Source organism: Micromonospora saelicesensis (genome assembly GCF_900091575.1).
Taxonomy (GTDB): domain Bacteria; phylum Actinomycetota; class Actinomycetes; order Mycobacteriales; family Micromonosporaceae; genus Micromonospora; species Micromonospora saelicesensis.
The window spans coordinates 626987-742329 of sequence record NZ_FMCR01000002.1 but is presented as its reverse complement, the minus strand read 5'-3'; the positions used below and the strand labels follow the sequence as shown (position 1 = coordinate 742329).

Below are 115343 nucleotides of genomic sequence, written 5' to 3'. Positions count from 1 at the left end.
CGCATCCCGTACCAGGTGCTCTTCCCGATGATCATCCTGTTCGCGGCGATCGGCACCTACTCGCTGAACTTCAACGCGTACGACGTCTACGCCATCGCGTTCTTCGGGATCCTGGGCTACGTCCTGATCAAGTGCGGCTGCGAGCCGGCGCCCCTGCTGCTCGGCTTCGTCCTCGGGCCGCTGCTGGAGGAGAACCTGCGCCGCGCGCTCATCATCTCCCGTGGCGACCCGTCGGTCTTCGTGACCCGGCCGATCTCCGCCGCGCTGCTGGTCCTGGCCGTCGTCGCGCTCGTCGCCGCCGTCCTCCCGTCGATCCGCCGGCGCCGCGCTGTCGTCTTCGCGGAGGAGTAGCAATCCGGACCACGTGACGGTCAGGTCGACGAAGATTGTTCCCGTGACCAGCGACAACACGCCCCGGGGCTGGACCAGCCGGACCGTCTGGGACAGGCGGTTCAACGCTCCGCTGCGCGCGTTCCTGCGTACCGAGACCGGCGGCGCGCGGGTGGTGCTGATCGCCGCGGTGGTGGCTCTGGTCTGGGCGAACCTGCACGTGTCGTCGTACGAGTCGGTCTGGGAGACCTCATTCTCGATCCAGCTCGGCGACTGGCGGGTGTCACATGACGTCCGTTTCTGGATCAACAGCGGCCTGATGACGTTCTTCTTCCTGGTCGCGGGGCTGGAGTTGCGCCGCGAGTTCGACATCGGCGAGTTGCGGGAGCGGCGTCGCCTGGCGTTGCCGATGCTGGCCGGGGTCGGCGGCATGCTCGTGCCGATCGCGATCTACCTCGCCATCAACGCCGGGCACACCACCGCGGCGGGCTGGGGTGCGGTGATGGCCACCGACACGGCGCTCGCACTCGGAGCGCTGGCCGTCTTCGGGCCACGCTTCTCGGAACGGCTGCGTGGTTTCCTGCTGACCGTCGCAGTCGTCGACGACGTGGTGGCGATCGCGGTGCTGGCCATCGCGTACCCGCACCACCCCTCGCTGACGGCGCTGATCGTCGCGGCGGCGATCTTCGGCGTCGTCCTGCTCGTCCGGGGCTTCGGGGTGCGGTTCGGGCCGGTCTACGCGCTGCTCGGGGTGGGGGCCTGGCTCGCCGTCTCGATGTCCGGTGTCGACCCGGTCGCCGTGGGCCTGGTGATGGGGTTGCTGACCTACGCCTACGCTCCCGGCCGCAGCGATCTACAGCGGGCCAGCGATCAGTTCCGCCTCTTTCGGGAACAGCCCACCCCGCAACTCGCCCGGATGGCCCGGGCCGGGCTCACCTCGGCGCTGTCGCCCAACGAACGGTTGCAGACGCTCTACCACCCGTTGGCGAGCTACGTGGTGGTGCCACTGTTCGCGCTGGCCAACGTCGGCATCGTGATCGACGGCGACCTGCTGGCCCGGGCCGTGACCTCTCCGGTCACCCTGGGGGTCGTGGTCGCGTACGTCGTCGGCAAGCCCGCCGGGATCGTGGTCACCGCATGGTTGGTGACCCGGCTCAGCGGCAACCGGTTCCGGCCGCCCGTCGGTTGGGTTGCCGTCGCGGGGGTCGGCACGATCTCTGGCATCGGCTTCACCGTCGCGCTCCTGATCGCCACCCATGCCCTGAGCGGCCCGGCCCTGGACGAGGCGAAGTTCGGCATCCTCGTGGCGACGCTCGGCGCGTCAGTCGTCACCTGGCTGGTGTTCCGCTCCGTCAGACGGCTCTCGCCGGCGCGGCGGACCCGCGCGCTGCTGGGCGTCGCCGAGGGGATCGTCGACCTGATGCTGCCGGTCGACGCGGATCGTGACCACCTGCGCGGGTCGCTTGAGGCCCCGGTGACGGTGGTGGAGTACGGCGACTTCGAGTGCCCCTACTGCGGGCAGGCCGAGCCGGTGGTCCGGGAGCTGCTGGCGGACTTCGCCAACATCCGGTACGTCTGGCGGCACCTGCCGCTCACCGACGTCCACCCCCATGCCCAGCTCGCCGCCGAGGCGGCCGAGGCAGCGGGGGAGCAGGGCGCGTTCTGGGAGATGCACGACCTGCTGCTCGCCCACCAGGACGCTCTCAACCCCACTGACCTGCTCGGTTACGCCGAACAGCTCGGCCTGGACCTGGACGGGTTCCGGGAACACATGGTGAAGCGGATGGGCGTGGACCGGATCGCCGAGGACGTCGACTCCGCCGACCTCAGCGGCGTCACCGGCACCCCGACCTTCTTCATCAACGGCCGGCGGCACCACGGCGCGTACGACATCGCCGCGCTCTCGGCGGCGGTGAAGTCGGCGTTCGCGAGCGCGAAGCTCCGCCCCGAGTACCACCATCGGGATCCCGGCCGCCGGGAGACCGGCCCGGCGAGCTGATCGCGCGGGCGCGTGGTCGCCACCCGGCCCGGTGGTCAACGGGTACGGAGGGGGTCACCGACGAGCCTTCGGGTCCGTTCGGCAGCTGCCGGGTGCTGCCGCGCGGGTGGAGGATGTGGCGGTCGCTGCCTTTGGAGCTGAATCGTTGACGACATCACCGCCCAGGCGGCGCGTGGACAGCATGGGTTGTTGCCGCATCGCCGGCCAGGAGCGTGGGTCGGTAACGGCTTAGCGGATTGTCACCGACTCCCCGACCGGGATGCGCGCGTATTCAGTGCCGCCCTTGAGGTCCAACCAGCCGTCGAAGTACTCCTGGCCGAGCTCGTTGAGCGTGGCATCGTGGATCGGGAACGCCCGCTTCGGCCGCACCGCCCGCACGAAGTCCAACGCCTCGCTGAGCTTGAGCCAGGGTGCGGCAGCCGGCACGAGCAGCGTCGCCACCGGCGACGGCGGGACAAACAGCGAGTCGCCCGGGTGGTAGACCGTGCCGTCGACGACGAAACCGACGTTGGCGCAGCCGGGCAGACCGTCGTAGATCTCGGCGTGTTCCCCGCCCACGACGTCGACGGCGAACCCGGCCGCCGTGAACCGCTGCCCCGCGTCGACGGCGACCGCTGCGCTGCCCAGTTCGGGGGCCGACTCGATCGCTGCCGACGGTAGGTACACCCGGAACGCGGAGTTGCGCTGACTCGCCGCCACGAGCTTGGCGATGTCGAGGTGGTCGGGGTGCTCGTGCGTCACCAGCACCTCGTCGACCCCGTCGAGCGCCTCGGCCTCCGAGAACGTCCCCGGGTCGATTACCAGCACCCGGTCGTCCGCCTCGAGGCGCACACAGGCGTGGCCATACTTGATCAACCGCATGCGCCCACTATGGCAGGGACGGTCGAAGGCGGGGGCCTGCTCGATCAGGCTCTGTCGGGCGGCCTGATTCGTTTGGGACATCAGCTCCAAAGGCAACCCGTCAAGCCTGCCGCCCTGCGCCGGGAGGACCCGGGCCGCGAGGCCCCGGAGCCCCGGAGCCCCGGAGCCCCGGAGCCGCGGAGCCGTGGAGCCGCGGAGCCGTGGAGCCGTGGAGCCGCGGAGTCACCACCAAGGTCCCGCAGTCCACGGCCGCGTACCCGCAGTCCGGCACTCTCGCAGCCTCGCCGCCCGCGCGGGCGGTCAGGTGACCGGAAGGGCGGCGAGCCGGTTGGCGCGGCGGCCCGCGACGGCCATGACGACGGCCAGGGCAAGGGCGACAAGGAAGAAGACGTCCGCGCCGGTGAAGGCCGCGTGGAAGCCCGCCGTCGGGTCGGTGGCGGAGCTGGCCCGGGTGTACGCGATGGTGAGGATCGCGATGCCGAGTGAGCCGCCGAGTTGGTGGGCGACGTTGACGAGGCCGGACGCGGCGCCGGCGTCCTGCGGTTCGACACCGGCGACACCGCCCTGGGTCATCAGGATGATGGCGATGCCCTGGCCGATTCCGATCACCAGTAGGGGCAGCAGCACGTCCGGGAAGTAGCTGGAGCCGGTCGAGATGCGCGACAGCCACGCCATGCCGGCGAGCGCGAGGACGAGGGACGCCACCAGCAGGATGGGACGGCCGAGCCGGTTCTGCAGGGGCCGGATGGCGTACACCATGGCGAAGAACATGCCGGTGATGGGCACGTACGCGAAGCCGGTCTGTAGGGCACTGAGGTGCAGCACCTCCTGGAGGTACTGGCTGAGGAAGTAGAAGGTGGAGAAGGTCGCGCCGACGATGAGGATCCGCCCGGCGTACGCGCCGGAGCGCTCCAGGCTGCGGAAGAGTCGCAGTGGGGTGATGGGCTGCGGTGCCCGGTGCTCGATCAGCACGAAGGCGGTCAGGAGGCCGGTGCCGAGGCCCAACGCGACCACGGTGGTCGGTGCGCCCCAGCCGGCCGCTGCGGCCTGGATGAAGCCGTACACCAGGGCGGTCATGCCGACGGTGGAGGTGAGCGCCCCGCCGAGGTCGAACGTGCCGGCACGGCGTTCGGTCTCGACCAGGAACCGTGGTGCGAGCAGCGCGATGGCGATGCCGATCGGAACGTTGACGAGCATTCCCCAGCGCCAGGAGAGCAGGTCGGTGAAGACGCCGCCGATGACGATGCCGACGCTGCCGCCAGCGCCGATGACCGCGCTGTAGAGGGCGATCACCCTGGCTCGGGCCCCCGGTTGGGGGTGGTCGGCGACCAGCAGCGCGAGCGTGGAGGGCACCGCGAGCGCGGCGGCGAGACCCTGCACGACGCGGGCGGTGATCAGCCAGCTGCCGCCCTGGGCGAGGCCGGCGGCGAGGGACGCCGCAGTGAACACTGTGATCCCGGCGAGGAAGACGCGGCGGCGGCCGAGCAGGTCACCGGCTCGTGCGCCGAGCAGGAGCAGGCCGCCGAACGCGAGGACGTAGGCGTTCTGCACCCAGGAGAGCCCGGACTGGGAGAAGCCGAACTGCCGTTGCACGTGCGGCAACGCGGTCGTGATGATCGAGGTGTCCAGCGTCATCATGAGCTGCGAGCCGAGGATGAGCGCCAAGGCGATCCCGCGACGGGAAGCGGGAGTCGGAGACATGGTCCGCCTACTTTCGGACTAGACTGATAGGAGACCTCCGAATAAGTGGAGGCGTGCTATCACTCTAGTGATAGCCGGCCTCCGGTTGCTAGCGCTGGGAGACATCGGCATCGTGACGGCCCTCACCCACCTGCGCGTGGCCCGCCCGCACCGGGCCGATGCCGCCCGCAACTACGACGCGATCCTGGCGGCTGCCCGGGTCGCCTTCGCCGAGCAGGGCGCGGAAGCTCCGCTGGAGGAGATCGCCCGCCGGGCCGGGGTGGGCATCGCGACGCTCTACCGCAACTTCCCGACCCGGGAGGTGCTGATCGAGAACGTCTACGTCACCGAGGTCGAGGCGGTGTGCGCGACCGCCGGAGAGGCTGAGAGTCTCGCCCCACGCGACGGCCTGTACGCATGGCTGCGGCGCTTCGTGGAGTACATCGGGGCGAAGCAACCGCTGGCCGCCGGCCTGAACCGGGAGTCCACCGCCTACCTGGAGTGTCGGCGGGCGCTCTACGCCGCCGGTGGGCCACTGCTGGAGCGGGCCCAGCGGGCGCGCGAGGTGCGCGCCGACGTGACCATCGACGACGTCATGCGCCTGACCAGCGCCATCGCCTCCGGGCACTTCCCCCGCGCCGACCAGCGCGATCACGTGCTCACGGTCGCCCTGGACGGGCTGAGCACGCAGCCGGAGTGACCTCAGGCCTGCCCGCGGGTCGATGTCCGAAGTGGAACAGCTGCGGAACGTGTTCGGGGAATCACGATGGACTCGGACCCTTGACTCTCGGGAAACATCGGGCCACCATCTGACAACGTTGTCACAGACCCCCGCCATCTGACAACGTTGTCATGTCTGGAGGCAAGATGTCCGAGCCATCGCCGATTTCCCGGCGTACCTTCCTCTCCGCCGGCGCGACGCTGCTGGCATCGGTCGGGGTGACCGCGGCCCTCCCGGACGCCCTCGCGTCCGCCGCCGTACCGGCGTCGACCGCCACCCCCACCGACCTGGCCCGGTACCGCCCGGTGACGGTCTCCTCGACCGACTACGCGCCGACGCCGGCGACCTTCGCCGTGGACGGCCTGCCGCAGGTCGGCGTCCGGGGGAGTGGCTGGCGCGCCGCCAACGGCGACCCACAGTGGATTTCGGTGGACCTCCAGGCGCTGTGCCGGATCGAGGCTGTCTCCCTGGTCTTCGAGGCCACGCTCACCGACGGGCCGTTCGACGGCAACTACACCGACACCGACGGCGACGAGATCCTCTCCAGCGCCGCGACGGCGTACCGGATCGAGGTCTCCACCGACGGCCGTGCCTGGCGGTCGGTGTACGAGACCAGCGAGGGCCGGGGCGGCGCGCAGACCATCAAGCTGCCCGAGCCGGTCACCGCCCGCTGGATCCGGATGACCGCCACGAAGCGCTCGAACAGCAACCCGGTGGGCCTCAACGGCTTCCAGGTCTACGGCGTACCGCTGGCCGGCCGGCCGAAGGCCGAGGGCTGGACCAGTTGGGAGGGCGGCAACACCGGCCCGGCCCCCGAGCTGCGGGTCGCCGCCGACGGCACGGTGCCGCTGGAGTCGGGCTGGTCGTTGACGATGGACGACTTCGCCGGCACCGCCGACGGCGCCGAACTCTCCCGCGCCGGCGTCGACGTCCGCTCCTGGCTGCCGGCGACGGTGCCCGGCACCGTGCTGGGCACCCTGGTCGAACAGGGGCACCTGCCCGACCCGGTGGCCGGCTTCAACAACATGCGCATCCCGGAGGCGCTGTCCCGGCACACGTGGTGGTACCGGCGCGCGCTGCGGCTGCCGCGCGACCTGGACACCTCGGCCGGCCGACGGATCTGGCTGGAGTTCGACGGGATCAACCACGAGGCGACCGCCTGGGTCAACGGCGTGCAGGTCGGCAGCGTCAAGCACCCGTTCGCGCGGGCTGCCTTCGACATCACCGACGCGTTGGCCGGTCACCGTGGCGAGCACGTCCTCGCCGTCCGGGTCACGCCGATGCCGCACCCGGGCACGCCCGGCGACAAGGGCCCCGACGGTCGTACCTTCCTCCAGTCGGCCCACCACTACCTTGACGCGCCGACCTACCTGGCGGTGTCCGGGTGGGACTGGATGCCGGCCGTGCGCGACCGGGTCACCGGCCTCTGGGACCACGTCCGCCTGCGCAGCACCGGCGCCGTGGTCATCGGCGACCCGCACGTGCAGACCACGCTGCCCGACCTGCCCGGCACCGACACCGCCGAGGTCACCATCCGGGTGCCGGTCCGCAACGCGGCGACCAGCGCCACCACGGTCACCGTCCGCGCCGAGTTCGACAAGGTACGCGTCGAGTCCACAGTGACCGTCCCCGCCGGCGGGAGCACCACCGTCACCTTCACGCCGGAGCGCTTCCGCGCGCTGCGGCTGCGCAACCCCCGGCTCTGGTGGCCCAACGGCTACGGCGACCCCCACCTGTACGACCTCACGCTCACCGCCACCGTGAAGCGCTCGGTCAGCGACCGGCGTGCGCTCCGCTTCGGTGTCCGCGAGTTCGCCTACGACTGGCACCAGCCGATCGTCATCTCGCCGCCCGGCAAGCCGGCGCTGGACTTCGTCGACGGCGCGGCGACCCAGACGGTCACGTTCGACCGGCAGCACGCCCGGCACGTGCGCATCCAGGCCGGCCAGCGCGCCACCGGCTGGGGCATCTCGATGTTCTCGCTGTCGGTGGCCGACGGCACCGGCCCGGATCTCGCCCTGCGCCGCGACGCCACCGCGTCGTCCTCGGAGAACGACGGCAACGGTCCCGGCAAGGCCGTCGACGGCGACGCGGCGACCCGCTGGGCCTCGCAGGCCGAGGACAACCAGTGGATCCAGGTCGACCTCGGCGCGGCTGTCGACTTCGACCGGGTCACCATCGTGTGGGAGCAGGCGTACGCGCTGGACTACCGCGTCCAGGTCTCCGCCGACGGGGACGCCTGGAACGACGTGACGTCGGTCAGCAACGACACCCCGCTGGGCAGCCGCGCCACCCAGGTCGAGGCGTTCGCCAGCCAGACCGCACAGCACCTGCGCATCCAGACCGGTGCGCGGGTGACGTCGTGGGGCGTGTCCATGTGGGCGCTCTCGGTGCAGCGGCAGGCCGAGCCGGACGTCGACCTGGCCCTGCGCCGGACCGCCACCGCGTCGTCGTCCGACAGCGACTCCAACGGCCCGGACCGGGCCGTCGACGGCAACCCCCGCACCCGGTGGTCGTCGAAGTTCGAGGACAACCAGTGGATCCAGGTCGACCTCGGCGCTCCGGTCAACTTCGATCAGGTCACCATCGTCTGGGAGCAGGCGTACGCCCGCGACTTCGTCATCCAGGTCTCGGACGACGGGCAGCGGTGGACCGACGTGAAGTCGGTCAGCAACGCCGTCACCCAACTCAAGATCAGCGTGAACGGTGTGCCGGTGTTCGCCCGGGGCGGCAACTGGGGCTGGGACGAGCTGTTGCGTCGGGTGCTGCCCGACCGGCTGGCCGACACCGTCGAGATGCACCGCGACATGAACTTCACGATGATCCGCAACTGGCTCGGCAGCAGCAACCGCGAGGAGCTGTACCAGGCCTGCGACGAGCAGGGCATCCTGGTGTGGAACGACTTCTGGCAGGCGGGGGCGTTCCTGCCGAACCCGCCCGGCTACGTCGACATCGCCGCCGACACGATCCGGCGGTTCCGCCACCACCCGAGCATCGTGGTGTGGTGTGGCGCGAACGAGGGTGACCCGCCGCCGATCGTTGACGCCGGGCTCAAGCAGGCCGCGGCAACCGAGCACCCGGAGATCCTCTACATCCCCAACTCGGCCGGCGGCATCGTCAGCGGCCACGGCCCGTACCACTGGGTGGAGCCGGCGACGTACAACAACAGGAACACCTACGACACGGGCGCGTTCGGTTTTCACACCGAGATCGGCATGCCGGTGGTGTCGGTGGTGGAGAGCATGCGCAACCTCGTCGGTGACGCGCCGGAGTGGCCGATCGGTGAGGTGTGGAACTACCACGACTGGTCGACCATCGGTAACCAGCGTGTCGGCACGTACCAGGCGGCGATCGACGCGCGGCTCGGTGAGTCCGACTCGCTCGACGAGTTCGCCACCCGGGCGCAGTTCGTCAACTACGAGAGCCACCGCGCCATGTTCGAGGCGTGGAACGCCAACCTGTGGCAGGACGCCACCGGTCTGCTGCTGTGGATGTCGCACCCGGCGTGGCACAGCACGGTATGGCAGACCTACGACTACGACCTCGACGTGAACGGCGCCTACTACGGCGCCCGCAAGGGGTGCGAGCCGGTGCACGTCCAGGCCGACCCGGGCACCTGGCAGGTCCGGGTGGTCAACCACACCGCCGCCCCGCTCAGCGGGGTCACCGTGAGCGCCCGACGCTACGACCTGGGCGGCCGGTCGCTGGGCTCACCCCAGCGTCAGCGGGTGGACGTGGCCCGCTCGGCCACCACGGCGGTCTTCCCGCTCGCCGCGCCGGACGGCGGCGGGCTGCACCTGGTGCGACTGGAGTTGCGGGACAGCCGGGACCGGCTGCTCGCGGAGAACACCTACTGGCGCTACGACAAGGCCGAGCAGTTGCGGGCGCTCAACGACGTGCCGAGCACCCGACTGTCGACGTCGTCGAGCACCGTCCGCGTGGTGGACGGGCGCAACACCGTCACCACGACGGTCCGCAACCAGGGCCGTACGGTCGCCGCCTTGGTGCGGCTCGCCGTACGCGACCAGCGCGGCAAGCGGGTCCTGCCGGCCCGCTACGACGACAACTACTTCTGGCTCCTGCCGGGGGAGAGCCGCGAGGTGCGGATCTCCTGGCCGGCCCGGTCGGGTCTCGCCCGCCAGGTCACGGTGACCGCGCAGGCGTACAACTCCTAGGTTCGGTCGGTCACCGGCGGTCACCTTCGTCGGGGCGGATGCGGTATTGAGCGGTATACCTCAGAGGTATAAATATGCCTCTGAGGTATACCGCTTCTCGGCAGATCGACATGGCCGGCCAGCACGCCGTGCGCTGCCACCCGATGCGGGCGTTTAGGCTCGTTACCGCACCTCGGCCCGAGACCGAGATTCATGCTGTACGTGTGACACGGTCCGGTTCCACGTCCGGGGCGGTACGGGTCGCGTTCGCGTTCTGGATCACGCTCGTGGGCACCACAGTGCCGACGCCGCTCTACCCGCTCTACGAGCTGGAGTTCGGCTTCTCGTCGTTGACCGTGACAGTGGTCTACGCGCTGTACGCGCTGGGAGTCGTGGTCGGACTGCTGGTCTTCGGTCGGCTCTCCGACCAGATCGGCCGACGCCCGGTCATCCTCATCGCGCTGCTGCTCTCGGTCGCCGCCGACGCCGTGTTCCTCGCCGCCGTGGACCTGGCGATGATCATCGTGGGTCGGATCCTCGCCGGGCTGTCCGCCGCACTGATCATCGGCACGGCGACCGCGGCCTTGGCAGAGCTGATCGACCCGCGGCACCCGAAGCGTGCCGCCACCGTGTCGATCTTCGCGAACCTGGGCGGCCTGGCCACCGGCACCCTGCTGTCCGGGATCGTGTCGGACGTGGCACCCGAACCGCTCCGGCTGCCCTGGGTGATCGTGCTGGTCCTGGCGGTGATCGCGATCATCGCGCTGCGCGGTGTGCCGGAGACGGTCCGGGAACGTTCGCCGGTGACAGTGCGGGTGCAGCGGTTGCACGTGCCGGCGACCATCCGCGGCGCCTTCATCCGTTCGGCGATCACCGCCGGCGCGGGCTTCGCCGCTCTCGGGGTGCTCACGTCGGTGAGCGGGCTGTTCCTCGGCATGGTCCTGCACGAGACCTCACACACCCTGGCCGCGCTGGTGGTCTTCGTGGCGTTCGCCGGCGCGGCGTTCGGGCAGCTGCTGACCCGCGTGCTGTCCTCGCGCGCCGCGCTGGCCAGCGCCTGCGCCGGCCTGGTCGTCGGGGCGGGCCTGCTCGCGTTCAGCATGTGGATGGCGTTGCTGGCGACGCTGCTCATCAGCGCGGCGATCATCGGCGTCGCGTCCGGGGTGGCGGTCGGCGACGGCATCGCGACGATCACGATGAAGACCGAACCGCAGCACCGGGCCGAGGCGGTGTCGACCTTCTTCGCCATCCTGTTCGCCATGCTCGGTGTGCCAGCGGTCGGGGTCGGTCTGCTGATCCAGACGATCGGTCTGCGCCCGGCCGGCGAGGTCTTCAGCGCGGTGGTGGCGGTGCTCGCGCTGGTCGTCCTGCTCAGCCTGGTCCGGGGCGCCCGGACTCGGCCCGCGAGCTGATCGCCGGCCGGGCCTGTTCAGGGCGCCCGGGGTGCCTGACGAGCCATTTACGGAGGTCTTGCGGCGGTCATCGTATACAACATACGCTCCCCGAATCGCCCACTTGAGGAGCTCTCCATGACGAACCTCTCCGTCCGCGAAACGAACCTGCCCCGCCGCCGGGTGCTCCGGGTCGCGGTGGCGGCGGCCGCCGTCGTCTGCACTGTCGTCGCCTGCTCACCGGTGTCGAACAACGAAGGCGGCGACCCGTCCGGCGGCGACCAGTCGGCGGGCCAGGATTCCTTCGGTACGCCCGCCGACCCCGCCGCCGTGAAGCAGGGCGGCAAGCTGGTCATCGCCCTCTCCGCCGAGCCCGACGCGCTGGACCCGACGCTGTCGAGAAGCCTCTACTCCCGCTACGTCTTCCAGGCCATGTGCCAGAAGCTCTACGACGTGAACGAGCAGGCGCAGGTCGTACCGCAGCTCGCGACGGCACTGCCCACCACGAGCGGCGACGGCCGGACGGTGACCATTCCGCTGCGGCCCGGCGTGCGCTTCGCGGACGGCACGGCGTTCGACTCGGCCGCGGTGAAGGCCACCCTGCAACGCCACCTCACCAACGCCCGATCGGCGCGCAAGAGCGAACTCGGCCCCATCGACGGCGTCGACACCCCGGACGCGCAGACAGTCGTCCTGCGACTGAAGCAGCCGTTCGCACCGTTGCTCGGGGCCCTGGCCGACCGGGCCGGCATGATCATGAGTGCGCAGGCGCTGCGGACCCTGGGCGACGACTTCGCCTCGGCGCCGGTCTGCGTCGGCCCCTTCAAGTTCGCGAAGCGGGTGCCGCAGAACTCCATCGAGGTGGTGCGGGACCCGAACTACTACGACGCGAGCAAGGTGCACCTGGACACCATCTCGTGGCGGATCCTCACCGACGCCAGCATCCGCGCCGCCAACCTGCGCTCCGGCGACGCGCAGGTCGCCGACTCAATCTCCACCCAGGACGTCGCCTCGCTCCGGCAGGACGCGGCGGTCTCCGTCCTCCAGTCGCAGTCCCTCGGCTACCAGGGTCTGACCATCAACGTCGGCAACGTCGACGGCGTCGGCACCGCCCCCAAGCCCATCAACCGCCCCCTCGCCCAGAACGCCAAGGTGCGGCAGGCCTTCGAGCACGCCATCGACCGCAAGTCCCTGGTCGACGCGGTCTTCAACGGTCTGCACGCCGCCGCCTGCTCCCCGATCTCGCCAGCGAGCACGTTCTCGTCGCCGGAGGCGCAGACCTGCCCGGCGCACGACCCCGCCAAGGCCAAGCAGTTGCTGGCCGAGGCCGGCGTGCAGACGCCGTACACGGTCACGATGCTCGCCTCGAACACCCCCGACACGCTGCGTCTCGCGCAGGCGTTGCAGTCCATGGTCAAGGACGGCGGATTCGACCTGAAGATCAACCCGGTGGAGTACTCGTCGCTCCTCGACGAGCAGGACCGTGGCAACTTCGAGCTGCTGCAACTGGGGTGGAGCGGCCGGATCGACCCGGACGCCAACATCACGAACTTCGTCGGTACCGGCGCGAGCCAGAACGTCGCCGGCTACAGCAACCCGCAGCTCGACACCCTGCTGACCCAGGCCCGACAGGCCGGCGACGTCGAGGAGCGCAGGAAGCTGTACGGGCAGGCGGTCACACTGCTCCAGCAGGACGACGCCCTGATCTACCTCTACCGGCAGCGCAACCTGACCGCCGTCAGCAAGCAGATCCAGGGCCTCCAGGTCTACCCGGACGGCGTGATCCGGGCGGCCTTCGCCGGCTTCGGCAAGTAGGCCGTCGTGGCCCGATATCTGCTCACCCGCGCCTGGCAGTCGGCGCTGACCCTGCTGTTGTCGACGATCGTGGTCTTCGTCGGCGTACGGGCGCTCCCCGGCGACCCGGCGCTCGCCCTGGCCGGGGAGGACCGGTCGCCGGAGGCCCTGGAGGCCATCCGTCGCCACTACGGGCTGGACCAGCCGCTGCCGGTGCAGTTCGCCCAGTACGTGGAGCGCATGGCACAGGGCGACTTCGGGGTGTCGATCCGCACCGGTACGCCGGTCTCGTCGATGCTCACGACCGCCCTGCCGGTGACCGTCGAGTTGTCCGTCCTGGCGATCCTCATCGCGGCGGCGCTCGGCGTCGGCGCCGGGGTGCTCGCGGCGGTCCGTCGTGGACGTCCGGCGGAGTGGCTCGCCAACGGTCTGGCCCTGATCGGCCTGTCGGTGCCGCACTTCTGGCTGGGGCTGCTGGCGATCCTCTACCTGTCCGTGGCGACCGGGCTCTTCCCCGCCTCCGGCTTCGTGCCGATCCTGGAGGACCCCGTGGACAACCTGCACCACATCGTCCTGCCGGCGGTGATCCTCGGCACCGGCCTCGCCGCGATCATCATGCGGCAGACCCGGTCGGCGATGTTGGACTCGCTCTCCTCCGACTATGTGCGCACGGCGAAGGCGAAGGGCCTGCGGCCGCGCGCCGTCATCACCCGGCACGCCCTGCGGAACAGCCTCATCGTGGTGGTGACCGTGGTGGGTCTCCAACTCGGCGGGCTGATCTCGGGCGCGGTCGTCACCGAACAGATCTTCGGGCTGCCGGGCTTCGGCAAGATGACCATCGACGCGGTGTTCCAACGGGACTACCCGGTGATCCAGGCCGTCGTCCTGCTCACCGCCGCGGCCTACATCGTGATCAACTTCTTCGTGGACCTGCTCTACTCGGTCATCGATCCACGCATCCGGGTGACGGGAGATCCGGCATGACCGTCCTCACCGTACCGATGGCGGAGACCGGCACCGCCAGCATCACCCGGCGTACCCGGGTGCTGCGGCGGCTGCGGCGCAACCCGCTCGCCGTGGTGAGCTTCGTCGTGCTCGCGCTGGCGGGTGTCATCGCGCTGCTCTCGCCCTGGCTCGCGCCCTACTCGGTCGACCAGACCGACTTCGCCCGTACGTTCGCACCTCCCGGCACCGCCGGGCACCTGCTGGGCACCGACGACCTCGGCCGGGACGTCCTCTCCCGCATCATGCTCGGCGCCCGGGCGTCGTTGCAGGTGGGGCTCCTGGCGGTGGCCACGTCGCTGGTCATCGGGGTGCCGCTCGGGCTGGCGGCCGGCTACTTCCGGGCCTGGGACGCGGTGATCTCGCGCTTCACCGACCTGCTGCTGGCGTTTCCGTTTCTGATCATGGCGGTGGGGTTGGCGGCCATCCGGGGCGCCAGCCTCGGCAACGCCGCGGTGGCCATCGGCATCGCCCAGATCCCCGGGGTGATCAGGGTCGTCCGCTCGGACACGCTGCGCCTCAAGTCGCTGGACTTCGTCGCGGCGGCCGTCGTGGACGGCGCGAGCGACCTGTGGGTGCTGGCCCGGCACATCCTGCCGAACGCGACCTCGGTGATCCTGGTGCAGGCCACTGTCGCCATCCCGGCCGCGATCCTCGGCGAGGCGGTGCTGTCCTTCCTCGGCCTCGGCATCCAGCCCCCGGCACCCAGTCTCGGCACCATGCTGGCCACCGCCCAGCAGTTCGCCGCCCGCGCCCCCTGGGCCGCCGTCTTCCCCGGCGTGGTGATCATGGGTCTGGCGCTGGCGTTCAACGTCTTCGGTGACGCCCTGCGCGACGCCCTCGACCCGAAGGGAGACCGGCGATGACCACCGCCTCCGCGCCCGTGCTGGAGATCCGCGACCTGTCGGTGTCGTTCCCGACCGAGACCGGCACCGTCTCGGCGGTCGACGGGGTCAGCCTGGACCTCGCCGCCGGGGAGATCGTCGGGATGGTGGGCGAGTCGGGGTGCGGAAAGAGCGTCACCGCGATGAGCCTCGCCGGGCTGCTCCCGAGCAGCGCCCGGGTCACCGGGTCGGTGCGCCTGGACGGCACGCAATTGGTCGGGGCCCGCGAGTCGGCCCTGCGTCGGGTCCGTGGCCGGGAGATCGCGTACATCTTCCAAGAGCCGATGACGTCGTTGAACCCGGTGCTCACCGTCGGGCGACAGATCGGGGAGGTGCTTCAGGTCCACGAACGGATGTCCCGACGGGCGGCGCGGGCCCGTGCCGTCGAGCTGTTGACGCTCGTCGGGATCCCGTCCGCCGCCCAGCGGGTCGACAACTATCCGCACCAACTCTCCGGCGGCATGCGCCAGCGCGTGATGATCGCGATGGCGGTCGCCTGCGGCCCGAAGGTGCTGGTGGCCGACGAGCCGACCACCGCGCTGGACGTCACCGTCCAGGCCGGCATCCTCCAGGTGCTGCGGGACCTGCGCGACCGGCTCGGCACGAGCGTCCTCATCATCACCCACGACCTCGGCGTGATCGCCGACATCGCGGACCGCGTCGTCGTCATGTACGCGGGCCGGGTGGTGGAACGGGCGCCGGTGGACGACCTGTTCGCCCACCCACGGCACCGGTACACGGCCGGGCTCCTGTCGGCGTCACCGCAGCCGGGCCGGCACGCCGGGACCGACCGGTTGACCGAGATCCCCGGGTTGGTGCCCGTCCTGGCCAGCCAACCCGACGCCTGTACCTTCGCGGATCGGTGCCCGGCCGCCGACGAGCAGTGCCGGGCGGCCGCCCCGCCGTTGGAGGATGTCGGTGGCACCGACCATGTCGCGGCCTGCTGGCACCCCTGCATCACCGCACCGACGGCAGCTCAGGAGGCGAACCGATGACGCCGCACCCGAACGCCCTGGAGATCGCGGACCTGGTGATGCACTTCGGCCCGGTGCGCGCCGTGGACGGGGTGTCCCTGACCATCCCGCGGGGCCGGGTCACAGCCCTGGTGGGGGAGAGCGGTTCCGGGAAGTCCACAGTGGGCCGTTGCGTGGTGCGGCTCGTCGAACCGACGGCGGGAACGGTGCGGATCGCGGGCACGGACGTCACCCACCTGTCCCGACGGCGGCTGCGCCCCCATCGCGGCGCGGTGTCGATCGTCTTCCAGGACCCGGCCGCGTCACTGGACCCACGCATGCTGGTGGGCGAGATCGTGGCCGAGCCGTTGCGGCTGGCCGGCAAGCGGATCTCCCGGCGTGACCGGGACGCCCGTGTCGCCCCCCAGCTCGAACGGGTGGGCCTGCGCGCCGAGGTGGCCCGTCGCTATCCCCACGAGCTGTCCGGCGGGCAACGTCAACGGGTCAGCATCGCGCGGGCCCTGATCTCCGAGCCCATGCTGCTCATCGCGGACGAACCCACCAGCGCGCTCGACGTGTCAGTGCAGGCGTCGGTGCTCAACCTCCTCGCCGACCTGCAACGCGACATCGGGTTCGCCTGCCTCTTCATCACCCACGACCTCTCCGCTGTCGAGTACCTGGCTGACGACATCGCGGTCATGTACCTGGGTCAACTCGTCGAGACCGGCAGCCGCGAGCGGATCTTCGCCCGACCCGCACACCCGTACACGCAGGCGCTGCTGTCCGCCGCGCCGGTGGCCGACCCGGTGCGTCAGCGCCACCGTCAGCCGGTGCTGCTCGGCGACGACCTGCCGTCCGCGCTCGACCCGCCGTCCGGCTGCCGGTTCCGGACCCGGTGCCCGCTCGCCTTCGACCGGTGCGCGACGGAGGTGCCGGCGCAGACCGCCATCGGCGACGGCATGGCCGCGTGCCACCTGGTCCGGCCGGACGGCACCGGTCCCGACGTTCGTACCGCAGATCCCAGTGAGGTGTTGTCATGACGTTCACCACCCGGCCCACGTTGCAGGGCACCTTCGGCATGGTGTCCTCCACCCACTGGCTCGCCAGCCAGTCGGCGATGGGCATCCTGGAACGCGGGGGCAACGCCTTCGACGCCGCGGTCACCGCCGGTTTCGTCCTGCACGTCGTCGAGCCGCACCTGAACGGGCCGGGCGGTGAGGTGCCGGCCATCGTGGCCACCGCACGGGACCCCCGACCGAAGGTGCTGTGCGGGCAGGGGCCGGCGCCGGCCGGCGCCACCATCGCGCACTTCCGGTCCCTCGGGATGGACCTCATCCCGGGTGCCGGGCCGCTCGCGGCGGCCGTACCCGGCGCGGTGGACGCCTGGCTCCTGCTGCTGCGCGAGCACGGCACGCTCACCCTCGCCGAGGTGCTGGAGCCGGCGATCGGCTACGCCGGCGCCGGGCACCCGCTGGTGGGCCGGGTCGGTGACACAGTGGCAGCCGTCCGGTCGTTGTTCGAGGAACACTGGCCCACCTCCGCCGCACTCTGGCTGCGCGGCGGCCGGCCGCCCGCCGCGGGGGAGTTGGTCACCAACCCGGCGTACGCGGACACCCTGCGCCGGCTCGTCGAGGCGGGACAGGCGGCCGGCGCCGACCGGGAGGCCCAGATCGAGGCGGCGCGTCGGGCCTGGAGCACGGGTTTCGTCGCCGAGGCCATCGACGCGTTCAGCCGGCGACCGTTCCAGGACTCCAGTGGCCGTCCGCACGCCGGGCTGGTCACCGGCGACGACCTGGCCGCGTACTCGGCGAGCTGGGAGCCGCCCGCCACCCTCGACTGGCACGGCTACTCGGTGGCGAAGACCGGTTTCTGGGGTCAGGGCCCGGTGCTGCTGGAGTCCCTGGCCACACTGGACGCGCTCGACGACCCGGGCGCGTACGACCCGGCGACCGCGGCGGGTGTGCACGCCCAGGTCGAGGCGCTCAAGCTCGCCTTCGCCGACCGGGAGGCCTGGTACGGCGACGGAGCCGACGTGCCCGCCAAGGCGCTGCTCTCGCCGCAGTACGCGCGGGAGCGGGCCGCCCTGATCGGCGATCGCGCGTCGGCGGAGTTGCGGCCGGGCTGTCCCGACGGGGCGCAGCCGCACCTGCCGGCCCACGTCCGACCCGGTGCCGCGCGGCATGCCGACCCGACAGACCCGACGACGGGGGAGCCGACGGTGCAGGCGGACGGGGTGACCCGGGGCGACACCTGTCACGTGGACGTGGTCGACCGCTGGGGAAACATGATCTCCGCGACGCCCAGCGGCGGCTGGTTGCAGAGTTCCCCGACGATTCCGGAGCTGGGCTTTCCGCTGGGCAGCAGGTTGCAGATGTTCTGGCTGGAGGAAGGGCTCGCCTCGTCGCTGGCGCCGGGCCGCCGCCCGCGTACGACGTTGAGCCCGACGATGGTGCACCGCGACGGCGAGCCGGTGCTGGCCTGCGGCACCCCCGGTGGCGACCAGCAGGACCAGTGGCAGTTGCCGTTCCTGCTGCGGCACCTCGTCGGTGGGCAGAGCCTTCAGGAGGCCATCGACGCGCCGGCGTGGCACACGGTCAGCCTGCCGGGGTCGTTCTATCCCCGCGACATGGAGCCCGGTGTCCTGGTGGTGGAGGACCGGTTCGACGAGGGTGTGCTGGCGGCGCTGCGGGCGTACGGGCACGAGGTGCGGGTGACCGACGGGTGGAGCCTCGGTCGGCTCTGCGCGGTGACCCGTGACCCGGCGACGGGAGTGCTGGCGGCCGGTGCGAATCCCCGGGGGATGCAGGGCTACGCGTGCGGCCGGTAGCGGGCACCCTGGCCGCGCGCCCGTCAGCGGGCGCCGTAGCCGCCTTCGGCGTTCTCGTACGCCGCGGCGGATGCCGCGTCGAGGTGGTCGAGCGCGGCCCGCTCGGCGCGGTCACCGTCGCCCGACTCGATGGCGTCGACGAGTTGGATGTGCTCGGCCCACGAATGTGGCGCGCGTTCGGCCGCACCGAGCCGGAAGACCCACTGGACATGGAGGTAGAGCGACTTGGCGATCGACGACAGCCAGGGGTTTCCGCTGATCTGGAGGATGCGCAGGTGCAGCGTGCTGTTCAGTTCGGCGACCCGGGCGAGGTCGTGGCGCTGCGTCGCCTCGCGGCCCTGGTCGAGCAGGGCACGCAGGGACGCCACGTCGGCCGCTGTGGCCCGCTCGGCGGCCAGCCGGGCGGCCAGCGCCTCGAGGCGCTCGCGCACGGCGAACATGTCGGTGATGGTCCCGCTGCTCGGTGAGGCGACGACCGCTCCCCGGCGGGGGAGGATCACGACGAACCCCTCCGCCTCGGCGACGCGCAGTGCCTCCCGGACGGGGTTGCGGGATACGCCGAAGTCCTCGGCGAGCCGGTCCTCGGTCAGCCGTTCCCCGGGCAGGTAGTCGCCGTCGATGATGGCGGTCCGCAGCGCGGCGAGGACCTGATCGCGTAGCGGCAGGTGTTGCGCGCCGAGCTTGTCCCGTAGGTCTTCAGCCACCTGGTCGCCTCTCCGTGAACGTGTCCGGACAAAGTGTATACGAAGAACAATTACTGGAAGGTGGCCGACAGTGTCGAGCACAGCGCCCCGCGTCACCCACCCCCACGTCGCCCCGCGCCGAGACGAGCGCCTGCTGCGACGACGGCAGGCGCTCGTCGTCGTCCTCACCTTCCTCACCGGCAGCGCCGACGCTCTCGGTTTCCTCGCCCTCGGCGGCGCCTTCGCCAGCGTGATGACCGGCAACATGGTCCTGCTCGGGCTCTCGGCCGGCCGGGGCGAGGCCGACCTGGCTCTGACGTCGGGCTGCGCCATCGTCAGCTTCATCGTCGGTGTCCTCGCGGGCGCCCGCGTCGTCGGCTCGGCACAGCCCGACGATCCGGTCTGGCCCCGACGGGTCACCTGGGCGCTGGTCCTGGAGCTGTCGGTGTTCGTGGTGTTCGCCGTCGTCTGGGAGGTCACCCTGCACACCCCCGACGCGGGTGTCCACCTGGCGCTGCTGATGTTGTCCGCTGTCGCGCTGGGCGTGCAGAGCAGTGCGATCCAACGCTTCGGCGTGTCCGGCCTGTCCTCCACGTACCTGACCGGCACCCTCACCAGCCTGATCGCCGGGGTCGCCGCGCGCAGCCCGTGGGCCAGCCTGCGTCCCAAGGCTCAGGTGCTGCTGGCCCTCATGGTCGGCGCGGCGGTCGGCGCCCTCGTCGCCCTGCACCTGCCGGTCGTCGCCCCGGCCCTGCTGATCGTGCCGCTGGTGCTCGTCATCGCCGTGTCCGCGCGGATGCGGGCCTGAGCGTCAGACACCGCGCGCGAACAGGGCCAGCCGTACCCGGTTGGGGCTGTCGGTCTTGGTCATCAGGCTGGTGATGTGGGTCTTGACCGTGGTGACACCGATGTGGAGATGGTCGGCGATCTCGGTGTTGGACAGGCCCTCGGCGACCAGGTTGAGCACGTCCCGTTCCCGGGCGGTCAGGCCCGGCAGGGCCGGTGGTGACCCGGGGCGGGCGTGCACCGCGCGCTGCACGAGGCGACGCAGCACCTCCGGGCTGAACGGGCTGTCGCCGACGGCGGCCCGGCGGATGCCGTCCAGCAGCTCGGTCGGGGGCGCGTCCTTGAGCAGGAAACCGCACGCCCCGGCGGTCAGCGCGGGGTAGAGGTGGTCGTCGTCGCCGAACGTGGTCAGCACCAGGACGCGGGTGGCGGGGCGTTCGGCGAGGATCCGGCTGGTCGCGGTGATCCCGTCGACACCGGGCATCCGCAGGTCCATGACGACGACGTCGGGAAGGAGTCGCCCGGCCAGCGGGATCGCCTCACGGCCGCTGTCGGCCTCCCCGACGACCTCGATGTCGGGTTGGGCGTCGCAGAGCATGCGCAGCCCGGCCCGGATGAGGTGCTGGTCGTCGACCAGCAGCACCCGGATCACGCCGGCTCCGGCGCGGGCGACCCGGCCGGGGCCTCCCGCTCGCGGGGCACCGACCCGACCGGTGCGTCGGCGGACGCGGCGGCCACGGCCGGAAGGACGGTGCGCACCCGCCACCCGGTGTCGGTCGGGCCCGCCTCCAGTCGGCCGCCGAGGACCTCGACACGCTCGCGCATCCCGGTGATGCCGTGCCCGCCACCGGCCGGCACGCCCGCCGGCATCCCGCCGCGCCCGTTGTCGGTGACTTCCCAGTGCACGGCGCCGTCCCGGACAGCGACCACGAGATGCGCGAGCGCGGACGTTCCCGCGTGTTTGGCCACGTTGGTCAGCGCCTCCTGGGTCAGTCGCAGCACCGCCATGCCGCGCACCGCGTCGAGTGAACCGATCGCCGGGTCGAGATCGGCCTCCACCGTGACACCCGCCTGCCGGGCCCGGTCGATGGACGCGCCGATCGCCGCCGGCAGCGCGGACGGTTCGATCGCAGTCAGCGCCGCGTCGCCGCGTACCCCGTCGGGGTCGCGCAGCACCGCGACCAGCCGGCGCAGCTCCGCGAGGGCCGCGGTGCCGGTGCCGTGCACGTCGTCGAAGACCTCGCCCACCCGTGGGTCCAGGTCGGTGAGCACGTGCCGGGCCACGCCGACCCGCAGGACCATCGACGCCACATGGTGCGCGACGACGTCGTGCAGCTCGCGGGCGATGGCGCTGCGTTCGTCGGCGCGGGCAGCACGACTCTCCGACGCGTGCTGGCGTTGCTCGGCCACCGCCCGCTCCACGGCCTGCCGACTCAGCTCCCGGTTGGTGCGGATGACGAGGCCGAGCAGCACCGGCACACCGACCTCCAGGGCCAGGCCGACGACGCCGGAGATGACCCTGCCGGCCGGGTCGCCCACCGAGTCGGTCAGGTCGACCACTACCAGCAGCGCGGTGGACAGCCAGATGGTCCGGGGGCGGCGCGCCCGCATGGTGATCTCGAGCAGGGCCCAACTCGCGCCGACCTGGTTGATGGTGAAGTCGTCGACCAGGCTGATCGCGACCGTCAGCAGGGCGGCCTGCGCCACCAGGTTGACCACCGGCCGACGGTGCGCCGCCAGCGCCACCGTGAACGCGAAGACCGCGAGGATCCACTGTGTCGTCGTGGGCGTGCTGGTGGAGTGCGGAACGAAGAGCAGGTAGCACAATCCGCTGAGATCGAGCAGCACCATCCGCACGAGCGTGTCCCGCATGTCGAACAGTCGCCCCGGCCAGCTCACGGTGGTCAGCCTAGGTGCTGCGGGCCGGTGGCGGCGGCCGCCGGCCGCCGCCACCGGGTCCGGACCGCGAGGTACGCGGCCAGGCCGAGCGGTCCGAGCAGGATGGTCAGCAGCAGCACCGGAGCCATCACCAGCGCCGGCACCCCCCGATCGCGGCTGTCCAACCACGCCCACCGCCCGACGAACAGATCGAACGCGATCATGTGCGCCCAACCCGCCGCGGCCCCGTCGGAGGTGCCGAGCAGGTCGCGCACCCCGGCCAGGGTCGGCGACGCCACGGCCGGCAGCACGTCGCCGAACGCCGGGAGCACCAGCAGCGCGTAGATCACCACGACCGGCAGCACGATCAGCGGCGAGGCGATGATCCGGGCGGTCCACGACCAGCGCGGCAGCAGGATCATCAGCGCCCAGAACGGCGCGGCCACCGCGAACGTCAGGGAGAACAGCGTGGCGGTCACGCGGCCAGCGCCAGTTCCGGACGACGTCGGCGGGCCAAAACCAGGCCGGTAGCGGTCGCCGTCGCGACCACCAGGGCCGCGACAGCGGCGAGCGTGACGGCGTCCGGCCGCAGCAGCGGCTGTTCGCGCAGGGCCTGCCAGGTCAACAGCACGGTGAGGACGCCGTACGCGCCGCCCGCGACGACCAGCAGCCGGGCCCGGGTGCGCTCGTCCAACCGCGTCGCGAACCGGCTCAGCAGGATCGCCAGGATCGGCAGCGCCTGGAGGGCGTGCAGCCCCACGAAGTGCCCAATCCGCAGGTCACCGCCGGTGGTGCTCCAGCCGACCAGCGGCAACCCCGGCCCACCGTCGGGCACGCCGACGCTGTGCGCACCACTGACCCCCTCGATCCCCGGGTCCTGCATCGGCAGCGCCATCGGCACCGCCGCGAGCATGCCCAGCAAAGAAAGCCCGAGCCCCCAGCCGACGGCTGTCGCGGCGACCCGATCGGGGATCCGCTGGATCAGGACCACGATCCCGATGACGAGGTGCGCGAAGAACAGCACCATGATCGCCGCGCCCATCGTCGCGAACAGCGCGGTGTTCAGGGGGGTGGTGTCGTTGAAGTGACTGGTCTGCCCGCGAATCACCTGACCGACGATCAACGCGTTCTCGACGACCGCCACCGCGACGATGACGACGACCGCCCTCTCGACGGCCCGGCTGCGTCGCGGCAGCAGGGAGAGCATCCAGGCGAGCGTCGCGCCGTAGAGCACGAACGACACCGCGAACTTGAACGGCTTGAGCCAGATCGGCGCCCCGGTGAGGACGCGCGGGTCGACGAGGATGCCGACCACGGCGACGACGGCCAGCACCGCCATCACGGATACCAGGAACATCAGCGGGCGGTTCCAACGCGCCGCCCGGCGCACAACGGTAGTCATGCCTGTAGATGTTCGTGGCCGCGTCCGCCGATCGCGTCCGACCCCGAGCCCCGGTTGCGGCCGCTGGTCGGAGCCCGCCTCCTCCCTGGGTAGGAGACGAAACCCGTCGAAGCCGCTCGGGAGTGCTGGCACAATGGCCGGCCTGCCGACGGGACGGGGATCGACCATGACGACCAATGCGGACCGTGTCCAACCGAACGAGACCACAATGCCGCTGCTGCACTGCGCGGCCCCGGAGGAGACCCTGGCGTTCTGGCGGGCCCTCGGGTTCGAGGTGGTTTTTGAGCAACTCAAGCCCTATGTGTACCTGGCGTTCACCTGGAGTGGGTTCCAGCTGCACTACGGCCCGGCGCCCAAAGACCTGGACCCGGCGAAGGAGCAATCCGGCGGCTGCCTGGTGATGGTGGACGCGGTGGCGTCGTACCACGCGGTGTTCACCGAGGCGATGCGCCGCAGCTACGGCAAGGTGCTCGTCAAGGGCCTTCCTCGGATGACCCGCTACCGCGCCGGGGCGTCGCGGTTCAGCATCGTCGACCCGTCGGGCAACACCATCACCTTCATCCAGCGGGACGAGCCGAAGGACGTGGAGTACGGCGGGTCGGAGGAGCTTGACGGGCTGGCCCGGGTGCTCGACAACGCGCGGATCCTGCGCGAGTTCAAGATGGACGACCGGGCGGCCTATCGGGCGCTCGACTCGGGGATGCGCCGTCGCGCCGAGGACGCCCCGGTAATCGAGCAGGCGATGGCGCTGGCCGGCCTGATCGAGCTGGCCACCGCGTTGGACAAGGCCGATCAGGTGCCCGAGTGGGGCGCCCGACTCCAGGCGCTGTCGCTGACCCTGGAGCAGCGGACGCAGGTGGAGCAGTACGTCGCCGACCCGGCCATCCTCAAACCCTGGTGGCCCGACCAGCGTTGACCGTCAGGGACGCAGCCTGCGGTCGTCCTCGAGGACAGCTTCCGCCAGCCGCTCGGGGAACATGCGACGCACGCTCGCTGAGTAGTCGCTCCCATCGCCGGGCTGGGTGACGCGCTCGCCGTCCACCCGCACCGGTATCGACATGCCGAAGGGGACTCCGGGCCCCGGTGCTGCCTCGCAGTGCGCCCAGGCGAACGATGACGAACCGTCCCGCCCCAGCAGCCGCACGTCGCAGGTGCCTGGTCCGCTCAGCAACGTGCCGGGAAGGAGCGTCGCGAGACGTTCCTCCTCGGCCTGGACGTCAGCCGCGTTCCGGTCAGGTAGCGGGTATGGCGGCTCGGAACAGCCGGCGAGCAGCCCGATCGCCAGACCGAGCCAGACGGCGTGTCGGCGGTTCACCCGCCGAGCATCCCATTGCGTGGTGCTGAGACGCCATCACCGGGGGCAGCGACGCCACCGCCGTCAGGCGGTGAACGGTGCGGGAGTCCGGCGGGTCGCGGCGCTGTGGCGGAACAGCGCTGCCACGCCGGCGAGCATGACCAGTAGCAAACCGGTGAACCAGTTCATCGCCGTGCCGGCGGTGACGGCCTGGGTGGCGACGCCGATGCCGACGGACGGCAGGATCATCCCGAGGTAGCCGATGAGGAACAGCCCGGCCAGGGCCTCGCCGCGCTGGGCGGGTGCGGCCATCGCCGCGACGGCGCCGACGGCGGCCTTGAAGAGCACGCCGGCGCCGATGCCGGCGACCACCCCGCCGACCAGGAACACCGAGAGGCTGGCGGTGTGCATCCCCACCAGCAGGACGGGCACGCCGACGGCCTGGGCGAGCAGCCCCAGGCGCACCTTCGCCGGGGCGGCCAGCCGGCTGGTGAGGGTCTGCGCCACGGCCGCACCGCCGAACACGGCGAACACGATCGTGCCGGCCAGGGCCCGCGACGGGAGGTGCAGGGCACCCGCGACGAAACCCGGGGCGACCGAGGTGAACAGGCCGAACACGGCGAACGAGGCGAACCCGGCGGCTGCCGCGGCCAGGTAGCCGGCGCGGTCCCCGTGGTCGGCGCTGATCCGCTGCGGCCGGTAGGTGGGCTTGACCAGCCGCTCCTCGACGGTTTCCGGGGACAGGGCGACCGCCACGATGCTCACCGCCAGCAGGACGGCGAACACCAGGTACGGCGTACGCAGCGGCGCGTCGACGTACTGGGCGAGGACGCCCGCGACCAACGCGCCGACGCCCAGCCCGCCGATGTTGGCGGCGGTGGAGACCATCTCGAAGCGCTGACGGGACGAGCCGGGCCGGTGTGCGGCGTGCAACTCCTGGAGGTACGCGGTGGCGGTCGCGGTGATCAGGCCGATACCCAGCCCGCTCACCAGCCGGGCGACCAGCAGCACCGGCAGGGACGGGTCACCCAGGAACAGGGCGGCGGCCACCAGCTCCAACGCCAACGCCGGAATGAGGATCTTCTTGCGACCGACCCAGTCCGAGACGTGACCGGCGAGCAGCAGGCTGATCACCACGCCCACCGCGTAGACCGCGAACACGATAGTGCCCATGAACGTGGAGAAACCGTCCCGCGCCATGTAGAGCGGGTAGAGCGGGGCAGGCACGGTGCAGAACGCCATCGCGGTCAGGAATGCCAGGGCGATCGCCCAGAAGCCACGGCCGTGCCGGCGCGACGAGCCGTCGCTTCGGTCGGAGGTGGTGGGGCGGGGTGTCAGGGTCGACAAGGACATGACCCCACTGTTGCCCCACCCAAGCATCAGGTCCAACGAAAGTTGATGTTCGCGACGATCGCGATCGGTGATACTTGGTGGTGTGGAGCTCCGCCAACTTGAGTACTTCGTCGCCGTGGCCGAGGAACAGAACTTCACCCGCGCCGCCGCCCGCCTGCACGTCGTCCAGTCCGCCGTCTCCGCTGCGGTCAAGACCCTCGAACGCGAACTGGGCGCGTCACTGCTGGACCGCAACTCCAAGCGCGTACGCCTCACCGACGCCGGTGCCGCGCTGCTGCCGCGCGCCCGGATCGCCCTCGACGCGGCCCGCGCCGCCCGCGACGCGGTCGCCGAGGTGCACGGCGGCCTGCGTGGCACCCTGCGTATCGGCACGATGACCTCGACCAGACTCCTGCACCTGCCGGCCCTGCTCGGCGAGTTCCACCGCCGGCACCCCGGGGTGCTGCTGCACACCAGCGTCGCCCCGCACGGCTCCCAGGGGCTCATCGACGCCCTCGCGGAACGCCGGCTCGACCTCGCGTTCGTCTCGCTGCCCGGCACGCCTCCGGCGGAGATCCACCTCACCGAGCTGGCCAGCTCGGTCCTCGACCTCGTCGTCCCGGACGACCACCCGCTGGCGACCAGCGAGGCGGTCACCCTCGCCGACATTGCCGGGTTGGACTTCATCGACTCCCCGGTCGGCTACGGCAACCGGGCCGTGACCGACCGGGCGTTCGCTGCCGCCGGCCTGTCCCGGCGCGTCACGATCGAGATCCCCGACATCGCCACCGGCGCCGAACACGTGCGGCACGGGCTCGGCATCGCGCTGTTGCCCCGCTTCGCCGTCGCCGACGACCACGGGGTGCGCCTGCTGAGCGTCGCCGGCGTCGACCTGACCTGGACGGCGTCCCTCGCCACCCCGGTGGACCGCCCGGTCGGGGCCGCCGCCCGTGCGCTGATCAGCCTGACCGCCGAGTTCCTGCCCTGACGGGCCGAGGGTCCGCTTCGCCGTCTATCCCACCTGTGCCCGTCCGTCTGCTCATTCCACGGAACGGCACGAAATTACCGCTTTAGGGTAAGTGAGTCGAACGCGCCTACCTGCTCCGATAGCTTTCGAAGGAGAGGAAAACTCGTATTCCTCCCTTCCTGTGCACAAGGAGTCAGTGATGAAGCGCAGTGTCGCGCTCGCGGCAGCCCTCCTGGCAGGTCTGACCAGCATCGGATCGATCCCCGGGGCCGCCTTCGCCGATGGCGGTGGCCCCGGGTACCACGACGACCGCAAGGGGGGTGATCACCACCACGGCGACGAGGGCGCGGTCTTCGTCCAGACCAACAAGGCCGAGGGCAACACCATCAAGGTGTACGACCGCGACGAAGACGGCCGTCTCACCAAGGCGGGCGAGTACGAGACCGGCGGGCTGGGCGGCTTCACCATTGGCGCGCCGCTCGACGCGCTGGCCTCGCAGGGCTCCCTGACGTACCACCGCGGACTGCTGTTCGCGGTGAACGCCGGCAGCAACACCGTGACGGTCTTCCGCGTCGAGGGCACCAAGCTGCACAAACTCCAGGTCATCTGGTCCGGCGGCCTGCTGCCGGTCAGCGTCGCGGCCCGTGGCGACCTCGTCTACGTCCTCAACGCCGGCGGCGAGGGCTCGGTGCAGGGCTTCGAGCTGCACAAGGGGCGCCTGTCGCGCATCGAGGACGCCAACCGGTCGCTCGGGCTGCACAACGGCAACCCGCCGGCGTTCGGGACCGCCCCGGCCCAGGTCAAGATCGACCCGGACAGCGAGTTCGTCCTGGTGTCGACCAAGGCTGCCAACGTCATGTTCAGCTACGAGATCGGTCGCAACGGCAAGCTGTCCCGCAACCCCGTCATCAGCGACGCGGGGAACACCCCGTTCGGCTTCACCTTCGACACCGATGACTCGCTGCTGGTCACCGAGTCGGGTGCGAACGCAGTCAGCCGGTTCGAGCTGGAGGACGACGGCGCGCTCGACCAGGTCGGCCCGTCGGTGCCCAACGGTCAGCAGGCGACGTGCTGGATCCAGCGCGTCGGCGACTACTTCTTCGCCGCCAACGCCGGCAGCTCCACCATCAGTTCCTACCGGGTCGACGACGACGGCAAGCTCGAACTCGTCAAGAACGTCGCCGCCGACACCAACGGCGGGTCGATCGACATGACCGCCAGTGACGGCTTCCTGTACGTGCAGAACGCCACCGCCGGCAACGTGCAGGGCTACAAGGTGCACGAGGACGGGTCCCTGAATCTCGTCACCACAGTGGAGGGTCTGCCGAAGTTCGCCGACGGCCTCGGCATGGAGGGCATCGCCGCCTCCTGAGCGCACCACCCATTGGCCCCGGTCGTCCATCGACCGGGGCCAGCTCGCGCCGTGTCACGAGTCTCGCGCGATCTTTCCCCGTTCACGCCGACCGGCCTGCGTGGGCTCGGTCGGCCTCCGCCCGGTCGAGTTCCGGCGGCCGGATCACTGGTTTCTAGACAGCACCCGCTGAGGCCGGGCGCGTTCGCTCGCCCCATCGGACGACCGCCGGGGCGGCGAGCCCGACCGCGACGAAGATGCCGCCCATCAGCAGCCAGCCAGGGGCACCCCAGGCGATGCAGAGCAGGCCCAGGATGGAAGGGGCGGCGACGTTGGCCAGGCCCGTGCCAAGGCCGGAGATTCCCATGTACTGCCCCTGCGCGTGCGCGGGAGCGAGCCGGAACTGCAACTCGAGTGAGCCCGCCGCGTGCCACAACTCGCCGACGGTGTGCGAGGCGACCCCCAGCGTCATCACCGTGACGGCGACCCATCCGGGCATCGCCGACGTGGCGGCGATCAGGGCCATCCCGATCAGGAACGCCAACCCGGAGCGGCGCATCGCCCGCCCCGCCGCTGAACTGGTGTCAACCCCCCGGCTCGCTCTGACCTGCAGCGTCGCCACGAGCGCGGTGTTGACCAGCACGGCCACCCCGACGAACCAGCGTGGCGCGTCGGTCTCCGAGATGATCCACACCGGCAGCGCGAAGACCAGTACCTGGCCCTGTATTCCCAGGATGGCGTCGAGCACGGTGACTGCCAGAAAGGGCCTGTCCTTCAGTGCGATCCAGCGCCCGGTCAACTGGGGCGCTGGAACGGGCGGCAGCGAGGGCAGCCGAGTGATGATGGCGGCGCATGCCACGAAGCTGACGGCGTTGCCGACGACCAGGGCCAGATACGCCGCGCGGGTGTCCAGTTGCACCGCTGCGCCGGCGGCGAGGGCGCCGCAACATCCCGCGAGGTTGGCGATCGACCGCAGATAGGCCCGGTACTGGCCAAGGTTGGTGCCGCCGAAGCCACGCACCAGCGGACCGCGAGACGCCCCGCCGGCTGAGTGCGCGAGCTGGGTCAGGCAGACCAGGACGACGAACGGCCAGAACGTGTGGACGAAGGCCAGAGCGGCCATGGTGGCGGCTCGGATGACCAGGGTCAGCAGATAGATCTCGCGCGGGCCTCGACGATCGGCGAGATGCCCCACCGGAACCCCGGCGAGCATCCCGACGAGCGCCGCGATGCCCATCCCCAGAGCGACCTGCGCAAGGGGAAGACCGACGGATCGGGTGAAGAAGAGCACGGCGGTGGCCATGAAGATGCCACTTCCGAGCATGTTGACGAAGGTCGCGAAGGCCAGCACCCGCTGAGGGCCGTGATCGGGGATGAGTCCTCGGGCAACGAGCCACGAGGTGTCGCGCGGAGGAATGGGAACGGGCGTTGTCGCTGCCTGCACAGTGACGAACCTTCCGCCGAGGTGGTGGCAGGGCTGAATCCTGCCGAGGGCCGTCAGTCGAGGTTGGCCAACTCGTTAGGAGTCCCGCGTCACGTAGCTCGGACCAGCGCGCCAAATCCGATCCGATTGACGCTCAGGTCACCGAGCGTCCAGGTATCCGCGGATTCCGCACCGATGATGTTGGTGGGCATTGGGCGAACTTAGCCACCCCCGCTGACCTGCGCAGTCGGGCGTCTGTCCGATACCGATCGGGAAGAATCACTGTTAGGTTATTTATCGTGGGAAGGGGCTCTGCCGGCAGCGCAGTGATGGCCCGCAGTTCATTCGGGTCCTGACCACATGCGCCTTTTGCACCCGACAACAGGCCGTCCCGAAGACGAGGTCTTGACCGAGTCCTGGTCGACAAGGCGTACACAGCGAAAGCGAATCGGGCCCACCCGCGGCGGCGTCAACCGGCTCGACCGCAGCGCGCTAGGAGGCCAACCGTTCGCGCGCGGTGCGCGTCGGTCGGGGGAGTTCGGCGCTGCCGTCCGACGTGTTGATCTCCGACCAGACGGCGTCGAGGGAGAGGCCGAGGACGTCGGCGATCGCCGCGATGGTCGGAAACGCGGGGGTGGCTATCCGGCCGGACTCGATCTTTCGAAGAGTCTCCGGCGAGACGCCCGCGTCCAACGCGGTGAGGAGCATCGAACGCTCTCCACGGGCTCGACGCAGGAGGGCACCGAGGCGCTGTCCGCGTTCGAGCTCTGCGGGAGTGAGCGGCAACCTGACCATGCTCCGATTCTAGTACCGGGATAATATGGCCGGGATACTTATTGGTCGTCCGAGGAAGGCGCTGCATGATCGAGATCCTGAGCCCCACCGACGTGCTGCGAGCGAAGGGCGCCGGCGCGCTGGTCGCCGGCATCCTGCAGACGCTGAAGAGCCGCTGCGTGGTCGGCACCAACCTCCTGGACATCGACCGGTGGGCGCAGGCCATGATCACCGAGGCCGGGGCGCAGTCCTGCTACGTCGACTATGAGCCGTCCTTCGGGCGCGGGCCGTTCGGCCACTACATCTGCACGTCGGTGAATGACGCCGTGCTGCACGGATTGCCGTACGACTACCCGCTCGCCGACGGCGACCTGCTCTCGCTCGACCTCGCCGTCTCCCAGGGTGGAGTCGTCGCGGACTCGGCGATCAGCTTCATCGTTGGCGACGTGCGGCCCCCGGAGAGCGTCGCGCTGATCGAGGCGACCGAGCGCGCGTTGCAGGCGGGGATCGCCGCCGCCGGCCCTGGCGTTCCCATCGGTGACATCTCCCACGCGATCGGCTCGGTCCTCAAGGCGGCGGGATACTCGGTCAACACGGAGTTCGGCGGCCACGGCGTCGGATCGACGATGCACCAGGACCCGCACGTCTCCAACACCGGGCGCCCCGGTCGCGGCTACCGGCTACGCCCGGGGCTGCTGCTGGCGCTGGAGCCGTGGGTGATGGCGGACACCGCCACGCTCGTCACCGATGCCGATGGCTGGACCCTCCGCAGCGCGACGGGCTGCCGGACGGCGCACAGCGAGCACACCATCGCCATCACCGACGACGGTGCGGACGTGCTCACCCTGCCGACGCCCTGACCCGTACGCGACGATCGACGCCCGCACCGGTCAGCCGACGGCGGGCGGCCCACGATGGACGATTAACCGGCGGCCGAAGGGGCACGTCCCTCCGTGGCACCCTGCCGGATCGCGTTCAGAATGAACCGATCGGTCATATTTTCCGTGATGACGGTCAGGGTCACCCACCAGAGTCACGGAGGCACGATGTCAACGGTTCGAACTGGTCCGGTCATCGGACTGCTCGTGCAGATCGTCCTGCTGGCGGTGCTGGCGGAGACGGTCGGTCTGGGCACGGCGGGCTGGGTGGCGGGGCTGGCGTACGGGGTGGTCCTGTGCGCCCTGCTCAGCCGGGGGATGTCCCGCTCGGGCGCGGGTGCCCTCACCCCGGCCGACCGGGTGACCCTGAGCCGGGCGATCCTCGTCGGCGGCGTGACGGCCCTGGCCGCCGACTCGTTCGGCCGGTCGGCGCCGATCACACTGATGGTCGTCCTCACCAGCGTGGCGTTGGCCCTCGACGCCGTGGACGGGTACACGGCCCGCCGCACCGGGACCACCAGCGAGCTCGGCGCGCGCTTCGACATGGAGATCGACTCCTTCCTGGTCCTGGTGCTCTGCCTGCACGTGGCCCCCGCGGTGGGTGGCTGGGTGCTCGTGATCGGCGCGATGCGCTACCTCTTCGGCGCCGCGACCTGGGTGTTGGAGTGGATGCGGGGATCCGCGCCGCCGCGTTACTGGAGCAAGGTCGTCGCCGCGATCCAGGGCGTGGTGTTGACGGTGGCGATGGCCGACGTGCTGCCCGCGCCGCTGACGACAGTGGTGCTGGTGGTGTCGGTGGCGCTGCTGGTCGAGTCGTTCGGGCGTGACGTCGCCTGGCTCTGGACGACCCGGCGCCTCCGCCACACCGTCATCCACGGCGCCGAGGGTGCGATGGTCCAGCCGGCCAGCTCGGCGAGCCACAGCGCCCCACGCGCCGGGGCGGCGCTGGCCGAGCTGACCCCGAGCACTACCGATGGGCTGCCGTGGTCGGACCGTCCCACTGTCGCCGTGGCCCGGCGCGGGATCGCCCGCGTCTGAGCCGCCCGGATACCGCGCCCAGCAAAGATCATGGAAGGATGCCCGGGTTGTCGCTCTTGACGCGCGTACGTCAGCTGCCGAGCCAGGGACGGAGGGCGATGAGAGGCGAAGCCTCGGGCGGGACCGCCGACGGCACCGACGTCGAGGATCGGCCGAAACGCTCCATCGGCGCCCGGCTGACGACCGTGCTGGCCGCGCTGCTCGTGCTGCTCGTCCTCACCGTGCCGTACGACTTCGGCCGACTCAGCCCGGCCGCGTTCGCGCGGATACCCCTGGAGGCGCTGCTGGTCGCGGCCCTCCTGCTCGCCCTGCCGTCTCGCGGCAGCCGACTGGTCGCGACGCTGGCCGGCGTGGCCCTCGGCCTGCTCGGCCTGTTGAAGCTGCTCGACCTGGGGTTCACCGCCTCGCTGAGCCGGGCGTTCGACCCGGTGCTCGACTGGGCGCTCCTCGACGAGGGGTTCGCCTTCCTCAGCGAGTCGTACGGTCGACCCGCCGCCATCGGCGTCGCCGTCACCCTGGCGGTGGTGTTCGTGGGCCTGCCCGCACTGGTCACGCTGTCGATGCGGCGACTGCGGCGACTGGTGGTCCGGCACCGCACCGGAACCACCCGGATCGTGGCCGCGCTGGTGGTCGTCTGGGTGGCCTGCGCCGCGTTCAACGTGCGGGTGGTCGAGGGCGTGCCGGTCGCCGACACGTCCGCGACCACCCTGGCCAACGGTCACGGCTTCCAGGTGCGCCTGCGCCTCGACGACCGCGAGACGTTCGGCGCGCTGATCGAGGCCGACAGGTTCGGCGACACCCCGGGTGACCAGCTACTGACCGCGCTGCGCGGCAAGAACGTGGTCGTCGCCTTCGTGGAGAGCTACGGCCGGGACGCCGTCGAGGACCCGGAGTTCGCGCCGCAGGTCGGCGCGGTGCTCGACCGTGGCACCAGCGAGCTGGGCGCGGCGGGTTTCGCCGCGCAGAGCGGCTTCCTCACCTCGCCCACCTTCGGTGGCGGCAGTTGGCTCGCGCACGACACGCTGCTCTCCGGCCTCTGGATCGACAACGACCAGCGGCACCGCACCCTGCTGGCCAGTGACCGGATGACCCTCAACGGCGCCTTCCGACGGGCGAACTGGCAGACCGTCGGCGTGATGCCCGCCGTCACCAGGGCATGGCCGGAGGGTTCCTTCTTCGGCTACGACAGGTTCTACGACGCCAAGGCGCTCGCGTACCGTGGCCCGAAGTTCAGCTTCGGCACCCCGCCCGACCAGTACACCCTCGCGAGCTGGCGGCGCCTGGAGCAGGCAAAGCGCGACGGCAACGTGATGACCGAGCTGGCGCTGGTGTCGAGTCACGCGCCCTGGACGCCCGTCCCGCCGCTGCTCGACTGGGCCGACGTCGGCGACGGCGCGGTCTACCGTGGGTCCGGCGCGGGCAGGTCGGACGACAAGCGCCGCAACACCGCCCAGATCCGGGCGGACTACCGAAAGTCCATCGAGTACACCCTCGGCTCGCTCATCTCCTACGTGCGGACCTACGGAGACGACGACCTCGTGTTCATCGTCCTCGGTGACCACCAACCCGCCGCTGTCGTCACCGGCGAGAACGCCAGCCACGACGTGCCGATCTCGATCATCACCCGTGATCGGGCCGTGTTGGACCGGATCTCCGGGTGGGGCTGGCAGGACGGGTTGAAGCCCGGGCCGCAGGCGCCGGTCTGGCGGATGGACGCCTTCCGGGACCGGTTTTTGACCGCCTTCGGACCGTAACCCGGCCACCTCTCCCACGGACTGGACCCCAGACAGATGACGGCTACCACCGACACCAGGATCGCCGCGCTCCGGAACGACCCGGCCCTGTCCCTGCTGCACCGGTCGCTGGACGTCTACTACGGCGATCCCGACCGGGACGCGAGGATGGACGCCTTCTACTCCCGCTTCGTCAGGAGTGGGGACCTCGTCTTCGACATCGGCTCCCACGTGGGCGACCACATCGCCAGCTTCCGTCGCCTCGGTGCCCGGGTCGTCGCTGTGGAACCGCAGCCGCTGTGTCTGCGCGTCCTGCGGGCGATCTACGCCGACGACGACCAGGTGACACTGGTCGACGCAGCGTGTGGCGCGCTCCCTGGTCGCACCCGGCTGCACGTCAACTCCGCCAACCCCACCGTCTCGACCGCCTCACCGGACTTCGTCCGCGCCGCGAAGGGTGCGGGCGGGTGGGAGGGCCAGGTGTGGGATACCGACATCGAGGTCCCGGTGGTCACCGTCGACGCGCTGATCGAGACGTACGGCGTGCCGACCTTCACCAAGATCGACGTTGAGGGTTTCGAGGACGAGGTGCTGGCCGGCCTGAGCCGCCCACTGCCCGCGTTGTCGTTCGAGTTCACCACCATCGCGCGTGCGGTCGCCGACCGGTGCCTCGATCGCCTGACCGCGCTGGGCTTCGACGGCTTCGACGTCGCGGTGGGCGACGACAAGTCGATGACGTTCCGACGCTGGACGTCCGCGACCGACCTGGCGACGCACCTGCACGAACTGCCGCACGCCGCGAACTCCGGCGACGTGTACTGCGTGTCCGGAAGCCAGGCGGCCACCACCGAGAGCTGACCGGAGCACCCGTCACCGCTTCGGTCCCCGGTGAACGGCACCGGGCCCGACGATCAGATGATCGGCCGCTGGCGGTGGGACGGACCAGCGCGGGATGATCGACGTTCGTCTCGACGCCGAGCCGAGCCACGCGATCGCGGGGAAGAGGGTGACGCCGGTGACCCCGACACAGCTGCGCGCGTACGTCGCCGTGGTCCGGCTGGGCTCGGTCAAACAGGCAGCCGCGGAGCTTCAGGTCTCCGAGTCGGCGGTGTCGCTGCACATCGCCCAGCTGCGCAAGGAGTTCGGCGACAAGCTCTTCGCCCGGACGGCCGCGGGCCTCGCGTTCACCCCAGGTGGGCTGCGGCTGGCCAGTCGCGCGGCGGAACTGCTGGGCCTGCAGGACCGCACCATGCTGGAGGTCAGCGCGGCGACGCGCGGGCGACGGATGCTGCGGGTCGCCGCGTCCAGCCTGTTCGCCGAGTTCGCCGCGCCAGGGCTGATCGAACTCTTCGCGAAGCGGGCCGCCGACCTCGACGTCGAGTTGAGCGTGCGCAACCCGGGATCGTTCGGGTCGCTGTTGTTGACCCGCGCCGCGGACATCGCGATCGGTCCGCAGCCGTCGGTCGTCGACAGCGCCATCGGCTGCCGGCCGGTGATGAACTACCGGCTCGTGATCGCCGTCGGTCCGGAGCATCCACTGGCCGGCCTGGCGGCGTCCCCGGGGCAGCTGCGGGAGCAGACCTGGCTGCTCGGGCCGTCGGCCGCCACCGAGTGGGGCGCGGTCCCGGCGTTGCTGCGCCGGCTCGCCGTGCCGGAAGAGCGGCAGCAGATCTTCCAGAGCCACGCGGCCGCGCTGGGGGAGGCCAAGCGGGGCAGGGGGGTGGCACCGGCCCTCGCGTTCACCGTCGCGCCGGACATCCGCCAGGGCCAGCTCGGGCAGGTGGTGGGGCCGCACGCGACGATGGAGGCGGTGTGGCATGCGCAGGTGCTCGCCACCCCCGGTTCGATGTCGGCCGCCGAGGAACTGTGGCGCTTCTCGTCGACGCCGAGGGCGATTCAGGCGATGATGCGCGGCGCGGGCGTCAGCGTCGGCCATTTCCGGCCGTCGGTGCACGTGACGCTCTGGAGCTGACGGGCGACGACCAGCAGGTCCTGGAAGGTGCCGGCCGGCAGCATCCGGTCGCAGTAGGGGAGCGCGGCGGCCATCCCGCCGACCCGGGGGGCGAAGCCGGGAGCGCCGGCGCGGGGATTCAACCAGACGATCCGGTACGCGCGGCGGCTCAGCCGGGCCATCACGGCCGCCAGGTCGGCGGGCGGATCGCTGTCCCAACCGTCCGACCCGATCACCACCACCGCCCCGCGTACGGCCTCCGCGTGGTGGAAGGTGAGCAGGGCGCGCAGGTTCGTGGCGATCCGGGTGCCCCCGTACCGGTCGGTCACGGCGGCGCTGGCCTGCGCGACCGCCTCGGCCGCCGAGGTGTGCCGGAGCACCACGGTGAGCCGGGTCAGCGTCGTGGCGAACGCGAACACCTCCGCGTCGGCGACCACCGCGAACGCCCGCATCAGATGCAGGTACGCGGTCGCCTGCGCCCGCATCGACTCGCTGACGTCACAGAGCAGCACGACCCGGCGTGGCCTCCGTACCGGGCGCGCGCGGACGACCTCGACGGGTTCCCAACCGGTACGCCGGGCCCGGGCGATGGTGGCCCGCAACGCGATCCGGGCACCGGACGAGCCGACGGCGTGCCGCCGGGTGCGTCGGGTCGGCCAACCGGCGACGGCCCCGCGCAGGGCGTCGCCGAGTTGCGTGACCTGCGCGGCGTCGAGTTCGTCGAATGGACGGTCGGCGAGCCCGGTGTGGGCGCTCGGGCGCCGCTCGGGCAGTCGCAGCACGGTGTCGCGTTCGGCTGTCTCGGCGACCTCCGGCGGCAGTGTCGCCCACGGCAGGCCGCCGCCCGGCCCCGCGTCGTCGGTGTCGGCCGGCACCCTGACGTACACGTCGTCGGGGCTGCCGGTCGGGGGCGCGGACCGCTGCGATCGGGGCAACGGTGGAGGGTCCGCGAAGATCGCCGCGAAGACCCGGTCGAACGCGGGGACGTCGGTGTGCCGTCGCACCAGGCTGATCCGGGCGGCCCAGTAGAGCGACGACATCGAGTCGGGCGGGCTGGCGGCGAGCGCCCGGACGAAGTCGTCGACGCTGGTCAGCCCGGCCGGGACGCCGGCTCGGCGCAGCCGGCTGGCGAGGGCCACCGCGAACGCGGCCCGGTCGACGCCGCGCAGCACGCCCGGGCTCACCGGCGCGCGACCAGCCAGGCGATCACCGCGCCGACCGCGACCAGACCGACGAGCACCGGTACGAGGCGCTTGGTGACCGACCCGCCGGCGATGCTGAGCAGGTCGAGCGCCTCCGGCTCGGCGGTCGGCGCGACACGTACGGCATCGCCCGACGGCCTGACGACCGACGGCCCGGCGGCCGACGGCGCGACCGGCGACGGCTCGACGGGTGAGGGTGCCACGGCAGCGGTGCTGGGGGTGGTCGCGACCGCCGTGGCGGACGCCGTCGGAGTTGGCTCGGGCAGCGCGGCGGACGCCGCCGGGGTTGACTCGGACGCGGCCGGGGTTGGCTCGGGCGGCGCGGCGGACGGGGCCGTCACGGGTTCGGCGTTCGGATGCGGGGCTGGCGGTTCGGCGGCGAGCTTGGCCTCCAGGTTGGCGACGAACTGGGCCAGCAGCTTGCCCGACACCTCCTTGATCATGCCGCTGCCGAACTGGGCCAGCCTGCCGGAGATCTTCAGATCGGTGTCCACACTGACCAACGTCCGGTCGCCGTCCGGTCGCAGGTGGGCGGTGACCAGCGCGGACGCGGTGCCGGCCGAGCGGGCGTCACGGCCCTTCGCGTCGATCACCCCGCGGTACGCGGCGTCGTCCTTCTCGACGAACCGGGCGGTGCCCGCGAACTCCGAGACGACCGGCCCGACCTTGACCCGCACCCGGCCCTGGTAGACGTCGCCGTCGACGTCGGTCAGCTGGGCGCCCGGCAGGCACGGCGCGAGCCCTTCCAGGTCGGTGAGCACCGCCCAGGCCCGTTCGATCGGGACGGTGACCGCGAACTCGTTGGTGATCTTCATGGCGGACTCTCCTGGTAGGCGCCGAGCGCGGCGGCGACCACGGCGCGGTCGTCGGGGGTCTTGGCGATGGTGCCGATGGTCTGCACAACACCGTCGGCGGCCAGGTCGGTGACGCCCAGCACGGACAGCGCACCCACCCAGTCGATGGTCTCCGCCATCCCGGGCGCCTTCTCCAACTCCCGGTGGCGTACGCCGCCGATGAACTGCACGGCCGTCTGGATCAGCGGCCCGGTCGCGCCCGGTACGGCCCGGCGGACGATCTCCACGGCGCGGGCCGGTTCGGGGAAGTCGATCCAGTGGTACAGGCAACGGCGGCGCAGCGCGTCGTGCAACTCCCGACTGCGGTTCGAGGTGAGCACCACGACGGGTGGGGTGCGGGCGGTGAAGGTGCCGAGTTCGGGAATCGTGATGCCGGCCTCGCCGAGGAACTCGAACAGCAGCGCCTCGAACTCGTCGTCGGCCCGGTCGATCTCGTCGATCAGCAGCACCGGCGGGACCGGCCCACTGTGGCGTACGGCCCGCAGGATCGGCCGTTCCTGGAGGTACTCGGCGCTGAACAGGTCCGCGTCGGTGAGCCGGGTGTGGTGTGCCTCGGCGAGCCGGATCGCCAGCAGTTGCCGCTGGTAGTTCCATTCGTAGAGCGCCTCGCCCGCGGTGAGCCCCTCATAGCACTGCAACCGGATCAGGGGTGTCTCCAGCGCGCGGGCCAACGCCTTCGCGGCGGCGGTCTTGCCGACGCCCGGCTCGCCCTCCAGCAGCAGCGGCCGACCGAGACGCAAGGCCAGGAACAGGGCCATCGCCATGCCGTCGTCGACCAGGTAGTCGACGGCGTCGAGGCGGTGCCGGACGGCCTGGGCGTCCCTCATGCGTCGCCCGCCAGCAGGCGCTCGTAGTCGGCTCGGGTGTCCACGTCGATCGGCACCGGCCCGTCGACGGTCACCTCGGTCACCGGATGGCGTCCGGAGTGCAGGAGCTTCCAGACGGCCTTGTCGCCGTGCAGGTCGTACAACTCGGGCAGCACCTCTCGGCCGAAGCGGAAGGGATGGCCCAGGCCGTCCGCGTACCGGCACACGGCCAGTGGGGTGGTCGCCGCGGCGACCCGGTGGACGTCCGCGGCGCGGACGCCGGGCTGGTCGCCGAGGAGCAGCACGAGCGCGTCGGCGCGCGGGTCCACCGCACGTGCGGCGGTGCGTACCGACGACCCACAGCCGGTGCTGAACGCGGGGTTCTGCACGACCTGGCAGCCGGTCAGGTCCACCCGGTCGCGGATGCCGCCCGCCGCGCCGCCCACTGTGACGAGCAACTGGTCGAAGCCGCATGAGCGGGCCAGGTCGAGGGTGGCGTCGAGCAGCGTCCGCCCCCGGTACGGGAGCAGTTGCTTGGCCTCACCGAGCCGCACCGACGCTCCAGCGGCGAGCACCACGCCGGTCAGGAACACCTGTCACGCCGCCGAGTAACTCGCGAGGCAACCGGCGCAGCAGAACCAGAAGTCCTGCCCGTCGACGCGCGCGTGCGGCGTCTCCGCCCCGACCAGCACTGTCATCCCGCACACCGGGTCGACGGCCTGCTGCGGTCGGGCGGCCGGCGCGCCGGAGGCCGGGGCCAACCCGTCCACCCGGATGGCCCGGACCACCTCGCCCATGATCGCCAGGGCGATCTCCGCTGGCGTACGCGCGCCGATCTCCAGCCCGGCCGGGGTGTGGACGCGGGCACGTTCCGCGTCGGTCAGGCCCAGCTCGTCGAGCAGGGCCACGCCGCGTCTGCCGCTGGCGACCAGCGCGATGAACCCGACGCCGGCGTCGAGCGCGGCCCGGATCGCCTCCGGCTCGCCCTTGCCCAACCCGGCCACCACCACAGCGGTGCAGCCGGTGCTGTCGTCGGCAGCGACGACGTCGAAGTCGAGGAACCCGGCCAGGGTCGCCACGGCGGCGCTGATCGGGGTGTCACCGACCACGCGCAGCGCCGGCGCCGGCAGTATCGGTCGGAGGAAGACCTCGATCGCCCCACCGGAGTGGCACGGGTTCACCACCACCCGAGCCCCCGGTGTCTCCGGGAACGGGGTCGCGCCCTCCGGCAGCACCCGCAGCAGCAGGGCGGTGCCGTCGCGCAGGGTGTCGAGGGCGGCGGCCCGCACCGAACTCTCCGCACACACCCCGCCCACGAAGCCCTCGATCGAGCCGTCGGACCGGATCACCGCGTCGTCGCCCGGCCGGGCTGACGTCGGATCCTGCGCGCGGACCACTGTGGCGTGGACGAACGGCTCCCGGGTGTCGGTCAGCTCCCGGGCGCGTTCGGCGATGGTGGTCATCAGCGGCTCCTCAGATCGGCGGCCGGGCCTGGCCGCGCATCGCGTCCCAGACCCGCGACGGCGTCAGCGGCATGTCGGCGTGGCGGACGCCGAAGGGCTTCAGGGCGTCCACTACCGCGTTGACGATCGCGGGTGGCGACCCCACGGTGGCGGACTCGCCCACGCCCTTGGCGCCGATCGGGTGGTGCGGTGACGGCGTGACGGTGAAGCCGGTTTCCCAGTCGGGCACTTCGAGGGACGTCGGGATCAGGTAGTCCATCAGGGACGCGCCGAGGCAGTTGCCGTCCTCGTCGAACGCGATCATCTCCATCAGCGCCATGCCGACCCCGTCGGTCAACCCGCCGTGCACCTGCCCCTCGATGATCATCGGGTTGATCCGGGTGCCGCAGTCGTCGACCGCGATGAACCGTCGTACCGTCACCTGCGCCGTGCCGGGGTCGATGTCCACCACACAGATGTATGCGCCGTGTGGATAGGTGAGGTTCGATGGGTTGTAGCAGATCTGCGCCTCCAGGCCACCCTCGATGCCCTCGGGCAGGTCGCCCGCGCCGTGCGCGCGCAGGGCGATGTCCTGAATCGTGACGGACCGGCCCGGGTCACCGGCGACGTGGAACGCGCCCTTCTCCCACTCCAGGTCGGCGACCGACACCTCGAGCATCCCCGAGGCGATGATCCGGGCCTTGTCGCGGACCTTCCGGGCCACCAGGGCCGCCGCCGCGCCCGAGACGGGCGTGGAGCGGCTGCCGTACGTGCCGAGGCCGAACGGGGTGTTGTCGGTGTCGCCGTGCAGCACCTCGATGTCCGCCGGGGGGATCCCGATCTCCTCGGCGACGATCTGCGCGAACGTCGTCTCATGCCCCTGACCCTGCGACTGCACGCTGAGGCGTACCACTGCCTTTCCGGTCGGGTGGACGCGCAGCTCGCAGCCGTCGGCCATGCCCAGCCCGAGAATGTCCATGTCCTTGCGCGGCCCGGCGCCGACGGCCTCGGTGAAGAACGCGATGCCGATGCCCATCAGCTCGCCCCGGGCCCGCTTCTCGGCCTGCTCGCGGCGCAACTCGTCGTAGCCGGCCATCTCCATCGCCAGCCGCATCGTCGGCTCGTAGTTGCCCGAGTCGTACACCCAGCCGGTCTTCGTCGTGTACGGGAACTGCTCCGGCTGGATGAAGTTCTTCAAGCGCAGCTCGGCCGGGTCCATGCCGAGTTCGTCGGCGAGGCAGTCGACGATCCGCTCGACCAGGTAGACCGCCTCGGTGATCCGGAACGAGCAGGCGTACGCGACGCCGCCGGGCGCCTTGTTGGTGTAGACCGCTGTCATCTTGCAGTAGGCGGCCTCGATGTCGTAGCTGCCGGTGAAGACTCCGAAGAAGCCGGCCGGGTACTTCACCGGAGCGGCGGTGCCGTTGAACGCGCCGTGGTCGGCCAGCACGTTGGTGCGGATGCCGAGGATCCGGCCGTCGCGGGTCGCGGCGATCTCCCCGCGCATGATGTAGTCGCGGGCGAAACCGGTGCTGATCAGGTTCTCCGAGCGGTCCTCCATCCACTTCACCGGCTTGCCGGTGACGATCGAGGCGACGATCGCGCAGACGTACCCGGGGTAGATCGGCACCTTGTTGCCGAACCCGCCGCCGATGTCCGGCGAGATCACCTGGATCTTGTGCTCGGGCAGGCCCGCCACGATGGCGTAGAGGGTGCGGTGCGCGTGCGGGGCCTGGGTGGTCGACCAGAGCCGCAGCTTGCCGTCGACCGCGTCGTAGTCGGCGACCGCCCCGCACGTCTCCATCGGCGCCGGGTGCACCCGGGGGTAGACGAGATCCTGGCTGACCACGACGTCGGCGCGGGCGAAGACCGCCTCGGTGGCCGCCTCGTCGCCGGTCTCCCAGTCGAAGCAGTGGTTGTTCGTCTTGCCGTCCAGATCGTCGCGGATCAGCGGTGCGTCCGACTCCAACGCCCGGCGCGCGTCGATCACCGGGTCGAGAACGTCGTACTCGACGTCGATCAGCTCCAGCGCGTCACGCGCCGCGTACCGGTCCTCGGCGACGACGAACGCCACCTCCTGGCCCTGGAAACGCACCTTGTCGGTGGCGAGCACGGCCTGCACGTCGTTGGAGAGCGTCGGCATCCAGGCCAGGTTCTGCTGCGCCAGCATCGCCCCGGTCACCACGGCCTTCACCCCGGGCGACGCCTCGGCGGCGCTGGTGTCGATGCTGACGATCCGGGCGTGCGCCACCGGCGACCGGAGGATCGCGAGGTGCAGCATGCCGGGCAGTTGGACGTCGTCGACGTACCGGCCACGACCACGCAGAAAGCGTGGGTCCTCCTTGCGCAGCATCCGGCCGTACCCGACGGGCTTCTGGTCGTTGTCGTGGAACGTGTCCACGCGCTCGTGCACAGTGGTCATGCGACGGCCTCCGCGGGCTGGCCGGCGTTGTCGATCTCGCCGGCCTCGGACGATTCGGTGGTCTCGGTGACCTGGGCGGCGGCCTGCGCCTCGGCCACGGCGGCCCAGCGGACCGAACGCACGATGGTGGCGTAACCCGTGCACCGGCAGATCTGACCCGAGATCGCCTCCCGGATCTCCGTCTCGCTCGGGTCGGGGTTGCGGTCGAGCAGCGCCCGCGCGGTCATCATCATCCCCGGGGTGCAGAAACCGCACTGCAGACCGTGGCACTGCATGAACCCCTGCTGGATCGGGTCCAGCTCGGCGCCCTTGGCGAGGCCCTCGACGGTACGCACCTGGTGGCCGCCGGCCATCGCCGCGAGCACCGTGCACGACTTCACCGGCTCGCCATCGAGCCAGACCACGCAGGTGCCGCAGTTGCTGGTGTCGCAACCCCAGTGCGTGCCGGTCAGACCCAGCACGTCGCGCAGGAAGTGCACCAGCAGCAGCCGGGCCTCGATCTCCCGGGTGACCTCGACGTCGTTGACGGTCATGGTGACCTGCATGCTCAGCTCCTCGCCCGTTCGACGGCCCGGCGCAGGGTCCGCCGGGTCAGCTCGGCGGCCAGATGCCGCTTGTAGTCCGCGCTGCCGCGCTGGTCGGTCACCGGGTCGCAGCTGTCCGCCGCGATCGCCCCGGCCTGCTCGTAGAGGCTCTCCGAGGGTTCCTGCCCGCGCAGCGCCGCCGAGATCGCCGGGATGCCCGTGGTGTTGGGGCCGACCGCCGCGAGCCCGACCCGGGCGTCGACGATCGCGCCGCCGTCGAGCCACACTGCCGCGCCCGCCGACACCACGGCCCAGTCGCCGGCCCGGCGTTCGACCTTGGCGTACGCGCTGCCACAGCCGGGCCGTACCGGTAGCCGGATCTCGACCAGGATCTCGTCGTCCGCGACGGCCGTCTCGTACGGCCCGACGTGGAAGTCCTCCATCGACACGACCCGCTCCGCGCCGCCCGGACCACGGATCACGCACCGCGCGTCCAGCGTCGTGCACACCGCCGACAGGTCCTCGGACGGGTCGGCCTGGCACAGCGAACCGCCCAGCGTGCCCCGGTTGCGCACCACCGGGTCGGCGATCACCCGTTCGGCGTCGGCGAAGATCGGGAACGCCGCCGCCAGCACGGGGGATTCGAGGAGTTCCCGATGCCGGGTCAGCGCACCGATGCGGATCTCGTCCGGGCCCGCCTCGACGTAGCCCAACTCGCCGTGCAGGTCGTTGATGTCGATCAGATAGTCGAAGTTGGCCAGCCGGAGCTTCATCATCGGCAACAGGCTGTGCCCGCCGGCGATCAGGCGGGCGGTCCCGCCCAACCGCTCCAGCAGGCTGATCGCATGGTCCACACTGGTGGCTCGCTCGTACTCGAACGGTGCCGGCACCTGCATGTCGCACCTCCGCAGTCCGGCAAAATCTCTGCCCAGCGGTGGTCAAAGTCAACGGCGACCTAAGCAACTGCTTAGGTCGCCGTTGACGGTGCCGTCGAGGCTCGCGGATCGTGCGGCCATGCGGGACATCGTCGACGGACTGGCCGGCTGGCGCGCCGCGGGCGTCGCGTTCGCCGTCGCGACCGTCGCGCGGACCTGGCAGTCCGCACCCCGGCAACCTGGCGCGGCGATGGCCGTCTCGGCGCACGGAGACGTGGTGGGCAGCATCTCGGGCGGCTGCGTGGAGGGCGCCGTCTACGAACTCTGCCGGACCGCGATCCAGACCGGCGCCGCGCACACCCAGACCTTCGGCGTCAGCGACGACGACGCGTTGGACGTCGGTCTGACCTGCGGTGGCACCATCCAGGTCCTGGTGCAACCGAGCGTCGCGATGACCGAGTTCGATCAGGTCCTCGCCGCGATCCGCGACGGCCGTCCGGTCGCCACCGCATCGGTCGAGAACGCCCAACTGGTGATCTGGCCCGATCGGGTCGCGGGCAGCCTCGGCGCACCCGACCTGGACGACGCGGCGGCCCGGCAGGCGACCGGGATGCTCGCCCTCGGCGTCACCGGCACGATCCACCTGGGCCGGCAGGGGCAGCAGCGCGGCGACGAGGTGGCCGTGTTCGTCCAGTCGTACGTGCCACCACCCCGGATGATCATCTTCGGTGCGATCGACTTCGCCGCCGCGATGGCCCGGATCGGCACGTTCCTCGGCTACCACGTCACGGTCTGCGACGCCCGCCCGGTGTTCGCCACCCGTGCGCGTTTCCCGGACGTCGACGACCTCGTCGTCCGCTGGCCGCACGCGTACCTGGAGTCGACGACAGTCGACGACCGCACGGTGCTCTGCGTCCTGACCCACGACCCCAAGTTCGACGTGCCGCTGCTCCAGGTCGCCCTCGCCACGCCCGCGCGCTACATCGGCGCGATGGGCAGCCGGCGTGCGCACGACGATCGGATGCGCCGGCTGCGCGAGGCGGGTGTCCCGGAGAGCGCGCTGGCCCGACTCTGCTCACCCATCGGGCTGGACCTGGGCGCGCGGACACCGGAGGAGACGGCCGTGGCGATCGCCGCCGAGATCACCGCCCGAACCTGGGGCGGCTCGGGTCGCCCGCTCAGCGACCTGGCGACCCCGATCCACCACACCTGACACCAACCGGGGACACCACGACTCATCGAGGCGGCCTAAGATCGGCGGCCGTAGATGACGTCTGTTGAAACACGGGGGTTTCGATGGAATTCCGACAAGGTCTTGCCGCACTGACGGCGGTGGCTGCGGTGGTGGCGAGCGTGACCACCCTGCCCTCGACCGCCACGGCCGTGGCGGCGGTCGAGGTGGGCCCGCCGTGCGTCCGCGAGAATCTGCGGGTGCCCGCCGGGTCGTGGCAGGCCATCAAGGTCCACCACACCGACCCCAGCGGCCGGTTCCAGATCGCGTACGCCACGGACACCGACTGGCGCGAGTACGTCATCCGGTGGGACAACGGCGTGCCGACCAACCTCGGCACGCCGGCGGGCTCGCTGAAGGAGGTCAACGAGCAGGGCGACTTCGTCGGCAACGCGTCTTCCGAGGATGGGCTCTACCGCAGCACCGCGTGGCGGTATTCGGACGGGCAGGTAACCGCGCTGCCGGGTCTGCCGGGCAGCGTGCAGACCATCGCGAGCGCCATCGCCGGGGACGGCACCGTGGCCGGCTGGGTACGGTCCGCCGACGGGCAACCGACGGCGGTGACCTGGGCGCGGGACAACACCGTGCGGGCACTGCCCGGTTCCGGCGACAGCCGGGCGATCGATGTCGACGCCGACGGCACCGTCATCGGCTACCTGGCCGACAAGCCGGTGCGGTGGGCGCCCAACGCCCAGCCGGAGATCCTGCCGGGCTACGCGCCGGGCCCAGACACCTTCTGGGACCTGACCGGGATCAGCGCCGGCGTGGTGGTAGGCGAGGAATACACCGGGTCCAGCCAGCTCGCTCTGCTGTGGGCACCCGGAACGGCCCCGACCCTGCTCGCCCGAGGGGCGGCGGTGCACGCCGTCAACGCGCGTGGCTCGGTGGCCTACGAGCAAGTTTACGAGAACAAGCAGTGGCTCCGGCAGAACGGCGTCGACCGTACGTTGCCCTTCGGGCCGTCACCCTTCTCGATCGCCGACATCACCGGGCTGACCGATGACGACATCGCGTACGGCAACCACTACTCGACCCCGGTCCGATGGATCTGCGCCTGACCCGGCCCGCCACGCAAGGCACCGCAACGGCAAGGCCCAGGTCGGACCTGCGAACTGGGCCTTGCCGTATCCGCCACGCGCGCTCAGATCATGCGCAGGATCAGCGCGGTGGAGACCGCCAGCTCACGATCGAGCACCTCGTCCCGGGGGACGAACACCATCGCCTGCCCCTCGCCGACCACCACGTCCTCCTGACGAGCAGTCGTGGTGCCACGGAACACGTGGATAGTCACGGTGTGCGGAAAGCCCGCCTCGTACGGGCGCGGTCCGCGCCACAGCGGCTGCAGCTCACCCGCCGTCAGACCAGTTTCCTCCAGCAGTTCGCGGCGGGCCGCCCCCTCCGGTGACTCGCCGGGCTCGACATGGCCACCCGGCAGGCTCCACTGGCCCGGCGAGACGACCGCATCCTCGTCGCGGTGCTGCAGCAGCACCGCACCCGACGGATCGACAAGCAGCACGAGGGCGACGCCATAGGTGGCCATGACGAGACCGTGCCACGTCGCCGCGAGCATGTCGACGACGTCCCTCACGCGCACCGGATCGCGTACCCTCCCCGGATGGACCTCGACGATCTTCCGCTTGCCGAGTTCGCGTTTCCGGGGCCACTGCGGGACAAGCTCGTGGGCGCGATCCTGTCCGGGGCGAAGACCTCGACGACCGGCCTGCTGGCCGGGTACGAGTGCGCGAACGAGCCGCTGCCCGAGGTGGGTCAACTGTCCGCCGTCGTCGACTCCGCCGGCCGCCGGGTCGCCGCGATCGAGCTGACCGACGTACGGGTGGTCCGGCTCGCCGAGGTCGACCTGCCACACGCCCTGGCCGAGGGGGAGGGCGACGAGTCGGTGGCCCAGTGGCGTGCGGGGCACGAGGCGTTCTGGCACAGTGCCGAGGTGCGCGCCGAGCTGGGCGACCCGGACTTCACGGTGGACGACGACACCCTGGTGGTGACCGAACGCTTCCGGCTGGTGCACGTCGCCTGAATCACTCTGTCCACCGTGGACCGGCTAGCGGCGGGCCACGCGGTGGTGCAAGGTCACCTATGCTCGGCGCGTGATCCCCCCGGCACTAGAGATCCGTGGCCTGGTCAAGACCTTCGCGGCGCATCGCGCGGTGGACGGCATCGATCTGACCGTTCATCCCGGCACCTTCCACGGCATCGTCGGGCCCAACGGTGCCGGCAAGTCCACCACCATCGGGATGGCCGTCGGCCTGGTCACCCCGGACTCCGGGCAGATCCGGATCCTCGGCCACGACGCGCTGCGCGAGCGCGGCCTGACCCGCGCGCTGACCGGCGTGCTGCCCGACGGCCTCGACTTCCCGGAACGCCTCACCGGTGCCGAACTGCTGCGCTACAGCGCCGGTCTGCGCGGGCTGCCCCGGGCCACGGCCACCGACCGTGCCGCCGAACTGATCGACGTGCTCGGCCTGGCCAAGGGCGCCGGCACCCCGCTGGCCGACTGCTCCACCGGCACCCGCAAGAAGCTCGGCCTCGCCCAGGCGCTGCTGCACGCGCCCCGGCTGCTCGTGCTCGACGAACCCTTCGAGGCGGTCGACCCGGTCTCCGCGGCCACCATCCGCCAGGTGCTGCGCCGGTTCGTGGCCGGCGGCGGCACGTGCGTGCTGTCCACCCACTCGATGCTGCTCGTCGAGCAGATGTGCGACGAGGTCACGGTGATCCATCAGGGCCGGGTGGTCGCCGCCGGGTCGGTCGCCGACGTCGCCGCCGGCAGCAGCCTGGAGGACCGGTTCGTCGAGTTGGTCGGCGCCGAAGCCTCCGGCAGCGCCGGTCTGGACTGGCTGACCGGGGCACGATGAGCACGGAACTGACCGTCCCCGGCCGGCGGGGCAGCACCCTCGGCGCGATCGCGGTGCCGGCCCGGATGCGCGCGACGATGCTGCGTCGCTCGCTGCGCGAGCACCCCGGCCCCACGGTGGCCGGCCTGGTCGGTCTGCTCGCGGCCGTCTGGTTGATCCGGTACGCGCTCCGCGGCGACCAGCACACCCTTGGCCTGCTCGCCGGGGCGTGGGTCCTCGGCTGGATCGTGTTGCCGCTGCTGCTCGGCGGCGGGCGCGGCCGGGTCCGCCCGGCCCACCTGCGGCTGGAGCCGATCGGCGGGGTCCCGGCCGCGATCGGTCTGCTCGCCGCGTCGGCGATCGGTATCGGCCCGGCCGTCTCGCTGGTGGCACTCGCCGCGCTGCCCGTGCACGCCGCCCGGTACGGCACGGTCGCGGTCCTCGTCACCGCCGGCGGCGCGGTGCTGCTCTGGCTGCTCGGGCTGATCGGCTCGGCCATCGCGCTGGAGGTCGTCGGCCACGCCGGCGGTCCGGCCGGGGCGCTGCTCACCGGCATCTTCACCGGCACGGCGATGGGTGTCGCCGGGTCGCTCTGGGCGGTCTTCCCCTGGGTGTCGGTCCTGCTCGTGGCAGCGCCGGAGGAGGTGGTCCGGGCCATGGCGTATGTGCCGAGCGCCTGGCCGGTCTCCGCCGCGTCCGGGCCAACCGGGCAAGGGGTGCGCCTGATGGCGACCCTGGTGGGCATCGTGGCGCTCTGCGCCGCCGCGTACATCATGCTCGTCCGAAGGGTGATCGCCGCCGGCGCGCCGTTCCGGCCGCGCCGGACCACGGCGGCGTCACCGGCCGCGGCTGAACGCGAGTGGCTGGGGTGGGTGCCGGCCGCGACGCGGGCGGTCGCGGGCCGTGAACTGCGGGCCTGGATGCGGCATCCGTTGCGGGTGCAGTATCTGGCGTTCGCGGTGGTGTACGGGGCGCTGCTCGCCGGACTGCCGGTCCTGTCCGACGTGGACCTGCTGCTGCCGTGGGCCGGACCGCTGGCCGTGCTCGGCGCGGCGGCGATGTCCGCCGGGCTGGTCGGGCTGGACGGCACCGCGTTGTGGCTGCCGCTCACCACGCCCGGCGGCGAACGGGCCGAGGTCCGAGGTCGGGCCTTGGCGTGGTTGGTGCTGGTCACCCCGATCGGCGTCCTGCTCACCGTCGCGGGCATCCTCCTCGCGCCCGACATCGACGCCCTGCCCGCGCTCTCCACCCTGCCGGCCCTGCTCGGCGCGGGCGCCTCGGTGCCGGTGTGGGTGTCGCTGCTACGCGTACGCCCGGTAGCCGACCCGCGGCATCCGACCGCGGCCGACAACCCGACCGACATCGTCAGCGTGCTGGTCGCCACTGCGGCTGGCCTGCTCGCTGCGGCGCCGGTGCTCGCCCTGATGATCTGGGGTCCGCCGGAGGCGGCACCGCTGTTGCCGCTGGTCGGGCTACTCGGAGGCGCCGCCGCCTGGTGGGGTGGCGTGTGGCTGGCCGACGAGCGGTTCGCCCGGCGCGGCACGACGGTGCTCGCCGCGGCCGGTCAGCGGAGCCGGCCCCCGGAGACGGTGCTCCCGCTGACCTGGGACGCGCAGTGGTATCGGGAGAACAAGTCGACCGCGTGGGCGCTGGGGTTGCTGACGGTCGGGTGGATCCCGGTGATCCCGCAGGGGCTGATGCCGTTGGCGTTCGGGATCGACAGCGGGTGGATCGTGGCCGGTCACCTGAGCGGGAGCGCGCACACGGCGGTGGGGTTGGCGATGGTCGGTCTGGGCGTCGCGATGCTGCTCGCCGGCCTGGTGCTGTGGGATCGCCGACCGCAGCCGGGCGGCCCTGCCCAACCTGCTCCCCCCGGGTGACCGTCCCCGGTACGCGGGATCGCCCGCCTACAGCAGTGCGAGCTGGCCCTCGACCTCATCCGTGTGCGGCTCGCGTAACTGCCAGAGCCGGACCACTCCAGTTTCGTCGTCGTGCGTGATCCACCGTCCGTGTCCACCAGCGGACCGAATCGAGTTCTGCGGCATGTCGATGCCGTAATCCATCACGGTCTGCGGGCGCAGCGTGCGGGTGGAGAGTAGGAGATGCTGCTCGGCGTCACCCTCGTCGATCGCGACGCCAACCATGACCCAGTCGTCGTCGGATACGACGACCGCGGCCTCGTACATCCGGTAGTCGTCGGAGTCGCCGAACCCCGGGATGTCGTCGAAGTGGCGCTCGACCCGCACGCTGTCATCGGCGACCTCCCGTACCGAGATCCAGCCGCTGCCGTGCGGCATCGAGAGACTGAAGGCCCCACTGGCGCTCAGGTCGGTCAGGCAGCCGTTCAGAGTCTGCGCGAGGATCTGCTGCCTGTCGACTGTCGTCAACCAATGGCTGAGGCAGGTCTCCGGGCCCACCGCGATGTGTACGCCAACGCGTCCCTGATCGGCGTGCGCGACGAAGGTGGCTCCGCCCTCGATGGTCTGGAGGGGATGCCGGCCGACCTCCGATCCGCCTGCGGAGTCCCATACGACGACCTGGTCACCGGAACCGTCGGGCACGAACATATAGACAAGGCCGTCACCGGCCAGGTGACAGTGCGGTTGTGGCCATCCGATCGACAGTGCTGCGCCGTGCTCGGCCGACCATTGAACGCGGCCGTCGGCACTGCGGACCTGCACCTCACGTGGCCCCACCAGCGCGAACCGCGACCGGTCCCGTGCCACGCCGACAGCCAGAATCGGATCCGCGTCGGGGCTTACCGCCTCCCACGCGAGCGCGACGGTCAGATCCGGGTCCAACACCCGCAGCGAGCGACGGTCCCAGACCAGCGCCCCCGCGCCGGCCACCCACTCGACACAGCTCGACGGCGTCACCACCGTCTCAGCGATCCGCAATGGGCGCACGGCCGAGAGCCTACGCACCGCGAGGAGCCGAGGGGCGCGTGGTCGTACCGATCAGCCCTGACGGCGCTTCCCCGCGATGTCGGCTGCGGGCTGCACTGGAGAAGATCGTTCTAATTCGACTGTGTAGGCTCAGCTACATAGACACCCTTGCCCGGATGCCCTTCGACCAGCTCGCGGTCCTTGAGGATCGTCATGACCCGGTTGATCGTTGAAATGTGCACGCTGTACTGCTCGGCCAGCTCGCGTGTGGACGGTAGCTTCTCACCCGGCGCGAGTTCCCCAGACTTGATCTTCTCGGTGATCTCGGTAGCGATGCGCCGGTAGTCCACTTTCTCGGTCGGCATGAGTCGATCTCCGTTGGGTCCCTGGTTTCGGCACCCCAATTCGATCACGAGCAGACCTGTTCCAACAAGTTCCATGTTCTCGCTTGACCTGCTCCTACAAGTTGGAATAGGTTTCTTTCAGTCGGGTTCCCTGGTTTCGGCAAACTCCGAGGTTCCCGGCGGCATGCCCACCTGGGGGAGTGCGAGGCACAGACTCGCCCCCCAGGTGGGACTAATCATGATCGCGGGAGGGTGCCGACCATGCCGATCGACGAGCCGGCCTCTAAAGCAACTGAGCTGTTCACTGCCAAGAGGGTTCTGGACGCGCATTGGGCTCGGGCGCTCGACCGGCCATGGCGGATAGGCGGGTGCCTGGAGTGTCAAGGTCGCAATGACTGTCCTCAGCTTGATTGGGCGATCGAGGTGACCGCAGAGGCGGCGGCGTTGATGTTTCAGAAGCGCTGATTCGGCCGTCCGCCGATCGCTGTCCGACAGCGCCTTTGAGTGGAGTCTGAGTGGAGTCGTCAGGATCTCAACGCCACGGCTGTTCTTCGTAACCTTGGTCCGCCAGACTGCGCGGTATGGGTGATCGTTGGCGCCGGTGGGCGTGGGTCGGGGTGCTCGTCATCGGGCTGATCCTTTATCTGGCGGTGCTGCGGACCCTGGTCAGCACCAAGAATCCGAACTTCGTACCGGCGTTGATCCTGCTCGGGGCGACGTTGGTGCCGTTGACGTTCCTGACGTTCGCGCAGGCCCGCACCGGGCGGTGGCAGGTGCCGGCGTCGGTGTTGGTGACGTCGGCGTTCTTCGGCGGCGTGATCGGCACGGTGGTCGCCGGCACCCTGGAGTACGACACCCTGCGCGGCCTCGGCACCCTGCCGATGGTGTTCGTCGCGTTGATCGAGGAGTCGGCGAAGCTGATCGTCCCGGTGGTGCTGCTGTTCACGGTGGTGGCCCAGCGTCGGCGCCGGGTGCCCTCCGACGGGTTGATCATCGGCATCGCCGCCGGCATGGGGTTCGCCGCGCTGGAGACGATGGGCTACGCCTTCACCGCGCTGCTGAGTTCGCAGGGCAACATCGGCGCGGTGGAGCAGACGCTCTTCATTCGGGGTCTGACGGCGCCCGCCGGTCACACCGCCTGGACCGGGCTGACCGCCGGCGCGCTCTGGGCGTTGCTGGCGAGCCCGAGCGTCGCTCGGCTCTTCGGGTTCATCGGCACGTTCGTGGGTGTCGTCGTCCTGCACACCCTCTGGGACACGTTCTCCGGTTCGCTGGTCTTCGTCGTGTTGGCGATCATCAGCATCGGCTGGCTGTTCTGGGAGCTGCGCCGCTACCGGACCTTCAACGACCACCCCGTCGGCCAGTTGCAACCGCACTGACCAGCGCCGTACTCCATGCCTCTCCCGGCCCGCACCAAAGGCTGGGGAAGGCATGACTGTTTGTGATCCCGCTGCGACCGGACCGGCACCTCATCTAACGTCAGAGTGTTCATATTTGGCGGGATTGGTCGGGAAGGTGCGGCGATGGGGGTGCGCAGCTGGTTCGAGGGCTGGCCGGTCTATCGCCAGCTCACCGGCACCGACCCCCTGGGCCGGGGTGCCGCGGCGAAGTCCGACGGGTCCCGCGCGCTCACCGCCCGCACCGACACCGCCGATTCGATGGCCCGGTCCGTGTGCCCGTACTGCGCTGTGGGTTGTGGTCAGCGGGTGTTCGTGAAGGACGGGCAGGTCAGTCAGATCGAGGGCGATCCCGACAGCCCGATCTCGCGAGGTCGGCTCTGCCCGAAGGGCGCGGCCAGCAAGAGCCTGGTCACCAGCCCACTGCGGCAGACCACGGTCCGCTACCGCCGGCCGTACGGCACCGAGTGGGAGGACCTCGACCTCGACACGGCGCTGAACATGATCGCCGATCGGGTCCTGGCCGCCCGGGACGAGACCTGGGAGGACGTCGACGCCGAGGGTCGACCGCTCAACCGGACGCTGGGCATCTCCAGCCTGGGCGGGGCGACGCTGGACAACGAGGAGAACTACCTCATCAAGAAGTTGTTCACCGCGATGGGGGCGCTCCAGATCGAGAACCAGGCCCGTATTTGACACTCCTCCACCGTCCCCGGTCTGGGGACCAGCTTCGGTCGTGGCGGCGCCACCCAGTACCAGCAGGACCTGTCGAACTCCGACGTCATCGTCATCCAGGGTTCGAACATGGCCGAGGCGCACCCGGTGGGTTTCCAGTGGGTGATGGAGGCCAAGCGTCGGGGGGCGAAGGTCTTCCACGTCGACCCGCGGTTCACCCGTACCAGCGCGCTGGCTGACTCGTACCTGCCGATCCGGGCGGGCACCGACATCGCGCTGCTCGGCGGGGTGGTGCGCTACATCCTCGACAACGAGCTGGACTTCCGGGAGTACGTCGTCGCCTACACCAACGCCGCGACCATCGTGACCGAGGAGTACGCCGACACCGAGGACATGCACGGCCTCTTCTCCGGCTTCAACGACGACAACGCCACCTACGACCAGGCCAGTTGGCGGTACGAGGGCCACTCGCAGAACCGGACGACCCGCGACAGCGAGACCCAGCGGGAGACGGCGGCCGGGCTGGAGAACGAGTCGCACGGCGCGCCTGTCGGCGGCGAGACCGAACGTGACGAGACGTTGCAGCACCCGCGCTGCGTCTACCAGATCCTCAAGCGGCACTTCGCCCGCTACACGCCGGAGATGGTGGAACGGGTCTGCGGCATCCCGCAGGAGAAGTTCTTCGAACTGGCCCGGGCGTGGACGGAGAACTCCGGCCGGGACCGGACCGGCATGCTCGTCTACTCGGTGGGCTGGACGCAGCACAGCGTCGGCGTGCAGTACATCCGCACCGGCGCGATCATCCAGCTCCTGCTGGGCAACGTGGGCCGCCCGGGTGGTGGGGTGATGGCCCTGCGCGGGCACGCCAGCATCCAGGGCTCCACCGACATCCCGACGTTGTTCAACCTGCTGCCGGGCTACCTGCCGATGCCCCACCACGCCAATCACCCGACCCTGGACGAGTGGGTGGACAGCATCGCGCACCCCGGGCAGAAGGGCTTCTGGGGCAACGCCCGCACCTACGGCGTCAACCTGCTCAAGGCGTACTGGGGCGACGCGGCCACCGCCGACAACGACTACTGCTACGGGTACATGCCGCGGATGACCGGCGACCACGGCACCTACCAGCAGGTGCTCGACATGATCGACGGGAAGATCAAGGGCTATTTCCTGCTCGGGCAGAACCCGGCGGTCGGGTCGGCGCACGGCCGGGCGCAGCGTCTCGGCATGGCCAACCTCGACTGGTTGGTCGTCCGGGACCTGTTCATGATCGAGAGCGCCACGTTCTGGCAGAACGCGCCGGAGATCGAGACCGGCGAGATCGTGCCCGAGCGGTGCCGCACCGAGGTGTTCTTCCTACCGGCCGCCTCCCACGTGGAGAAGGAGGGCACCTTCACCCAGACCCAACGGCTGTTGCAGTGGCGGGAGAAGGCCGTCGAGCCGCCAGGCGACGCCCGCTCCGAACTCTGGTTCTTCTACCACCTCGGTCGCGTCATCCGGGAACGGCTGGCGACGTCGACGAAGCCGCGCGACCGTGCGCTGCTCGACCTCGCCTGGGACTACCCCACGCACGGCCCGACCGTCGAGCCAAGCGCCGAGGCGGTGCTGCGCGAGATCAACGGGTACGACGTGGCGACCGGCCGGCCGCTGGCGTCGTTCACCGAGATGAAGGACGACGGCTCCACCGTCGGCGGTTGCTGGATCTACACCGGGGTGTACGCCGACGGCGTCAACCAGGCGGCCCGCCGCAAACCCGGCTCGGAGCAGTCCCTGGTGGCACCCGAGTGGGGTTGGGCGTGGCCGGCGAACCGGCGCATCCTCTACAACCGTGCCTCCGCCGACCCGGACGGCAACCCGTGGAGTGAGCGCAAACGCTACATCTGGTGGGACGCGGACAAGAGCGAGTGGACCGGCTACGACGTGCCCGACTTCGAAAAGACCAAACCGCCGTCCTACCGGCCGGCGCACGACGCCTCGGGTGTGGCGGGCATCGCCGGCGACGACCCGTTCATCCTCCAGGGCGACGGCAAAGGCTGGCTGTACGCGCCGACCGGGGTCCTCGACGGACCGATGCCCACCCACTACGAGCCGGTCGAGTCGCCGGTGCGCAACCCGCTCTACCGCCAGCAGGCCAACCCGACCCGCAAGGTCTACACCCACCCGATCAACACGCTCAACCCGAGCCCGCCGCAGGAGCACAGCCAGGTGTTCCCGTACGTGTTCACGGTCAGCCGGCTCACCGAGCACCACACCGCCGGCGGGATGAGCCGGACGGTGTCACCGCTGGCCGAGCTGCAACCCGAGATGTTCGTCGAGGTGTCGCCGGAGTTGGCGGCCCTGCGAGGGTTGAGTCACCTGGGCTGGGCCCACCTGGTCACCAGCCGGGCGGCGGTCGAGGCGAAGGTGCTGGTGACCGACCGGGTGACGCCGCTGCGAGTGGACGGCCGGATCATCCACCAGCTCTGGCTGCCGTACCACTTCGGCTACGAGGGCCTGGTGACCGGCGACTCGGCCAACGACCTGTTCGGCATCACCCTCGACCCCAACGTCCTGATTCAGGAGAGCAAGGTCGGCACGTGCGACGTCCGGCCCGGACGACGCCCCAGAGGACAGGACCTGGTGGACCTCGTCGTCGACTACCGGCGGCGGTCGGGCAACCTCGTCCACCGATACCCGCCGATGGTCACGACCGACGTCGCCGACAGCAGCAGCGACCAGGAGGCCTGACCGATGCCCCACGCCAACGCCCTGTACGGGCCGCTGGACCCCGCACCGGACGCCGGCTACGAGAACCCGCCGCCGCGGATGGGGTTCTTCACCGACACCAGCGTCTGCATCGGCTGCAAAGCGTGCGAGGTGGCCTGCAAGGAGTGGAACGGCGTCCCCGAGAGTGGGCTCGACCTGCTGGGCATGTCGTACGACAACACGGGCGCGCTGACCGCCAACTCCTGGCGGCACGTCGCGTTCGTGGAGCAGCCCCGCTCGGCCGGCTGGGCGACCCCGGCGTTCGAGGGGGACCCGGACGGGCCGGCGATCAGCCCGGTGACGGCGGCGGTCGGCGCGCGTACCAGCACCGACACCGGAACGGACCCCGGCCTGGACACCGGCTCGCCCGCCGCGGCGGCCCGCATGTCGGGCGGGCCGGAGTTTCTCGGGATGCCGGGTGCGCAGCCGCCGGGGAGGGGCTCGGGCGCGGAGGGGCGGACGGATTTCCGCTGGTTGATGATGTCGGACGTGTGCAAGCACTGCACCCACGCGGCCTGCCTGGATGTCTGCCCGACAGGTTCCCTGTTCCGGACGGAGTTCGGCACCGTGGTGGTGCAGGAGGACATCTGCAACGGCTGCGGTTACTGCATCTCCGCCTGCCCGTACGGCGTCATCGATCAACGCAAGGACGATGGTCGGGCGTGGAAGTGCACGCTGTGCTACGACCGGCTCGGGGTCGGGATGACGCCGGCGTGTGCGCAGGCGTGCCCGACCGAGTCGATCCAGTACGGGGAACTGGACGAGTTGCGGGAGCGGGCCGCCGCGCGGGTGGCGAAGCTGCATGAGCGGGGCGTGCCGGAGGCGCGGTTGTACGGGCACGACCCGAACGACGGTGTCGGCGGTGATGGCGCGTTCTTCCTGCTGCTCGACGAGCCGGAGGTGTACGGGCTGCCACCGGACCCGATTGTGACCACCCGCGACCTGCCGGCCATGTGGAAGCGTGCCGGCCTGGCGGCGATGACGATGGCGGTCGCCACGGCGGTCGCGTTCCTGGGCAGGCGGCCATGACCCGCGGCGGTGAACAACTCACGGTGCCGCCGGCCGACTTCGCCTCCTACTACGGCCGGCCCGTTCTGAAGCCACCGGTGTGGAAGTACGACATCGCCGGCTACCTGTTCACCGGAGGCCTCGCCGCCGGAAGTGCGCTGATCGGCGCGGGCGCCCAACTGACCGGACGACCCGCGCTGCGCACTGTGGGCCGTTGGACGGCCCTCGGTGGCGTCGCCGCCAGCACGTACCTGCTGGTCCACGACCTCGGCCGGCCGGCCCGGTTCCATCACATGCTCCGGGTGGCCAAGGTGACCTCGCCGATGTCGGTCGGCACCTGGATTCTCGCCGCGTTCGGCCCGATGGCCGGCGTGGCCGCGGTCGCCGAACTCGCGCCGCTGCTCCCGCAGCACGGTGTGCTCGGCCTCGCCCGTCGGATCGCACCGCCCATCGGCAACATCGCCGGCCTGGCCGCCGCGGCCACCGCGCCGGCGCTGGCGACGTACACCGGGGTGCTGCTCGCCGACACGGCCGTGCCGTCCTGGCACGACGCCTACCCGTCGCTGCCGTTCGTCTTCGCCGGAAGCGCGCTCGCCGCCGCGTCCGGGGTCGGCCTGATCGCGGCACCGGCCGCGGAGACCGCCCCACTGCGACGACTCGCCCTGGCCGCCGCGGCCATCGAGTTTGGCGGAGGGCACCAGCTGGAGCGGCAGGGCCTCACCAGCGAGCCCTACACGCACGGACGCAGCGGCCGGCTGGTCAAGGCGGGACGCGCCCTGCTCGCCGTGGGCACCGCCACCGCGCTGCTCAGCCGACGCAGCCGGCTCCTGGCGGCGATCTCCGGCGCCGCCCTCGTGGCATCGTCGGTCGCCACCCGGTTCGGCGTCTTCGAAGCGGGAAGGGTGTCGGCCCGCGATCCGAAGTACACGGTCGTGCCACAACGGGAGCGGCTCGCCGAGAAGCGGTCGGCCACCCAGCTCTGAGCGGATCGGCGAAACGGAAGGCGCCCCTTTCAAGGGGGCGCCTTCCGTTGCGATGCGAGAGGTCGGGCGGCGATGGGCCGCCGCGCGTCAGCCGGTGAACAGCTTCGCGGCGGTGATGGCGGTCTGGACGATGCCGTACCCGAGTAGCACCGCGACCAGCAGCCACGACAACCAGAGCCGCCCGGTCTGGCTACCGACGCGCGGTGGCGCGGGCGGCTGGCTGTCCCGCCCGAGAGCGACCGGCTCGGTGACGGTGGCCTTCGCCACGGGCGAGGTCGGTCCTCGGTTCGGTTCGTGGAACCGCTCGGGCACGGAACGGACCAGCAGATTCGCGATGAACCCGATGGCGAGGATGCCGACCATGGTGAACAGCGCGGGCCGGTACGCCGCCGCGGTGAGCGTGCCGGGCTTGCCCTGGGTGTCGAGGATCCCGTTGACGATCAGCGGGCCGGCGACACCTGCGGCCGACCAGGCGGTGAGGATCCGGCCGTGGATGGCCCCGACCTGGAAGGTGCCGAACAGGTCACGCAGGTAGGCGGGCATTGTGGCGAAGCCACCGCCGTAGAAGGAGATGATCGCGGCGGCGATCAGCACGAAGACCGCGGTCGCGGAGTGGCCGGCCACGGCGAGCAGCAGGTACAGCACCATGCCGACGCCGAGGTAGACCATGTAGATGGGCTTGCGGCCGATGAGGTCGGACGTCGTCGACCAGACGAACCGTCCGGCCATGTTGAACAGCGACAGCACTCCCACGAAACCGGCCGCCGCCGTCACCGAGACAGTGGTGGCGGTCCCGTTGTCCCGGAAGAAGTCCTGGATCATCGGGCTTGCCTGCTCCAGGATGCCGATGCCCGCTGTGACGTTGCAGAACAGCACGATCCACAGCAACCAGAACGACCGGGTACGCACGGCGTTCGACGCGGACACGCTTGCCGTCGTCACCAGAGGCCGGGCGGCGACGCTCGCGGGGTCGAACCCGGCGGGCCGCCAGTCCGGCGCCGGAACCCGGACGTTGAACGGGCCGAACATCATGATCACGAAATAGCCGATGCCGAACGTGACGAAGAGCGCCACGAGGGCGCTGCCCGACGCCACGGCGGCCGGGTTGTTGGGGTTGTAGCCGGAGTCGTAGAGGGAGAGCAGCTGGCGCGCGAGCGGGCCGGCGACCAGGGCGCCGCCGCCGAATCCCATGATGGCCAGCCCGGTGGCGAGGCCGGGGCGGTCCGGAAACCACTTGATCAGTGTGGAGACGGGCGAGATGTAGCCGATGCCGAGCCCGATGCCGCCGATGACGCCGTATCCGAGGTAGAGGAGCCACAGCTGCTGGGTCGCGATGCCGAGCGCGCCGACCAGGAACCCGACGGCCCAGAAGCACGCCGAGACGAACATCGCCCGGCGCGGTCCGTTCTTTTCCACCCAACGGCCACCGACCGCCGCCGACGAGCCCAGCATGACGATGGCGATGCTGAAGATCGCCCCGATCGCCGTCTGGCTGGCGTCGAAGTGCGCGATGAGGGAGTTCTTGTAGACACTCGTCGCGTAGACCTGGCCGATGCACACGTGCACGGCCAGTGCCGCCGTCGGGATGAGCCAGCGGCTGTATCCCGGGGGAGCGACAGTGTGCCGAGGATCGAAGACCGACAGCATGGGCATCGTCCACACCTCCTGCGGCCGAACAGGCCGCGACGTTGCCGAGCTGTCCGACCCGGCAGTTGGCCGAGGGGCGCCGCCGCAGTGGCGGCCCGGCGCACGTCTGGCGTCAGCCGTTGACCGGCTCGATCTCACGTTACGTGGCAGCGGGTTCACGTCATGTCATTACCGAGAAACGCGGAACCGGGCGCAGAGCGGGGGCGGGCCAACCGGCCCGCCCCCGCTCTGCCGGTGTACGGCTCAGTGAATCGCGACCTTTGCCGCCGCCTCCTCCTGGGCGCGTCGTTCGTCCCCGCTGAGGGTGTGCAGCGGCTTCTCCTTGATGAACAGCACGACGATCAGCGCGAGCAGCGCGATCGGGGCGCCGACCAGGAAGAGGTCCGCGGTGGCGATGCCGTACACGTCCTGCACGATGCGCAGCACCGGCTCGGGCAGGGTGGACAGGTCGGGCACCTCGGCGGAGCCACCGCCGGCGGTCGCCGCCGGGCCGAGCCGGTCGGTCGTCAGCGAGGTCACCCGACTTGCCAGGACCGCGCCGAGGGCGCTGACTCCGATCGCGCCGCCCATGCTGCGGAAGAACGTCAGCACGGAGGTGGTGGCACCGAGCTCGTGGGCCGGCACGTCGTTCTGCGCGGCGAGCACGAGATTCTGCATGAGCATGCCGACGCCGACGCCCAGCACGGCCATGTAGATCGACAGCACGAGGACGCTGGTGTTGGCGTCGATGGTGCCCAGCAGCAGCATCCCGACGGTCATCACCGCGGCGCCGGCCACCAGGTACGCCTTCCACCGGCCGTACTTCGTGATGAGCTGGCCGGCCACCGTCGACGAGACGAGCAGACCGAAGATCATCGGAAGGCTCATCAGGCCCGCGACGGTGGGCGACTTGCCCAGCGAGATCTGGAAGTACTGGGACAGGAAGACGGTGCCGCCGAACATCGCGACACCGACCAGCACGCTGGCGATGGTGGCCAGGGAGACCGTGCGGTTGCGGAAGATGCTCAGCGGGACGATCGGCTCCGCCGCCCGCGACTCGACGACCACGGCCAGCGCCAGCACGACCAGCCCGCCGATGACCATCAGGGCCGTCCAGCCGGAGGCCCAGTCGAACTTGTTGCCGGCCAGGGACGACCAGATCAGCAGGGTGGAGACGCCCGAGGTGATGAGCAGGGCGCCCAGCCAGTCAATCTTCGCCTTGCGGCGGACGACCGGCAGGTGCAGGGTGCGCTGGAGCAGGGCGATGGAGATGATGCTGAACGGGACGCCGATCAGGAAGCACCACCGCCAGCCCAGCCACGACGTGTCGACGAGCAGGCCGCCGATCAGCGGACCGGCGATGGTGCCCACACCGAAGACCGCGCCGAAGATGCCGGCGTAGCGGCCCAGCTCACGCGGCGGGATCATCGCCGCCATGACGATCGTGGCCAGCGCCGTCATACCACCGGCGCCGATGCCCTGGACGACCCGACTGAGCAGCAGAACCTCGACGTTCGGCGTGAAGCCCGCGATGAGTGAACCCACCACGAACAGTCCCAGCGACAACTGGATCAGCAGCTTCTTGCTGTACAGGTCGGCCATCTTGCCCCACAGCGGCACCGTCGCCGTCATGGCGAGCAGTTCGCTGGTGACGATCCACGTGTAGACGGTCTGGCTGCCGTTCAGATCCGCGATGATCCGCGGTAGCGCGTTCGCCACCACCGTGGAGGCGAGGATGGACACGAACATGCCGACCATCAGGCCGGAAAGGGCCTGCAGAACCTCCCGACGCGACATGCGCGTGCCGACGTCGGCGGTGTCGGCGGGCGGGACGGTGGTGGTCATTGACGCTCCCTTGTCGGGTTTGTGGCGGAGTGGCTGACCCCGGAGCTGATGCGGCGGGGCAGGGGACTGGCGGGTCAGGAGAAGGCCGGCGGATCCGGCAGGCCGGCGGCGATCGCGGCGAACGCCTCGTCGACGAAGTCGTGCAGGGGCCGCTCGTCGTCACCGGCGGCCCAGCGCAGCATCGCGGTGCGGAAGGCGGCACCGGCGACAGCGACGACCAGCGGCGGATGGCCGTGGTCGAGGCCAACGCCGAGGCGGGTGGCGACGACCGCGACCATGGCCTGCTCGGTGGCGCTGTTGCCGGCCACCAGCCGGGGCAGCAGCGCGGGGTTCTGGGTGATGACCGTCAGTCGCAGCCGCCACAACTCCCGGTCGGCCTGGATCGAGTCGACCGACTCGTCGAGGGCGACCCGTACGGCCTGCAACGCCGACACCTGCGCGGGGGCGGCTGCCAGACGCGCCACGACCGGGTTGCCGTCGAGTGCCGGATCGTCGGTGAGGGCCTCGTCCTTGCAGGTGAAGTAGTTGAAGAAGGTCCGCGAGGAGACGTCCGCGGCCTCGCTGATCTCCTCCACCGTGACGTGCTCCAGACCGCGTTCCGCGACCAGCCGTAGCGCGGCGGCGGTCAGCGCGGCCCGCGTCTGCGCCTTCTTGCGGTCGCGACGCCCGGGCGCAGCGTGGTCGGTGTCGGTCACGCGGGCGAGATTAGGAGCAAACTTGCAGAGGCTGCAAGTTTTTAGAGTGTGAAGTGATCTTCCTGACTCGTGACCTGGGCGGAGACCGACGGATCCGGTCGTTCGGTGCGGGGCACGGCGCCGGTGGTCTCCAGGATGAGCGCGGCGACAAGGTCCGGGTCGTCGCTCATCGGCACGTGCCCGCAACGGGGCAGCGTCACCACCCGCGCCGCCGGCAGGCCCGCGCGGACGCGGTCGGCCTGGTGGACGCCGAAGATCCGGTCGCAGTCCCCCCAGCCGATGGTCACCGGCACCGTCGCGTCGGACAGCCGAAGGCAGTCGAAGCGATAGTCGCGGGCGGCTCGGGCCACGGCGTTGAAGCCGAGCCCGCGTCGCAGGGCGAGCGCGTCGCCCAGCGCGCGCTCGACGTCCAGCAGCGTCGGGCGGGCCATCAGCGGCGCGAAGCACAACGCCCGCAGGTACGCCGAGCGCAGCGCCACGCGCATTATCGGGGTGGGCAGGTACGAGTTGGCCCGCAGCATGCGGAGGATGGCCAGCGCTCGGCGGCGCTCGGCCGGGGTGAAGAAGCCGGCGGGGGAGAAGGCGGTGGCCGAGGCGACCGCCCCGGTGGCGGCAAGCTCCAGGGCGATCGCCCCACCGAGGCTGTAGCCGGCGACGTGCGGACGCTCCAGCCCCCACTCGGTCAGCGCGGGCAGGACCCCGGCCACGGTGGCGGCCATGTCGGCGGGCATGCCGGTGCCGGGCATCGGAGAGTTGCCGAAGCCGGGCAGGTCGAGCGCGATCACCTCGTGGTGGGCGGTGAGCCGGTCGAACACCGGCTCCCACGCCTGATGACGGTGACCGATGCCGTGGATGAGCACGAGCGGCTCTCCGCTGCCGGCACGTCGGAAGTGGATGCTCATGACCGTCCTCCCACCGACGTCCTGCCGAAGGAACGCCCGAGCTGGCGTACCTCGTCTTCCATCTGGCCGACCATGGTCCGGCCGCCGAACCGGGTGATCAACGCGTCCGAGAGGCCGCTCAGCACCACCGGCCGCAGCGCCTGCACCAGGGCGAGCGACCGTGGCACGTACACCTTGCGCCTGCGGCGCTCGATGCCGTGGAGCAGGGCCTCGACGCACTGCTCGACGGGTACGACTGTGGACAGCGGCCACGGCAACCGGCGCAGCGCGGTGCGGAACGAGGCCAGGTCGTCACGGATGTCGCGGACCAGGTCGGTGTCGATCCAGATGGGATGCGCCGTGCCGACGGTGACGCCGCGTGAGCGGGTCTCCAGGCGCAGCACGTTGGCGAACTGCTCCACACCCGCCTTGGACGCGCAGTAGGCGGCCATCCCGGGCATCGCCGTGAAAGCGGCAGCCGACGAGACGATGAGGACGTGGCCACGGGCGGCGGTGACGTGAGGTAGCGCCGCGCTGACCGTGCGGATCGCGCCGCAGAGGTTCACCTCGACGGTACGGACCAGCGCGTCGACCGGTCCCACGGCGACGGTGCCGAGGTTCGCGATGCCAGCGTTGGCCACGACCACGTCGATGCCACCGAAACGGTCCACGGTGGAGGCCACCGCCGCGTCCAACGCCGCCTGATCGGTGACGTCACACTCGTACCAGTGCGCGTCGAGGTCGGCGCTGAGCTGTTCGAGCAGCTCGCCTTCCAGGCCGACGAGGGCGACCCGGGCCCCGCGAGCGGCGGCCTCGCGGGCCAGCTGCGCCCCGATGCCGCGCGCCGCGCCGGTGATGAGCAGGACCTTGCCTGCCAGGTCATACCGCATCGGCGTGCTCCCGCTCCGGTTCGTTGGGGGTGCTGCCGGTCGAGGCGATCTGGTAGTCGGCCGGGCGGAACCGGCGCAGCCGCATCCGGAAGCTGGTGGCGAAGCCCGGCCAGATGGTGGTGTTGCGGCCGGTGGCGTCGAGGTACCAGCTCGAACAGCCGGTCTGCCAGACGGTGCCGGCCATCTTCTGGTCGACCCGCTCGGTCCAGCGTCGTTGCGCCTGCGCGGTGGGCTCGATGGCCTGGATGCCAGTGGCCCGCATGTGACGCAGGGCCGCGAGCACCAGATGCAGCTGTGCCTCGATCATCAGCACCACCGAGGTGTGTCCGAGCCCGGTGTTCGGGCCGAGCAGGAAGAACAGGTTGGGGAAGCCGGCGATGGTCGTGCCCCGGTACGCGCGCATGCTGGGGGTCCACGCGTCGCCCAGGCTGCGCCCGCCCCGACCGTGGATGCGCCGGACGATGGGGGAGTCGGTGACGTGGAAGCCGGTCCCGAGGATGATCGTGTCCGCCCGGTGGTGGACGTCGTCGTCGGTGACGAGACCGTCCGGCACGATCCGGGCGATGCCGGCGGTGACCACGTCGACGTTCGGTCGGGTGAGCGACGGCCAGTAGTCGTTGGAGATCAGCACCCGCTTGCAGCCCATCGCGTACCGGGGGGTGAGCTTGTCCCGCAGGTTCGGGTCGGGAACCTGACGCCGCAGCGTACGCAGGGACAGGCGCGAGGCGAGGCGGTTGACCGCCGGGTGCAGGAAGCCCAGGCCCATGCTCTCGCGTACCAGGTAGAGCCCTGCCCGGGCGGCCCGCTGCGCGCCGGGCACGGTGCGGAACGCGGCCTGCTCGACCCCGCTGATCCGGCGCGTCAACCTCGGCATGATCCAGGCGGGAGTGCGCTGGAAGAGCGTCAGTTTCTCGACCGTCGGCTGGATCTGTGGCACGAACTGGACGGCCGAGGCGCCGGTGCCGATCACCGCGACGCGCCGGCCGGTCAGGTCGTGGTCGTGCCGCCAACGGGCGGAGTGGAACACCGTGCCGGCGAACTCGTCGATCCCGGGCAGGTCGGGGATGGCCGGGTCGCTCAGCGGGCCGGCGGCACAGATCAGGACCCGGGCGCTGTGGTCGCCGCCCGAGGTGCGCAACAGCCAGCGTTGGCGCTGCTCGTCCCACCTCGCCTCCCGCACCTCGTGGCGCAACCGCAACCTGGGGCGTATTCCGAAGCGGTCGACGCAGCCGCGCAGGTAGTCCCAGATCTCGGGCTGGCCGGAGAACGTGTTCGACCAGCCGGGGTTGGGGGCGAAGGAGAACGAGTAGAGGTGCGACGGGACATCGCAGGCGCAACCCGGGTAGCTGTTGTCACGCCAGGTGCCGCCGACGTCAGCACCCCTGTCGAAGACGAGAAAGTCGGTGAAGCCGGCCCGCTGTAGGCGGATGGCGGCACCCAGGCCACCGAAGCCGGCGCCGATGATGGCAACGTCTGTCTCCATTCACTCCTCCGTGAGCTCGGGCGGGCAGGTCGGGTCGGCCACGGGTGGCCAGGGCGGATCGCCCACGCCGGTGATCCGTACGCCACCCCACGGATCGACCTCGGCCAGTCGGGCCGCCCGGACGCGGTCGGCGATGCGCAACTCGACGTCGCGCCGGCCGGAGCGCAGCAGGTGGGCCACCAGTGGCTCGGGCTCGATCCGTCCGCTCCAGTGGAAGCGGCCGTCGACCGGCTCCCACCGCCCGCTGAGGTGCACCCGGACCGAGGTGCCCTCGACACCCGCCGGGCCGTGGTAGCTCACGGCACGATCCGCTCGTGGGCGCGGGTGAGCTCGTGCGGCAGGTCGGCGCTGGCCCGCACCCCCTCGATGCCGCTCCACAGCAGAGCGGTCAGGTAGTCGGTGAGGGCGGCCCGGCTGATCGGCTGGCCGTGCGTGGTCCACCAGTCGCCGACCGCCTGCACGAAACCCACCAGGCCGTACGCCCAGGGCTCGGCGGGGCCGGCGTCCAGGCCCAGCGTGCGTAGTCGGTCGCCGATCACCCGGGCGAGCCCGGCGGCCACCTGTCGGCTGGTGCCGGCGATCACCTGGTGGATGCCGGGGTCTCCGGACTGGTGCATCAGGAACCGGTAGAGCCTCGGCTCCGACTCGATCACGCCCAGGTAGGCGTCGATCGTCGCTTCGACCAGGCCACGCTCCTCGCGGACCTGTTCGACGGCGGGCGCGATGGTGTCGACCATGCGGGCCGCCACCACCTCGCTGACCGCCACCCAGAGCTGCGACTTGTCGGCGAAGTAGCGGTACAGGACCGGTTTGCTGACGCCTGCGGCGGCGGCCACCTGTTCCATGTCGACCTCCGGCCCGTGCCGCAGCAGTGCCTGCACCGCGGCACCCACCAGCTCCTGCCGTCGCTGCTCGCGATGGTCTGCCCAACGGTCTCGGCGGCCGTTGCCCTTCGCCTTCGGACTGCCGTCGGGGGGCGTGGCCGACGGGTCGGACGCATTGACATCAGTGAGCGGCGATTGCATGCTACTACTCGTAACAGTTACTGGTCGTCACGTCAATATGGAGGAGCCATGGAGGCGGCGGAAACCGGGCGCGCGGCGGTCGCCGAGCGACTGCTCACGTCCTCACTGCGGACCAGCTACGACCCCACCGTCGAGATCGACTGGGACGCCCCACACACCCCCGGCGCCTACTGGCTCCCGCCGCAGCGCAGCAGCCTCTACGGCACGCCGCTGTGGGAGCAGCTCAGCGAGGAGCAGCGCGTCGAGCTGACCAGGCACGAGGTGGCCAGCGCGGCCAGCGCCGGACTGTGGTTCGAGACGATCCTCATGCAGATGCTGATCCGGGAGTACTACCGTGCCGACCCGACCAGCCGGCAGGCCCAGTACACGTTGACCGAGGTCGCCGACGAGTGCCGGCACTCCATCATGTTCGGCCGGCTGATCGAGGCGATGGGTTGTCCGGTCTACCGCGCGAGCACCGTGGACCACCACCTCGGGCGCTTCCTCAAGGCCACCGCCAGCGGCCCTCGGATGTACGCCGCGATCCTCATCGCAGAGGAGATCCTCGACGCGTTCCAGCGCGACATCATGGCGGACGAGTCACTACAGCCCCTCATCCGGATGGTCTCCCGCATCCACGTGGTGGAGGAGGCGCGACACGTCCGGTTCGCCCGCGAGGAACTGGCCGCCGAGGTCGCGGCCACCGGCCCGGTGGGCATGGCGTACGCCCGACTGTTGGTCGGTCGCGCGGCCTACACGATCGCCAACCGCCTGGTCCATCCCGACGTGTACGCGGCGGTGGGCATTCCGCCGGCGATCGGTCGGGCCGCTGCCCGCGCCAACCCGCACTGGCGTGCCACCCTCCGCTGGTCCGCGGCGCGGGTGCACGCCAACCTGGCGGACGTCGGCCTGGTGGCTGGGCCCGGGCGTCTGCTGTGGGCCCGGGCCGGGCTGATCTGACCCGTCGTCCCTGGAGCGAGCGGCGTGGGGCGAGCCGTTCCCGGCCGGACCCCACGCCGCCCGTGTCGGCTCACTCGCTGCGGGCGAAGCCACCCTTCGGCGCGATGATCTCCAGGTTCGTCCCGTCCGGGTCGTTGAAGTACGCGACAGCGGTGCCGACCGCCGCCGGCGGCTCCACCTCGCCGGACGCGAACGTGTACGGCTGTCCGAGGAACTCGAACCCGGCCTCGCTCATCCGGTCGTAGACCGCGCGCACGTCGTCCACGTGGAAGCACAGGTGCATCGAGCCGGGCCGGTTGGCGGCCACCTGGGCGGCGTCGCCGACCGGCTCCTGGAACTGGATCAGGTCGATCCCGAGGTTGTCGAGGTTGAACGTGGCGTACCGCAGCTTCGTCGTCGGCAGCCCCTGTGACTGCGCGAAACCGGCGCCGTGCATGTTCTCGTCCCGAACGACCGGTTCCGCGCCGAGCAGGGCCTGGTAGAACGCGACCGAGCGGTCGAGGTCACTCACCGCGATCCCGACATGCGCGGCCTTCTTCAGCCCGATGGACACGGTCGCGGGATTGGGGAATGGCATCCTGACTCTCCTTACCAGCGGTCTTCGTCGCCTGTGTCGATGCTGATCTTCCTGGCGTACCCCGGGCGAGATCAGTTCATGCGACGTCGCTGTCAGGCCCGTTCGACCCGCGCCTGCTGGTGATCGGTCAGCCGCAGCCCCACACCGCGGACGACATCGATGGTGGCCCCGGTGCCCAGGTCGTGCAGCTTGCGGCGCAGCCGCTTGACCAGCGACTGCACGTCCGCCTTGCGTTCGCGCCCCTCGTCACCCCAGACCGACCGGTGCAGCTCGGCGTAGCTCCAGACCCGGGCCGGCTCGGTGATCAGGCAGGTCAGCAGGTCGTGTTCCAGGCGGGTGAGGTCGATCTCACGTTCCCCGCAGCGGGCGCTGGAGCGGGCGGAGTCGATCACCAGGGCGGCGACCGGTGCCGGTTCGGACGGGGCGGCTGCCTGCTGCGGGGCGGCGATCAGCCGGCGCAGCTCGTCGAGGTCGGAAACCAGCAGCAGCGGCGCGATGCCGTCGAGAAGCTCCGCGAGCCGGATGCGCTCGGCCGGCGACGGGGTCACCGCGATCAGCAGTGGGAACGGCTCGTCGGCCGGATCACCCCTGTTCACCGTTGCCTCGTCCTCGGCCACCGCACCACCCGGGATCGATGGGCATCCCTGCCCAGCTCTCGTCACGGTTCTGACAATGATTGGCAAGCGTGCCGCCAGCCAGGGCAACTCTTAGCGACAAGTTGCTCACGGCAAGTTCTTGATCGTCCGTTCTTCTCGATCATAGTGTCCACTCGGGCAACCGGCGTGACCCGCGCGGTGCATGGGGGAGGTCCACCATGGCCCATTACACCCTGGGTCGTTCTGAGGGAGGCAGCACCGATGTTCAGACGTCCACAATGGCGGCGCGCGGCCAGATCACTGGTGAGCGCCGGCGCGGCGACGATCCTCGCCGCGACATGCTTGGCCACGATCAGCTCGGGCGCGCAGGCCGCGCCGGGCGGTGCGATGGGGGCGGGCGCCCAGACCGGGGACAAGATCCGACCGGAGCTCGCCAAGCAGCTCCAGGCCAAGAGTGAAGGGGACTTCTGGATCCGGTTCAAGGACCGGGCGGACCTGAGCAAGGCCAGCGCCATCAAGGACTGGTCGAAGCGTGGCACGGCGGTGGCGGACGCGCTGCGCAAGACCGCCGCCGCGAGCCAGGGCAAGATCCGGGCCGACCTCGACAGCTCGGGCACCAAATACCAGACCTTCTGGGCCACCAACGCCATCAAGGTGAACAGCGGTTCGCTGGCGATGGCCCAGAAGTTCGCCGGGCACTCGGAGGTCGAGGGCCTCTACGCGCCGGTCGCGTACAAGGTGCCGGAGACGACCAAGGGCACCGACGAGAAGACCGTGAACGCCCTGGAGTGGGGCATCGCCAACATCAACGCCGACGACGTCTGGTCCCAGTACGGCGTCAAGGGCGAGGGCATCACCGTCGCGAACATCGACACCGGGGTGCAGTTCAACCACCCGGCGCTGGTGAACTCCTACCGGGGCAACAACGGCGACGGGACGTTCGACCACAACTACAACTGGTTCAACGCCGCGAACGCCACCGGGGCCTGCGCCACCGCCCCGTGCGACGACGACGGTCACGGTACGCACACGATGGGCACCATGGCCGGCTCCGACGGCGCGAACCAGATCGGTGTCGCCCCCGGGGTCAAGTGGATCGCGGCGAACGGTTGCTGCCCCAGTGACGCCGCTCTGGTCGAATCCGGTCAGTGGATGCTCGAACCGCTGGACCTCAACGGTCAGAACGCGGACGCGAGCAAGCGCCCCAACATCATCAACAACTCGTGGGGCACCCGGGACCCGTCCAACGAGCCGTTCATGGAGGACGTGACGAACGCCTGGGCCGCGTCCGGGATCTTCGGCACCTGGTCCAACGGCAACAGCGGGCCGGCCTGCCAGACCAGTGGCTCGCCGGGCAGCCTCGTCAGCAACTACTCGACCGGCGCGTACGACAGCAACAACAACGTCGCCGGCTTCTCCTCCCGCGGCGCCGGCCAGAACGGCGAGATCAAGCCCAACATCTCCGCGCCGGGCGTGAACGTCCGGTCGAGCATCCCGGGCAGCGCCTACGGCAGCATCAGCGGCACCTCGATGGCCGCACCGCACCTCGCGGGCGCGATCGCGCTGCTGTACTCGGCGGCACCGTCGCTGGTCGGCGACGTCAACGCGACCCGCGCGCTGCTCAACGGCGCCGCGATCGACAAGGCCGACGACCAGTGTGGTGGCACCGCCGCCGACAACAATGTCTACGGCGAAGGCCGACTGGACGCCCTCGCGTTGCTCAACGCCGCCCCGACCGGCGACATCGGCACGCTGGCCGGCACTGTCACCGACGCGACCTCCGGCGCCCCGATCGCCGGCGCGACACTGACGCTCACCGGCGCGTCCGAGCGTGAGCTGACCACCGGTGCCGACGGCAAGTTCTCCACCCAGCTCCCCGCCGGCGACTACCAGGTCGCCGTGGCGGCGTTCGGGTACGCCAGCACCACCAGGACGGCGACGGTCGCCAAGGGCGCCACCACGACGCTCAACGTCGCCCTCACGGCGGTGCCGAGTGTCAACGTCACCGGAGCGGTCACCGACGGCTCCGGCCACGGCTGGCCGTTGTACGCGAAGGTGACAGTGACGGGCGTGTCCGGCGTCTACGACTACACCACCCCGTCGAACGGCCGCTACAGCATCAAGCTGCCGGCCGGGCAGACGTACACCCTGAAGTACGAGCCGCAGTACCCGGGCTACCAGACCGTCACCAAGGAGGTCGTGGTCGGCTCGGGCAACGCCACCGCCAACGTCGCCGTGCCGGTGGACAGCACCGTCTGCACCACCGCGCCCGGATACACGACCGGCTCCGACGGTGAGTACGAGACCTTCGACGCCACGACCACGCCGGCCGGCTGGACCGTCGTGGACAACGCGGGCAGCGGTCAGGTCTGGAAGTTCACCGACGACGGCGACCGGGGCAACCTGACCGGCGGCACCGGCAACTTCGCGATGATCGACAGCGACAACTACGGTGCCGGCACCAGCCAGGACACCTCCCTGGTCAGCCCGGTGGTCGACCTGACCAGCGTCACGGCCCCGGTCATCCGGTTCAACCAGGACTTCAACCAGCTCAACGACGACACCGCCGACGTGGACCTCAGCATCGACGGCGGTGCCACCTGGACCAACGTGCTCCGGCAGGAGACCGACGTCCGGGGACCGAAGCTGACCGAGATTCCGATCCCGCAGGCGGCCGGTAAGGCGCAGGTGCAGGTCCGGTTCCACTACTACGACGCCTCGTACGAGTGGTGGTGGGAGGTCGACAACGTCCTGATCGGCAGCCAGGTCACCTGCGTGCCGGTCGACGGCGGTCTGGTCGTCGGCAACGTCCGCGACAAGAACGACGACAGCTACGTCAACGGCGCGACAGTCACCAGCAAGGACCGGCCCGCCGAGAAGGCCGTCACCGTGGCGACCCCGGACGACCCGGGGCTGGCCGACGGCTTCTACTGGATCTACTCGTCGCTGACCGGCGAGCACCCGTTCACGGCGACCGCCGGCAACTACGTCAGCCAGACCAAGCCTGTCGACGTCGAGGCCGACTGGGCGACCACCGCGAACTTCCAGCTCGCGGCCGGTCGACTGGCGGTGACGCCGACGCAGCTGAGCGCGACGCTCCAGATGCCCAACGGCAAGACCAGCAAGTCGTTCACGGTGACCAACACCGGCGGCGCGCCGGTCGAGGTCAAGTTCGGTGAGCGGGACAACGGGTTCGAACTCCTGCGGGCGGACGGCTCCACGGTCACCCGGCAGCAGGTGCTCGGGTCCAGCGGCGCGCCGGAGCAGCGGCTCACTGTACCGACGTCGTTCGCCGCCAAGGCGTCCGGCAAGGAGGCCAAGGCGGCTGCCGCGGCGGCCGGCCCGCAGGCGGCGCCGTGGACCGACATCGCCAACTACCCGTCCACGATCATGGACAACCGGGTGGTGAACCTGGACGGCAAGGTGTATTCGCTCGGTGGCGGCGACGGTGAGGCCTCCACCGCCAAGAACTACGCCTACGACCCGGCCGCGCAGACCTGGACGGCGATCGCCGACCTTCCCGGCGCGCGCAACGCAGTGACCGCGGGCGTGGTGAACGGCAAGATCATTGTGACCGGTGGCTGGGCCGACGCCGGCCCGGACTCCGCCACCTGGTCGTACGACCCGGGCGCCAACACCTGGACGGAACTGGCCGACAACCCGGCACCGCGGGCGGCAGCCGGTCAGGCCGTCGTCGACGGCAAGCTGTACGCGGTCGGTGGCTGCACCACGGCCGCCTGCCTGCCGATGTCGAACAGCGTCGTCCGGTACGACCCCACCGGTGACAAGTGGGAGACGATGGCCAACTACCCGAAGTCGGTGGCCTTCGCCTCCTGCGGCGGGATCGACGGCGTCCTCTACTGCACCGGTGGCAACGACGGTTCCGCCGCGCAGAAGTCCAGCTACGCCTTCGACCCGGGTGCCAACACCTGGACCGCCGTCGCCGACGCGCCGGCCGACAACTGGGCCAGCTCGTACGCCGTCGCCAGCGGCAAGCTCCTCGTCGTCGGTGGCTCGCAGGGTGGTGCCATCAGCAACGCCGGCTTCGCCTTCGACCCGGCCGCCGGTTCCTGGTCCAACCTGCCCAACTCCAACACCGCGCGGTACCGCGGCGGCGCGGCGTGCGGCTTCTACAAGATCGGCGGCTCGTCCGGCAGCTTCAACGCGGCTCCGGACAGCGAGGTGCTCCCGGGCTTCGAGGGATGCTCCGAGTCGGCGGCCGACGTCAGCTGGATGACCATCGACAAGTCGGCGGTCACCCTCGCACCGGGTGCGAAGGTCACTGTCACCGTCGGCCTGACGGCGAACGTGGACCAGCCGGGCACCTACTCCGGCGGGGTCGCGATCTCCGAGAACACCCCGTACTCGGTGGCACCGGTCGCGGTGACCATGACCGCGAACCCCCCGAAGACCTGGGGCAAGCTCATGGGTACGGTCACCGGCACCAGCTGCCAGGGTGCGACCTCGCCGCTCACCGGCGCGGTCGTGCAGGTCGACTCGTGGGCGGCGTCGTACACCTTTGCCACCGACGCCGAGGGCAAGTACGCCTACTGGGTGGACCGCCGCAACAACCCGCTCACGATGATCGTGGCCAAGGACGGCTGGAAGCCGCAGACCCGTCAGACCCGGATCGACACCGCCACTCCGACGGTGGAGAACTTCGGGTTGGCACCCATCAAGTGCTGATGCTCGAGCACTAGCCGAAGAAATCCGGCCCGCCTGGTCCCCGACCAGGCGGGCCGGACCGCGCCCGGGGTGATCAGACGGAAGCGAGCCGGAAGCCGACGCCGCGTACCGAGTGGATCGTCGCCGTGGCGTTGAGACTGGCGAGCTTGCCGCGCACCCGGCGGACCACCGAGTGCATGTCGGAGCCCCGGCCGAGGTGCCGGTTGCCCCAGACCTCGAGGTGCAGGCGCTCGTAGGTCCAGATCTGCCCGGGCGCGTGCACCAGGCAGAGCAGCACGTCGTGCTCCAGCCGGGTCAGGTCGATCTCCTGGTCGCGCCAGCGCAGCACCCGGCGGTCGGAGTCGACGGCCAGATCCGGTGGCGGTGTCTGTGGGCTCGGCGCCACCTCGGCGAGCGCCACAGTGGTCGGGGGAGCCGGGGCGGCGGGCGCCTCGACCACCCCGAGGAACTCTCGTGCCTGGTCGACGGTCGAGACGATCAGGAAGGCGTCACTGCCGCCGAGCAGCCGGGCCAGATGTCGCCGCTCGGCCGGCGAGGATGCGATGCCGATGACCAGGCTGGCCACTGGAATTGCCTGCATTTGCCAACACCTTCCGGTTCCCCAACTCACTCCGGATGGATTTTTCGCACCGAAACATCGATCGGCGTCCTGACCCTAGTGGTGACTGATCTCGGCTGGGTAAAACCTGGTCGCATGTAAGCATGTGAATCCCGCCGCGCCGTCCAGGTCCACCCGGTCCACCGCCGACGATCCGCTTTCCCGGAAGCGGCGGGGGTTGTTGTGACAGAACCAAGACAATCCGAGGACGGGGTACGGACCTGCCGGGGCGAGCATGGTCGCCATGTCCATCGGATCGTTGTACTCCGTCGGGCGGTCGACGCCCGGTCCGGCGCGACCGCTGCCGCAGGCCCGCGCGGCGGTGCCACTGGGGCTTCGACTGCTCGCGGCGGCGCTGTCCGGTCTGGTTGCCCTGACCCTCATCGCCGCCGTGTTCGTGCGGACGTACCCCGGGCAGTGGCTGGACGGGGTGCTCCTGCCGCGCGCCGAGCGGGGCGGGGGGTACGAGCAGCAGACCGTGCTGGTGGGCCCGGCCAAGACCGTGCTGGCCACCTTCGGCAGCCCGAGCCTCATCGGGGCCCTACTCGGTGTGGTGCTGCTGGTGGGTGTGCTCCGCCGGCGGCTGGTGGCGGGGATCGTCGGTGTGGGCATGGTCGTCTGCGCGGTGCTGCTGGCCGGCGCGGTGAAATCGGAGCTGCCCCGCCCGGATCTGCAGATCCTGAGCTCCACCACCCACAACAGTTTCCCCAGCGGCCATGTCGCGGCGGCGACCGCCCTGCTGCTGGCGTTCATGCTGGTCCTGCCCGGGTGGGCCCGGCGCTGGCTGGCGGCGCCGGGCGCGGTCGGTGTCTCGGTGATCGCCTCCGCCACGATGATCGCGGGCTGGCACCGGTTCAGCGACGTGCTCGGTGGCGTACTGCTGGGTGTGACAGTGTTCTGCCTGGCCGCGGCAGCGTTGGCGGTCCGGTCCGGCGACCGCGACCCGACCGGCGGTTCGGGCGGCGGCAGCCTCTGGCGCAGGCTGGCCGAGGCGGGGGTCGCGCTCGTGCTGCTGGTCTGGGCGCTGCTGGTGGTCGTGCCCGGTCTGGCCGCGTCGGTGCAGCGCGGCTTGTTGATCGCCATCGTGGCCGCGGCCGCGTCGACGATGTTCCTGGTGGGCGCTGTGGTGTTCCTGGTGCGTTCGACGGACTTCGAGGTGCCGCTCTCCCCGCGGAACCCCGCGCAGCCAGCGCCGACGACCGAAACCCGAAAGATCTCATGATGGGATACTTGACGACATGTCCCAGGTGCTGTTGATCGAGGACCACCAGACGGTGCGCGACGGACTGCAGTTGGCGCTCACCCGGCAGGGCCACACCGTGCATGCCGTGGGCACCGGTGAGCAGGGGTTGGAGCGGCTGCGCACGACCCCGTCCGATGTCGTGGTCCTCGATCTCATGCTGCCCGGGATGGACGGGTTCGAGGTCTGCCGCCGGATCCGGCAGCTCGGCGACCTGCCGATCATCATGCTCACCGCCCGCAACGACGACATGGACGTGGTGGCGGGCCTGGAGGCCGGCGCCGACGACTACGTGGTCAAGCCCGTGCAGGCCCGGGTGCTGGAGGCGCGCATCCGCGCGGTGCTGCGCCGGACCGGTGGCGACTCGCGGCGCGGCGGCGACCGGGCCGGCCTGGAGCAGCACGGCGCGTTGACCATCGACCGGGCCGCGCTGGTGGTCAGCAAGGATGGAACGCCGGTCAGCCTCGCCCCGACGGAGCTGCGGCTGCTGCTCGAACTCTCGCACACGCCGGGCCAGGTGCTCAGTCGTCAGCAACTGCTGGAGGCCGTGTGGGAGCACGGCTATCTCGGCGACTCGCGACTCGTGGACGCGTGCGTCCAGCGGGTACGCGCCAAGATCGAGGCCGACTCGTCGGCACCGGTCTACATCCAGACCGTGCGTGGTTTCGGATACCGGTTCGGGCCGCTGTGACACAGTGGCGCCGAGTCGGCGCGTGGGTCTCGGGTCTACGGGTCCGGCTCGTCCTGGCGTTCGCGCTGCTGGGCGTGATCACGACGGTGGCGGTGGCCAGTGGCAGCTACTTCCAGGCTCGGAACGTCATCCTGCAGCAGGCGCAGGACGCCGCGGTGATGTCACTGACCGACCAGCTCACCAAGGTCTACCCGATCGCCCAGCTTCCGCCGAACCAGGACGACCTCGAACTGTTGGCCCAGCGCCTCAGCGACCGGGAGAGCTTCGCGGTGGTCGTCTACCGCGACATGCGGGCACAGGGCGGCTCCGAAATCACCGACCCGCTCACCCCCGAGCTGCGGCAGAAGGTCCGCGACGGTCGCATCGCCTGGCAGCGGGTCTCACTCGCCGGACAGCCCGCGCTGCTCATCGGTACCCAGTTGGCGCTGGACCGCCCGGACGGCACGTCCCGCCCGTCCGGGGTGGAGGTCTACTCGGTGCGCAATCTCGTGCCCGAGCAGCAGAGCATCGACCAGCTCGCCACCAGGGCGTGGCTGACCGGCGGGTTGTCCCTGGTCCTTGCCGTCCTGCTGGCGCTGCTGTCCGCCCGCGGAGTCCTGCGACCCGTCCGCGACCTCGGCCGGGCGGCGCGCCGCCTCGGTGAGGGCGACCTGAGCACCCGGTTGACGGTCCGCGGCGCCGACGAGCTGGCGGATGTGGCACGGACCTTCAACGACACCGCGGGCACGTTGGAGCGGCAGGTCGGCGAGCTGCGGCGGTTGGAATCCGACGCCCGCCGCTTCGTGGCCGACGTCTCGCACGAACTCCGGACACCGCTGGCCGCGATGACTGCGGTCACCGACGTGCTCGACGAGGAGGCGGAACACCTGCCCGGGGACGCGGGCCGGGCCGCTCGGCTGGTCAGCCAGGAGACGCAGAACCTCACCCAGCTGGTCAACGACCTCATCGAGATCAGCAGGTTCGACTCCGGCACCGCGCGGCTCGCCCTGGACGACGTGGACGTGGCCGCTGCGGTGACCGCGACCCTGCGGATCCGCGGCTGGCTGGAGCGGGTACGAACGGAGTTGCCACCCGGCGTCGTGGCCCGACTCGACCCCCGCCGACTGGACGTCATCGTCGCCAACCTGGTCGGCAACGCCTTCCGGCACGGTGCCGAGCCGGTGTCGGTGCGCCTGCGCGCCGACCCGGACTGGGTCACCATCGAGGTGGCCGACCGGGGGCCGGGACTGGATCCGCAGGTGTTGCCGCACGTCTTCGACCGCCTCTACAAGGCCGACACCGCGCGAACCCGCTCCGAGGGCAGCGGCCTCGGTCTCGCCATCTCCTGGGAGAACGCGCGCCTGCACCGCCACGGCGAGCGACGGGGGAGTCTCGTCGCGGGCAATGGCACCCACGGCGGCGCGGTGTTCACCCTCCGCCTGCCCCGCGAAACGGCGGACACCGGAGGTGCCCCGTGACCGGCCGACGGACGGGCCGCGCGCTGCTCGCCAGCGGACTGCTTCTGACCCTGCTCGCGACGGGCTGTGGGGTACGACCCAGCGCGGTCATCACCGGTCGCCCGCCGATCAGCGGCCCCGCCCAGGGCACCTGGGTCTACCTTGTCGCGCAGGGCGAACTGGTGCTGGTCCTCCGCCCGGTCAACGCGGATCCGTCGCCCGCCGCCGCGCTCTCGCTGCTCGCGGCCGGCCCGCAGGAGAACGAACGCGCCCAGGGTTTCACCAGCGACGTCCCGGCCGGGCTCGATCCGGTCACTGTGACGGCGGGAGCCGGTCGGTCCGGTGACCTCACGGTGCGGGCGAACATCGCCGCGCAGGCGTTGTCGGCGCACGCGGCCGACCAGATCATCTGCACGACGGTCGCCGCCGCGGCGCAGGTCAGCGCGGCGAACACCGCCACCACCGTCGCCATCGTCGGGTCGGACGGCGCCCGAGGGCCTCGGGCGTGCCCGATCAGGTGACCGGGCACCGACTCACACCAGGTGGTCGACCGCTCGGGCCGGCCGGGGCAACCCGCTGTGGTGGCCGTGGTCCTGGTCGGCCAGCGCGCCGGCGATCAGGATGTCGATCAGGGCGGCGAAGCCGATGCCGGCCTGCTGCCAGATCTGCGGGAACTGGGACGCGGCGGTGAAGCCGGGGAACGTGTTGACCTCGTTCACGATGGGCTCGGGCGACCCCTCGGTGGGCAGGAAGAAGTCGACCCGCAGCAGCCCACGGCAGTCGAGGGCCTGGAAGGCGCGAATCGCACGGTCCTGAAGCACCTCGGTGGTCGCCGCGTCGAGCGGGGCGGGAATCTGGAAGATCGCCCCGCCGTCGTACTTCGCGTCGTAGTCGAAGAAGCCGGCACCGGTCACCCGGATCTCCAGCGGCGGGCCGGCCTGCACCCGGCCGTCCGGGTGCTGGAGGACAGCCACGTCGATCTCGCGTCCGCGCGCTCCCTGCTCGACGAGCACCTTCGGGTCGACCTGGCGGGCCTGCTCCAGCGCGGCGGGAACTCCCGCCCAGTCGTCCACCCTGACGACGCCCAGGCTCGACCCGGCCCGGGCCGGCTTGACAAAGACCGGCAGTTCCAGCCGATGCTGGTCCTCGGGCGACAGGGTCTCGCCGGGACGCAGGGTCACCCCCGGGCTGACCCGCAGGCCCTCCGCCGCGAGAAGCCGCTTGGTGACCCCCTTGTCCATGCCGGCGGCGCTGGCGAAGACGCCGTTGCCGACGTACGGCACGCCGAGCCATTCCAGCAGCGACGACACGGTGCCGTCCTCGCCGTACGGGCCGTGCAGGGCCGGGAACACCACGTCCTGGGCGCGCAGGACGCGCAACGCCGCAGGCAGGGGCGTCGGTCGGCCACCGACGTGCCACCCGCCGTCGCGGTCGATGAGCACCTCGGTGACCTGGTACCGCTCACGGTCAAGGTGGGCGAGGATGCTCGCCGCCGAGCGGCAGGACACGTCGTGCTCGCCGCTCTGCCCGCCGTACAGCACTGCCAGTCGGGTTGTCATGAGTTCCGTGCCCTTCCGTGGAGGTGCTCGCGGGCCACCCGGGCCCCGATGCCGGTCAAGATCTCGTGTGGGTTGGTGTCGGCCCAGCGGGCCCACTCGACGACCGTCGGAGGGCGCTGGTCGCCCTCGGCCGGGCCGAACACCACGACCGGGTCGCCGATCGTCACGGGAAGATCCCCGGCGTCGACCACGCACTGGTCCATGGCGATGCGCCCGACGATCGGGCACCGCCGACCGGCGAGCCACACCGAGGCGCGGCCACCCGTGGCCCGGGGCAGCCCGTCGGCGTAACCGAGCGGCAGCAGCGCCAGGGTGGTCGCCGCGCCGGTCACGTGCTCGGGCCCGTAGGAGACGCCAGTGCCCGCCGGCACCCGCTTGACGTTGACCACGCTCGTCCGCAGGGTCATCGCGGGGTGCAGCCCGAACTCGCCCGGACCGCTCACGCCGAACGGGTCCACGCCGTAGAGGGCGATCCCGATCCGGCAGAGGTCGAAGCGGGTCCTCGGTGCGGAGAGCGCGGCCGCCGAGTTGGCCAGGTGGACGAGATCGGGGTCCAGGCCAGCCGACCGTGCGGTCCGCAGTGCCTCCTCGAAGATCGCCACCTGACGGGTGAGTACGGGGGCGCCCGGCAGGTCGGCGTCGGCGAGATGGGACCACACCCCGCGCACCCGGATCCCGCCCTCTCGTTCGTACTTGCGGGCCCAACCGACCAACTCGGGCCAGTCGTCCCCGGCGGCCCCGTTGCGGGACAACCCGGTGTCCGCCTTGAGCTGCACCATCGCCGGTGCGCCGAGCAGGCGGGCCGCGTCGGCAACGGCGTGCAGGTGCGTCGTCGTGGACACGCCGACGTCGACGCCACTCTTGATCAACATACCGAAGTCGTCATTCGGGCCGTGCAGCCAGCTCAACGTGGGCGCGGTCACACCCGCGTCGCGCAGGGTCAGCGCCTCGGCCGTCGAGGTCACTCCCAGCCAGGAGGCGCCGGCACGCAGCGCGGCCCGGGCCACCTGGACCGCGCCGTGGCCGAACCCGTCGGCCTTCACCACGGCCATCAGTCCGGTGCCGGTGACCGACGCGATCGTCCGCACGTTGCTGGCGATCGCGTCCAGGTCGATCAGGGCTTCGGCGAGGACGCTCATCCGGCCGCCCCCACCCGGCGCGTGCCGGGCAGCGCGAACAGCCAGCCCGCGCGAACCGCCAGCAGCCCGCGGTGAACGGCCAGGCTCAGACCGATCACCAGCCCGCTCAGCAGAATCGGATAACCGAGCACGATCAGGCCCTGAGCGGACCCACCCAGCCCGGAAACCGGTACGAGCAACAGCCGGTGCAGCAGGGCCAGGACCGGCATGTGAATGACGTAGATCGGCAGGGTGATGCGGCCGAGCCTAGCCAGCGGTCTGCTGAGCGCCGACCACCGCGACAGCCGGGCAGCGGCGGTTATGCCGAAGATCACTGCCAGCACGGAGACCGCCGGCCACACCCCGAACGACTGCTGAGCGCCGGTCACGGCCATCGCGGCGAGCGCCAGGACGTAGCCACCCGAGGTCAGCAACAGCCGGCGGCGGCTCGCGGTGGCGGCCCACCGCTGGATCTGCGGCCGCAGGTACAGGCCGGCGAGAAAGAAGACCAGGTTCTGGTAGAGGCCGGCGCGGTTGCCCGGGGTATCGAGCAGGCCGGCGGCGGCGACGGCGGACAGCGCGGCGGCGGGGACCAGGACCAGCACCCGGGGCGCTCGGCGGGTCAACTTGGCGATCGTGAAGTACAGCGCCAGGGCGTACAGGTACCAGAGGTTGGACGGCGTGATGGTGAGCTGCTCCAGCAGGCCGAGCGCCGAGGTGGCCCGGTCGGTCGGCAGTTCCGGCGCGGCGGCGAGGACCACCGTGTGGATCAGCAGCCAGACGGCGTACAGGTAGAGGAACCCGGCGATCCGGCTGCGAGCGACCACCCGCCACGGCCGCTGGGCGGCGTTCGCCGCGAAGACGCCCGAGATGGTGAAGAACAACGGCATCCGCAGCGGGAGGAACTGCTCACCCAGCGTTCCCCAGAAGCCCGGCACCGGTACGCCGATGTGCCAGTCGATCTGGAGGTAGTCCTTCACGACGACGTGCCACAGGACGACGAGGATGATGCAGACGCCCTTCGCGGCATCCGCCCACTGCGCCCGGTGCGATCCGGCGGCGGGTGCGGGTGCGGGTGCGGAGGCAGGGGCGGGTCCGCTCCGTTGGCGGTGGCGGAACCGGACGCGCGTCGCGTCGGGCTCCAGCTCGGCGGGCCGGGATTCGGTCAGCTGTCGGATCACTCACCGAAAGCTGCCAGCCGGATATCCGCACGTGATCCACGAATTGTCATGATCCGGTACCGAATTGTCATGATCCGGTACCGAGGAGGGACCGGGCTTTAGCGGTGGGTAGGCGGTGGATGCCGTCAAGCGTGGCCCTGGTCTTCGACATAGCGCTCGATGACCTCCAAGTTTGCGCCGCCAGTGGTGGCGACGAAGTAGCTGTTGGTCCACAGGGTTGGCAACCGGGACTTGAGCTGCGGGAACTCTTGGCGTAGCAGTCGTGACGAACGGCCTTTGATCTGCTTGACGAGGCAGTGGATGCCGTCTTGGGGTCGCAGCCGACCAGCAGGTGTACCTGGTCCGGCATCGTCTCGATCGCTTCGACAGGGGCGTTCCGATCGGCACACACCTCGCTGATGATCTCCTTGAGGCGGTCGTCGACCGCTCCGGTAAGCACCGTCCTGTGGTACTTCCGACACCACACGACGTGGTAGTTGCACCGATAGACGACATTTGTTTCTCGACCTGACCTTATCCAGGGCGGCACTATATAGCGCACTGCTATACAGTTCGTGATGTGATCGAGGTGGTGCGCCACACCTACCGGCTGCGCCCCGGCGTGACCGCGGCGGGCGCACTGTTGGCTGAGTGGGGCCGCTGTCGGTGGTTGTGGAACGAAGCTGTCCACCAGCACAAGAGCGGCAACAAATCCACGTTCGGCGCCCTGTCCAAGATGCTCACCGAAGCGCGCGCTAGATACACGTGGCTGCGTGACGGATCCCAGGTCGCTCAGCAGCAAACCCTGCGCACCTACGCTGCAGCGCTGGCGCACTCTTTCACCATCAAAGGCAGGAGACGGCCAACGGTGAAAGCCCGCAAGCGGTCGCTGCCCAGCCTGGAGTACACCCTGCGTGGGTTCACCATCGCGGACGGCCGGCTGCGCCTCGCGCGCGGAATCAGCATGCCGGTGGTGTGGTCTCGCCCTCTGCCATCCCCACCAACCAGTGTCCGCGTCTACCGGGACAGCCTCGGCCACTGGTATGCGTCGTTCGTGGTCCGGCGTGAACGCATTGACGCGCCAGCGGCGTCCGGGGCGATCGGCATCGATTGGGGAGTGACGACCACCGCCACGACCACGGATGCCCGCTTCGACCTGCCGCACCTCGGCCACCGCAAGCGGTGCGCCGCTGAACTGGCCAAAGCTCAGCGGAAGATGGCGCGCCGCCGCCGCCCGAAAGGTCACGCGCAGTCGAACGGCTACCGCAGCGCCAAACGTGCGGCGGCGAAACTGCACAAGAAGGCCGCCCGGCAGAACACCCACGACTCCCGCCAGTGGGCGAAAGCCATCGTTGACAACCACCAGGTGATCGCGGTGGAAGACTTCAAGCCGAAGTTCCTGGCCAAGTCGACCATGGCACGCAAAGCCGCAGACGCCGCGATCGGTGCGGCCAAGCGAGAACTGATCGAACGGGGCACGCGGGCGGGCCGGAAGGTGGTGCTGGTTCCGCCCGCCTACACGACCATGACGTGTTCCTCGTGCGCGACGAGAGCCAAGCAGCGCATCGGGTTGAACGTCAGAGTTTTCGAGTGCGCGGCCTGCGGTTTCACCGCCTGCCGCGACCTCAACGCCGCGAGGACGATCCTCGCCACGGTAGAGCGCGACCGTGCCGGTGCTGACGACGTAAGACATTTGATCACCTCCCTTCGGGGTGCGGGATCGAATGCGGTCCGAGCCGAAGATCCTCCAGATTTATTCGTGGGCAGCGTTAAGATCCGGTAATGGACGCCGGACCCGATTCGTAGCCGGTTCCGAGCCGCCCCCGGCCGACGCCGGGCGGCACTAGGCTCGTTGCGGAGGTGTCGAACATGAAGCTCGGGCTGCACTACTGGAACTACTCGACCCCGGCCGACCCGGCCGTGATCGCACCGACCCTGGCGCAGACGGCGACAATCGCCGAGCAGGCCGGCGTCGCGTCGTTCACGGTGATGGACCACTTCTTCCAGATGGACGCGGTGTTCGCGGCCGAGGAGCCGATGCTCGAGGCGTACACCACGCTGGGCTACGTCGCGGCCGTGACCCAGCGGATGACGCTGGGCGTGCTGGTCACCGGCGTGATGTACCGCTATCCGGGGTTGCTCGCCAAGACCGTGACGACCCTCGACGTGCTCTCCGGCGGCCGGGCCCGCCTCGGCATCGGCGCCTCCTGGTACGAGCGGGAGCAGCTCGGGCTGGGTGTGCCGGTCGTCCCGGTGGCCGAGCGGTTCGAGCGGTTGGAGGAGACGTTGCGCATCTGCCTTCAGATGTGGAGTGCCGACGACGGCCCGTTCAACGGGCAGCACTACCAGCTCGCCGAGACCATCAACTCGCCGCAGCCGTTGAGCCGCCCGCGCCCGCCCATCATGATCGGTGGCGGCGGCGAGAAGAAGACCCTGCTGCTGGTGGCCCGGTACGCCGACGCCTGCAACCTGTTCGGCCGCGGCGGCATTGACGACATCACGCGCAAGCTGGATGTGCTGCGCGGGCACTGTGCCGCCGAGGGCCGCGACTACGACACCATCGAGAAGACGGTGGTCGCCTCCCAGGCGCCGCTGGACGACACCGACGCGTTCCTCGCCGAGGTGTCCGAATACGCCGCACTCGGGGTGAGCGAGGTGCAGGTGACGCCGGATCGGGACCCGATCGAGTTCGCCCGGCGGCTCGGTGACGAGGTGCTGCCCCGGTTGGCCGACATCGGCTGATCCCGCTGCGCGAAATTCGCTGGTCGTGGGGCTGATCGCGGTCTACCGTGGCCCGCCGTGCTCTCAAACGAACAGATGATCGGGCAGGCCCTGGACCGGATCGCGGCGGGGTACGTCTTTCCTGAGAAGGTCGCGGACATCGACGCCGCGATCCGGCGCCGTCTCGCGGCGGGCGAGTACGACAACCTGGACGGGCCGGCGCTCTGCGAGACGGTGACCGCCCACCTTCAGGAGGTGTGCCCGGACAAGCATCTGCGGCTGCTGTGGTCGGACCAGCCGCAGTCGCTGGATCCAGCGGACGAAGACGGCGGGCGGGCCGCGTTCCTCGCGCTGCTCAGGGCGGAGAACCAGGGGATCCGCCGGGTCGAGCACCTGGACGGCAACGTCGGGCTCATCGACGTGCGGCGCATCGCGTACGCCGACGAAGGCGGGCGTCGGCGTGGTCCCCGACGTACCCGTCCCAGCGGACCAGGCACTCGACACGGCACTCACTGCCATCTCGGGCGCATAGGCGCGGCTGGGTCCGTCACGCGGTCGGCTCACTGAGCCTTTCCGAGTAACGGTTGGTGGCGTTGTGTGATCACGTCGTACGGCGGTGGCCGTGGTGGAGCAGGACCAAGGCGGCCATGGTTGCGTGGCTTCTTGAACGCCACCGTGATGGTGTCGGCCTCGCCTTCGAGGCCAGCAACACCGAGTGCAGGCCGGGCGCTTGCGCGGCGAGCACGGTAAGGCCCTCATGCAGGTACGCGTACCCGTCGATCTGCTGATCGTGTTGTCGCCGGCGAGTTGCGAGATGCGGGTGCCGTCGATCAGCCAGCGGATCACCAGGACTGCCTGTTTGAAGCAGCCCAACGACCGGGTCCCGGCGCGGGTGCCGAGCCGTTGCCGTTCGGCGTGCAGGAGGCCGGACAAAAACGACACGATCGCCTCGCGTACGGGCAGGATGGCGGCATATGTGTCACTCGTAGCGACGCAGAACCTCGATGACGGTGATTCCGGGAAGGACCACCTTCATGCCGGGGTTCTGCGTCTTCTCGTTGCACCGCAACGGATCCGGGCGCGTCCGGACCGCCGATCGAGCCAGCTACTCCAAGTCCTTATTCGGAAAGGCCCAGTGGAGGATCAGCAGGGGGTCAGCTGCCAGGTCACCTTCGTCACGTTGACCGGTATATACAGGTCGCCCCCGGTCCCGCCGGCAGGAGCGCAGTTTTTGAAGGGAATCGACGAGCCGAAAGTGAACCCGGATATTACGGCGTCGCGGCCTGTGCCGTTGTAGAAGTTGAATCCCTGGATGCTGCCGGTCCACTCGCTGTTGGTCGTCAGAGACGGCGTCTCCACGGGACCCTGCGGCGGGTGATTCCAGTTGGGCCAGATGCAGAGCATGCCCTGCGGGCAGTTCCCGGACCCCCAGCCTTGTATCGACACTCCGGGTGCTGCCGCCGAGGCGGTGGGGGCGGCGGCCAGCGCGCCTGCGACGGACGCGGCGATGGCGATGGCGATGGATTTCAACAGCACGGTTCACCTGCTTCAGATAGATACTTATAGATGCGAATTAAACTACCGGCGGAAAATTGACACGTCAAGCACCTGAGGCGACGTAGTCCGGTGGGGTCAATCGGAAGCTGGCGTCACCTGTGTCTGATGACGATTGAGGTAGTTTCAGGGTGATATCTGTCGGATGGCACCACGGCCTGTCAGCATCCGACCACCCTCCACGGTGGAGCCGGCCGTGCTCTCACCCGACGGCGCCACCGTGGATACGACGGCCGACACCGTCCGGGCCGGCCGGCGACCTCGGAGCAGACGCACGGGTCGAGTGGTCACCACTGCTGGAGTCGTTACGGGGCTCTCCGCAGGATGGTTCCCCGTTGTTGCAGGCGCAGAAGGATCCCCAGATAAAGGTCGCCCGCGCTGCCGAAAATTGTTCGCGCGGCGTGCCAGGTAGCCTCTCCGGGTGTCGCAGATCCCACCGCTTCTTGTTACCGATCGGTATGACGTCGTGGAGCTCCTTGGCCAGGGCGGAATGGGTCGAGTGTGGAAAGTCCGCGACCGGATGTTGCAACGGGACGTCGCCATCAAGGAGATCGTTCCGCCGCCCAATCTGACCACTGAGGCGCGACAGGAATTGCGGGTTCGGTCACTCCGGGAGGCCCGGGCGATCGCCCAGCTCGACCACGTCAACGTCGTCCGGGTCTTCGATGTGCTGTTGAACGCCGACGGCGACCCGCAGATCGTGATGGAGTACGTGCCGTCCCGTTCGCTGCACGACACCATCACCACCGACGGTCCCGTCCCGCCGGTGCGGGCGGCCGAGATCGGGCTGGCCGTGCTGGGCGCGCTGCGCGCCGCCCACCGCGCCGGGATCATGCACCGCGACGTCAAACCGGCCAACATCCTCGTCGGCACGGACGACCGGATCGTGCTCACCGACTTCGGCCTGGCCACCGCCGTCGAGGACGTGAACCTGACCCTCAGCGGTGTGGTGCTCGGCTCGCCCGCGTACGTGTCTCCCGAGCGGGCCATGCGCGGCACGGTGGGCCCGGAGGGGGATCTCTGGTCGCTCGGCGCGACCCTGTACGCCGCCGTCGAGGGGCAGTCGCCGTACGCCCGGCCGTCGAGTCTGATGAGCCTCACCGCGCTGGTCACCGAGCCACCTCCGGCGGCGCGACGGGCGGGACCGCTCGCGCCGGTGCTGGCCGGTCTGCTGCGCAAGGACCCGGCCGAGCGGATGGACGCCGACGCGGCCGAGCAGTTGCTCCGGGCGGCGCTGGACGGCACACCGCAGCCGCCCATCGCGGTGACGTGGCGTCCGGCGCCCGCCGCACCCGCACCAACCGCGATCACGGCCCATCCGATCGACGCGCCCGACGTACCCCGGTCGTCGGCCCCGGTGGCGGCGGATCGTGCCGGTCGGGGACCGGCCCGCCGACGGCGGACCTGGCTCCTCGGTGGTCTCGCGGCAGTGGTCGCGCTCGGCCTGGCGGTCGCGGTTCCACTGGCCACCCGCCGTGCGTCACGGCCGGCCGGGGGAGGGGCCGAGCTGGTGGACGCCGCCGTGCCGGGTGCGCCGTCGACGCCCGGTGCCGCACGGACGACCGCTGCGCTCCAGCCGATCTCGTGGTCGGTCTACCGGGACAGCAGCGGCTTCTCGATGCCGGCGCCGCGCGACTGGCAGATCGTCCGGCACGGGCAGCGGGTCGAACTCCACGAGCCGGGCGGCGAACGGATGCTGGTCGTCAGTCAGACCGACTCGCCGCGCGGCGACCCGTTGGCCGAACTGGGCGGCCAGGCCGTCAGTGAGCGGTACCGCGACTATCGCCGGGTCGAGCTGCTCGCCGTCAACTACCAGCTCAAGGCCGCCGACCTGGAGTGGGTCTACACCAGCGAGGCGGGCACGGCGATGCGCGGGCGCCAGCGCACCTTCACGACGGGTAAGCGCCTGGGCTACAGCATCGCCTGGCTGACACCCGAGTCCGCCTGGGCGGTGGCCGGGGCGGACGCGTTCCGGGAGATCACCGCGGGCTTCCGGCCGGCGTCGACGGCGGGCGGGGCCACCCCGTCCGCCACGCCGGACCGGCGAGTGTCGCCGACCCCGAGCGTGCCCCCGGCGCGCTCGGGCAGCCGGCTCGTCGGGGTGGCGAGCAAACGCTGCCTGGACGTCAGCGCGCCGGACTCACCCGACCCCGTCCGGCTGGGGATCTGGGACTGCCGGGACGATCGCGCCTCCCACCAGGTCTGGGCGATGCGGTCGGACGGGAGCGTGCAGTTGGGTGGGCGTTGCCTGGACGTGCTCGGCGCGTCCAGCGACGCCGGGGCGGCGATCCAGCTCACCACCTGCAACACGACCCCGGCGCAACAGTTCACCCTGAACGAGGCCCGGCAACTCGTCAACGCGCACAGCGGACTGTGCCTGGGCACGGTCGGCCAGAGCACCGCGAACGGCGCGATGATCGAGCAGCGCAGCTGTAGTGCCGGCACGAGCCATCTGCAGTGGACCCGGCGATAGCGCCCGGACACCCGACGAGGGCCGTCCTCCCGGTGGTGCGGAGGACGGCCCTCGTCGGTGGTTGGATCAGGCGACCGAGGCGGGGAACCGTTCCCAGACCCGGTGCGCGGCCATCAACTGCTGCACCGCCGTCAGCGCCTCGGCGCCCGAGCCCGCCGCCACGACGCCCGGGGTGCCGGCGACGCCGGCCTGCTCCAGCACTGTTACGCCGGCGCCCCAGGCGCCGATCGCCTTGGCGTGCCGCCAGGCCTCCTCGACGAGCAGCAGCACGCGGGGGTCCACGGTGGCCGGGGCCGGCGTGCCCGCCTTGGCGTCGCGGGCGGGCAGGGCATCCGGTGCGGGTGCCGGCGCTCCGGCCAGCAGGACCGCGTCGAACTCGACCGACCGGCCGGTGGCGAAGGTGCGCTGCACCGGCAGGTCGCCCACCATGCCGCCGTGCGGGGCGATCAGCAGCGGCACCATGCCGGCGCTGAACACGGCCCGGCGGACCTCGTCAACGCCGTCCAGGTCGCCGTCGGGGTCGACGACGATCCCGACCATCCGGCCGTCGCTCGGCCACTCCCGGCCGACCTGCGACAGCGCCGGGCTGGGCGTGACGTCGGGGAGCGGGACGGTCGGCTGGGGTGCGGGCAGGCCCAGCCCGGTGGCGACCTGCTCGCACAGCACCGGGTCGATGTTGGCGAGGCTCCGCAGCTGACGCTCCTTGATCGCCTGGTGGTAGCACTTGCCCAGCTCGAAGGTGTACGCCCGGATGATGTGTTCCTTCTCGACCGGCGACATGCTCAGCCAGAACAGGCGGACCTGGCTGTAGTGGTCGTCGAACGAGGCCGGGTTCGCGCGTACCTTCGGTGCCTGCGCGACAGTGACCGGCACGTCGACGAAGGCGTGCTCGGCGTCCCCGGCGGGGAACGGGTTGCCGCCGTCGAGCGAGTTCGGCCGGTACGGCGCGACGCCGGCGTGCACGGCGTGCTGGTGGAAGCCGTCGCGCAGCATGTCGTTCACGGCGGCGTGCGGGCGGTTGATCGGGATCTGCGTGAAGTTCGGCCCGCCCAGCCGGGTGAGCTGCGTGTCGACGTACGAGAAGAGCCGGCCCTGCAACAGCGGGTCGTTGGTGACGTCGATACCCGGGGGCAGGTGACCGAGGTGGAAGGCGACCTGTTCGGTCTCGGCGAAGAAGTTCGTCGGCGTCCGGTTGAGCACCAGCCGCCCGATGGGCTGCACCTCGGCCAACTCCTCCGGCACGATCTTCGTGGGGTCAAGCAGGTCGATGCCGGCGAAGGTCTCCTCGGGAGTGTCCGGGAAGACCTGGATGCCCAGCTCCCACTCGGGGTACGCGCCGGCCTCGATGGCGTCGTAGAGGTCGCGGCGGTGGAAGTCCGGGTCGATGCCGCCGATCAGCTGCGCCTCCTCCCAGGTCAGCGAGTGCACGCCCAGCTTCGGCTTCCAGTGGAACTTGGCCAGCACCGTCTCCCCCGCCTCGTTGACGAGGCGGAAGGTGTGCACGCCGAAGCCCTCCATCGTCCGGTACGAACGCGGAATGCCCCGGTCGGACATGTTCCAGATGGTGTGGTGCTGCGCCTCGGTGTGCAGCGACACGAAGTCCCAGAAGGTGTCGTGGGCGCTCTGCGCCTGCGGGATCTCCCGGTCGGGGTGCGGCTTGCCGGCGTGGATGATGTCCGGGAACTTGATCGCGTCCTGGATGAAGAAGACCGGGATGTTGTTGCCGACCAGGTCGAAGGTGCCCTCGTCGGTGTAGAACTTCGTGGCGAAGCCACGGGTGTCGCGGACCGTGTCGGCCGAGCCCCGCGAACCGAGCACCGTGGAGAACCGGACGAAGACGTCGGTCTCGCGTCCCTTCTTGAGGAAGCCGGCCCTGGTGACCGCCTCGGCGGTGCCGTACGCGGTGAACACACCGTGCGCGCCGGCGCCCCGGGCGTGCACCACGCGCTCCGGAATGCGTTCGTGGTCGAAGTGCGTGATCTTCTCGCGTAGGTGGTGGTCCTGGAGGAGCACCGGGCCGCGTGGGCCGGCCTTGAGCGAGTGGTCGGTGTCGCGCAGCCGCGCCCCGTTCGCGGTCGTGAGGTAGGCCCCCTGCTGACCGTTCGCGATCGTCGGCGCGCCGGTCTCCGCGCCGGTCGGCGTGCGCGTCTGCGGTGCCCCCTGTTCCGACTTCGGCGGCAGCGGGTCGTGCGGCGTCGTCGGCTCCTCGAGCGGCGGTGGCGCGCTCCCCGGCGCACCGGGGACATCCGGGGTGAGGGCGTCGGCGATCTTGCCTGAGGCGGTCTTCACGACGTTCTTGACCGCCTCGGCGGGGTTGCTGGAATCCACTGAATGAACCTCTCCATGGCGCTTGTGCGGGCCGGCGCCTGCCCTGCTACCCCAGGTCAGAGGGTCGAAACACGACTCGTCTCGGCATCCTGCACCGGGACTGGTGATTTCGCCGATGCCGGGATCGGCGGAGCAGCCAAAACTGACACACGTCGATATCCCTCGACTTTAGGGAGTGCCCGACGTGTCCTCACCAACCACCACCCGTCCCCGTTCCGTCGCAGCCCGTGCCACCCGGTTCGCGTTGGCCGCCGTCCTGGCCGCCGGCGGCGTCGTGGCCGGATCGTCCGGCGCCGCCCAGGCCGCCGGCCCGTACGAGCGGGGCCCCGCCCCGACCACGGCGATCCTGGAGGCCAGCCGCGGCCCGTTCGCGACGTCCTCGCAGAGCGTGTCCTCGCTGAGCGTCACCGGCTTCGGCGGCGGCGTCATCTACTACCCGACCAGCACCAGCGAGGGCACCTTCGGCGCCATCGCCATCTCGCCCGGTTACACCGCCGCCTGGTCCAGCATCAGCTGGCTCGGACCACGGATCGCCTCGCACGGTTTCGTGGTGATCGGCATCGAGACCAACAGTCGGCTGGACCAGCCGGACAGTCGTGGCCGGCAGTTGCTCGCCGCGCTGGACTACCTCACTCAGCGCAGCTCGGTGCGGACCCGGATCGACAGCAGTCGGCTCGCGGTGGCCGGCCACTCCATGGGTGGCGGGGGCAGCCTGGAGGCGGCCTCGTCGCGGCCGTCGCTGCAGGCCGCGGTGCCGCTGGCACCGTGGAACCTGGACAAGAGCTGGTCCGAACTTCGGGTGCCCACGCTGATCGTCGGTGGCGAGAGCGACAGCGTCGCGCCGGTCTCGTCGCACTCGGTGCCCTTCTACAACAGCATCCCGGCCTCCGCCGAGAAGGCGTACCTGGAGCTGAACGGCGCGAGCCACTTCTTCCCGCAGACGACGAACACGCCGACCGCCCGGCAGATGGTGGCCTGGTTGAAGCGGTTCGTCGACGACGACACCCGCTACGAGCAGTTCCTCTGCCCCGGGCCGAGCGGATCGCAGATCGAGGAGTATCGCAACACCTGTCCCAGCGCCTGACGGCGGTGACGGGGCGGTCGCCGCTGGCGGCCGCCCCGTCCACGTGCGTAAAGGGGGCATTGAAGGTCTTGACGCCAAACCCGAGAAACGTACACTGCGAGTGTAAATAAACACCCGCCACGACAGAGGGATGGGTGATGGAGCGCGGCCTCGAACTGCACCACATCGGCGTCCGTTTCGGCGGCCTCACCGCCCTCGACGACGTGTCCCTGCGGGTGCCACCCAACCGGGTGGTGGGCGTCATCGGGCCCAACGGCGCCGGCAAGACCACGCTGTTCAACGTGATCTGCGGCTTCGTCGCACCGGAGACGGGTTCACTCACCCTCGACGGCCGGCCGCTGCGGCCACGGCCGCACCGGCTGACCCGGCTCGGCATCGCCCGGACCTTGCAGGGCACCGGGCTCTTCGCCGGGCTGAGCGTGCTGGAGAACGTGATGACCGGCGCTTCGCACACCGCCCGTGCCGGCTTCGTCCCGGCGCTGCTCGGGCTGCCGGCCAGCGACCGCGACGAACGCCGGCTCCGCGGGGACGCCCTGACCATCCTCGACGAGCTGGGCATCGCCGAGCACGCCGAGGCTGCGCCGACCACCCTGCCCTTCGCCGTACGCCAGCGGGTCGCCCTGGCCCGCGCGCTCGCCGCCCGGCCCCGGCTGCTCCTGCTCGACGAGCCGGCCGGTGGCCTCGGGGCGGACGACATCGCCGAGCTGGCGGAGCTGGTCCGGCAACTGCCCCGACGGGACAGCGACCCCTGCGCCGTGCTCCTGGTCGAGCACCACATGGACCTGGTGATGGCCGTCTGCGACGAGCTCGTGGTCCTCGACTTCGGCCGGGTCATCGCCGCCGGCACCCCGGACGAGATCCGCGACGACCCCGCGGTCACCGACGCGTACCTCGGTGCCACCGTCGAGGAGGCCTCCCAATGACCGCCACCGACCTGCTCGTCGTGCGGGGGCTGGTCGCCGGTTACGGTGCCGCGCCCGTGTTGCGGGCCATCGACCTCACCGTCCCGGCCGGCACCATCGCCGCGGTCGTCGGCGCCAACGGCGCCGGCAAGACCACTCTCCTGCGCGCGCTCTCCGGCATGATCCGCCCGGCCGCCGGCCAGGTCCTGCTGGCCGGCGAGGACCTTCGCGGTACGCCGGTGGAGCAGCTCGTCCGACGCGGCATGGCGCACGTCCCGGAGGGCCGGGGCGTGATCAGCGAGCTGACCGTCGACGAGAACCTGCGGCTGGGCGGGCTGTGGCGACGCGACCGGGCCGACGCCGGGCGGGCCCTCGACGAGGTCTACCAGCTCTTCGAGCCGCTGGCCCGACGCCGTCGGCACCTCGGTCACCAGCTCTCCGGTGGCGAGCGGCAGATGCTCGCGCTCGGTCGGGCCCTGGTCGGCCGACCCCGTCTGCTGCTGCTGGACGAGCCGTCGCTCGGCCTGGCGCCACGGGTGGTCGCCCGGACCATGGCCCTGCTCCGCCAACTGCGCGACCGCACCGGGCTGACCGTCCTGCTGGTCGAGCAGAACGTGCGCAGCGCGCTCGCCGTCGCCGACCAGGGCGTCGTGATGTCCCTCGGTCGGGTGGTGATCGCCGCCCCGGCGGTGCAGCTACGCGACGACGTCGACCTGCGCCACGCGTACCTCGGTTTCTGACCACCACCTCGTCCCCCGGAGGGAGAACTGTTGGACCGCTTCGTCTTCCTCACCGTCGACGGCCTGTCCCGGGGCGCGGTGTACGCCGCGTTCGCACTGGCCCTGGTGCTCATCTGGCGGGCGGCGCGGGTCGTCAACTTCGCCCAGGGAGCGATGGCCGTCGCCGCCGCGTACGTCGCCTACACCGTCAGCACCGCTACCGGTTCCTACTGGCTGGGGTTCGTGGTCGCGATCGTCGCCGGCCTGCTGCTCGGTGCGCTGGTGGACCGCGTGGTGATGCGGCACGTCGATCACGCCTCACCGCTCAACCCGGTGATCGTCGCGCTCGGGCTGGTGCTGCTGATCCAGGCCGTGCTCGGCATGGTGTACGGCAGCGAGTTCCGCCCCGCCGAGGCACCGTTCAGCCGGTCCGCCCTCACCGTGGGCGGCGTCGCTGTGCTGTCCCCGTACGACCTGTTCGTCTTCGCCACGATCGGCGTGGTGGTCAGTGGCCTGGCCTGGATGTTCGCCCGTACCCCGGTGGGGTTGCGGATGCGCGCGGCGGCCTTCGCTCCGGAGGTCTCCCGGCTTCTCGGGGTCAACGTCGGTGGCATGCTGACCCTCGGTTGGGCGCTCGCCTCCGGGGTGGGCGCGTTGGCCGCCATGCTGGTCCTGCCGACCGAGCTGGGCCTGCACCCGCACGCGATGGACCTGGTGTTCGTCTCGGCGTTCACGGCGGCGGTGGTCGGCGGGTTGGACAGTCCACCGGGGGCGGTGGTCGGTGGTCTGGTGGTGGGGCTGTTGCTCTCCTACGTGAGCGGCTACGCCGGCAGTGACCTGACCCCGCTCGCGGTGCTGGTCCTGCTGCTGGCGGTGCTGCTGGTCCGGCCCGGTGGGCTGTTCGCCCCGGTCGCGGCGAGGCGGGTGTGAGCGCCACGAGGGCGGCCCTGCCGCCGAAAGAGCAGCTCGACGAACCGGGCGGCCGACCGGTCGACCGGCGAGGCGGCTCCACACTGCTGCGCCACCTCGCGGTGGTGCTGGCCGCCGGGTTGCTGCTGGTGGCGGTCAGCTACTCCGTCGAGCCGTTCCGCAACTTCCAGCTCGCCACGGTGGCCGCCTACCTCTGCGCGACGGCCGGGCTGACCGTCCTCACCGGGCTCAACGGTCAACTGTCGCTCGGGCACGGGGCGCTGATGGCCACCGGGGCGTACACCGTGGCGCTGTGCCAGACCGCGTTCGCCGACCGGGGGATGACCGGCGGCTGGCTGTTGCCGCTGTCGCTGGGTGCGGCGATCGTCAGCACTGTCGCGGTCGGCGCGGTGGTCGGTGTGGCCGCGGCCCGGCTGCGCGGTCCCTACCTGGCCGGGGTCACCCTCGCGGTTGCCGTGGTGGTGCCGGCGCTGGCGGTCACCTTCGACGGCGTGTTCAACGGCGAGCAGGGGCTGTCGGTGCCGGTGGAGCCGCCGCCGTTGTCGCTCGGCCCGTACTTCCCCTACGAGCGGTGGCAGCTCTGGGTCACCGGCGCGGCCACCCTGCTCGCGTTGCTGCTGTTGGCGAACCTGATCCGCAGCCGGTACGGGCGTACCTTCCGGGCGGTCCGCGACGACGAGGTGGCGGCCCGCCTCGCCGGCATCCACGTGGCCCGCACCCAGGTCCTCGCGTTCGTGGTCAGCGCCGCCACCGCCGGGCTCGGCGGCGCGCTGCTGGCGGTGCTCGCGCAGAGCGTCTCACCCGGGGCGTTCTCGCTGACCCTGTCGCTGTTCCTGCTGATGGCCGTCGTGATCGGTGGCCTGGGTCGACTGACCGGCGCGCTGTGGGGGGCCGTCCTGCTGGTCGCCCTGCCCGATCTGACCCACTCGGTGACCGAGATGCTCACGCTCTCGCCCGCAGTGGCGCAGCGGCTGGAGGGCAACCTCCCCCTGGCGATCTTCGGACTCACCCTGATCGTCGTCATGATCGCCGCCCCCGGCGGTGTGCAGGGTCTGCTGTCGCGTCTCGGCCGGGCGCTGCTGGCCAGGCGGCCGACCCGGCGTTCCTGAGCTGTCCTCGGTCCGGCCTCGGCCGGGCGCCCCACCACCACACCGTTCCCACAGACAACCGGACCGAGAAAGGTCGGTGTTTCCCATGCACCGTAAAGCGCATCGCGGCCTCGCGATCGCCAGCACCCTTGCCCTGCTCATCACCGCAGCCGGCTGTAGCGGCGACGACGGCCCCGGCTCCGGCGGGGCGTCGGTGCCGGGCGTCACCGACACCGAGATCGTCGTCGGCACCCACATGCCGCTGACCGGTCCGGCCTCGGCCGGCTACTCGAAGATCGCCCCGGCGACGAAGGCGTACTTCGACTACGTCAATGCCAACGGGGGAGTGCACGGCCGCAAGATCACCTACAAGATCATGGACGACGGCTACAACCCGGCGAACACCCAGCAGGTGGTCCGTCAGCTCGTCCTCCAGGACAAGGTCTTCGCCGTCCTCAATGGTCTGGGTACGCCGACGCACACCGGTGTGCTCGACTTCCTCAAGAGCAACCGGGTGCCCGATCTGTTCGTCGCCTCCGGCAGCCGCAGCTGGGACCAGCCGGACAAGTATCCGGGCACGTTCGGGTTCAACCCGGACTACACGGTCGAGGGCAAGATCCTCGCCAACTACGCGAAGGCGAACCTGGCCGGGCAGAAGGTCTGCTTCCTCGGTCAGGACGACGACTTCGGCCGGGACAGCCTGGCCGGCGTGGAGAAGGTGCTCGGCGCCGGTGCCGTGGCGGTCAAGCAGACGTACGTCACCAGCAACACCAACGTGGCGCCGCAGATCGGCGCGTTCAAGGCGGCCGGTTGCCAGGTCGTCGTGCTCGCCACAGTGCCCGGCTTCACCGCGCTCTCCGTCGGCACGGCGGCACGGCTCGGCTTCAAGCCGCAGTGGCTGGTCTCCAACGTTGGCGCCGACCACCCGACCCTTGCCAAGCAGCTCGGCGCCGCCGCGCCGCTGCTGGAGGGCATGGTCGGCACCAACTACCTGCCGATGCAGAACGACACAGCGAACCCGTGGATCCAGCTCTTCACGAAGGTCAACAAGGAGCACAACGGAGACGCACCCTTCGACGGCAACACCGTCTACGGCATGTCGGTCGGCTACCTCTTCGTGCAGGTGCTGCTCGCCGCCGGCAAGGACCTCACCCGGGAGAAGGTGCTGGACGCCGTGCAGAAGGGCGGCTACCAGGGCCCCGGGCTGGTGCCGCTGCGCTTTTCCGCCACTGACCACTCCGGGTACGGCGGCCAGCGGTTGAGCCGGGTGAGCGGGGGAGTGCAGACCTACTTCGGGCCGGCGTACGAGACGGACGAGGCGGACGGGGCGGTCAACGAGTACACCGCCACCCCGGCCGCGCCGCCGGCGAACGGGGTGCCGACCGTCTCCTGAGGCCCCGCAGTCCCGACGTCCGACCGGGCGTGGTCCCGCCTGACCACGCCCGGTCGGACGGCTGCGCGCATGCTGCCGGCGCGGCCTGCCGCCCGATCGTCGGAGGCGTTGACCGATACCGATCGACGCTCCTACTATCTGCACCGTGAATGCATATTCGGGCCGACTCGCGGGCCGGGTCGCCATCGTCACCGGCGCCAGTCGCGGGATCGGTCTGGCCGTCGCCCAACGACTCGTCGCCGAAGGCGCGCGGGTGGGCCTGACCGCCCGCCGCCCCGAGGGGCTGACCGAGGCGATCGCCACCCTGGGCGGTCCGGCGCACGCCCTTGCGGTGCCGGGCCGGGCCGACGATCCCGAGCATCGGGCCGCCGCGGTGAGCCAGGTCAGCGCGGCGTTCGGGCCGGTGGACCTGCTGGTCAACAACACCGGCATCAACCCGGTGCACGGCCCGCTGGTCGAGCTGGACCTGGCCGCGGCGCGCAAGATCCTCGACGTGAACGTGGTCGCCGCGCTCGGCTGGGTGCAACAGGTCTGCGCCGCCGGCATGAGCGAGCGCGGTGGCTGCGTCGTCAACGTCTCGTCGATCGCCGGGCTCGGTCCGTCGCCCGGCATCGCCTGCTACGGGGTCAGCAAGGCCGCGCTCAACCACCTCACCGCCAGCCTCGCCGTGGAGCTGGGGCCGACGGTCCGGGTCAACGCGGTCGCCCCCGGCGTGGTGAAGACCCGCTTCGCCGCCGCCCTCTACGACGGGCGGGAGGCCGAGGTCGCCGCGCGGTACCCGCTCGGGCGCCTCGGTCTGCCGTCGGACGTGGCGGGCGCGGTCGCCTTCCTGGCCTCCGACGACGCCAGTTGGATCACCGGGCAGACCATCGTCTGCGACGGCGGCGTCTCGCTGACCGGCCGGGCCGGATGACGGCGTCGGCGGAGCGTCCGGAGCGGCTGATCAACGGCTGTCTAGACTCGGCGGTGCGTCGGGGGACGCCGTGGCGGTGAGGGGGCGAGGGCGGATGGACGGGGTCGATGTGGCGGGCCGGGTCGACGGGCGCACCGCCCGCGCCGAGCGGACCCGCGCGGCCATCGTCGAGGCGCACCTCGCGCTCATCTCCGAGGGCGACCTCCGCCCGACCGGGGAACGCATCGCCGAGCGGGCCGGCATCTCGCTGCGCACCCTCTGGACCAACTTCAAGGACATGGAGACGCTCTTCGAGGCCAGCGGCGCGGAGGTGCTCCGCCAGCAGGACGCCGCCTACCGGCCGATCTCGACCGGGCTGCCGTTGGCGAAGCGGGTCGACGCGTACTGCCGGCAGCGGGCTCGGCTGCTCCAGCTCATCGCGCCGTCGGCGCGGGCCGCCCAGATGCGTGAGCCGGTCTCCGAACAGCTGCACCGCAACCGTCTCAAGCACATCGAACGGGTCCGCGACGAGGTCGAGGAGCTTTTCGCCGTCGAGCTGGCCGAGGCCGGGGCGGGGCGGGAGCAGCTGCTCAACGCCCTGGTGGCGGCGAGCACCTGGCAGGCCTGGTCGATGCTGCGCTACGGGCTCGGTCTCGGCGTGGACCAGGCCCGCGCGGTGATGGCCCGGACCGTGGGCGCCCTGCTGGCCGAGGTCGCGCCCGACTGATTCCGGCCCGGCCCGATATCGCCCCCTCTTTCCATTCGGTTTCCGATGGGTAACACTGGCAGGCATGGTTACTGCATCAAGAGTGCAACTAACCGTGCTGCGTGGCCGGGACGACGAGTGCCGGGCTGTCCGGAGCCTGCTCGACGGCATGACCAACGCCGGCGGTGCCCTGCTGTTGCGCGGAGAGCCCGGATCGGGCCGGACGGCGCTTCTCGGCTACGCCCATCGGCACGCCGAGAGTGGCTGCACAGTGCTCGCCGGCAGCGGGCTCGCCGAGGAGGCCGCCCTGCCGTACGCCGGCCTGCAACGTCTGGTCGACCCGGTGCTCGACCGGACCGCCGCGCTCCCCGGCGAGCAGCGCCAACTGCTGCGGCGCGCACTGGGCGGGGAGAGCTGCCCGGCCGACCGGCAGCTGGCCCTGTCGATGGCGGTGCTCGGTCTGCTCGCCGCCGCCGCCCGGGACCGGCCGTTGCTCGCCACCATGGACGACATCGACCGAGGCGATCCGCAGACCGCGCAGGTGCTGGCGTTCGTGGCCCGCCGACTGCGGCACCTGCCGCTCGCCGTCCTGCTCACCGCGGACGTCACCGCCAACCTCGACGGGATACCGGCCCACCGACTGCGCGCGCTGACCGAGCACGAGAGCGGCGCGGTCCTCACCGATCGACTCGATTGGCTGACCGGGCGCGAGGGCGCCGACCGGCTTCCCGACCGGCCGGCCGCGTCGGCCCTGACCGCGTTGGCCACGATCGGCGGCGGCAACCCGCAGGCCCTGATGGACCTCGCCGAGGTGCTCACCGCGGGGCAGTGGCGGGGCGAGGAGTCGTTGCCCGCCGCCCCACCGGCGGACGGGGCGCTGGGTCGCGCGTACCGCGCCCGGCTGGACCGGCTGCCCCCGGAGACCCGACGGGTGCTGTTGCTCGCCGCGCTCGACGAGGACGGCGAGCCGGGCACCCTGATCCGGGCCGCGGCGGCCGCCGGCGCCGAGGTCGAGGCGCTCGCCCCGGCGGAGGTCGCCGGCCTGGTCCGCGTCGAGCAACGCGGCGTCACCTTTCCGCAGCCGCTGGTGCGCACGATGATCGCGGCCAGCGCGCCGCTCGCGGAGCGCCGCGCCGCGCACCGACTGCTCGCCGAGGTGCTGGTCGCGGACGGGCAGCGGCTGCGCCGGGCGATGCACCTCGCCGCCGCGACCGCGGGTGCCGATCCGGCCCTCGCCGCCGAGCTGGAACAGGCGGCGGTCGGCGGAACCGACGGCTGGGCGGCCGCCTCGGTGGCCCTGCGGTGGGCCGCCGAACTGAGCGACCATCCGAGGCTGACCGCCACCCGTCTGCTGACCGCAGCCCGCTACGCCTGGGCCGGGGGGCGACCCGACGAGGCCCGGCTGCTGCTCGACCGCCTCCGCGCGGTCTGCGTCGACCCGGTCGTTCGAGGCCGCGCCGACCTGCTCCGCGGTGAGCTGGAGTTGCGCTGCGGCACCGCGTCGAGTGCGTCGGCCACGCTGCTGGCCGCAGCCGCTACGGTGGACGGCACCGACCGCGCCCTGGCGTTGACCGGGCTGGTGCGGGCCGGCGAGGCGGTCTGCTTCACCGGCGACCAGTACCGGTACGCCGAGGTCGGCCGGCGGGCGCTGGCGTTGCGGCGCCCGGACGACCCGCCGGCCCTGGAGGTCATGGGCTGTCTGATCGCCGGGGTGGCGGCGACCCTGCGGGGCGACCACGAGCGAGCCGGGCCCGCGCTGCGCCGCGCCGTGGTGCTGGGCGACCGGCTGACCGGTTGGGCGCTGACCCCCACCGCGCTCAGCTGCGCCGCGGCGGCCGGACTGCTGGTGGCCGTGGACGGCGCGGCCCACCGGCTCGCCGAACGCGCCGTCGAGCTGGCCCGGGAACGGGGTGAGCTGTCCATGCTGTCGCGGGCGTTGGAGCTGCGCGCGGTCGCCGAGTACTGGCTGGGTCGACACGAGGCGGCGGCGGAGACCTCCCGCGACGGGCTGCGCGTCGCCCGGGCAACCGGGCAGGTCAACTGCGCCAACGTCCATCTGGGCATGCTCGCCGTCCTCGCCGCGATCCGGGCCGATCGGGAGACCAGCCTGCGGCGGATCCGCGAGATCGGCGAGTCGCCGACGCCGGGCAGCCGCCCGCATGCGCTCGCCGCGTGGGCCCTGGCGGTGCTCGACCTGGTCGACGGCAGGCACGCCGAGGCGGCGGAGCGGTTGGCGTCGCTGGCTCGGCTCGGCACGCGTCGGGGTCAGGTCCTCGTGCAGGTGATGGCCACCCCGTACCTGGTGGAGGCGGCGGCGCACCTGGCGCACCGGCCGGCGGCAACGGCCGCACTCGCCGCCTTCGACAGGTGGGCCAGCAGCACCGCGAGCCCGTTGCGCCGGGCCCTGTCCGCGCGGTGTCACGCACTGCTCGCCCCTCGGGGCGGCACCGAGGCGGAACGGGACTTCCAGGCGGCGTTGCGCCTGCACCCGACCGAGGCCGGCACGTTCGAACGGGCCCGCACCGAACTGCTCTTCGGCCAGGAGTTGCGCCGCAGTCGACGCCCTCGCGACGCGCGGACGCACCTGCACCAGGCCCGCGAGATGTTCAGTCTGCTCGGAGTGGAGTGCTGGGCCGAGCAGGCCACCACCGAGCTGCGGGCGGCCGGGGAGTCGATCGGTCCGCCGGACCTGCCCGCGGCGCGGTTGTTGACCGGCCAGCAACTGCGGATCGCCGAGCTGGTCGCCGAGGGCGCCACAAACCGGGAGATCGCCGCCCGGATGTTCCTCTCCACCCGTACGGTCGACCACCACCTGCGCAACGTGTTCCACCGGCTGGGCATCCGTTCGCGGACCGAGCTGGCCCGCGCGTTCACCGCCGAGCGGCACGTCGGTCTGGCCTCCGACAGGTGAACGTCCGGTCTGGACGCGTTTAACTATCACCGCTAGTTTGAGCGTCATGGACCTCACCCTCTCCGCCGAGCAGGCGGCGGTCCGCCAGCTTGCCGCCGAGTTCGCCGACCGCGAGCTGCTGCCGCACGCGGCCGCCTGGGATCGCCGCGAATCGGTCGACCCCGCCATCGTCGGCATGCTCGGTGACCTGGGCTTCCTGGGGCTGACCATCGCCGAGACCGACGGCGGTTCCGGCGGCGACCACCTCGCGTACTGCCTGGTCCTGGAGGAGCTGGGCCGGGGTGACTCGGCGGTGCGCGGCATCGTCTCGGTCTCCCTCGGCCTGGTGGCGAAGTCGATCGCCGCGCACGGGAGCGCGGAACAGCGGGCCGAGTGGCTACCGAGGCTCTGCGCCGGCAGCGCACTCGGCTGCTTCGCGCTGACCGAGCCGGACAGCGGCTCGGACGCGGCCGCCCTGCGCACCCGTGCGGTCCGCGACGGCACCGACTGGCTGCTCACCGGCACGAAGACGTTCATCACCAACGGCACCACCGCCGACGTCGCGCTGGTCTTCGCCCGCACCGGCGGCCCCGGGCACCGAGGAATCACCGCGTTCCTGGTGCCCACCGACAGCCCGGGACTGACCCGGCGGGAGATCCACGGCAAGCTCGGCCTGCGCGGTCAGGCCACCGGCGAGCTGGGCTTCGACGAGGTGCGCGTGCCCGACACGGCCCGCCTCGGCGCCGAGGGCGCCGGATTCCGGCTGGCCCTGGCCACCCTCGCCAAGGGCCGGATGTCGGTGGCCGCCGGGTGCGTCGGCATCGCCCAGGGCTGCCTCGACGCGGCGGTCGGTTACGCCGGGCAGCGCACCCAGTTCGGCAAGCCGATCGCCGGGCACCAGCTCGTCCAACAACTGCTCGCCGCCATCGCGGTGGACGCCGCCGCCGCCCGGCTGCTGGTGTGGCAGGTGGCCGACCTGATCGACCGCGACCAGCCGTTCGCCACCGAGGCGTCAATGGCCAAGCTCTTCGCCAGCGAGGCCGCCGTCCGCGCGGCCAACAACGCGGTCCAGGTCTTCGGCGGGTACGGCTACATCGACGAGTACCCGGTCGGCAAGTATCTGCGCGATGCCCGGGTGGCCACGCTCTACGAGGGCACCAGTCAGATCCAGCAACTCCTCATCGGACGCGCGCTCACCGGCGTCAACGCCTTCTAACAGCTGTAGGGAGATCCGGCATGAGAGTCTTCACCTCCTTCGAGGAGTTGGCCGCCGCGACCGGCGAGAGCCTCGGGCCCGGTCCGTGGCAGCGCATCGAGCAGAGCCGCGTCGACCTCTTCGCCGACGCCACCGACGACCACCAGTGGATCCATCTCGACCCGGTCCGAGCCGCGGCGGGGCCGTTCGGCGGGACGATCGCCCACGGGTACCTCACCCTGTCGCTGCTGCCGGCGTTGGCGAGCGAGCTCTACCGGGTCGAGGGAGTGGCGATGGGCGTCAACTACGGGCTGAACCGGGTGCGCTTCCCCGCGCCGCTGCGGGTCGGCGCCGCCGTACGCGCCACCGCCACCATCGCCGACGTGTCGCCGGTGAGCGGCGGTGTGCAGCTGGTCGTGACGGTCACCGTGGAGAGCGACAGCGGTGGCAAGCCGGTATGCGTGGCCGAAACCGTGAGCCGGCTCTACCGCGCCGTGGAGCGGTGACCCTCCGCGGGCTGACGGGGCGGCGACGGATCCCGTCGCCGCCCCGTCACCGCACCGCCTAGCGGTCGATGCGGAGGGAGCTGGTCCTGTTCCTTGCCGACTCGATACCGGCGGCGACCGCGAGGGCCGCGAATCGATGACGCGCCGAACGTTGGGCTCCCGGGGCGAACTGCCGAAAGGGGCCACGTTCAGCTGCGATAGCAAAATCGTAATCGAATAAGAGTCCCCCTTGTCTGTCCGGGATTGCGTGACGCCCCCCGTACCCAGGACGGCCATCAGTGCTGTGGGTAACAGTGCCGGTGCCGTTTCTGGCGTGCATCACACACCCCCTCCCGGTCCTCCTCCGTGTCGTCGATCGTGTTGAGTCGTCGAACGTGGCCGCACGCCTGGTTGCGCTGTGGCTGCTACCCGACACTCGCCGATCGGCGTCACGGAACTAGATATAGTTCCCTATGGATTGTTTGCCAATCATGTCGCCAGGCTGACAAACAACTCTGTGACGGGGGACAACGTGGGAAGACCTGAGCGGCCGCTCGACCCGGAGGCAGGCGAGCTGGAGCGGTTCGCGCTCGACCTACGCCAGCTGCGGACGAAGGCGGGTTCGCCGACCTACCGTCAACTGGCCAGACGCGCGCACTTCTCGGTGACCACCCTGGCGAAGGCGGCCAGCGGAGAGACCGTGCCAAGCCTTCAGGTGACACTGGCGTACGTGGCCGCCTGCGACGGTGATGCAGCCGAATGGACCGAACGGTGGCACAGCCTGATCGCGAGCGTGACGTCCGCCGAGACGGTGGGGGTCGGCCGCGGGCCGTACTGGGGAATGGCAGCGTTTCAGCCGGAAGACTCAGAATGGTTCTTCGGACGCGAGCGCATGGTGGCTCAGCTCTGTGAAATGCTCACCCGCCTCCGGTTCGTCGCGGTTTTCGCCCCGTCCGGTGCGGGCAAGTCGTCCCTGCTACGAGCGGGTCTGATAGCGGCAGTGGTCGAGAATCCCGTCAAGGGTCAGCCGGCCTGGGCCACGGTGCTGATGACGCCCGGTGAACATCCCATCGAAGAGCTAGCGTTCCAGCTCGTCAATGAGCAGGACCCGGCCCGTGACACGATCCAGCGCCACCTGGCCGATGATCCGGCCAGCATTCGCGGAATGATCGAGCAGATCCTCAATTCGCGTCCACCGGTCGCGAACATGCTCATCGTGGTGGACCAGCTCGAGGAGCTCTTCACGCTCTGCCGGGACGAGGAGGAGCGATCGGGGTTCATTGCCGCGCTGCTCGCCGCAGCGGAGATCCCCAGGGTGCGGGTGGTGCTGGGAGTGCGGGCCGACTTCTATGGTCGGTGTGCCGCCTATCCGGCCCTGGTGGCCGCTCTCCATGAGCACCAGCTGTTGATCGGCCCGATGGACGATGAGGATCTGCGTCGGACGATCACCGGCCCCGCCGAGCGCGCCGGGTTGCTGGTGGATCCGGCGTTGGTGGAGATGGCCGTGGCAGACGTTGGCGGCCAGACGAGTGCGCTACCGCTGCTGTCCCACGCACTGTTGGAGACGGCGCGCCTGCGGCAGGGCAAGCGGATCACGCTGGCCCACTACCGCGAGTCAGGCGGCGTGAACGGCGCCATCACCCGTACCGCTGAAGGGGTGTACGCGCAGTTCGACGAGGAGCAGCGAGGGCTGGCACGGGACATCTTCCTGCGCCTGACCGCCCTCGGTGACGGCACCGAGGACACCCGACGCCGGGCACCCCTGGCCGAGTTGGTGGGCGGGGTGGACCCGTTGGCCGCGGCTGAGGTGCTGGCCAGGTTGACGTCCGCGCGGCTGGTCACCGCGGACGAGAAGGGCGTCATGGTGGCCCACGAGGCCCTGATCCAGGAGTGGCCCCGGCTGCGTCGCTGGCTGACCGAAGATCGGGAGCTGCTGCGCTCCCACCGCAGGCTGACAGAGGCTGCCGCCGAGTGGGATCGACACGACCGCGTGGACGGATTCCTGTATCGGGGGGTCCAGTTGGCGCTCTGGGGAACGCGCCGGGTGATGGACCTCAGTGACCTGGAGCGGGACTTTCTGGAGACCAGCCGTGCACGAGAGAACCGCCGCCGGGCAGCCCGACGGCGGCGGACCAGCGTGGCGTTGACCGGGCTCGCGGCAACAGTTGTCGTGGTGAGCGTCCTCGCGGCAGTGGCGCTGGTGCAGGCGAACCGGGCGGCCGCCGAACGCGACCTCGCTGTTTCCCGGCAGCTGACGGTCGAGGCCGACAACCAACTGCAGATCGATCCGAAGCAGGCGCAGCGCCTCGCCAGACGCGCCCTGACCACACGCCCGACCGTCGGTGCGGAAATGGTGCTCCGCCAGGCCGCCGTCGATGACCGCCTGCAGGCGATTGTGCCGATGAGCAGCAAGAAGGCCTTGGGCGTGGCGTTCAGTCCGGACGGGCAGCGCGTGGCGGCCACCGGTACGGACGGCGAGGTGCGGGTGTGGACCTGGGCCGGGCACGGCGTCTCCGGACCGGGCCTGGCTCTCACCGGCGGGCCCGAGGGGCAGCTCTGGAGCCCGATGTTCAGCCCGGACGGGAAGCGACTGGTCACCGCCGGCTCGGACGGCACCGTCCGAATCTGGCAGGTCGATGGAAGCGCTGGGCCCATCGTCCTACGCGGGCACGAGGGCCCGGTCTGGGGAGTGGCCTTCAGCCCCGACGGACGGTTGGTCGCCAGTGCCGGCGAGGACACCACCGTTCGGGTCTGGGATGCCCGCGGCGACGAACGACCGGTGGTGCTGCGTGGGCACACGAAGGTCGCGGTCGGCGTGGCCTTCAGCCCCGACGGGCGCCAGCTGGCCAGTAGCGGCCACGACGCGACGGTACGGCTCTGGGATCTGGCCTCGCGATCCACCAGAACGATCCTCACCGGGCCACGCGAGGCCACCAGGACGTTGGTGTTCAGCCGGGACGGCACCCGCCTGGCCTGCTCCAGCGCCGACGGTACGGCCTGGGTGTGGCCGCTGACCGGGTCGGCGGCCCCGGTGGTGCTGCGTGGGCACGAGGGCACTGTGGAAGGGCTCGCCCTGAGCCCGGACGAGCAGTGGTTCGCGACCACCAGTGACGATCTGACCGTACGGATCTGGAACGCCAACGGCGCCGGTGACCCGTTGGTGCTGCGCGGCCACACCAACCGGGTCTGGGCGTTGGCGTTCAGCCCGGACGGGTCCCGGCTGGTGAGCGCGGCCGATGATGGCACGCTACGGATCTGGGACCCGGGCAGCGATCGTCTGGTCCTGCGGGGCCACAAGAAAGCCACCTGGTCCGCCGCGTTCACCCCGGACGGGCAGCGGGTGGTCAGTGGCGGCGAGGACGGCACGGTACAGGTCTGGAACCTGGCCACACCGGCGGAGCCCCGGGTGCTCGGCCGCCACGACGGAGACGTCTACGGTCTCACTGTAAGTCCGGACGGGGCGAGCGTGGCCACCGGCGGCCGCGACGGCAGCGTACGAGTCTGGGACCTCGCCGGCAGACACGATCCTGTGGTGCTTCGCGGGCACGGGAAGCAGGCGTGGATCGCCGACTTCAGCCCTGACGGCCGCCGCCTGGCCAGCGTCAGCAACGACGGGAGCCTGCGAATCTGGGACCTCACCGGCCAGAGCGCCCCGGTAGTCCATCGAGCCGCCGAAGAGATCCGGTACGCCGCCTTCAGTCCGGACGGCAGGAAGGTCGCCACGGCTGGCGCGGAGGGCACTTTACGGATCTGGGACGCCCTCGGCACCGCCGAACCACTACTACTTGCCGGTCACGAGGGATTGGTATGGGCCGTGGCCTTCAGCCCGGACGGACAATGGGTCGCCAGTGCCGGCTTCGACGGCACCGTGCAGATCCACTCGGTCACGAGCGGCGTCGCGCCAATGGTGTTGCGAGGACACGAGGGGCCCGTCTGGCACGTGTCGTTCAGCCCGGACGGGCAATGGGTGCTCAGTTCTGGAAAGGACGGCACCGCTCGGCTGTGGCGCGCTTCGGAGGCCGCGCGGTCGGTGACCTTCGGGGGATTCGGCGCCTCCGTGGAGACCGTCGACTTCAGCCCGGACGGCGAGCGGCTCGTCTCGACGCATGACGACGGCACCGTACGGGTCTGGCCCTGCCGGGCGTGTGCTCCGGTCCAGAACCTGCTGGAGCCGTGACCGGGAAGGGGGCGGGCCGTTCAGGCCCGCGCCGGCTGGAGCACCGAGCCCAGCCAGCGCAGCTGACGCCGGACGTGCACGGCCTCGCCGCCCTCATGACCGTTGAACGGGTAGACGTGCATCTCCCGCTCGGGCGGTACCGGCCTCCCGTTCGCTGCTCCGTAGTGGTTGTGGGCGGCGAAGGCGGTTCGCGGTGGGCAGACGGTGTCGCGTTGGCCGACTCCGAAATGTGCCGGCGCCGTCGCCCGACGCGCGAAGCTCACACCGTCGACATAGGACAAGGTGCGCCACACCGCCTCCTCGGCCTCCCGGTGCACCGCCAGGTACCGGGCGATCTCGCCGTACGGCGCGAGGTCGGTGAGCGCGACGGCCCGGCGCATGTCGCACAGGAACGGGGCGGTGGTCAGCACCGCGCTGAGATCCTCGACGAGACCCGCCACCGCCAGGGCGATGCCGCCGCCCTGGCTGTTGCCGACCACGCTGACCCGGTCACCCTCGACCCCCGGCAACGCGCGGACCGCCTCGACCGCCCGCACCGCGTCGGTGATCAGGCGGCGATAGTGGTAGTCGCGCGGATCGAGGATCCCCCAGGTGACCGGCCAGGGCCCGCCGGGCGCGCCGTGCGGGTCGGGGGTGTCCCCGGCGCCGTGCTGCCCCGCCTGGCCCCGGTTGTCCATCAGCAGGTGCGCGTACCCGGCCACCGCCCAGGTCGGCCGTTCGTGGGGCAGGCCGCGCCCGCGACCGTAGCCGGCGTACTCGACCACGGCCGGCAGCGGCTCGCGAACCCCGGCCGGGCGGGTGTACCAGGCGCGGACCGGGTCACCACCGAAGCCGGCGAACGTGACGTCCCAGGAGTCGAGCAGCCGCAGGTCGGTGGGTTCGGGGCGGACGTCGACGAGCACCGGCACGGCGGACGCCTCGGCGAGCGTGTCCCGCCAGAACTCGTCGAAGTCGTCCGGTTCGGCGACCTCGGGCGCGTACCGCTGAAGGTCGTCGAAGGTGGAGGCGGAGTGGGGCACGGGTCCTCGCAGGGGCCGGGGTCAGTGCGGGTGGGCGGGGGGCGCGGTGCTCTCCCGGACGACAAGCTCGGTCACCAGGTCGATCCGGCTGGTCGCCGGCTCGTTCCCCCTGGTCAGGTCGAGCAACATCTGGGTGGCGATGCCGGCCATGTCGCGCAACGGCTGGTTGATCGTGGTGAGGGCCGGGTCGGTCCAGGCCGAGACCGGCAGGTTGTCGTACCCGATCACCGAAAGGTCCTCGGGCACTCGCAGGCCGCACTGACGGGCGGCCCGGAGCACCCCCATGGCCTGGATGTCCGATCCGGCGAAGATCGCCGTGGGTCGGTCCGACCGCTGGAGCAGTTGCAGCCCGTGGGCGTGCCCCGCTCCGGCGGAGAAACTGCCGTAGCGGATCAGCTCGCGGTCGACCACTATCCCGGCTTCGTCGTGGGCCGACTGGAAGCCGGCGGCCCGGGCTCTGCTGCACAGCACGTCGGGTGGCCCGGAGATGATGGCTATCCGTCGGTGCCCCAACTCCAGCAGGTGCCGGGCGGCGAGCAGACCGCCGTTCCAGTTGTTCGACCCGACGGTCGGCACGGAGGCCGAGGTGGCACTGTCGGTGTCGACGACGACGAACGGAATGCCCTGCCGGCGCAGGTGCTGCTGTTGGGCGTCGGCCAGGTGGGAGAGGACGAACACCACGCCCAGGGGGCGGTCGGCGAGTAACGCCTCCAGCCATCGTGCCGGCGGGCGGTGCGCGCCGTCGAGCTGTGCGATCGACAGCCCGATGCCGGCGGCGGAGGTCACCGCCTCGACGCCCCGCAGGATCTCCATCGCCCAACCCGTGTCGAACTCGTGGAACACGAGGTCCACCCGGCCGCCGCTGGTCGCCTGTCGCCGGGCGCGGCGCTGGTACTGGTGGCGGTCGAGGCTCGCCTCCACCCGGGCTCTGGTGCCGGGGGCGACATCGCCGCGTCCGTTGAGGACCTTGGACACGGTCGCGACCGAGACGCCGACATCGTTGGCGATGGTCGCGATGGTGGTGGAGGCGGGTGGGTCGAGCGGGCGGTGCTCTGTCATCGCGGCCTCATACAACATCCGAAAGTTTCGGGCGACCTTAACACGATGAGACATTCACGCCAGTGGGTGCCGCACTCCGGCTGGGCATTCGCGGGACATTGGGCGGCTTCCCGGCGACCGAGCGCCGATCGTGGGGTCACCGTGTGCAGGAATGACCTCCTGGTAGTCCGATTGAGACTCTTGACAGGCATCGATGGGACACTTAGGTTGCCGAAAAGGTTACGCAGGTTTCCGGAAAGTTTCGGATCGTGAGAAACGTCCGCCACGGAGCTGGTTCACGAGGGCACGGGGATGTGGCCGGAGCTAAGGGGTCATGGCATGAGAAGTCAGTCGCTCGAGGACGGCGGCGCCGCGCCGTGGCGTGATCAGCGGCTGTCGCCCACCGAGCGAGCCGATGCGCTCCTGCCGAAGATGTCCCTCGAAGAGAAGATCGCCCAGCTCGTCGGTGTCTGGGTCGGCGCTGACGCCAGCGGCGAAGGCGTCGCACCGCACCAGTCGGACATGATCAGCGAGTTGCCGGCGTGGGGCACTGTCATCCAGTACGGGTTGGGCCAGCTGACCCGCCCGTTCGGCACCGCCCCGGTCGACCCGGTGTTCGGCGCCCGGTCCCTGGCGGCCTCGCAGGCGCAGATCGTGGCCGCCAGTCGGTTCGGCATTCCGGCGCAGGTGCACGAGGAGTGCCTCACCGGGTTCGCGGCGTGGCGGGCCACCGTCTACCCGACTCCGCTCAGCTGGGGCGCGTCCTTCGACCCCGAACTGGTCGAGGCGATGGCCGACCGGATCGGGCGGTCGATGCGCGCCGCCGGTGTGCACCAGGGCCTCGCCCCGGTGCTGGACGTCACCCGGGACTACCGCTGGGGCCGTACCGAGGAGACGATCGGCGAGGACCCCTACCTGGTCGGCACGACAGGTGCCGCCTACGTGCGGGGCCTGGAGCGGGCCGGCGTGGTGGCCACGCTGAAGCACTTCGCCGGCTACTCCGCCTCCCGAGGCGGACGCAACCTCGCTCCGGTGCCGATGGGTCGCCGCGAGCTGGCCGACGTCATCCTTCCGCCGTTCGAGATGGCGCTGCGCCTCGGCGGCGCCCGCTCGGTGATGAACTCCTACGCCGAGATCGACGGCCTGCCCGTGGCGGCCGACCGTGGGCTGCTGACCGGGTTGTTGCGTGACGAGTGGGGCTTCACCGGCACCGTGGTGGCCGACTACTTCGCCGTACGGTTCCTACAGACCCTGCACGGAGTCGCCGAGGATGGCGCCGACGCGGCCCGGCTCGCCCTGCGGGCCGGGATCGACGTCGAGCTGCCCACAGTGGACGCCTTCGGCGCACCGCTGGTGGAGGCGGCTCGCCGTGGTGAGGTCGACGAGGCGCTGATCGACTGCGCGTTGCGTCGGGTGCTGATCCAGAAGATCGAGCTCGGTCTGCTCGACGAGGGCTGGCAGGAGCTGCCCGACGACGTGGCGTCCCTGCGCTTCGACGACGAGGTCAGCCAGGACATCGCCCTTCGCCTGGCCCGGGAGTCAGTCGTCCTGCTGCGCAACACCGGCGTCCTCCCGCTGCCCCTGGGCGGCCGGGTCGCCCTGGTCGGCCCGGTCGCCGACGACCCGATGGCCATGCTCGGCTGCTATTCGTTCCCCAACCACGTGGGCGTCCACCACAGCGACTTCGGGCTCGGCCTGGCCATCCCCACACTGCGCGACGAGTTGGCCCGACGCGTCCCGCTGCTCACCTACGAGCCGGGCTGCACCATCACCGGCGAGGACACCTCGGGTATCGCGGCCGCGGTCGGCGCAGCAGCCGCCGCCGACCTGTGCGTGCTGGCCGTCGGCGATCGGGCGGGAATGTTCGGCCGGGGCACCTCCGGCGAGGGCTGCGACGCCGTCGACCTGCGACTACCCGGCGTACAGAGCGACCTCGTCCGGGCTGTCCTCGCCACCGGCACGCCGGTCGTCCTGGTGTTGATGGCCGGCCGCCCGTACGCGCTCGGCCCGGAGTTCGACGACGCGGCGGCCGTGGTGCAGGCGTTCTTCCTCGGCCAGCTCGGTGGGCAGGCACTCGCCGAGGTGCTCACCGGCGCGGTCGACCCCTCCGGACGGTTGCCGGTCAGCGTTCCCCGCGACGCCGGCGGGCTGCCGAGCACCTACCTGGCGCCACCGCTCGGCCGGCGCAACAAGGTCTCCTCGATCGACCCGACCCCGGCGTACCCGTTCGGCCACGGGCTGAGCTACACCACCTTCGAGTGGTCCGACGCGACGGTGATCGAACCGCGCGAAGATCCGACCGCCTGGCCGGTCGACGGCGAGGTACGGGTGCGGATCACCGTCGCCAACACCGGTGAGCGGGCCGGCACCGAGGTCGTGCAGCTCTACCTGCACGACCCGGTCGCGCAGACCACCCGTCCGGTGGTCCGGCTGATCGGCTACACCCGGCTGCCGCTGGGGCCCGGCGAGGTGGCGCACGTGACCTTCGGCGTACCGGCCGACGTGGCGTCGTTCACCGGGCTGACCGGCCAACGGATCGTCGAGCCCGGCGACGTCGAGCTGCGGTTCGGCCGATCGAGCGGCGACGTGGCGGCGGCCCTGCCGCTGCGACTGGTCGGCACCGAGCGCCAGGTCGGTTTCGACCGGGAACTGCTCACCTCGGTGCGGGTCGAGCCCCTCGTGGCCGTTCCACAGTCGGCATAGGAGGCCACGGATGACATCCACCCTGCGGCCACCGCCGCCGGCGCCGCCGAATTCTCCGCGGCAGGCGCAGAGCCCCGCCCCGCGCTCGCCACGACGCCGCCGCAGTTGGCGGCAGGCACTGCGCCGGGACTGGCAGCTCTACTCCCTCGCCATCCTGCCGCTGCTGTTCTTCCTCGTCTTCCGGTACCTGCCGATGATCGGCAACATCATCGCGTTCCGCCGGTTCAAGCCGGGCGGCAGCATCTTCGGTGAGTACTGGGTCGGGCTGCGCTACTTCCGGATGTTCCTCACCGACCCGACGTTCTGGGAGGTGTTCACCAACACCCTGGTGCTCGGGACGCTGACCCTGCTGTTCTGTTTCCCGCTGCCAATCGTACTGGCGCTGATGCTCAACGAGGTGCGCGCCCGCCGGTTCAAGCGGTTCGTGCAGTCGGTGTCCTACCTGCCGCACTTCCTGTCGATCGTGATCGTGGCGGCGATGGTCATGCAACTGACCTCGGTCGGTGGCGCGGCCAACCAGATCGTCGGCCTGTTCGCCGGCGACCCGGTGGCCTTCCTGCAGAAATCGGAGTGGTTCCGCACCATCTACGTCTCGTCCGAGGTCTGGCAGACCGTCGGTTGGGGGACGATCCTCTACCTCGCCGCGCTCACCACGGTCGACGAGGACCTGTACGAGGCGGCCCGGATCGACGGCGCGAGCCGGTGGCGGCAGACCTGGCACGTGACGTTGCCGGGGATCCGGCCGACGATGATGACGCTGCTGATCCTCAACATCGGCAGTTTCCTGGCGGTCGGGTTCGAGAAGATCCTGCTGCTCTACAACCCGCTGACGTACCCGACCGCGGACGTGGTCTCCACCTATCTGTTCCGGATGGGATTCCAGTCCAGCAACTTCAGCTACGCCGCCGCCATCGGCCTCTTCGAGGCGGTGATCGGGTTGATCCTGGTCCTGACGGCGAACCTCATCTCCCGGCGCACTGTGGGGACGAGCCTGTGGTGATCCTCGGTACGAAGAGCGACGCCCCGAAGACGCGGGGTCCGGTGGACAGTCGTGGCTACCGGATCTTCCGGATCGTCAACACTGTCGTCCTGATCGGCGTCGTGGTCGTGACGCTGTTCCCGTTCCTCAACATCGTGGCCCGCTCGCTCAGCGAAGAGGCGTACATCATCACGGGGAAGGTGAGCATCGTCCCGCGCGGGTTCGACCTGACCGCGTACAAGCTGTTGATGTCCGATGGGTTGTTCTGGACGAACTACCGCAACACGGTGGTGTACACGGTGGTCGCCACGCTCATCTCGATCGTGCTGACCACCTGTTACGCGTACGTGCTGTCGAAGCCACAGCTCAAGGGGCGCGGCGTCCTGGTCGGCATCGCGCTGTTCACCATGTTCTTCTCCGGCGGCCTGATCCCCAACTACGTGCTGGTCACCAGCCTGGGGATGAAGAACACCATCTGGGCCGTGGTGGTCCCCAACGCCATCAGCGTGTTCAACCTGCTGGTCATGAAGGCGTTCTTCGAGAGCCTGCCGAGCGAGCTGGAGGAGGCCGCCGCGGTCGACGGGCTGAACACGTACGGCATTCTGCTGCGAATCGTGCTGCCGCTGTCGAAGGCGATCATCGCGACGATGGTGCTCTTCTACGCGGTGTCGTTCTGGAACTCGTGGTTCACCGCGTTCCTCTACATCGACCAGCAGGACCTGCTGCCGGTCACGGTCTACCTGCGCAACCTCATCGCGGGCGCCACCAGCGCCGAGTCCGCCGCCGCCGACGCCGACAAGGTCCAGGCCGCAGCCACCCTCGAGGCCGTGACGATCGTGCTCACCACCCTGCCGATCCTGGCGGTCTACCCCTTCGTCCAGCGGTATTTCGTCCGCGGCGTGATGCTCGGCGCGGTCAAGGGATGACGCAGGCGCTGCACCGTCCCACATTCGAATCCCCACCACCGAAAGGACGAGCCATGCTCCACAAGACGTGGCGCCGGGTGGCGATAGCCACCGCGGGTCTGCTCGCGCTCACCCTCAGCACCGCCTGTTCCGAGGACCCCGGCGAGTCGACGGACCTCTCGGAGAACAAGGTCGGGGCGATGGCCACCTACGGCGTCGGCGACCAGTTCAAGGCCACCGAGGCGCTCTCCTTCTCCACCCTCTACAACAACCACACGTTCTACCCGCTCAAGGAAGACTGGGCGTTCTGGTCGGAGCTGACCAAGCGGACCAACGTCAAGATCGAGCCGGTGGCCGTTCCGCTCAGCGACTACGAGCAGAAGCGCAGCCTGCTGATCGGCGCCGGGGACGCCCCGCTGATCATTCCCAAGACGTACCACCCGCAGGAGAACGCCTTCGTGTCGTCGGGGGCGATCCTCCCGGTGAGCGACTACCTGGACCTGATGCCCAACCTCAAGGACAAGATCGCCAAGTGGAACCTCAAGCCGGAGATCGACAACCTGCGGCAGTCCGACGGTAAGTTCTACCTGCTCCCCGGCGTCCACGAGAAGCCCACCCAGGACTACACGGTGCTGGTGCGCACCGACATCATGCAAGAGCTCAACCTGGCGGTCCCGAAGACCTGGGACGAGCTGTACACGGTGCTCAAGGCGATGAAGGCCAAGTACCCGAACGTCTACCCGTACTCCGACCTCTTCAGCAAGCCCAACCCCACCGGTGCCCTGCTGAACATCCTCGGCTCGGCCCACGGCACCCAGGCGGGCTGGGACTACCAGCACGCGACCTGGGACCCGGCGGCGAAGAAGTTCAACTACACCGGCGCTTCCGAGCAGTACAAGCAGATGGTCACCTACCTGCACAAGCTCGTCGCCGAGGGCCTGCTCGACCCGGAGAGCTTCACCCAGACCGACGACCAGGCACGCCAGAAGCTCGCCAACGGCAAGTCCTTCGTGGTCACCGGCAACGCGCAGACCCTGGTCAACAACCACCGGCCCGACCTGGCCAAGACCCTGCCGAACGCCAAGCTGGCCAAGATCCCGCTGCCGATCGGCCCGGCCGGCGAGATCAACCCGTTCCCCCGGTTGGAGAACGGCATCATGATCTCCACGAAGGCCCGGGAGAGCAAGAACTTCGTCGCCATGATGCAGTTCATCGACTGGCTGTGGTATTCGGACGCAGGCTTGGAGTTCGCCCGCTGGGGCATCGAGGGCACGACCTTCACCAAGGACGCGTCCGGCAAGCGCACGCTCAACCCCGGAGTCGACTTCCTCGGCCTCAACCCGAAGGCCCCCAAGCACCTGCAGAAGGACTTCGGCTTCCAGAACGGGGTCTTCGCCTACGGCGGCAGCCCCGACCTGGTCCGCGGCTTCTTCTCCCCGGAGGAGCTGGAATTCCAGAAGGTGATGGACGCCCGTACCCCGAGGGTGGTGCCTCCGCCCGCCCCGTTGACCGATGAGGAGCGCGAGCAGGTGTCGCTCTGGGAGACGCCGTTGAAGGACTTCGTCACCCAGAACACGCTGAAGTTCGCCCTGGGTCAGCGCCCGCTCAGCGAGTGGGACGCGTACGTGGCCGAGCTGAAGGCCAAGAACTCCGACCAGTACATCGACCTGGTCAACAAGGCGTACGAGCGGTTCCAGAAGAACAACGGCTGATCAGCGGGAGTCCGGTCGGGCCGCCCGTCGCGGCCCGGCCGGACCCCCGGCGACCACGGATCAGCTGAGTCGACCGG

Annotated in this window: 95 protein-coding genes and 2 pseudogenes (1 of these 97 cut by a window edge); 56 read left to right on the top strand and 41 right to left on the bottom strand. The window is 70.8% G+C overall.

Annotated elements, in window-relative coordinates:
- A protein-coding gene (locus GA0070561_RS11305; protein WP_091399368.1) for a tripartite tricarboxylate transporter permease crosses the window boundary here: on the top strand, window positions 1–351 show its 3' end. Its footprint begins 1152 nt before the window's first position; only the last 351 of its 1503 coding nucleotides appear in the window; its start codon lies beyond the left edge, outside the window; it ends in the stop codon at window positions 349–351.
- A gap of 43 nt (window positions 352–394) precedes the next feature.
- Window positions 395–2329: a Na+/H+ antiporter NhaA gene (locus tag GA0070561_RS11300; RefSeq protein ID WP_091399366.1), complete on the top strand. Its 1935-nt coding sequence runs from the start codon at window positions 395–397 to the stop codon at window positions 2327–2329.
- 228 nt (window positions 2330–2557) lie between these two features.
- Here GA0070561_RS11300 and GA0070561_RS11295 read toward each other — a convergent pair whose 3' ends face one another.
- Together GA0070561_RS11295 and GA0070561_RS11290 are read right to left on the bottom strand one after the other, a co-directional pair.
- On the bottom strand, window positions 2558–3190 hold the full coding sequence (locus GA0070561_RS11295) for an MBL fold metallo-hydrolase (RefSeq protein WP_091399363.1): 633 nt from the start codon (window positions 3188–3190) through the stop codon (window positions 2558–2560).
- A gap of 300 nt (window positions 3191–3490) precedes the next feature.
- The gene (locus GA0070561_RS11290; protein WP_091399359.1) at window positions 3491–4891 is read right to left on the bottom strand and encodes an MFS transporter; all 1401 of its coding nucleotides are present in this window, start codon (window positions 4889–4891) and stop codon (window positions 3491–3493) included.
- Window positions 4892–5003: 112 nt separating this feature from the next.
- On the opposite strand from GA0070561_RS11290, the gene GA0070561_RS11285 reads away from it, so the two are divergent.
- The 9 genes from GA0070561_RS11285 to GA0070561_RS11245 all read left to right on the top strand — a co-directional run bounded on the left by GA0070561_RS11285 (window position 5004) and on the right by GA0070561_RS11245 (window position 18596).
- Complete coding sequence (locus GA0070561_RS11285) at window positions 5004–5570, top strand: TetR/AcrR family transcriptional regulator (protein ID WP_244166155.1); 567 nt, start codon at window positions 5004–5006, stop codon at window positions 5568–5570.
- Between the two features lie 167 nt (window positions 5571–5737).
- A complete protein-coding gene (locus GA0070561_RS11280; protein WP_091399357.1) occupies window positions 5738–9766 on the top strand; it encodes a discoidin domain-containing protein in 4029 nt (1342 codons plus the stop codon).
- Between the two features lie 203 nt (window positions 9767–9969).
- Window positions 9970–11157 carry an MFS transporter gene (locus GA0070561_RS11275; RefSeq protein WP_208603734.1) on the top strand — a complete coding sequence of 396 codons (1188 nt, stop codon included), beginning with the start codon at window positions 9970–9972 and terminating at the stop codon, window positions 11155–11157.
- Between the two features lie 117 nt (window positions 11158–11274).
- Window positions 11275–12951: an ABC transporter substrate-binding protein gene (locus GA0070561_RS11270; RefSeq protein ID WP_091399354.1), complete on the top strand. Its 1677-nt coding sequence runs from the start codon at window positions 11275–11277 to the stop codon at window positions 12949–12951.
- A gap of 6 nt (window positions 12952–12957) precedes the next feature.
- Window positions 12958–13914: an ABC transporter permease gene (locus tag GA0070561_RS11265; protein WP_091399352.1), complete on the top strand. Its 957-nt coding sequence runs from the start codon at window positions 12958–12960 to the stop codon at window positions 13912–13914.
- On the top strand, window positions 13911–14798 hold the full coding sequence (locus tag GA0070561_RS11260) for an ABC transporter permease (protein ID WP_091399349.1): 888 nt from the start codon (window positions 13911–13913) through the stop codon (window positions 14796–14798). Before GA0070561_RS11265 ends, GA0070561_RS11260 begins: the two co-directional genes overlap by 4 nt.
- A complete protein-coding gene (locus GA0070561_RS11255; RefSeq protein WP_091399346.1) occupies window positions 14795–15811 on the top strand; it encodes an ABC transporter ATP-binding protein in 1017 nt (338 codons plus the stop codon). The genes GA0070561_RS11260 and GA0070561_RS11255 overlap by 4 nt, the downstream gene beginning before the upstream one ends.
- Window positions 15808–16809 carry an ABC transporter ATP-binding protein gene (locus GA0070561_RS11250; protein WP_091399342.1) on the top strand — a complete coding sequence of 334 codons (1002 nt, stop codon included), beginning with the start codon at window positions 15808–15810 and terminating at the stop codon, window positions 16807–16809. Before GA0070561_RS11255 ends, GA0070561_RS11250 begins: the two co-directional genes overlap by 4 nt.
- Window positions 16806–18596 (top strand): gamma-glutamyltransferase family protein, encoded by a 1791-nt coding sequence (locus GA0070561_RS11245; protein ID WP_091399338.1) that lies wholly within the window; start codon window positions 16806–16808, stop codon window positions 18594–18596. The genes GA0070561_RS11250 and GA0070561_RS11245 overlap by 4 nt, the downstream gene beginning before the upstream one ends.
- 23 nt (window positions 18597–18619) lie before the next feature.
- Here the strand turns inward: GA0070561_RS11245 and GA0070561_RS33025 are convergent, their stop codons facing one another.
- Window positions 18620–19300: a GntR family transcriptional regulator gene (locus GA0070561_RS33025; protein ID WP_167362372.1), complete on the bottom strand. Its 681-nt coding sequence runs from the start codon at window positions 19298–19300 to the stop codon at window positions 18620–18622.
- 70 nt (window positions 19301–19370) lie between these two features.
- Between GA0070561_RS33025 and GA0070561_RS11230 the strand changes: the two genes are divergently transcribed.
- Entirely contained in the window at window positions 19371–20087 is a 717-nt protein-coding gene (locus tag GA0070561_RS11230) for a YoaK family protein (protein WP_167362371.1), read from the top strand.
- A gap of 3 nt (window positions 20088–20090) precedes the next feature.
- Here the strand turns inward: GA0070561_RS11230 and GA0070561_RS11225 are convergent, their stop codons facing one another.
- The 4 genes from GA0070561_RS11225 to GA0070561_RS11210 are packed head-to-tail and all read right to left on the bottom strand — an operon-like array spanning window position 20091 to window position 23345.
- A complete protein-coding gene (locus tag GA0070561_RS11225) occupies window positions 20091–20717 on the bottom strand; it encodes a response regulator transcription factor (RefSeq protein WP_091399333.1) in 627 nt (208 codons plus the stop codon).
- Window positions 20714–21964, bottom strand: a complete 1251-nt coding sequence (locus tag GA0070561_RS11220) for a sensor histidine kinase (RefSeq protein WP_091400172.1) — start codon at window positions 21962–21964, stop codon at window positions 20714–20716. Before GA0070561_RS11220 ends, GA0070561_RS11225 begins: the two co-directional genes overlap by 4 nt.
- Window positions 21965–21969: 5 nt before the next feature.
- Window positions 21970–22422 carry an ABA4-like family protein gene (locus tag GA0070561_RS11215; protein ID WP_091399330.1) on the bottom strand — a complete coding sequence of 151 codons (453 nt, stop codon included), beginning with the start codon at window positions 22420–22422 and terminating at the stop codon, window positions 21970–21972.
- Window positions 22419–23345 (bottom strand): hypothetical protein, encoded by a 927-nt coding sequence (locus tag GA0070561_RS11210; protein WP_091399328.1) that lies wholly within the window; start codon window positions 23343–23345, stop codon window positions 22419–22421. Before GA0070561_RS11210 ends, GA0070561_RS11215 begins: the two co-directional genes overlap by 4 nt.
- Window positions 23346–23511: 166 nt before the next feature.
- On the opposite strand from GA0070561_RS11210, the gene GA0070561_RS11205 reads away from it, so the two are divergent.
- Window positions 23512–24261 (top strand): VOC family protein, encoded by a 750-nt coding sequence (locus tag GA0070561_RS11205; RefSeq protein WP_091400171.1) that lies wholly within the window; start codon window positions 23512–23514, stop codon window positions 24259–24261.
- A gap of 3 nt (window positions 24262–24264) precedes the next feature.
- Here the strand turns inward: GA0070561_RS11205 and GA0070561_RS11200 are convergent, their stop codons facing one another.
- A complete protein-coding gene (locus tag GA0070561_RS11200) occupies window positions 24265–24660 on the bottom strand; it encodes a hypothetical protein (protein WP_091399325.1) in 396 nt (131 codons plus the stop codon).
- 63 nt (window positions 24661–24723) lie between these two features.
- Complete coding sequence (locus GA0070561_RS11195; protein ID WP_091399323.1) at window positions 24724–25992, bottom strand: MFS transporter; 1269 nt, start codon at window positions 25990–25992, stop codon at window positions 24724–24726.
- An 82-nt stretch (window positions 25993–26074) separates the two neighbouring features.
- Between GA0070561_RS11195 and GA0070561_RS11190 the strand changes: the two genes are divergently transcribed.
- Both GA0070561_RS11190 and GA0070561_RS11185 read left to right on the top strand, forming a co-directional pair.
- Window positions 26075–26959, top strand: a complete 885-nt coding sequence (locus GA0070561_RS11190; RefSeq protein ID WP_091399320.1) for a LysR family transcriptional regulator — start codon at window positions 26075–26077, stop codon at window positions 26957–26959.
- Between the two features lie 178 nt (window positions 26960–27137).
- The gene (locus GA0070561_RS11185; RefSeq protein ID WP_091399316.1) at window positions 27138–28310 is read left to right on the top strand and encodes a lactonase family protein; all 1173 of its coding nucleotides are present in this window, start codon (window positions 27138–27140) and stop codon (window positions 28308–28310) included.
- A gap of 154 nt (window positions 28311–28464) precedes the next feature.
- Here GA0070561_RS11185 and GA0070561_RS11180 read toward each other — a convergent pair whose 3' ends face one another.
- Complete coding sequence (locus GA0070561_RS11180; protein ID WP_279616367.1) at window positions 28465–29640, bottom strand: MFS transporter; 1176 nt, start codon at window positions 29638–29640, stop codon at window positions 28465–28467.
- Window positions 29641–30204: 564 nt separating this feature from the next.
- A complete protein-coding gene (locus GA0070561_RS11175) occupies window positions 30205–30507 on the bottom strand; it encodes a helix-turn-helix domain-containing protein (RefSeq protein ID WP_091399313.1) in 303 nt (100 codons plus the stop codon).
- Between the two features lie 65 nt (window positions 30508–30572).
- Here GA0070561_RS11175 and map point away from each other — a divergent pair, with 65 nt between their 5' ends.
- The 5 genes from map to GA0070561_RS11150 all read left to right on the top strand — a co-directional run bounded on the left by map (window position 30573) and on the right by GA0070561_RS11150 (window position 36107).
- Window positions 30573–31346, top strand: coding sequence for a type I methionyl aminopeptidase (gene map / locus GA0070561_RS11170; protein WP_091399310.1), 774 nt, complete (start codon window positions 30573–30575; stop codon window positions 31344–31346).
- A 186-nt stretch (window positions 31347–31532) separates the two neighbouring features.
- Window positions 31533–32402 carry a CDP-alcohol phosphatidyltransferase family protein gene (locus GA0070561_RS11165; protein WP_091399307.1) on the top strand — a complete coding sequence of 290 codons (870 nt, stop codon included), beginning with the start codon at window positions 31533–31535 and terminating at the stop codon, window positions 32400–32402.
- Between the two features lie 98 nt (window positions 32403–32500).
- The gene (locus tag GA0070561_RS11160; RefSeq protein ID WP_244166153.1) at window positions 32501–34156 is read left to right on the top strand and encodes a sulfatase-like hydrolase/transferase; all 1656 of its coding nucleotides are present in this window, start codon (window positions 32501–32503) and stop codon (window positions 34154–34156) included.
- Between the two features lie 36 nt (window positions 34157–34192).
- A complete protein-coding gene (locus tag GA0070561_RS11155; protein ID WP_091399300.1) occupies window positions 34193–34993 on the top strand; it encodes an FkbM family methyltransferase in 801 nt (266 codons plus the stop codon).
- 157 nt (window positions 34994–35150) lie between these two features.
- Window positions 35151–36107: a LysR family transcriptional regulator gene (locus GA0070561_RS11150; protein WP_091400166.1), complete on the top strand. Its 957-nt coding sequence runs from the start codon at window positions 35151–35153 to the stop codon at window positions 36105–36107.
- Here GA0070561_RS11150 and GA0070561_RS11145 read toward each other — a convergent pair.
- From GA0070561_RS11145 to GA0070561_RS11110, 8 genes are read right to left on the bottom strand one after another with little or no spacing between them, the layout of a single operon-like run.
- Complete coding sequence (locus GA0070561_RS11145; RefSeq protein ID WP_091399297.1) at window positions 36032–37270, bottom strand: vWA domain-containing protein; 1239 nt, start codon at window positions 37268–37270, stop codon at window positions 36032–36034. The genes GA0070561_RS11150 and GA0070561_RS11145 overlap by 76 nt on opposite strands.
- Window positions 37267–38103, bottom strand: a complete 837-nt coding sequence (locus GA0070561_RS11140; RefSeq protein ID WP_091399294.1) for an SRPBCC family protein — start codon at window positions 38101–38103, stop codon at window positions 37267–37269. Before GA0070561_RS11140 ends, GA0070561_RS11145 begins: the two co-directional genes overlap by 4 nt.
- Complete coding sequence (locus GA0070561_RS11135; protein ID WP_091399291.1) at window positions 38100–38969, bottom strand: AAA family ATPase; 870 nt, start codon at window positions 38967–38969, stop codon at window positions 38100–38102. Before GA0070561_RS11135 ends, GA0070561_RS11140 begins: the two co-directional genes overlap by 4 nt.
- A complete protein-coding gene (locus tag GA0070561_RS11130; RefSeq protein WP_091399287.1) occupies window positions 38966–39541 on the bottom strand; it encodes a nucleotidyltransferase family protein in 576 nt (191 codons plus the stop codon). Before GA0070561_RS11130 ends, GA0070561_RS11135 begins: the two co-directional genes overlap by 4 nt.
- A gap of 3 nt (window positions 39542–39544) precedes the next feature.
- Window positions 39545–40411 (bottom strand): XdhC family protein, encoded by an 867-nt coding sequence (locus tag GA0070561_RS11125; protein WP_091399284.1) that lies wholly within the window; start codon window positions 40409–40411, stop codon window positions 39545–39547.
- A gap of 10 nt (window positions 40412–40421) precedes the next feature.
- The gene (locus GA0070561_RS11120) at window positions 40422–42812 is read right to left on the bottom strand and encodes an aerobic carbon-monoxide dehydrogenase large subunit (RefSeq protein WP_091399281.1); all 2391 of its coding nucleotides are present in this window, start codon (window positions 42810–42812) and stop codon (window positions 40422–40424) included.
- On the bottom strand, window positions 42809–43357 hold the full coding sequence (locus GA0070561_RS11115; RefSeq protein ID WP_091399278.1) for a (2Fe-2S)-binding protein: 549 nt from the start codon (window positions 43355–43357) through the stop codon (window positions 42809–42811). The genes GA0070561_RS11120 and GA0070561_RS11115 overlap by 4 nt, the downstream gene beginning before the upstream one ends.
- Before the next feature lie 2 nt (window positions 43358–43359).
- Window positions 43360–44232, bottom strand: coding sequence for an FAD binding domain-containing protein (locus GA0070561_RS11110; RefSeq protein WP_091399275.1), 873 nt, complete (start codon window positions 44230–44232; stop codon window positions 43360–43362).
- 118 nt (window positions 44233–44350) lie between these two features.
- Between GA0070561_RS11110 and GA0070561_RS11105 the strand changes: the two genes are divergently transcribed.
- Window positions 44351–45424: an XdhC family protein gene (locus GA0070561_RS11105; protein WP_091399272.1), complete on the top strand. Its 1074-nt coding sequence runs from the start codon at window positions 44351–44353 to the stop codon at window positions 45422–45424.
- Between the two features lie 83 nt (window positions 45425–45507).
- Window positions 45508–46500, top strand: a complete 993-nt coding sequence (locus GA0070561_RS11100; protein WP_141710357.1) for a hypothetical protein — start codon at window positions 45508–45510, stop codon at window positions 46498–46500.
- An 83-nt stretch (window positions 46501–46583) separates the two neighbouring features.
- Here the strand turns inward: GA0070561_RS11100 and GA0070561_RS11095 are convergent, their stop codons facing one another.
- On the bottom strand, window positions 46584–47030 hold the full coding sequence (locus GA0070561_RS11095; RefSeq protein ID WP_279616359.1) for an NUDIX hydrolase: 447 nt from the start codon (window positions 47028–47030) through the stop codon (window positions 46584–46586).
- Between the two features lie 27 nt (window positions 47031–47057).
- On the opposite strand from GA0070561_RS11095, the gene GA0070561_RS11090 reads away from it, so the two are divergent.
- The 3 genes from GA0070561_RS11090 (at window position 47058) to GA0070561_RS11080 (ending at window position 50171) form a co-directional block, all read left to right on the top strand.
- Window positions 47058–47477, top strand: coding sequence for an ASCH domain-containing protein (locus tag GA0070561_RS11090; protein WP_091399266.1), 420 nt, complete (start codon window positions 47058–47060; stop codon window positions 47475–47477).
- A 70-nt stretch (window positions 47478–47547) separates the two neighbouring features.
- The gene (locus tag GA0070561_RS11085; RefSeq protein ID WP_091399263.1) at window positions 47548–48312 is read left to right on the top strand and encodes an ABC transporter ATP-binding protein; all 765 of its coding nucleotides are present in this window, start codon (window positions 47548–47550) and stop codon (window positions 48310–48312) included.
- Complete coding sequence (locus GA0070561_RS11080) at window positions 48309–50171, top strand: hypothetical protein (protein ID WP_091399260.1); 1863 nt, start codon at window positions 48309–48311, stop codon at window positions 50169–50171. Before GA0070561_RS11085 ends, GA0070561_RS11080 begins: the two co-directional genes overlap by 4 nt.
- A 27-nt stretch (window positions 50172–50198) precedes the next feature.
- Here GA0070561_RS11080 and GA0070561_RS11075 read toward each other — a convergent pair whose 3' ends face one another.
- Complete coding sequence (locus tag GA0070561_RS11075; RefSeq protein WP_141710356.1) at window positions 50199–51140, bottom strand: hypothetical protein; 942 nt, start codon at window positions 51138–51140, stop codon at window positions 50199–50201.
- A gap of 167 nt (window positions 51141–51307) precedes the next feature.
- Window positions 51308–51541, bottom strand: coding sequence for a GntR family transcriptional regulator (locus tag GA0070561_RS11070; RefSeq protein WP_091399254.1), 234 nt, complete (start codon window positions 51539–51541; stop codon window positions 51308–51310).
- Between the two features lie 240 nt (window positions 51542–51781).
- On the opposite strand from GA0070561_RS11070, the gene GA0070561_RS33020 reads away from it, so the two are divergent.
- The 5 genes and pseudogenes from GA0070561_RS33020 to nrfD all read left to right on the top strand — a co-directional run bounded on the left by GA0070561_RS33020 (window position 51782) and on the right by nrfD (window position 58328).
- Window positions 51782–51985 carry a hypothetical protein gene (locus tag GA0070561_RS33020; protein ID WP_141710355.1) on the top strand — a complete coding sequence of 68 codons (204 nt, stop codon included), beginning with the start codon at window positions 51782–51784 and terminating at the stop codon, window positions 51983–51985.
- 116 nt (window positions 51986–52101) lie between these two features.
- Window positions 52102–52899 carry a PrsW family intramembrane metalloprotease gene (locus tag GA0070561_RS11065; protein ID WP_091399252.1) on the top strand — a complete coding sequence of 266 codons (798 nt, stop codon included), beginning with the start codon at window positions 52102–52104 and terminating at the stop codon, window positions 52897–52899.
- A gap of 144 nt (window positions 52900–53043) precedes the next feature.
- A pseudogene (gene fdh, locus GA0070561_RS11055) lies at window positions 53044–56292 on the top strand (formate dehydrogenase); the annotation flags it as partial.
- A 30-nt stretch (window positions 56293–56322) separates the two neighbouring features.
- On the top strand, window positions 56323–57366 hold the full coding sequence (locus GA0070561_RS11050; protein ID WP_091399243.1) for a 4Fe-4S dicluster domain-containing protein: 1044 nt from the start codon (window positions 56323–56325) through the stop codon (window positions 57364–57366).
- Window positions 57363–58328 carry an NrfD/PsrC family molybdoenzyme membrane anchor subunit gene (nrfD, locus tag GA0070561_RS11045; protein WP_091399240.1) on the top strand — a complete coding sequence of 322 codons (966 nt, stop codon included), beginning with the start codon at window positions 57363–57365 and terminating at the stop codon, window positions 58326–58328. Before GA0070561_RS11050 ends, nrfD begins: the two co-directional genes overlap by 4 nt.
- Window positions 58329–58415: 87 nt before the next feature.
- On the opposite strand, the gene GA0070561_RS11040 is transcribed toward nrfD, so the two are convergent.
- From GA0070561_RS11040 to GA0070561_RS11005, 8 genes are all read right to left on the bottom strand, one after another.
- Window positions 58416–59975 carry an OFA family MFS transporter gene (locus GA0070561_RS11040; protein ID WP_091399238.1) on the bottom strand — a complete coding sequence of 520 codons (1560 nt, stop codon included), beginning with the start codon at window positions 59973–59975 and terminating at the stop codon, window positions 58416–58418.
- Window positions 59976–60218: 243 nt separating this feature from the next.
- On the bottom strand, window positions 60219–61799 hold the full coding sequence (locus GA0070561_RS11035) for an MDR family MFS transporter (RefSeq protein ID WP_091399235.1): 1581 nt from the start codon (window positions 61797–61799) through the stop codon (window positions 60219–60221).
- A gap of 74 nt (window positions 61800–61873) precedes the next feature.
- Window positions 61874–62494, bottom strand: coding sequence for an acyl-CoA-like ligand-binding transcription factor (locus GA0070561_RS11030; protein ID WP_091399233.1), 621 nt, complete (start codon window positions 62492–62494; stop codon window positions 61874–61876).
- A gap of 41 nt (window positions 62495–62535) precedes the next feature.
- Window positions 62536–63396, bottom strand: a complete 861-nt coding sequence (locus GA0070561_RS11025) for an alpha/beta fold hydrolase (RefSeq protein ID WP_091399231.1) — start codon at window positions 63394–63396, stop codon at window positions 62536–62538.
- Window positions 63393–64265, bottom strand: a complete 873-nt coding sequence (locus tag GA0070561_RS11020) for an SDR family oxidoreductase (protein ID WP_091399227.1) — start codon at window positions 64263–64265, stop codon at window positions 63393–63395. The genes GA0070561_RS11025 and GA0070561_RS11020 overlap by 4 nt, the downstream gene beginning before the upstream one ends.
- Entirely contained in the window at window positions 64255–65748 is a 1494-nt protein-coding gene (locus tag GA0070561_RS11015; RefSeq protein ID WP_091399224.1) for a flavin-containing monooxygenase, read from the bottom strand. The genes GA0070561_RS11020 and GA0070561_RS11015 overlap by 11 nt, the downstream gene beginning before the upstream one ends.
- Entirely contained in the window at window positions 65749–66048 is a 300-nt protein-coding gene (locus GA0070561_RS11010; RefSeq protein WP_091399221.1) for a DUF4873 domain-containing protein, read from the bottom strand.
- Window positions 66045–66773: a TetR family transcriptional regulator gene (locus tag GA0070561_RS11005; RefSeq protein ID WP_091399218.1), complete on the bottom strand. Its 729-nt coding sequence runs from the start codon at window positions 66771–66773 to the stop codon at window positions 66045–66047. Before GA0070561_RS11005 ends, GA0070561_RS11010 begins: the two co-directional genes overlap by 4 nt.
- A gap of 48 nt (window positions 66774–66821) precedes the next feature.
- Between GA0070561_RS11005 and GA0070561_RS11000 the strand changes: the two genes are divergently transcribed.
- Window positions 66822–67712: an AurF N-oxygenase family protein gene (locus GA0070561_RS11000; protein ID WP_091399215.1), complete on the top strand. Its 891-nt coding sequence runs from the start codon at window positions 66822–66824 to the stop codon at window positions 67710–67712.
- Between the two features lie 70 nt (window positions 67713–67782).
- Here GA0070561_RS11000 and GA0070561_RS10995 read toward each other — a convergent pair whose 3' ends face one another.
- Window positions 67783–68289, bottom strand: coding sequence for a VOC family protein (locus tag GA0070561_RS10995; RefSeq protein WP_091399212.1), 507 nt, complete (start codon window positions 68287–68289; stop codon window positions 67783–67785).
- Between the two features lie 92 nt (window positions 68290–68381).
- Window positions 68382–68906 carry a winged helix-turn-helix domain-containing protein gene (locus GA0070561_RS10990; RefSeq protein ID WP_091399210.1) on the bottom strand — a complete coding sequence of 175 codons (525 nt, stop codon included), beginning with the start codon at window positions 68904–68906 and terminating at the stop codon, window positions 68382–68384.
- Window positions 68907–69146: 240 nt separating this feature from the next.
- Between GA0070561_RS10990 and GA0070561_RS10985 the strand changes: the two genes are divergently transcribed.
- The gene (locus GA0070561_RS10985; RefSeq protein ID WP_091399207.1) at window positions 69147–73571 is read left to right on the top strand and encodes a S8 family serine peptidase; all 4425 of its coding nucleotides are present in this window, start codon (window positions 69147–69149) and stop codon (window positions 73569–73571) included.
- 73 nt (window positions 73572–73644) lie between these two features.
- Here GA0070561_RS10985 and GA0070561_RS10980 read toward each other — a convergent pair whose 3' ends face one another.
- Entirely contained in the window at window positions 73645–74151 is a 507-nt protein-coding gene (locus GA0070561_RS10980) for a winged helix-turn-helix domain-containing protein (RefSeq protein ID WP_091399204.1), read from the bottom strand.
- A gap of 262 nt (window positions 74152–74413) precedes the next feature.
- Between GA0070561_RS10980 and GA0070561_RS10975 the strand changes: the two genes are divergently transcribed.
- Genes GA0070561_RS10975 through GA0070561_RS10960 form a run of 4 tightly spaced genes read left to right on the top strand, consistent with a single transcriptional unit; the run spans window position 74414 to window position 78057 of the window.
- On the top strand, window positions 74414–75391 hold the full coding sequence (locus GA0070561_RS10975; RefSeq protein WP_167362370.1) for a phosphatase PAP2 family protein: 978 nt from the start codon (window positions 74414–74416) through the stop codon (window positions 75389–75391).
- Window positions 75392–75407: 16 nt separating this feature from the next.
- A complete protein-coding gene (locus GA0070561_RS10970; protein ID WP_091399198.1) occupies window positions 75408–76100 on the top strand; it encodes a response regulator transcription factor in 693 nt (230 codons plus the stop codon).
- Window positions 76097–77557, top strand: coding sequence for a sensor histidine kinase (locus GA0070561_RS10965; RefSeq protein ID WP_091399195.1), 1461 nt, complete (start codon window positions 76097–76099; stop codon window positions 77555–77557). The genes GA0070561_RS10970 and GA0070561_RS10965 overlap by 4 nt, the downstream gene beginning before the upstream one ends.
- The gene (locus GA0070561_RS10960) at window positions 77554–78057 is read left to right on the top strand and encodes a hypothetical protein (RefSeq protein WP_091399192.1); all 504 of its coding nucleotides are present in this window, start codon (window positions 77554–77556) and stop codon (window positions 78055–78057) included. The genes GA0070561_RS10965 and GA0070561_RS10960 overlap by 4 nt, the downstream gene beginning before the upstream one ends.
- 12 nt (window positions 78058–78069) lie before the next feature.
- Here GA0070561_RS10960 and GA0070561_RS10955 read toward each other — a convergent pair whose 3' ends face one another.
- The 4 genes and pseudogenes from GA0070561_RS10955 to tnpA all read right to left on the bottom strand — a co-directional run bounded on the left by GA0070561_RS10955 (window position 78070) and on the right by tnpA (window position 81911).
- Window positions 78070–79095 carry a D-alanine--D-alanine ligase family protein gene (locus GA0070561_RS10955; RefSeq protein WP_091399189.1) on the bottom strand — a complete coding sequence of 342 codons (1026 nt, stop codon included), beginning with the start codon at window positions 79093–79095 and terminating at the stop codon, window positions 78070–78072.
- Window positions 79092–80234 carry an alanine racemase gene (gene alr, locus GA0070561_RS10950; protein ID WP_091399186.1) on the bottom strand — a complete coding sequence of 381 codons (1143 nt, stop codon included), beginning with the start codon at window positions 80232–80234 and terminating at the stop codon, window positions 79092–79094. Before alr ends, GA0070561_RS10955 begins: the two co-directional genes overlap by 4 nt.
- A complete protein-coding gene (locus tag GA0070561_RS10945; RefSeq protein ID WP_091399183.1) occupies window positions 80231–81394 on the bottom strand; it encodes an acyltransferase family protein in 1164 nt (387 codons plus the stop codon). Before GA0070561_RS10945 ends, alr begins: the two co-directional genes overlap by 4 nt.
- Window positions 81395–81519: 125 nt before the next feature.
- Window positions 81520–81911: pseudogene (tnpA, locus tag GA0070561_RS10940) on the bottom strand (IS200/IS605 family transposase).
- 42 nt (window positions 81912–81953) lie between these two features.
- Between tnpA and GA0070561_RS10935 the strand changes: the two are divergent.
- The 3 genes from GA0070561_RS10935 to GA0070561_RS10925 all read left to right on the top strand — a co-directional run bounded on the left by GA0070561_RS10935 (window position 81954) and on the right by GA0070561_RS10925 (window position 84661).
- Window positions 81954–83156: an RNA-guided endonuclease InsQ/TnpB family protein gene (locus tag GA0070561_RS10935; RefSeq protein ID WP_208603733.1), complete on the top strand. Its 1203-nt coding sequence runs from the start codon at window positions 81954–81956 to the stop codon at window positions 83154–83156.
- 86 nt (window positions 83157–83242) lie between these two features.
- Window positions 83243–84115: an LLM class F420-dependent oxidoreductase gene (locus tag GA0070561_RS10930; RefSeq protein ID WP_091399180.1), complete on the top strand. Its 873-nt coding sequence runs from the start codon at window positions 83243–83245 to the stop codon at window positions 84113–84115.
- Between the two features lie 57 nt (window positions 84116–84172).
- On the top strand, window positions 84173–84661 hold the full coding sequence (locus tag GA0070561_RS10925; protein ID WP_244166152.1) for a S41 family peptidase: 489 nt from the start codon (window positions 84173–84175) through the stop codon (window positions 84659–84661).
- A 576-nt stretch (window positions 84662–85237) separates the two neighbouring features.
- Here the strand turns inward: GA0070561_RS10925 and GA0070561_RS10915 are convergent.
- On the bottom strand, window positions 85238–85630 hold the full coding sequence (locus GA0070561_RS10915; RefSeq protein WP_091399177.1) for a hypothetical protein: 393 nt from the start codon (window positions 85628–85630) through the stop codon (window positions 85238–85240).
- 439 nt (window positions 85631–86069) lie between these two features.
- On the opposite strand from GA0070561_RS10915, the gene GA0070561_RS10910 reads away from it, so the two are divergent.
- Window positions 86070–88121 (top strand): serine/threonine protein kinase, encoded by a 2052-nt coding sequence (locus GA0070561_RS10910; protein ID WP_091399173.1) that lies wholly within the window; start codon window positions 86070–86072, stop codon window positions 88119–88121.
- A gap of 66 nt (window positions 88122–88187) precedes the next feature.
- Here GA0070561_RS10910 and GA0070561_RS10905 read toward each other — a convergent pair whose 3' ends face one another.
- Window positions 88188–90449: a catalase gene (locus GA0070561_RS10905; RefSeq protein ID WP_091399170.1), complete on the bottom strand. Its 2262-nt coding sequence runs from the start codon at window positions 90447–90449 to the stop codon at window positions 88188–88190.
- Window positions 90450–90633: 184 nt separating this feature from the next.
- On the opposite strand from GA0070561_RS10905, the gene GA0070561_RS10900 reads away from it, so the two are divergent.
- From GA0070561_RS10900 to GA0070561_RS10845, 12 genes are all read left to right on the top strand, one after another.
- Window positions 90634–91533 (top strand): alpha/beta hydrolase family protein, encoded by a 900-nt coding sequence (locus tag GA0070561_RS10900; protein ID WP_181539356.1) that lies wholly within the window; start codon window positions 90634–90636, stop codon window positions 91531–91533.
- A gap of 137 nt (window positions 91534–91670) precedes the next feature.
- Entirely contained in the window at window positions 91671–92456 is a 786-nt protein-coding gene (locus tag GA0070561_RS10895) for an ABC transporter ATP-binding protein (RefSeq protein WP_091399166.1), read from the top strand.
- Window positions 92453–93175: an ABC transporter ATP-binding protein gene (locus GA0070561_RS10890; RefSeq protein ID WP_030490741.1), complete on the top strand. Its 723-nt coding sequence runs from the start codon at window positions 92453–92455 to the stop codon at window positions 93173–93175. Before GA0070561_RS10895 ends, GA0070561_RS10890 begins: the two co-directional genes overlap by 4 nt.
- Window positions 93176–93205: 30 nt before the next feature.
- Complete coding sequence (locus GA0070561_RS10885; protein ID WP_091399163.1) at window positions 93206–94084, top strand: branched-chain amino acid ABC transporter permease; 879 nt, start codon at window positions 93206–93208, stop codon at window positions 94082–94084.
- The gene (locus GA0070561_RS10880; protein ID WP_141710353.1) at window positions 94081–95193 is read left to right on the top strand and encodes a branched-chain amino acid ABC transporter permease; all 1113 of its coding nucleotides are present in this window, start codon (window positions 94081–94083) and stop codon (window positions 95191–95193) included. The genes GA0070561_RS10885 and GA0070561_RS10880 overlap by 4 nt, the downstream gene beginning before the upstream one ends.
- Window positions 95194–95278: 85 nt before the next feature.
- Complete coding sequence (locus tag GA0070561_RS10875; protein WP_091399160.1) at window positions 95279–96565, top strand: ABC transporter substrate-binding protein; 1287 nt, start codon at window positions 95279–95281, stop codon at window positions 96563–96565.
- Between the two features lie 145 nt (window positions 96566–96710).
- On the top strand, window positions 96711–97478 hold the full coding sequence (locus GA0070561_RS10870; protein WP_091399157.1) for an SDR family oxidoreductase: 768 nt from the start codon (window positions 96711–96713) through the stop codon (window positions 97476–97478).
- A gap of 94 nt (window positions 97479–97572) precedes the next feature.
- Window positions 97573–98184 (top strand): TetR/AcrR family transcriptional regulator, encoded by a 612-nt coding sequence (locus tag GA0070561_RS10865; protein WP_091399154.1) that lies wholly within the window; start codon window positions 97573–97575, stop codon window positions 98182–98184.
- 82 nt (window positions 98185–98266) lie between these two features.
- Window positions 98267–101074 carry a helix-turn-helix transcriptional regulator gene (locus GA0070561_RS10860; RefSeq protein WP_244166151.1) on the top strand — a complete coding sequence of 936 codons (2808 nt, stop codon included), beginning with the start codon at window positions 98267–98269 and terminating at the stop codon, window positions 101072–101074.
- A 46-nt stretch (window positions 101075–101120) separates the two neighbouring features.
- Complete coding sequence (locus GA0070561_RS10855) at window positions 101121–102269, top strand: acyl-CoA dehydrogenase family protein (protein ID WP_091399148.1); 1149 nt, start codon at window positions 101121–101123, stop codon at window positions 102267–102269.
- Between the two features lie 20 nt (window positions 102270–102289).
- Window positions 102290–102754 carry a MaoC family dehydratase gene (locus GA0070561_RS10850; RefSeq protein ID WP_091399143.1) on the top strand — a complete coding sequence of 155 codons (465 nt, stop codon included), beginning with the start codon at window positions 102290–102292 and terminating at the stop codon, window positions 102752–102754.
- Window positions 102755–103250: 496 nt separating this feature from the next.
- Window positions 103251–106910: an nSTAND1 domain-containing NTPase gene (locus tag GA0070561_RS10845; protein WP_091399140.1), complete on the top strand. Its 3660-nt coding sequence runs from the start codon at window positions 103251–103253 to the stop codon at window positions 106908–106910.
- A gap of 20 nt (window positions 106911–106930) precedes the next feature.
- On the opposite strand, the gene GA0070561_RS10840 is transcribed toward GA0070561_RS10845, so the two are convergent.
- Both GA0070561_RS10840 and GA0070561_RS10835 read right to left on the bottom strand, forming a co-directional pair.
- Window positions 106931–107929 carry an acetylxylan esterase gene (locus tag GA0070561_RS10840; RefSeq protein ID WP_091399137.1) on the bottom strand — a complete coding sequence of 333 codons (999 nt, stop codon included), beginning with the start codon at window positions 107927–107929 and terminating at the stop codon, window positions 106931–106933.
- A gap of 21 nt (window positions 107930–107950) precedes the next feature.
- Window positions 107951–108988: a LacI family DNA-binding transcriptional regulator gene (locus tag GA0070561_RS10835; protein ID WP_091400159.1), complete on the bottom strand. Its 1038-nt coding sequence runs from the start codon at window positions 108986–108988 to the stop codon at window positions 107951–107953.
- 318 nt (window positions 108989–109306) lie between these two features.
- Here GA0070561_RS10835 and GA0070561_RS10830 point away from each other — a divergent pair, with 318 nt between their 5' ends.
- From GA0070561_RS10830 to GA0070561_RS10815, 4 genes are read left to right on the top strand one after another with little or no spacing between them, the layout of a single operon-like run.
- A complete protein-coding gene (locus tag GA0070561_RS10830) occupies window positions 109307–111670 on the top strand; it encodes a beta-xylosidase/alpha-l-arabinosidase (protein ID WP_091399134.1) in 2364 nt (787 codons plus the stop codon).
- 10 nt (window positions 111671–111680) lie between these two features.
- The gene (locus GA0070561_RS10825; RefSeq protein WP_091399131.1) at window positions 111681–112670 is read left to right on the top strand and encodes an ABC transporter permease; all 990 of its coding nucleotides are present in this window, start codon (window positions 111681–111683) and stop codon (window positions 112668–112670) included.
- Complete coding sequence (locus GA0070561_RS10820) at window positions 112667–113575, top strand: carbohydrate ABC transporter permease (protein ID WP_244166150.1); 909 nt, start codon at window positions 112667–112669, stop codon at window positions 113573–113575. The genes GA0070561_RS10825 and GA0070561_RS10820 overlap by 4 nt, the downstream gene beginning before the upstream one ends.
- Window positions 113576–113628: 53 nt before the next feature.
- Complete coding sequence (locus GA0070561_RS10815) at window positions 113629–115266, top strand: ABC transporter substrate-binding protein (RefSeq protein ID WP_091399124.1); 1638 nt, start codon at window positions 113629–113631, stop codon at window positions 115264–115266.
- Window positions 115267–115343 lie beyond the last annotated feature (77 nt).

Coding starts and splice junctions, on each gene's coding strand:
- GA0070561_RS10835 (WP_091400159.1), bottom strand. CDS start 108,988: ATGACAGAGCACCGCCCGCTCGACCCACCCGCCTCCACCACCATCGCG.
- GA0070561_RS10850 (WP_091399143.1), top strand. CDS start 102,290: ATGAGAGTCTTCACCTCCTTCGAGGAGTTGGCCGCCGCGACCGGCGAG.
- GA0070561_RS10970 (WP_091399198.1), top strand. CDS start 75,408: ATGTCCCAGGTGCTGTTGATCGAGGACCACCAGACGGTGCGCGACGGA.
- GA0070561_RS11135 (WP_091399291.1), bottom strand. CDS start 38,969: ATGAGGGACGCCCAGGCCGTCCGGCACCGCCTCGACGCCGTCGACTAC.
- GA0070561_RS11270 (WP_091399354.1), top strand. CDS start 11,275: ATGACGAACCTCTCCGTCCGCGAAACGAACCTGCCCCGCCGCCGGGTG.
- GA0070561_RS11050 (WP_091399243.1), top strand. CDS start 56,323: ATGCCCCACGCCAACGCCCTGTACGGGCCGCTGGACCCCGCACCGGAC.
- GA0070561_RS11175 (WP_091399313.1), bottom strand. CDS start 30,507: ATGGTCAGGTTGCCGCTCACTCCCGCAGAGCTCGAACGCGGACAGCGC.
- GA0070561_RS11100 (WP_141710357.1), top strand. CDS start 45,508: ATGGAATTCCGACAAGGTCTTGCCGCACTGACGGCGGTGGCTGCGGTG.
- GA0070561_RS10955 (WP_091399189.1), bottom strand. CDS start 79,095: ATGACAACCCGACTGGCAGTGCTGTACGGCGGGCAGAGCGGCGAGCAC.
- alr (WP_091399186.1), bottom strand. CDS start 80,234: ATGAGCGTCCTCGCCGAAGCCCTGATCGACCTGGACGCGATCGCCAGC.
- map (WP_091399310.1), top strand. CDS start 30,573: ATGATCGAGATCCTGAGCCCCACCGACGTGCTGCGAGCGAAGGGCGCC.
- GA0070561_RS10895 (WP_091399166.1), top strand. CDS start 91,671: ATGGAGCGCGGCCTCGAACTGCACCACATCGGCGTCCGTTTCGGCGGC.
- GA0070561_RS11080 (WP_091399260.1), top strand. CDS start 48,309: ATGAGCACGGAACTGACCGTCCCCGGCCGGCGGGGCAGCACCCTCGGC.
- GA0070561_RS10995 (WP_091399212.1), bottom strand. CDS start 68,289: ATGCCATTCCCCAATCCCGCGACCGTGTCCATCGGGCTGAAGAAGGCC.
- GA0070561_RS10815 (WP_091399124.1), top strand. CDS start 113,629: ATGCTCCACAAGACGTGGCGCCGGGTGGCGATAGCCACCGCGGGTCTG.
- GA0070561_RS11020 (WP_091399227.1), bottom strand. CDS start 64,265: ATGCGGTATGACCTGGCAGGCAAGGTCCTGCTCATCACCGGCGCGGCG.
- GA0070561_RS10855 (WP_091399148.1), top strand. CDS start 101,121: ATGGACCTCACCCTCTCCGCCGAGCAGGCGGCGGTCCGCCAGCTTGCC.
- GA0070561_RS11210 (WP_091399328.1), bottom strand. CDS start 23,345: ATGACTACCGTTGTGCGCCGGGCGGCGCGTTGGAACCGCCCGCTGATG.
- GA0070561_RS10975 (WP_167362370.1), top strand. CDS start 74,414: ATGTCCATCGGATCGTTGTACTCCGTCGGGCGGTCGACGCCCGGTCCG.
- GA0070561_RS11255 (WP_091399346.1), top strand. CDS start 14,795: ATGACCACCGCCTCCGCGCCCGTGCTGGAGATCCGCGACCTGTCGGTG.
- GA0070561_RS11160 (WP_244166153.1), top strand. CDS start 32,501: ATGAGAGGCGAAGCCTCGGGCGGGACCGCCGACGGCACCGACGTCGAG.
- nrfD (WP_091399240.1), top strand. CDS start 57,363: ATGACCCGCGGCGGTGAACAACTCACGGTGCCGCCGGCCGACTTCGCC.
- GA0070561_RS10980 (WP_091399204.1), bottom strand. CDS start 74,151: ATGCAGGCAATTCCAGTGGCCAGCCTGGTCATCGGCATCGCATCCTCG.
- GA0070561_RS11040 (WP_091399238.1), bottom strand. CDS start 59,975: ATGCTGTCGGTCTTCGATCCTCGGCACACTGTCGCTCCCCCGGGATAC.
- GA0070561_RS10865 (WP_091399154.1), top strand. CDS start 97,573: ATGGACGGGGTCGATGTGGCGGGCCGGGTCGACGGGCGCACCGCCCGC.
- GA0070561_RS11260 (WP_091399349.1), top strand. CDS start 13,911: ATGACCGTCCTCACCGTACCGATGGCGGAGACCGGCACCGCCAGCATC.
- GA0070561_RS11205 (WP_091400171.1), top strand. CDS start 23,512: ATGACGACCAATGCGGACCGTGTCCAACCGAACGAGACCACAATGCCG.
- GA0070561_RS11295 (WP_091399363.1), bottom strand. CDS start 3,190: ATGCGGTTGATCAAGTATGGCCACGCCTGTGTGCGCCTCGAGGCGGAC.
- GA0070561_RS11025 (WP_091399231.1), bottom strand. CDS start 63,396: ATGAGCATCCACTTCCGACGTGCCGGCAGCGGAGAGCCGCTCGTGCTC.
- GA0070561_RS11185 (WP_091399316.1), top strand. CDS start 27,138: ATGAAGCGCAGTGTCGCGCTCGCGGCAGCCCTCCTGGCAGGTCTGACC.
- GA0070561_RS11165 (WP_091399307.1), top strand. CDS start 31,533: ATGTCAACGGTTCGAACTGGTCCGGTCATCGGACTGCTCGTGCAGATC.
- GA0070561_RS11250 (WP_091399342.1), top strand. CDS start 15,808: ATGACGCCGCACCCGAACGCCCTGGAGATCGCGGACCTGGTGATGCAC.
- GA0070561_RS11065 (WP_091399252.1), top strand. CDS start 52,102: ATGGGTGATCGTTGGCGCCGGTGGGCGTGGGTCGGGGTGCTCGTCATC.
- GA0070561_RS11195 (WP_091399323.1), bottom strand. CDS start 25,992: ATGTCCTTGTCGACCCTGACACCCCGCCCCACCACCTCCGACCGAAGC.
- GA0070561_RS11120 (WP_091399281.1), bottom strand. CDS start 42,812: ATGACCACTGTGCACGAGCGCGTGGACACGTTCCACGACAACGACCAG.
- GA0070561_RS11070 (WP_091399254.1), bottom strand. CDS start 51,541: ATGCCGACCGAGAAAGTGGACTACCGGCGCATCGCTACCGAGATCACC.
- GA0070561_RS11290 (WP_091399359.1), bottom strand. CDS start 4,891: ATGTCTCCGACTCCCGCTTCCCGTCGCGGGATCGCCTTGGCGCTCATC.
- GA0070561_RS10830 (WP_091399134.1), top strand. CDS start 109,307: ATGAGAAGTCAGTCGCTCGAGGACGGCGGCGCCGCGCCGTGGCGTGAT.
- GA0070561_RS11280 (WP_091399357.1), top strand. CDS start 5,738: ATGTCCGAGCCATCGCCGATTTCCCGGCGTACCTTCCTCTCCGCCGGC.
- GA0070561_RS11125 (WP_091399284.1), bottom strand. CDS start 40,411: ATGACCACCATCGCCGAACGCGCCCGGGAGCTGACCGACACCCGGGAG.
- GA0070561_RS33020 (WP_141710355.1), top strand. CDS start 51,782: ATGCCGATCGACGAGCCGGCCTCTAAAGCAACTGAGCTGTTCACTGCC.
- GA0070561_RS10890 (WP_030490741.1), top strand. CDS start 92,453: ATGACCGCCACCGACCTGCTCGTCGTGCGGGGGCTGGTCGCCGGTTAC.
- GA0070561_RS10930 (WP_091399180.1), top strand. CDS start 83,243: ATGAAGCTCGGGCTGCACTACTGGAACTACTCGACCCCGGCCGACCCG.
- GA0070561_RS11015 (WP_091399224.1), bottom strand. CDS start 65,748: ATGGAGACAGACGTTGCCATCATCGGCGCCGGCTTCGGTGGCCTGGGT.
- GA0070561_RS10985 (WP_091399207.1), top strand. CDS start 69,147: ATGTTCAGACGTCCACAATGGCGGCGCGCGGCCAGATCACTGGTGAGC.
- GA0070561_RS11105 (WP_091399272.1), top strand. CDS start 44,351: ATGCGGGACATCGTCGACGGACTGGCCGGCTGGCGCGCCGCGGGCGTC.
- GA0070561_RS10825 (WP_091399131.1), top strand. CDS start 111,681: ATGACATCCACCCTGCGGCCACCGCCGCCGGCGCCGCCGAATTCTCCG.
- GA0070561_RS11000 (WP_091399215.1), top strand. CDS start 66,822: ATGGAGGCGGCGGAAACCGGGCGCGCGGCGGTCGCCGAGCGACTGCTC.
- GA0070561_RS11155 (WP_091399300.1), top strand. CDS start 34,193: ATGACGGCTACCACCGACACCAGGATCGCCGCGCTCCGGAACGACCCG.
- GA0070561_RS11005 (WP_091399218.1), bottom strand. CDS start 66,773: ATGCAATCGCCGCTCACTGATGTCAATGCGTCCGACCCGTCGGCCACG.
- GA0070561_RS11140 (WP_091399294.1), bottom strand. CDS start 38,103: ATGAAGATCACCAACGAGTTCGCGGTCACCGTCCCGATCGAACGGGCC.
- GA0070561_RS11090 (WP_091399266.1), top strand. CDS start 47,058: ATGGACCTCGACGATCTTCCGCTTGCCGAGTTCGCGTTTCCGGGGCCA.
- GA0070561_RS11115 (WP_091399278.1), bottom strand. CDS start 43,357: ATGCAGGTCACCATGACCGTCAACGACGTCGAGGTCACCCGGGAGATC.
- GA0070561_RS11110 (WP_091399275.1), bottom strand. CDS start 44,232: ATGCAGGTGCCGGCACCGTTCGAGTACGAGCGAGCCACCAGTGTGGAC.
- GA0070561_RS10875 (WP_091399160.1), top strand. CDS start 95,279: ATGCACCGTAAAGCGCATCGCGGCCTCGCGATCGCCAGCACCCTTGCC.
- GA0070561_RS11035 (WP_091399235.1), bottom strand. CDS start 61,799: ATGACCACCACCGTCCCGCCCGCCGACACCGCCGACGTCGGCACGCGC.
- GA0070561_RS11245 (WP_091399338.1), top strand. CDS start 16,806: ATGACGTTCACCACCCGGCCCACGTTGCAGGGCACCTTCGGCATGGTG.